108 protein-coding genes and 1 tRNA gene (1 of these 109 running past the window's edge) are annotated in these 115,343 nt (G+C 31.2%); 59 read left to right on the top strand and 50 right to left on the bottom strand.

What is annotated here, in order from left to right; all coding sequences use genetic code 11:
- The 27 genes from OA93_RS11590 to dusB form a co-directional block, all read left to right on the top strand.
- A protein-coding gene (locus OA93_RS11590) for a hypothetical protein (RefSeq protein WP_082001807.1) crosses the window boundary here: on the top strand, nucleotides 1-158 show its final stretch. Its footprint begins 274 nt before the window's first position; only the last 158 of its 432 coding nucleotides appear in the window; its start codon lies off the left edge, out of view; its stop codon occupies nucleotides 156-158.
- A gap of 8 nt (nucleotides 159-166) precedes the next feature.
- Nucleotides 167-625, top strand: coding sequence for an ABC transporter permease (locus OA93_RS11585; protein ID WP_039113383.1), 459 nt, complete (start codon nucleotides 167-169; stop codon nucleotides 623-625).
- 7 nt (nucleotides 626-632) lie between these two features.
- Entirely contained in the window at nucleotides 633-950 is a 318-nt protein-coding gene (locus OA93_RS11580) for a hypothetical protein (protein ID WP_039113381.1), read from the top strand.
- Nucleotides 951-962: 12 nt separating this feature from the next.
- The gene (locus OA93_RS11575) at nucleotides 963-1,367 is read left to right on the top strand and encodes a hypothetical protein (protein WP_039113380.1); all 405 of its coding nucleotides are present in this window, start codon (nucleotides 963-965) and stop codon (nucleotides 1,365-1,367) included.
- Nucleotides 1,367-2,365 (top strand): BtrH N-terminal domain-containing protein, encoded by a 999-nt coding sequence (locus OA93_RS11570; RefSeq protein WP_039113379.1) that lies wholly within the window; start codon nucleotides 1,367-1,369, stop codon nucleotides 2,363-2,365. Before OA93_RS11575 ends, OA93_RS11570 begins: the two co-directional genes overlap by 1 nt.
- Nucleotides 2,366-2,425: 60 nt before the next feature.
- Nucleotides 2,426-3,124 carry an ABC transporter ATP-binding protein gene (locus tag OA93_RS11565; protein ID WP_039113377.1) on the top strand — a complete coding sequence of 233 codons (699 nt, stop codon included), beginning with the start codon at nucleotides 2,426-2,428 and terminating at the stop codon, nucleotides 3,122-3,124.
- Nucleotides 3,114-4,397, top strand: a complete 1,284-nt coding sequence (locus OA93_RS11560) for an ABC transporter permease (protein ID WP_039113374.1) — start codon at nucleotides 3,114-3,116, stop codon at nucleotides 4,395-4,397. Before OA93_RS11565 ends, OA93_RS11560 begins: the two co-directional genes overlap by 11 nt.
- Entirely contained in the window at nucleotides 4,372-4,821 is a 450-nt protein-coding gene (locus OA93_RS11555; RefSeq protein WP_039113373.1) for an acyl-CoA thioesterase, read from the top strand. The genes OA93_RS11560 and OA93_RS11555 overlap by 26 nt, the downstream gene beginning before the upstream one ends.
- A 198-nt stretch (nucleotides 4,822-5,019) precedes the next feature.
- The gene (locus OA93_RS11550) at nucleotides 5,020-6,171 is read left to right on the top strand and encodes a beta-ketoacyl synthase N-terminal-like domain-containing protein (RefSeq protein ID WP_039113372.1); all 1,152 of its coding nucleotides are present in this window, start codon (nucleotides 5,020-5,022) and stop codon (nucleotides 6,169-6,171) included.
- Between the two features lie 26 nt (nucleotides 6,172-6,197).
- Nucleotides 6,198-6,887, top strand: coding sequence for a hypothetical protein (locus OA93_RS11545; RefSeq protein ID WP_039113371.1), 690 nt, complete (start codon nucleotides 6,198-6,200; stop codon nucleotides 6,885-6,887).
- A gap of 97 nt (nucleotides 6,888-6,984) precedes the next feature.
- Entirely contained in the window at nucleotides 6,985-7,629 is a 645-nt protein-coding gene (locus OA93_RS11540) for a 3-oxoacyl-ACP synthase (RefSeq protein WP_039113370.1), read from the top strand.
- Between the two features lie 2 nt (nucleotides 7,630-7,631).
- Nucleotides 7,632-7,889, top strand: a complete 258-nt coding sequence (locus OA93_RS11535; protein ID WP_035620100.1) for a phosphopantetheine-binding protein — start codon at nucleotides 7,632-7,634, stop codon at nucleotides 7,887-7,889.
- 246 nt (nucleotides 7,890-8,135) lie between these two features.
- Entirely contained in the window at nucleotides 8,136-9,338 is a 1,203-nt protein-coding gene (locus OA93_RS11530) for a beta-ketoacyl-[acyl-carrier-protein] synthase family protein (RefSeq protein WP_039113369.1), read from the top strand.
- A complete protein-coding gene (locus OA93_RS11525; protein WP_039113366.1) occupies nucleotides 9,335-10,396 on the top strand; it encodes a beta-ketoacyl synthase N-terminal-like domain-containing protein in 1,062 nt (353 codons plus the stop codon). Before OA93_RS11530 ends, OA93_RS11525 begins: the two co-directional genes overlap by 4 nt.
- A complete protein-coding gene (locus tag OA93_RS11520; protein ID WP_039113365.1) occupies nucleotides 10,393-11,172 on the top strand; it encodes a polysaccharide deacetylase family protein in 780 nt (259 codons plus the stop codon). The genes OA93_RS11525 and OA93_RS11520 overlap by 4 nt, the downstream gene beginning before the upstream one ends.
- A gap of 64 nt (nucleotides 11,173-11,236) precedes the next feature.
- Nucleotides 11,237-11,797, top strand: coding sequence for an outer membrane lipoprotein carrier protein LolA (locus OA93_RS11515; RefSeq protein WP_240474724.1), 561 nt, complete (start codon nucleotides 11,237-11,239; stop codon nucleotides 11,795-11,797).
- Entirely contained in the window at nucleotides 11,763-12,401 is a 639-nt protein-coding gene (locus OA93_RS11510; protein ID WP_039113361.1) for a hypothetical protein, read from the top strand. The genes OA93_RS11515 and OA93_RS11510 overlap by 35 nt, the downstream gene beginning before the upstream one ends.
- A 33-nt stretch (nucleotides 12,402-12,434) precedes the next feature.
- Nucleotides 12,435-13,052: a porin family protein gene (locus OA93_RS11505; protein WP_039113360.1), complete on the top strand. Its 618-nt coding sequence runs from the start codon at nucleotides 12,435-12,437 to the stop codon at nucleotides 13,050-13,052.
- A gap of 4 nt (nucleotides 13,053-13,056) precedes the next feature.
- Nucleotides 13,057-13,701 carry an outer membrane beta-barrel protein gene (locus OA93_RS24120; RefSeq protein WP_052259435.1) on the top strand — a complete coding sequence of 215 codons (645 nt, stop codon included), beginning with the start codon at nucleotides 13,057-13,059 and terminating at the stop codon, nucleotides 13,699-13,701.
- A gap of 10 nt (nucleotides 13,702-13,711) precedes the next feature.
- Nucleotides 13,712-14,083, top strand: coding sequence for a 3-hydroxyacyl-ACP dehydratase (locus OA93_RS11495; protein ID WP_039113359.1), 372 nt, complete (start codon nucleotides 13,712-13,714; stop codon nucleotides 14,081-14,083).
- Between the two features lie 2 nt (nucleotides 14,084-14,085).
- Entirely contained in the window at nucleotides 14,086-14,571 is a 486-nt protein-coding gene (locus tag OA93_RS11490) for a hypothetical protein (RefSeq protein WP_039113358.1), read from the top strand.
- 18 nt (nucleotides 14,572-14,589) lie between these two features.
- The gene (locus tag OA93_RS11485) at nucleotides 14,590-15,777 is read left to right on the top strand and encodes a DUF2062 domain-containing protein (protein WP_039113357.1); all 1,188 of its coding nucleotides are present in this window, start codon (nucleotides 14,590-14,592) and stop codon (nucleotides 15,775-15,777) included.
- A 102-nt stretch (nucleotides 15,778-15,879) separates the two neighbouring features.
- Complete coding sequence (locus OA93_RS11480) at nucleotides 15,880-19,563, top strand: 1-acyl-sn-glycerol-3-phosphate acyltransferase (protein ID WP_039113431.1); 3,684 nt, start codon at nucleotides 15,880-15,882, stop codon at nucleotides 19,561-19,563.
- 1 nt (nucleotide 19,564) lies between these two features.
- A complete protein-coding gene (locus OA93_RS11475; protein WP_039113356.1) occupies nucleotides 19,565-21,082 on the top strand; it encodes an NAD(P)/FAD-dependent oxidoreductase in 1,518 nt (505 codons plus the stop codon).
- Nucleotides 21,083-21,090: 8 nt separating this feature from the next.
- Nucleotides 21,091-22,761 (top strand): acyl-CoA--6-aminopenicillanic acid acyl-transferase, encoded by a 1,671-nt coding sequence (locus tag OA93_RS11470; RefSeq protein WP_039113355.1) that lies wholly within the window; start codon nucleotides 21,091-21,093, stop codon nucleotides 22,759-22,761.
- Nucleotides 22,758-24,050, top strand: coding sequence for an AMP-binding protein (locus OA93_RS11465; RefSeq protein WP_082001806.1), 1,293 nt, complete (start codon nucleotides 22,758-22,760; stop codon nucleotides 24,048-24,050). Before OA93_RS11470 ends, OA93_RS11465 begins: the two co-directional genes overlap by 4 nt.
- 411 nt (nucleotides 24,051-24,461) lie before the next feature.
- Nucleotides 24,462-25,454 carry a tRNA dihydrouridine synthase DusB gene (gene dusB, locus OA93_RS11460; protein ID WP_039113353.1) on the top strand — a complete coding sequence of 331 codons (993 nt, stop codon included), beginning with the start codon at nucleotides 24,462-24,464 and terminating at the stop codon, nucleotides 25,452-25,454.
- 180 nt (nucleotides 25,455-25,634) lie between these two features.
- On the opposite strand, the gene OA93_RS11455 is transcribed toward dusB, so the two are convergent.
- The 3 genes from OA93_RS11455 to rbfA all read right to left on the bottom strand — a co-directional run bounded on the left by OA93_RS11455 (nucleotide 25,635) and on the right by rbfA (nucleotide 28,834).
- Nucleotides 25,635-27,062 (bottom strand): MATE family efflux transporter, encoded by a 1,428-nt coding sequence (locus OA93_RS11455; RefSeq protein ID WP_039113352.1) that lies wholly within the window; start codon nucleotides 27,060-27,062, stop codon nucleotides 25,635-25,637.
- Nucleotides 27,063-27,240: 178 nt separating this feature from the next.
- A complete protein-coding gene (locus tag OA93_RS11450) occupies nucleotides 27,241-28,440 on the bottom strand; it encodes an FtsX-like permease family protein (RefSeq protein ID WP_039113351.1) in 1,200 nt (399 codons plus the stop codon).
- 1 nt (nucleotide 28,441) lies between these two features.
- Entirely contained in the window at nucleotides 28,442-28,834 is a 393-nt protein-coding gene (gene rbfA / locus OA93_RS11445; protein WP_039113350.1) for a 30S ribosome-binding factor RbfA, read from the bottom strand.
- Between the two features lie 229 nt (nucleotides 28,835-29,063).
- Between rbfA and OA93_RS11440 the strand changes: the two genes are divergently transcribed.
- A complete protein-coding gene (locus OA93_RS11440; RefSeq protein ID WP_039113349.1) occupies nucleotides 29,064-29,483 on the top strand; it encodes a CBS domain-containing protein in 420 nt (139 codons plus the stop codon).
- Between the two features lie 46 nt (nucleotides 29,484-29,529).
- Here the strand turns inward: OA93_RS11440 and OA93_RS11435 are convergent, their stop codons facing one another.
- From OA93_RS11435 to OA93_RS11380, 14 genes are all read right to left on the bottom strand, one after another.
- Complete coding sequence (locus tag OA93_RS11435; RefSeq protein ID WP_039113347.1) at nucleotides 29,530-30,777, bottom strand: peptidoglycan DD-metalloendopeptidase family protein; 1,248 nt, start codon at nucleotides 30,775-30,777, stop codon at nucleotides 29,530-29,532.
- 23 nt (nucleotides 30,778-30,800) lie between these two features.
- Nucleotides 30,801-31,583 (bottom strand): DUF4292 domain-containing protein, encoded by a 783-nt coding sequence (locus OA93_RS11430; protein ID WP_039113346.1) that lies wholly within the window; start codon nucleotides 31,581-31,583, stop codon nucleotides 30,801-30,803.
- 43 nt (nucleotides 31,584-31,626) lie between these two features.
- Entirely contained in the window at nucleotides 31,627-32,976 is a 1,350-nt protein-coding gene (locus tag OA93_RS11425; RefSeq protein ID WP_039113345.1) for a tetratricopeptide repeat protein, read from the bottom strand.
- A gap of 51 nt (nucleotides 32,977-33,027) precedes the next feature.
- On the bottom strand, nucleotides 33,028-34,044 hold the full coding sequence (locus tag OA93_RS11420) for a sugar phosphate nucleotidyltransferase (RefSeq protein ID WP_039113343.1): 1,017 nt from the start codon (nucleotides 34,042-34,044) through the stop codon (nucleotides 33,028-33,030).
- A gap of 85 nt (nucleotides 34,045-34,129) precedes the next feature.
- Entirely contained in the window at nucleotides 34,130-34,564 is a 435-nt protein-coding gene (gene dut / locus OA93_RS11415; RefSeq protein ID WP_039113342.1) for a dUTP diphosphatase, read from the bottom strand.
- A gap of 38 nt (nucleotides 34,565-34,602) precedes the next feature.
- The gene (locus OA93_RS11410) at nucleotides 34,603-36,063 is read right to left on the bottom strand and encodes an oligosaccharide flippase family protein (protein WP_039113340.1); all 1,461 of its coding nucleotides are present in this window, start codon (nucleotides 36,061-36,063) and stop codon (nucleotides 34,603-34,605) included.
- Between the two features lie 99 nt (nucleotides 36,064-36,162).
- Nucleotides 36,163-36,606, bottom strand: a complete 444-nt coding sequence (locus OA93_RS11405) for a GNAT family N-acetyltransferase (RefSeq protein ID WP_039113339.1) — start codon at nucleotides 36,604-36,606, stop codon at nucleotides 36,163-36,165.
- Between the two features lie 64 nt (nucleotides 36,607-36,670).
- Nucleotides 36,671-37,537, bottom strand: coding sequence for a thiopeptide-type bacteriocin biosynthesis protein (locus OA93_RS11400; protein ID WP_039113338.1), 867 nt, complete (start codon nucleotides 37,535-37,537; stop codon nucleotides 36,671-36,673).
- Between the two features lie 241 nt (nucleotides 37,538-37,778).
- Nucleotides 37,779-39,980: a lantibiotic dehydratase family protein gene (locus OA93_RS11395; RefSeq protein WP_039113337.1), complete on the bottom strand. Its 2,202-nt coding sequence runs from the start codon at nucleotides 39,978-39,980 to the stop codon at nucleotides 37,779-37,781.
- Nucleotides 39,981-40,029: 49 nt separating this feature from the next.
- Entirely contained in the window at nucleotides 40,030-40,188 is a 159-nt protein-coding gene (locus OA93_RS25025) for a hypothetical protein (protein ID WP_165572097.1), read from the bottom strand.
- Between the two features lie 145 nt (nucleotides 40,189-40,333).
- A complete protein-coding gene (locus tag OA93_RS11390; protein ID WP_082001805.1) occupies nucleotides 40,334-42,055 on the bottom strand; it encodes a helix-turn-helix domain-containing protein in 1,722 nt (573 codons plus the stop codon).
- Between the two features lie 299 nt (nucleotides 42,056-42,354).
- Nucleotides 42,355-44,040, bottom strand: a complete 1,686-nt coding sequence (locus tag OA93_RS11385; protein ID WP_052259434.1) for a S8 family serine peptidase — start codon at nucleotides 44,038-44,040, stop codon at nucleotides 42,355-42,357.
- Nucleotides 44,041-44,060: 20 nt separating this feature from the next.
- Entirely contained in the window at nucleotides 44,061-44,219 is a 159-nt protein-coding gene (locus OA93_RS25020; protein ID WP_165572096.1) for a hypothetical protein, read from the bottom strand.
- 129 nt (nucleotides 44,220-44,348) lie between these two features.
- Nucleotides 44,349-46,067: an AraC family transcriptional regulator gene (locus OA93_RS11380; RefSeq protein ID WP_039113335.1), complete on the bottom strand. Its 1,719-nt coding sequence runs from the start codon at nucleotides 46,065-46,067 to the stop codon at nucleotides 44,349-44,351.
- A 366-nt stretch (nucleotides 46,068-46,433) separates the two neighbouring features.
- Between OA93_RS11380 and OA93_RS11375 the strand changes: the two genes are divergently transcribed.
- The 7 genes from OA93_RS11375 to OA93_RS11345 all read left to right on the top strand — a co-directional run bounded on the left by OA93_RS11375 (nucleotide 46,434) and on the right by OA93_RS11345 (nucleotide 53,156).
- The gene (locus OA93_RS11375) at nucleotides 46,434-46,637 is read left to right on the top strand and encodes a hypothetical protein (protein ID WP_039113334.1); all 204 of its coding nucleotides are present in this window, start codon (nucleotides 46,434-46,436) and stop codon (nucleotides 46,635-46,637) included.
- Nucleotides 46,638-47,033: 396 nt separating this feature from the next.
- Nucleotides 47,034-47,201, top strand: coding sequence for a twin-arginine translocase TatA/TatE family subunit (gene tatA / locus OA93_RS24475; protein WP_082001808.1), 168 nt, complete (start codon nucleotides 47,034-47,036; stop codon nucleotides 47,199-47,201).
- A 159-nt stretch (nucleotides 47,202-47,360) separates the two neighbouring features.
- Nucleotides 47,361-47,993 carry a hypothetical protein gene (locus OA93_RS11365; RefSeq protein WP_039113332.1) on the top strand — a complete coding sequence of 211 codons (633 nt, stop codon included), beginning with the start codon at nucleotides 47,361-47,363 and terminating at the stop codon, nucleotides 47,991-47,993.
- A 168-nt stretch (nucleotides 47,994-48,161) separates the two neighbouring features.
- On the top strand, nucleotides 48,162-48,683 hold the full coding sequence (locus tag OA93_RS11360; RefSeq protein WP_039113331.1) for a redoxin domain-containing protein: 522 nt from the start codon (nucleotides 48,162-48,164) through the stop codon (nucleotides 48,681-48,683).
- A gap of 6 nt (nucleotides 48,684-48,689) precedes the next feature.
- The gene (locus tag OA93_RS11355; RefSeq protein ID WP_039113330.1) at nucleotides 48,690-50,837 is read left to right on the top strand and encodes a peptidase domain-containing ABC transporter; all 2,148 of its coding nucleotides are present in this window, start codon (nucleotides 48,690-48,692) and stop codon (nucleotides 50,835-50,837) included.
- 551 nt (nucleotides 50,838-51,388) lie between these two features.
- Nucleotides 51,389-51,523: a hypothetical protein gene (locus OA93_RS25510; RefSeq protein ID WP_276203404.1), complete on the top strand. Its 135-nt coding sequence runs from the start codon at nucleotides 51,389-51,391 to the stop codon at nucleotides 51,521-51,523.
- A gap of 997 nt (nucleotides 51,524-52,520) precedes the next feature.
- A complete protein-coding gene (locus OA93_RS11345) occupies nucleotides 52,521-53,156 on the top strand; it encodes an ATP-binding cassette domain-containing protein (protein WP_039113328.1) in 636 nt (211 codons plus the stop codon).
- A 138-nt stretch (nucleotides 53,157-53,294) separates the two neighbouring features.
- Here OA93_RS11345 and atpG read toward each other — a convergent pair whose 3' ends face one another.
- The 11 genes from atpG to OA93_RS11285 form a co-directional block, all read right to left on the bottom strand.
- Complete coding sequence (gene atpG / locus OA93_RS11340; RefSeq protein ID WP_039113326.1) at nucleotides 53,295-54,155, bottom strand: ATP synthase F1 subunit gamma; 861 nt, start codon at nucleotides 54,153-54,155, stop codon at nucleotides 53,295-53,297.
- Nucleotides 54,156-54,246: 91 nt separating this feature from the next.
- Nucleotides 54,247-55,824 (bottom strand): F0F1 ATP synthase subunit alpha, encoded by a 1,578-nt coding sequence (atpA, locus tag OA93_RS11335; protein WP_035620159.1) that lies wholly within the window; start codon nucleotides 55,822-55,824, stop codon nucleotides 54,247-54,249.
- A gap of 39 nt (nucleotides 55,825-55,863) precedes the next feature.
- Nucleotides 55,864-56,397, bottom strand: a complete 534-nt coding sequence (gene atpH, locus OA93_RS11330) for an ATP synthase F1 subunit delta (RefSeq protein WP_039113325.1) — start codon at nucleotides 56,395-56,397, stop codon at nucleotides 55,864-55,866.
- A gap of 4 nt (nucleotides 56,398-56,401) precedes the next feature.
- Nucleotides 56,402-56,893 (bottom strand): F0F1 ATP synthase subunit B, encoded by a 492-nt coding sequence (locus OA93_RS11325; RefSeq protein WP_039113324.1) that lies wholly within the window; start codon nucleotides 56,891-56,893, stop codon nucleotides 56,402-56,404.
- 81 nt (nucleotides 56,894-56,974) lie between these two features.
- Entirely contained in the window at nucleotides 56,975-57,178 is a 204-nt protein-coding gene (atpE, locus tag OA93_RS11320) for an ATP synthase F0 subunit C (protein WP_039113322.1), read from the bottom strand.
- Between the two features lie 40 nt (nucleotides 57,179-57,218).
- Nucleotides 57,219-58,379: a F0F1 ATP synthase subunit A gene (atpB, locus tag OA93_RS11315; protein WP_082001804.1), complete on the bottom strand. Its 1,161-nt coding sequence runs from the start codon at nucleotides 58,377-58,379 to the stop codon at nucleotides 57,219-57,221.
- Nucleotides 58,380-58,895: 516 nt separating this feature from the next.
- Entirely contained in the window at nucleotides 58,896-59,126 is a 231-nt protein-coding gene (locus tag OA93_RS11305; RefSeq protein WP_052259432.1) for an AtpZ/AtpI family protein, read from the bottom strand.
- Nucleotides 59,098-59,496, bottom strand: coding sequence for a polymer-forming cytoskeletal protein (locus OA93_RS11300; RefSeq protein WP_039113320.1), 399 nt, complete (start codon nucleotides 59,494-59,496; stop codon nucleotides 59,098-59,100). The genes OA93_RS11305 and OA93_RS11300 overlap by 29 nt, the downstream gene beginning before the upstream one ends.
- Before the next feature lie 2 nt (nucleotides 59,497-59,498).
- Nucleotides 59,499-62,012: a gliding motility protein gene (locus tag OA93_RS11295; protein ID WP_346425747.1), complete on the bottom strand. Its 2,514-nt coding sequence runs from the start codon at nucleotides 62,010-62,012 to the stop codon at nucleotides 59,499-59,501.
- Nucleotides 62,013-62,204: 192 nt separating this feature from the next.
- The gene (locus tag OA93_RS11290; protein ID WP_039113317.1) at nucleotides 62,205-62,900 is read right to left on the bottom strand and encodes an ABC transporter ATP-binding protein; all 696 of its coding nucleotides are present in this window, start codon (nucleotides 62,898-62,900) and stop codon (nucleotides 62,205-62,207) included.
- Nucleotides 62,901-63,000: 100 nt separating this feature from the next.
- On the bottom strand, nucleotides 63,001-64,464 hold the full coding sequence (locus OA93_RS11285; RefSeq protein ID WP_039113316.1) for a DUF5687 family protein: 1,464 nt from the start codon (nucleotides 64,462-64,464) through the stop codon (nucleotides 63,001-63,003).
- A gap of 125 nt (nucleotides 64,465-64,589) precedes the next feature.
- Between OA93_RS11285 and OA93_RS11280 the strand changes: the two genes are divergently transcribed.
- Both OA93_RS11280 and OA93_RS11275 read left to right on the top strand, forming a co-directional pair.
- A complete protein-coding gene (locus tag OA93_RS11280) occupies nucleotides 64,590-65,642 on the top strand; it encodes a ferredoxin--NADP reductase (protein WP_039113315.1) in 1,053 nt (350 codons plus the stop codon).
- Nucleotides 65,643-65,894: 252 nt separating this feature from the next.
- Nucleotides 65,895-66,305: a hypothetical protein gene (locus OA93_RS11275; RefSeq protein WP_039113314.1), complete on the top strand. Its 411-nt coding sequence runs from the start codon at nucleotides 65,895-65,897 to the stop codon at nucleotides 66,303-66,305.
- On the opposite strand, the gene OA93_RS11270 is transcribed toward OA93_RS11275, so the two are convergent.
- Nucleotides 66,294-67,301, bottom strand: a complete 1,008-nt coding sequence (locus OA93_RS11270; protein ID WP_039113426.1) for a glycosyltransferase family 9 protein — start codon at nucleotides 67,299-67,301, stop codon at nucleotides 66,294-66,296. The two genes, OA93_RS11275 and OA93_RS11270, sit on opposite strands and share 12 nt — an antisense overlap.
- 39 nt (nucleotides 67,302-67,340) lie before the next feature.
- Nucleotides 67,341-67,946, bottom strand: a complete 606-nt coding sequence (locus OA93_RS11265) for a DUF4254 domain-containing protein (RefSeq protein WP_039113313.1) — start codon at nucleotides 67,944-67,946, stop codon at nucleotides 67,341-67,343.
- Between the two features lie 112 nt (nucleotides 67,947-68,058).
- Between OA93_RS11265 and upp the strand changes: the two genes are divergently transcribed.
- Nucleotides 68,059-68,712 carry a uracil phosphoribosyltransferase gene (upp, locus tag OA93_RS11260; protein ID WP_039113312.1) on the top strand — a complete coding sequence of 218 codons (654 nt, stop codon included), beginning with the start codon at nucleotides 68,059-68,061 and terminating at the stop codon, nucleotides 68,710-68,712.
- Here the strand turns inward: upp and OA93_RS11255 are convergent.
- On the bottom strand, nucleotides 68,707-69,636 hold the full coding sequence (locus tag OA93_RS11255) for a DUF6427 family protein (RefSeq protein WP_039113311.1): 930 nt from the start codon (nucleotides 69,634-69,636) through the stop codon (nucleotides 68,707-68,709). The genes upp and OA93_RS11255 overlap by 6 nt on opposite strands.
- A 143-nt stretch (nucleotides 69,637-69,779) precedes the next feature.
- On the opposite strand from OA93_RS11255, the gene OA93_RS11250 reads away from it, so the two are divergent.
- Complete coding sequence (locus OA93_RS11250) at nucleotides 69,780-70,010, top strand: hypothetical protein (protein WP_035620182.1); 231 nt, start codon at nucleotides 69,780-69,782, stop codon at nucleotides 70,008-70,010.
- Here the strand turns inward: OA93_RS11250 and purD are convergent.
- A complete protein-coding gene (gene purD, locus OA93_RS11245) occupies nucleotides 70,002-71,276 on the bottom strand; it encodes a phosphoribosylamine--glycine ligase (protein WP_039113310.1) in 1,275 nt (424 codons plus the stop codon). The two genes, OA93_RS11250 and purD, sit on opposite strands and share 9 nt — an antisense overlap.
- Nucleotides 71,277-71,409: 133 nt before the next feature.
- On the opposite strand from purD, the gene OA93_RS11240 reads away from it, so the two are divergent.
- The gene (locus tag OA93_RS11240; protein ID WP_039113309.1) at nucleotides 71,410-72,720 is read left to right on the top strand and encodes a phenylacetate--CoA ligase family protein; all 1,311 of its coding nucleotides are present in this window, start codon (nucleotides 71,410-71,412) and stop codon (nucleotides 72,718-72,720) included.
- A 39-nt stretch (nucleotides 72,721-72,759) separates the two neighbouring features.
- The gene (locus OA93_RS11235; RefSeq protein ID WP_039113308.1) at nucleotides 72,760-73,281 is read left to right on the top strand and encodes an ORF6N domain-containing protein; all 522 of its coding nucleotides are present in this window, start codon (nucleotides 72,760-72,762) and stop codon (nucleotides 73,279-73,281) included.
- 37 nt (nucleotides 73,282-73,318) lie between these two features.
- Here the strand turns inward: OA93_RS11235 and OA93_RS11230 are convergent, their stop codons facing one another.
- The 6 genes from OA93_RS11230 to OA93_RS11205 all read right to left on the bottom strand — a co-directional run bounded on the left by OA93_RS11230 (nucleotide 73,319) and on the right by OA93_RS11205 (nucleotide 80,289).
- Nucleotides 73,319-74,089, bottom strand: a complete 771-nt coding sequence (locus tag OA93_RS11230) for a glycosyltransferase family 2 protein (protein ID WP_039113307.1) — start codon at nucleotides 74,087-74,089, stop codon at nucleotides 73,319-73,321.
- Nucleotides 74,089-75,441: an exopolysaccharide biosynthesis polyprenyl glycosylphosphotransferase gene (locus OA93_RS11225; RefSeq protein ID WP_039113306.1), complete on the bottom strand. Its 1,353-nt coding sequence runs from the start codon at nucleotides 75,439-75,441 to the stop codon at nucleotides 74,089-74,091. Before OA93_RS11225 ends, OA93_RS11230 begins: the two co-directional genes overlap by 1 nt.
- On the bottom strand, nucleotides 75,442-76,425 hold the full coding sequence (locus tag OA93_RS11220) for a UDP-glucuronic acid decarboxylase family protein (RefSeq protein WP_035620191.1): 984 nt from the start codon (nucleotides 76,423-76,425) through the stop codon (nucleotides 75,442-75,444).
- 144 nt (nucleotides 76,426-76,569) lie between these two features.
- Entirely contained in the window at nucleotides 76,570-78,249 is a 1,680-nt protein-coding gene (locus tag OA93_RS11215; RefSeq protein ID WP_039113305.1) for a hypothetical protein, read from the bottom strand.
- Nucleotides 78,250-78,279: 30 nt separating this feature from the next.
- Nucleotides 78,280-79,767: a GH3 auxin-responsive promoter family protein gene (locus OA93_RS11210; protein WP_039113304.1), complete on the bottom strand. Its 1,488-nt coding sequence runs from the start codon at nucleotides 79,765-79,767 to the stop codon at nucleotides 78,280-78,282.
- 3 nt (nucleotides 79,768-79,770) lie between these two features.
- Nucleotides 79,771-80,289, bottom strand: coding sequence for a hypothetical protein (locus OA93_RS11205; protein WP_039113303.1), 519 nt, complete (start codon nucleotides 80,287-80,289; stop codon nucleotides 79,771-79,773).
- Nucleotides 80,290-80,497: 208 nt separating this feature from the next.
- On the opposite strand from OA93_RS11205, the gene tatA (OA93_RS11200) reads away from it, so the two are divergent.
- Nucleotides 80,498-80,680: a twin-arginine translocase TatA/TatE family subunit gene (gene tatA / locus OA93_RS11200; RefSeq protein ID WP_035620201.1), complete on the top strand. Its 183-nt coding sequence runs from the start codon at nucleotides 80,498-80,500 to the stop codon at nucleotides 80,678-80,680.
- Between the two features lie 69 nt (nucleotides 80,681-80,749).
- Here tatA (OA93_RS11200) and OA93_RS11195 read toward each other — a convergent pair whose 3' ends face one another.
- Both OA93_RS11195 and OA93_RS11190 read right to left on the bottom strand, forming a co-directional pair.
- On the bottom strand, nucleotides 80,750-82,873 hold the full coding sequence (locus tag OA93_RS11195; RefSeq protein WP_039113302.1) for a Tex family protein: 2,124 nt from the start codon (nucleotides 82,871-82,873) through the stop codon (nucleotides 80,750-80,752).
- Between the two features lie 112 nt (nucleotides 82,874-82,985).
- Complete coding sequence (locus tag OA93_RS11190; protein WP_039113301.1) at nucleotides 82,986-83,804, bottom strand: BRO family protein; 819 nt, start codon at nucleotides 83,802-83,804, stop codon at nucleotides 82,986-82,988.
- Nucleotides 83,805-83,886: 82 nt separating this feature from the next.
- Here OA93_RS11190 and OA93_RS11185 point away from each other — a divergent pair, with 82 nt between their 5' ends.
- Nucleotides 83,887-84,198 carry a DUF1294 domain-containing protein gene (locus tag OA93_RS11185; RefSeq protein WP_082001803.1) on the top strand — a complete coding sequence of 104 codons (312 nt, stop codon included), beginning with the start codon at nucleotides 83,887-83,889 and terminating at the stop codon, nucleotides 84,196-84,198.
- A gap of 846 nt (nucleotides 84,199-85,044) precedes the next feature.
- On the opposite strand, the gene rpiB is transcribed toward OA93_RS11185, so the two are convergent.
- Together rpiB and OA93_RS11175 are read right to left on the bottom strand one after the other, a co-directional pair.
- Nucleotides 85,045-85,476, bottom strand: a complete 432-nt coding sequence (rpiB, locus tag OA93_RS11180) for a ribose 5-phosphate isomerase B (RefSeq protein WP_039113300.1) — start codon at nucleotides 85,474-85,476, stop codon at nucleotides 85,045-85,047.
- A 766-nt stretch (nucleotides 85,477-86,242) separates the two neighbouring features.
- Nucleotides 86,243-86,476, bottom strand: a complete 234-nt coding sequence (locus tag OA93_RS11175) for a DUF2007 domain-containing protein (protein ID WP_039113299.1) — start codon at nucleotides 86,474-86,476, stop codon at nucleotides 86,243-86,245.
- 197 nt (nucleotides 86,477-86,673) lie between these two features.
- Here OA93_RS11175 and rnr point away from each other — a divergent pair, with 197 nt between their 5' ends.
- From rnr to OA93_RS11160, 3 genes are read left to right on the top strand one after another with little or no spacing between them, the layout of a single operon-like run.
- Nucleotides 86,674-88,854, top strand: coding sequence for a ribonuclease R (rnr, locus tag OA93_RS11170; protein WP_039113298.1), 2,181 nt, complete (start codon nucleotides 86,674-86,676; stop codon nucleotides 88,852-88,854).
- A gap of 25 nt (nucleotides 88,855-88,879) precedes the next feature.
- Nucleotides 88,880-89,551 carry a head GIN domain-containing protein gene (locus tag OA93_RS11165; protein WP_039113297.1) on the top strand — a complete coding sequence of 224 codons (672 nt, stop codon included), beginning with the start codon at nucleotides 88,880-88,882 and terminating at the stop codon, nucleotides 89,549-89,551.
- A gap of 17 nt (nucleotides 89,552-89,568) precedes the next feature.
- Nucleotides 89,569-90,246 (top strand): LysE family transporter, encoded by a 678-nt coding sequence (locus OA93_RS11160; protein ID WP_039113295.1) that lies wholly within the window; start codon nucleotides 89,569-89,571, stop codon nucleotides 90,244-90,246.
- A gap of 205 nt (nucleotides 90,247-90,451) precedes the next feature.
- On the opposite strand, the gene OA93_RS25015 is transcribed toward OA93_RS11160, so the two are convergent.
- The 4 genes from OA93_RS25015 to OA93_RS11145 form a co-directional block, all read right to left on the bottom strand.
- A tRNA-Cys gene (locus tag OA93_RS25015) sits at nucleotides 90,452-90,522 on the bottom strand.
- A gap of 90 nt (nucleotides 90,523-90,612) precedes the next feature.
- Entirely contained in the window at nucleotides 90,613-90,975 is a 363-nt protein-coding gene (gene folB / locus OA93_RS11155; RefSeq protein WP_039113293.1) for a dihydroneopterin aldolase, read from the bottom strand.
- A 2-nt stretch (nucleotides 90,976-90,977) separates the two neighbouring features.
- Nucleotides 90,978-91,274: a hypothetical protein gene (locus OA93_RS11150; RefSeq protein WP_039113292.1), complete on the bottom strand. Its 297-nt coding sequence runs from the start codon at nucleotides 91,272-91,274 to the stop codon at nucleotides 90,978-90,980.
- Entirely contained in the window at nucleotides 91,275-91,493 is a 219-nt protein-coding gene (locus OA93_RS11145) for a hypothetical protein (protein ID WP_039113291.1), read from the bottom strand.
- A 110-nt stretch (nucleotides 91,494-91,603) separates the two neighbouring features.
- Here OA93_RS11145 and OA93_RS11140 point away from each other — a divergent pair, with 110 nt between their 5' ends.
- From OA93_RS11140 to OA93_RS11120, 5 genes are all read left to right on the top strand, one after another.
- Nucleotides 91,604-93,727: a glutamine--tRNA ligase/YqeY domain fusion protein gene (locus tag OA93_RS11140; protein ID WP_039113290.1), complete on the top strand. Its 2,124-nt coding sequence runs from the start codon at nucleotides 91,604-91,606 to the stop codon at nucleotides 93,725-93,727.
- A 1,450-nt stretch (nucleotides 93,728-95,177) separates the two neighbouring features.
- Nucleotides 95,178-95,657 (top strand): hypothetical protein, encoded by a 480-nt coding sequence (locus OA93_RS11135; protein WP_039113289.1) that lies wholly within the window; start codon nucleotides 95,178-95,180, stop codon nucleotides 95,655-95,657.
- A gap of 81 nt (nucleotides 95,658-95,738) precedes the next feature.
- Nucleotides 95,739-96,068, top strand: a complete 330-nt coding sequence (locus tag OA93_RS11130) for a YtxH domain-containing protein (RefSeq protein ID WP_039113287.1) — start codon at nucleotides 95,739-95,741, stop codon at nucleotides 96,066-96,068.
- Nucleotides 96,069-96,211: 143 nt separating this feature from the next.
- Nucleotides 96,212-96,562 carry a hypothetical protein gene (locus OA93_RS11125; RefSeq protein WP_039113286.1) on the top strand — a complete coding sequence of 117 codons (351 nt, stop codon included), beginning with the start codon at nucleotides 96,212-96,214 and terminating at the stop codon, nucleotides 96,560-96,562.
- Between the two features lie 3 nt (nucleotides 96,563-96,565).
- Nucleotides 96,566-96,820: a DUF6327 family protein gene (locus OA93_RS11120; protein WP_039113285.1), complete on the top strand. Its 255-nt coding sequence runs from the start codon at nucleotides 96,566-96,568 to the stop codon at nucleotides 96,818-96,820.
- A gap of 27 nt (nucleotides 96,821-96,847) precedes the next feature.
- Here the strand turns inward: OA93_RS11120 and OA93_RS11115 are convergent, their stop codons facing one another.
- Entirely contained in the window at nucleotides 96,848-97,825 is a 978-nt protein-coding gene (locus tag OA93_RS11115) for an SPFH domain-containing protein (protein WP_039113284.1), read from the bottom strand.
- A gap of 147 nt (nucleotides 97,826-97,972) precedes the next feature.
- Nucleotides 97,973-99,478, bottom strand: a complete 1,506-nt coding sequence (gene gltX / locus OA93_RS11110; RefSeq protein ID WP_039113283.1) for a glutamate--tRNA ligase — start codon at nucleotides 99,476-99,478, stop codon at nucleotides 97,973-97,975.
- 157 nt (nucleotides 99,479-99,635) lie between these two features.
- Here gltX and OA93_RS11105 point away from each other — a divergent pair, with 157 nt between their 5' ends.
- The 7 genes from OA93_RS11105 to OA93_RS11075 all read left to right on the top strand — a co-directional run bounded on the left by OA93_RS11105 (nucleotide 99,636) and on the right by OA93_RS11075 (nucleotide 111,995).
- On the top strand, nucleotides 99,636-102,947 hold the full coding sequence (locus OA93_RS11105) for a glutamyl-tRNA synthetase (protein ID WP_039113282.1): 3,312 nt from the start codon (nucleotides 99,636-99,638) through the stop codon (nucleotides 102,945-102,947).
- Entirely contained in the window at nucleotides 102,944-103,363 is a 420-nt protein-coding gene (gene ybeY / locus OA93_RS11100) for an rRNA maturation RNase YbeY (protein WP_039113281.1), read from the top strand. Before OA93_RS11105 ends, ybeY begins: the two co-directional genes overlap by 4 nt.
- Nucleotides 103,364-103,512: 149 nt before the next feature.
- Nucleotides 103,513-105,384 carry a tRNA uridine-5-carboxymethylaminomethyl(34) synthesis enzyme MnmG gene (gene mnmG / locus OA93_RS11095; protein WP_039113423.1) on the top strand — a complete coding sequence of 624 codons (1,872 nt, stop codon included), beginning with the start codon at nucleotides 103,513-103,515 and terminating at the stop codon, nucleotides 105,382-105,384.
- Nucleotides 105,385-107,314: 1,930 nt separating this feature from the next.
- Complete coding sequence (locus OA93_RS11090; RefSeq protein ID WP_039113280.1) at nucleotides 107,315-107,791, top strand: GNAT family N-acetyltransferase; 477 nt, start codon at nucleotides 107,315-107,317, stop codon at nucleotides 107,789-107,791.
- Between the two features lie 87 nt (nucleotides 107,792-107,878).
- A complete protein-coding gene (locus tag OA93_RS11085; protein WP_039113279.1) occupies nucleotides 107,879-108,727 on the top strand; it encodes a class I SAM-dependent methyltransferase in 849 nt (282 codons plus the stop codon).
- A 247-nt stretch (nucleotides 108,728-108,974) separates the two neighbouring features.
- Nucleotides 108,975-109,562, top strand: a complete 588-nt coding sequence (locus OA93_RS11080) for an OmpH family outer membrane protein (protein ID WP_039113278.1) — start codon at nucleotides 108,975-108,977, stop codon at nucleotides 109,560-109,562.
- Between the two features lie 165 nt (nucleotides 109,563-109,727).
- Complete coding sequence (locus tag OA93_RS11075; protein ID WP_039113277.1) at nucleotides 109,728-111,995, top strand: helix-turn-helix domain-containing protein; 2,268 nt, start codon at nucleotides 109,728-109,730, stop codon at nucleotides 111,993-111,995.
- Between the two features lie 75 nt (nucleotides 111,996-112,070).
- Here OA93_RS11075 and OA93_RS11070 read toward each other — a convergent pair whose 3' ends face one another.
- A complete protein-coding gene (locus tag OA93_RS11070) occupies nucleotides 112,071-112,511 on the bottom strand; it encodes a hypothetical protein (RefSeq protein WP_039113275.1) in 441 nt (146 codons plus the stop codon).
- Between the two features lie 186 nt (nucleotides 112,512-112,697).
- The gene (locus OA93_RS11065; protein WP_039113274.1) at nucleotides 112,698-113,645 is read right to left on the bottom strand and encodes an SPOR domain-containing protein; all 948 of its coding nucleotides are present in this window, start codon (nucleotides 113,643-113,645) and stop codon (nucleotides 112,698-112,700) included.
- Nucleotides 113,646-113,882: 237 nt separating this feature from the next.
- Here OA93_RS11065 and dprA point away from each other — a divergent pair, with 237 nt between their 5' ends.
- Nucleotides 113,883-114,983 (top strand): DNA-processing protein DprA, encoded by a 1,101-nt coding sequence (gene dprA, locus OA93_RS11060; RefSeq protein ID WP_039113272.1) that lies wholly within the window; start codon nucleotides 113,883-113,885, stop codon nucleotides 114,981-114,983.
- Nucleotides 114,984-115,343: the final 360 nt, after the last annotated feature.

Genomic DNA, 115,343 nt, shown 5'->3' with positions numbered 1-115,343 from the left:
AAATTGATATAAAGAAATTGCCTAATGTTAACGACGAGATACAATCGACGATTACTATTATACAAGAATTTGCCGGAATAACATTGGTAGATATTGTTACGACCTTAAACAACGAAGAAATTGCCAACGGACAAATGAAAACCGTTTTGGCTAAATAATATAACAAATGGACACTCTAGTAGACATCCGAAATTATCTCCCGCACCGTGAGCCAATGCTTATGGTAGATTTGATTCTTACGATAGATGCTCAAAGTGTAGAAACCATTTTTTTAATTAAAGAAGATAATATTTTTGTCGACAAGAATATTTTTATCGAAGCCGGATTAATTGAGAATGTGGCGCAAACCTGCTCTTCTATTGTAGCACAAAAATATTTTGCTAATCCTGACAAAGAAGAAAATGTAAGCGTTATTGGTTTTATCAGTACGCTTAAAAATCTTAAAATATACGAATTGCCAAAAGTGAACACGAGCATAATTACACGAGCAACTTTAGTTTCTAAATTTGCTGGAGACGATTATACATTATGTACGATGAGTTGCGAAAGCTTTCATGAAGAAACACAACTTTTGGAATGTGAAATTAATTTGTTCATTCAAAAGACAAATCCAATCATGCAATAATTTAAACATGGATTTAAAAAAGATATTGTTTCATGTTTTAATACGAATAGCAATTTTAGCATTATTGCTAGGAAGTCTTTTCCTTATTTGGAGTTTTACATATGATCCTCATAAACATTGTGACGGAGATATGCACCGACATGTTGATGGTGGTTTAGGATTATTCATTTTTGGATTCCTAATTATCCAAATGTATTGTATTGGTCTATTTGCTGAAATGATCTATTTATTTATCAAAAAAAGAAAAAAACCAGCTTTTGCAAATTTGGGCATTTTAACAATTCTTGCTTTTATAACAGCTGCTTTTATGTTCGGAATATCATAGTTTAAAGACAATATGGAAAAAGAAAAAGTACCACAAGACCAAGGGAATTTAACCAAAAACAATATGAAAGAGCTTGTATATGCAACCGACGAAAACGGTAATTATACTACAGCTCTAAGTACAGGTTGGGAACCTAAAACTATTGCACTTTCTAATTCTATCGATGAAATAAACGAACGCATCGCCGATGCAAAATTGCAAGTCAAAAACGGAGAACTAAGTCCTATTTGCTATTTTATGGAATTGAACCGAATGGATTTGTTAATCCTTTCTAATTATGTTGGTCTGTGGAAATGGCGCGTAAAAAGGCATTTTAAACCCGCTATCTTTGCAAAACTAAATGACCGCATTTTACAAAAATATGCTGATGCTTTTTCAATCACAGTATCCGAATTAAAAAATTTTAAAACAGATTAATGCAAACTACTTTTACACATCATCAATCGGCGCATTGCGAAAATGGAGTAGCTTCAAATTTGCTAAAAAACAGCGGTTTAAATTTAAGTGAACCTATGGTTTTTGGTATTGGCTCAGGGCTTTTTTTTGTGTACCTGCCTTTTATAAAAGTTAATTATGCACCTGCAATAAGTTACAGAACCTTGCCAGGACAAATTTTTAGGAGAGTTGCCAATAGATTACATTTAAAAATAAAAAGACAAAAGTTTTCATCCATTTCCAAAGCAAGCCAAGCTTTAGATGAAAATCTAAAAAATAATATCCCAACAGGATTACAAGTCGGTGTTTACAACCTAACTTATTTTCCAGACGAATATCGCTTTCATTTCAATGCTCATAACTTAGTGGTTTACGGAAAAACCGATACCGATTATCTTATTAGCGACCCTGTAATGGAAACCGTTACCACGCTTACACATGTCGACTTAGACAAAGTACGTTTTGCCAAAGGTGCTTTTGCTCCAAAAGGGCAAATGTATTATCCGATTCATATTCCTGAGAACGTTGATTTAAAAAGTGCAATTATCAAAGGAATAAAAAATACCTGTCGCGATATGCTTGCGCCAATGCCTATTATTGGTGTTAAAGGAATAAAACTAGTTTCGGGAAAAATACGCAAATGGCCTCTTAAACACGGAACCAAAAAGGCCAATCATTACCTTGCGCAAATGGTACGAATGCAAGAAGAGATAGGAACTGGTGGCGGAGGATTCCGTTTTATATATGCTGCTTTTTTACAAGAAGCTGCCGTTATTTTAAACAATGAAGATTTAAAAATCCTTTCGAAAGAAATGACCCAAATTGGAGATTTATGGAGAGATTTTGCTGTAGAAGCTTCAAGAATCTACAAAAACCGAAGTGCCAAAAATGATGCTTACAATACTATTGCCGACCAACTTTTGGACATTGCCAATAGAGAAGAAGTGTTCTTTAAGAAATTAAAAAAAGCAATTAGCTAATATATTTTGCAACCCATTATTCAAATAACATCCCTTTCTAAAAAGTACAAAAATGCAGAAATGTATTCTTTGAACGATTTAACGCTTACTATAAACGAAGGTCAGATTTTTGGTTTATTAGGTCCAAATGGAGCCGGAAAAACCACATTAATTTCTATGCTTTGTGGTTTAGTCAAGCCTACTTCGGGTTCTTTTACAATTAACGGAATGACATATGGAACTAATGCTACCAAAATAAAAAAATTTATCGGCGTTGTTCCTCAGGAGTATGCCTTATATCCTACCCTAACCGCACGAGAAAATTTGCATTATTTCGGGAGTATGTACGGCTTAAAAGGTCAGGATTTAAAAGACAAAGTAATCGAAACTTTAGACCTTTTGGGTTTACTGAAATTTGCCGATAAACGCATCGAAACCTTTTCGGGAGGAATGAAAAGAAGAATCAATCTAATTGCAGGGATATTACACAATCCTAAAATTATATTTCTGGATGAACCAACAGTTGGTGTCGATGTGCAATCTAAAAATGCTATTATTGATTACCTAAAATACCTCAACCAAAACGGAACTACTATAATCTATACTTCGCATCATTTATCTGAGGCGGAAGATTTTTGTAGTGATATTGCAATACTTGACCAAGGGAAAATTTATGCCCAAGGCACTCCGTCAGGATTAATATCGAATACACAAAATGCCCAAAACCTAGAGGACGTTTTTATTTCATTAACTGGTAAAGAACTGAGAGATGATATATAAACTATGGATGTCCGTTGTGAAAGAATTTCTTTTACTAAAAAGAGATTTAGGAGGATTAATCATTTTATTTGTGATGCCTCTGGTACTTGTTATTACCGTAACCTTAATTCAGGATAGTACATTTAAAACCGTAAGCGATTCTAAAATCGAAATTCTTCTCGTTAATAACGACAACGGTTCAGTAGCCAAAACAGTTTATGATAATTTGCAAAAAAGCAACCTGTTTACTGTAGTAACTCAAATCGACAACATTCCTTTAACCGAGGCTGTTGCCAAAGAAGCTGTTTATAAAGGAAAATATCAATTAGCAATTGTAATTCCGCAAAACTTAAGTAAAGATTTACAGGCAAAAATCGACCAGAATGTACAAAAAATAGTGAGCAGCATTGGTTTAACCGATACACTTGCCCAAACAGAAACTCCTAAAATAATCAACCAAAAGGAGGTTAAACTATACTTTGACCCTGCGGTACAAATGAGTTTCAAGAATGCGGTTATGAACTCTATCGATAAGATGATCTCGCAAATAGAAACACATTCTATATACACTGCTTTTCAGGAACAACTAGGAGAAGGAAGCGCTAGTTTTGAGCAAAAAAGTTTTATCACTTTCAAAGAAATAGTTCCTAGAGTAAACAACAAAGAAGTGTTGCCAAATTCGACACAACATAACGTTCCGGCTTGGACACTTTTTGCTATGTTCTTTATTGTGATTCCGCTTTCGATTAATATTGTAAAAGAAAAAACACAAGGAACCTTCGTTCGATTATTAACAAATCCCGTTTCAAATCGTGTTGTAATGATGGGCAAAACAATTACGTATTCCGTAATTTGTATGATTCAGTTTTATATGATGGTTGCTGTTGCTGTTTTTCTGTTTCCAGAAATTGGTTTGCCACCACTTAATATCGAAGGACATTTATTTTTAATGAGTATCGCTGCGTTGTTCTCTGGATTTGCAGCTATTGGTTTCGGGATTTTATTAGGAACCGTTGCCAAAACACAAGAACAATCGGCACCCTTTGGCGCAACAAGTGTTATTATCTTAGCTGCAATTGGAGGAGTTTGGGTTCCTGTTTTTGCAATGCCAAAAATTATGCAAATTATCGCCAAATCATCACCGATGAACTGGGGATTAAATGCATTTTATGATGTGTTATTACGTAACGCATCTATCTTAGAAATCATTCCAGAAATAAGTTTATTATTTCTGTTTTTTATAATTACCACAACAATTGCCTTAGCATATGATAAGAAGAAAAGAGCAGTATAACGAAGCTATTGCATTAACAGTTACCGAAGAAGTTAGAGTTCGCTTTAACGAAACCGACGCGCTCGGAATCGTTTGGCACGGCTATTATATAACTTATTTTGAAGATGGTCGTGAAGCTTTCGGGCGTAAACACAAACTTACCTATCTGGATGTTGCCGAAAGTGGCTATACAACCCCAATTGTAAAATCTATTTGCGAACATAAATTATCTTTACGTTATGGCGATGTCATCCGAGTAGAAACAAGTATTGTAGATACTCCTGCCGCAAAAATAATTTTTAGATTTAGAATTTTCAATACCAATAATGAGATTGTCTGCACAGGCGAAACCACTCAGGTATTTTTAAATAAAGAAGGGAATTTAATGCTTACCAATCCTCCTTTTTATGAGGAATGGAAACGAAAAGTTGGATTATTGAAGTAAAAACAAACACGAATTATCACGAAATAAAAATAATCCGTGTAAATCTGCTTAATCTGTAAAATCTGCGTGCCTTTTTAGGTAACACAAGATACAATCACAGGAAAGCTTTCCAACAAGGTTTTTTTTACCTTGTAGATATGATAATAAATACAAGATCCCTAACAGGTTTTAAAAACCTGTTAGGATAAAACAATAAAAATGACAAGAGCAGTTTACATCGCGCAAACCAATTGCATCACACCATTAGGGTTTAATGTTCCATCAAACATTGAAACTATCCTACGTGGTGAATCTGGTATTCAGTTGCATGAAGATGTATCGTTGATGCCAAATCCTTTTTATGCATCCATTATAAATGATGAGAAACTAAATACCGCTTTCGCGAAAGTTAGTTCCGAAACCAACTATTCGAGATTAGAGAAAATGATGATTTTGGCTTTAGAGCCAATTGTCAAAAACTCAAAAATAGATTTAGATTCAAAGACAGCCTTTATACTTTCGACAACTAAAGGAAATGTTACTGCATTAAAAAATGATTCGCAAGAGAGTTTTCAGAATGCACATTTGCATACTTTGTCGCAGACAATAGCTAATTATTTTGGATTTAAAACCCAGCCAATAGTAGTTTCAAATGCTTGTGTATCTGGAATTCTAGCCGTTTCGGTTGCCAAAAGATTAATACAAAGCGAACTTTACGACAACGTTTTTATCGTTGCCGGCGATGAAGTTTCAGAATTTGTTTTGTCTGGCTTTAATGCTTTTCAGGCAATGAGCAATTTACCATGCAAACCGTATTCTTTAAACAGAACTGGGGTAAGTCTTGGCGAAGCTGCTGCGGCAGTTTTAGTTTCGGCGGAAGCCAAAAATTCAAAAATAAAAGTTACTGGAGATAGTTCAATAAACGATGCCAATCATATTTCGGGACCTTCAAGAACTGGTGAAGGCTTATTCAGAAGTATTCAAAATGCCCTGAACGAAGCACAAATAAAACCAGAACATATCGATTATATTTCCGCACACGGAACCGCAACATCTTTTAATGACGAAATGGAAGCCATCGCTTTCAACCGATTAGAAATGGGAACAGTTCCTGTAAATAGTCTGAAAGGTTTTTATGGTCATACATTGGGCGCGTCAGGATTATTAGAAACAGTTATTGCCATCGAGTCTGTGCTCCAAAACAAGCTTTTTGTTTCATTAGGTTTTGATGAATTAGGCGTAAGTCAATCGATAAATGTTATTGAAAAAAATGAAGATAAAAATATCAAGACATTCCTAAAAACAGCTTCGGGATTTGGAGGTTGTAATACGGCTGTGGTTTTTGAAAAAGTGAAACACGAATTGCACTAATTTTCACAGATTAACTGATAATAAACATGAAATCATCAACCGGTATATTTATATTCATTATTCTTCTTTCTTTTTTTGGATGTAAAAAAAAGGAAATTGAGAAAGTCGACGAACTACAATTTGAGAAGAATGTTATTAATAATGTTTTTCTTGAAATAGTTGACTCAATATATATGGATAGAAGAACTATTCTTCCACCGCCAATGCCAAGAATTGATTTTAAAACCAATAAAGAAGATACAATTGGTTATCATGCTGAATTAAAAAAATATAATCTTGAACAGGATAGTATCAAAAACGATAAAACTCGAATTTTAATTGGTGTTTATGATGATGTGAAAAAAATTAGTCCTCAAGAAACTGAAATGATTATCAAAGAAATTAATCTTTCCAAATACTCTTATGACATTTCAAAAGAAACAGACGAATACAAATTTGATTTAAAAACTTTTGAAAATAATAAAAAGTTTAATTTTCAAAGAACATCAAAATATCCTCATGAAAAAAATTGGAATCTCGATGACAAAAGTAATTTATTGCCTGTTGGAACTATTTCAGTATCGAGAATCCAGTTTAATAAAACAAAAACCTCAGGGATACTATCTGCCGGTGCTTCTTGCGGAGGTGGAAGATGTGGAAGAGGCTTTTTAATTATAATTGAAAATAAATCTGGAAAATGGAAAATCGATAAAATCATTCATACTTGGGTTTCATAAAATAAAAGAAGTATTGCGATTATACATTTTAAAGTATTCAAATCTTAGTGAAATTTAAAAAACCAAAAAATTAGTGCTAATTAGTGTTTAAAATAAAATGACTCAAAACAAAACATACATACAATCCTATTGCGCAATCCAAAACAACGAAATTGTTTTGAATGAAGCTTCTGTATTCAAAACAGAACCCACTTTATTTGCTGATTTCTCGAAACAAGCGTATCGCAATTTTGAGATTAATTATCCTAAGTTTTTCAAAATGGATTCTTTAAGCAAACTTGCTTTTTTAGGAGCCGAATTACTTTTGAAGTCTGAGACAGAATCGGACCCGAACGATAGTGAACTGGCAAAGCAAACAGAAAACAATACCGCTTTACTTTTAGCCAATAAATCATCAAGTTTAGATACCGATGTAAAGTATCAGGAATCTATATCTGATAAAGAGAATTATTATCCAAGTCCGGCCGTTTTTGTTTATACCTTGCCAAACATTTGCTTGGGCGAAATAAGCATACGTCATCAATTAAAAAGCGAGAATTCTTTCTTTATATTTGATGCCTTCAATCCAGAATTCATGAACAGTTATGCCAATACGCTTTTGCATACCAATAAAGCGGAAAAGGTACTTTGTGGATGGGTTGAATTTTTTAATGAGGAATATAAAGCTTTTCTTTGCCTGATTGGTAAAGACGAAAACCATAAGTATCAAAACGAAACGATAGAAACATTATATAATAAATAATCATGGACGCATTAAAATTAGAATTAAAAAATAAAATTATTACTGTTTTAAACCTTGAAGATATTACCCTTGAAGATATTAATGACAATGACCCTTTGTTTGGAGATGGTCTAGGTTTAGACTCTATCGATGCTTTGGAATTAATTGTTATTCTTGATAAAGATTACGGAATTAAATTAGTTGACCCGAAAGAAGGAAAAGTAATTTTCCAATCAATTGAGTCAATGGCTGCTTACATAACAGCTAATAGAACTAAATAGACTTTTTCAGACTGCTTAGACTGGCTTAGATTTTTATCCCGATCCCGAAACGTCGGGACGGGATTAGATAAAAGTATTGTCTAAAATCTAAAAAGTCTAAAATAGTTTCAAAAAGCTTTTTCAAAGTTTAAAATAATAAATTGTTCGATTTTTAAATTATTCAACTATCCTCTAGTTTTTCATGAATTTTTATCTAGAAAATCTAAGAAGTCTAAGTAAGTCTAAAAATCTAAGTCGTCTAAAAAAATGGTAAAAGGAGTTGCTATAACTGGTATGGGAATAATTTCTTCAATCGGGAATTCGGTTGAGGAAAATTATATTTCATTAATAAATAACAAAGTTGCTATTACAACTATCGAAAACATTTCGACAGTTCATGCCGATGTTATTAAGGTTGGTGAAATAAAAAAAACCAATGCTGAGTTAATCGCTCAATTACAACTTGACGAAGAAAACAACTTTTCAAGAACAGCTATGCTTGGTACAATTGCTGCCAAAGAAGCTGTAGCAAATGCAGGAATTACATCAATTAATGAATATAAAACGGGATTAATTTCGGCAACAAGCGTTGGCGGAATGGATATGACCGAGAAATATTATTACGATTATTTCGATAATCCCGAACTCGAAAAATACATTAGTTGTCATAATTGTGGCGATGTAGCTCAAAAAATTGCCGACGAACTCGGATTAATAGGAATGGTTACTACAATAAGTACGGCTTGTTCTTCGGCTGCAAATGCAATTATGCTTGGTGCACGATTGATAAAAACCGGAAAACTAGACCGAGTAATTGTTGGTGGAACCGATGCTTTGGCAAAATTTACAATCAACGGTTTTAAAACTTTAATGATATTATCTGATGGATATAATAAACCATTTGATGATGAACGCAAAGGATTAAACCTAGGCGAAGCAGCTGCGTTCTTAGTTTTAGAATCTGAAGAAATTGTAAAAAAAGAAAACAAAAAAGTACTTGCTCGTGTTTCGGGTTATGGCAATGCCAATGATGCTTTTCATCAAACTGCTTCATCCGAAAATGGCGATGGCGCTTATCTTGCTATGAAAAAAGCATTTGATGTTGCTGCTATAAACCCTGGCGAGATCGATTATATAAATGTTCACGGAACAGCAACTCCCAATAATGATTTATCTGAGGGAAGAGCAATTCTTAGAATTTACGACCAGAAACCTGTTCCCGATTTTAGCTCAACCAAACCTTTTACAGGACATACACTTGCGGCGGCAGCAGCAATCGAAGCGGTTTATAGCGTACTTGCTATTCAGAACAATGTGGTTTTCCCAAGTTTAAACTTTGAAACTCCAATGCAGGAATTTAACCTAACGCCACAAACAACATTAAAACATAAAAATATCGAACACGTATTATCAAATTCTTTCGGATTTGGTGGTAATTGTTCTACTCTTATATTTTCTAAAAGCAAATGAGGAAAACATATATAAATGGTACAGGTTGTCTTTCAGCTCAAAAAACATTTGATACTGTTTTTTTAGAAGATGCTGAATGGAATAAAAATGACAACGTTTTATTTTTAAAAAAACCTGTCTACAAAGATTTCATTTCTCCAGTTGCAAGCCGAAGAATGGCTAATGGAATTAAAAACGGGATCGTAGCTTCGGCTTATGCATTAAAAGAAGCCAATATTTCGAATATCGATGCTATTATTACTGGAACTGGAATGGGTTGCATCGAAGATTCGGAGAAATTCCTAAAAGCAATTATCGATAATAACGAGGAGTTTTTAACTCCTACTGCTTTTATACAATCAACACACAATACTGTTGGAGCACAAATTGCCCTAACATTGCAATGCAAGGGATATAACTTTACTTATGTAAATGGTGCAATCTCCTTTGAGTCGGCTCTTTTGGATGCAAAAATGCAGATTGAAGGAAACGAAGCCAACTCAGTATTAGTGGGTGGAGTTGATGAAAACGGAGATTATACTATCTCACTTTTTAAATTAGCAGGATACATAAAAGGAGAAAGAAACGAACCTTACGAACTTTTAAACGAAACCACAAAAGGATATGTTTGTGGTGAAGGAGCTAGTTTTTTTGTTTTAGAAAATGAAAAAAAAGAAACTACTTATGCTGAACTTCTAGATGTAGAAATCAAGAACAAGTTACAAGAAAATGAAGTTGAAGCTGAAATTATTAAATTCTTAAAATCGAATAATTTAAAAATTTCGGATATTGATGCTGTGGTTTTAGGCTTAAATGGTGATGTAGAATTCGATTCTTATTATACCAATTTAACCGAAAATGCTTTCGCAAATACACCACAGGTTTATTACAAACATCTTTGTGGAGAATACAATACCGCTTCGTCTTTTGGATTATGGGTTGGTTCTAAAATTATCAAAACACAAACAATTCCAGAACTGATTAAAGTTAATTCACTAGAGAAACCAGCATATAATACTATTTTATTGTACAATCAATTAAACGGTAAAGACCATAGTTTTACATTAATTTCAAAATGATAACGCATAAAAACACTTCTTTGTTTTTTATCATCATATTGCTTTTACTGCTTCTTTCGAAACTTTATATCGCAATCAATATTTGGTGGTTTATTATCATTGGAATAATCTGGTTGAGTATTGCTGCGATAAACTCGGCACGAATAAATTCTAATTATCATGTAAGAGCCTATTGCAATAATCCATCATTGACCAGGAAGAAAATTGCATTAACGTTTGATGATGGTCCGAGCGAAACTACATTAGAAATTCTGGATGTTTTAAAAAAATACGATGTAAAAGCTACCTTTTTCTGCATTGGAAAAAACATCGAGAAACATCCCGAAATTATAGAACGTATTTTATCCGAAGGACATTTGGTAGGGAATCATTCTTATAGTCATTCTGATTTTTTTGATTTTTACAATGCAAAAAAAATACTCGAAGAACTGAGGAAAACGGATGCATTGCTGGAAAAATTTACTTCAAAAAAAATACAATTTTTCCGTCCACCGTATGGCGTAACAACACCATCTATACGAAGAGCTTTAAAAATAAGTAAACATAAAGTAATTGGTTGGAATATCCGATCCCTTGATGGCGGCATTAAAGACCAAGAAATCATTTACAATCGCATTATAAAACGAGTTTCTCCTGGCGGAATTGTACTTTTGCACGATACAGCCAAGCATTCGGTTTTGGTCTTGGAACAGTTCTTGCAGTTCTTGCAGCAAAACAATTACACCGTAATTTCGGTTGAAAAACTTTTGAATCTTAAAGCATATGAAGAAGACTAAAATATACTTATCCGTTATAATTCTGAACCTGTTCGTCTTGAACTCCTTTGCACAAGAACAAAAAATGTCTGATAGTGAAATTGCAGCTTTCAAGCAATCTGTGAATGTAGTTTCTAAAAAAATAAAAACATTAAGTACCGATTTCATTCAGTACAAACATTTGGATTTTTTATCCAAGGATATTGAAACATCTGGAAAGATGATTTTTAAGGAACCAAGCTTATTACAATGGCAATACAAGAAACCATATAATTATAGTATTGTTTTTAAAAACGGTAAAATCCTGATTAATGACGAAGGCAAAAAAAGTGCTGTTGATATTGGAAACAGCAAAATCTTTGGTCGAATCAATAAACTTATTGTAGGTAGTGTAAGTGGCGATATGTTTGATGATAAGGAATTTAGCATCAGTTATTTTAAATCAAAAAACCAGAACATTGCCAAGTTTATTCCAAAAGATGTAACTTTAAAAAAATACATCAAGCAAATAGAATTGACTTTTGATAAAGAAGACGCAACTGTTGTTCAGGTAAAATTACTTGAATCATCTGAAGATTATACTCGAATTGTACTTAAAAATAAAGTGATAAATGCAAAAATCGACGACTCCGTTTTTACTAATTAATTGCTTTCTAGTCATTTTCTTATTTTCTTGTGGTCAAAAAATTACCAAAAATTATACTCCAAAACCATTAGAAAAAACGACTTACGAAGCTCCTTATTTTTCTAATCCCGAAATTGATTATGTCTATAAAGCAAACATAACGGTTTATGGTCATGAACTGTCAGGAATTTTTATTGCCAAGAAAATAAATGATACTACACATCGAGTAGTATTTACAACTGAATTTGGTAACAAATTATTAGACTTTGAAATTTCGGAAACCAGTTTTAAAGTCAACTCAATTGTATCCGAATTAGACCGAAAAATTCTTATTTCGACCTTAAAAAAAGATTTTCGTTTACTTCTTAAAAAGAACTACATAATCGACAAATTATTTGAAAATCAAGAAAATACCATCTACCAAACCAAAGATGACAACCAATATAATTTTATATTTTTATCTAAAGAAAATAACAAACTAGAGAAGGTAGTACATGCCTCACAAACAAAAGAAAAAATAACTATTAGTTTTAGTTCAGAAAACAATATTTTTGCAGAAAAAATAGAGATTTTACATCAAAATATAAAGTTAAAAATAGAGCTGAATTATTTTAAATCAGAGTAAAACTTAAACGAATCATTAAAAATTAAATCAAAAATGAAAAAATTAATCTTAATCGCAGTTGTATTCCTTGTTGGAATCCTTAACACACAAGCTCAGGTAACTGTAAGTCCAGGAATTCGTGGGGGTTTAAATATTTCGAACTTAACTAATTTTGGATCTAGCGACGCTAAAACAGATTTTTATGTGGGGGGTTTGGTAGCCATAAGATTCAATAAATATTTTACCCTTCAGCCAGAATTAACCTATACAAGACAAGGTGCAGAAGCACGTGAATACGCATTAGGATCATTTAGATCAAGAAAAGTAACCTACGAATTAAATTATGTTTCATTAGGTGCAGTTGCTAAATTTCATTTTGCGGGAGGTGGATTTCATATATTAGGTGGTCCGTCGGTAGATTTTAAAACAAGTGACAATTTCCCTTCATACGACTACAATCCTGTTGGAGTTGATGTTGCTTTCGTTGCTGGTCTTGGATATACTTTGCCTAATGGTTTAACTTTTGAAGCAAGATTTAAACAAGGACTAATCGATATTTACGGATATGATGGTATTGATAATAACAACAACTACTACGACGACTACTATGATAACATCATCTTAAATAACGTTTTCCAAATTGGGATTAGTTATACATTTAAAGTAAAATAGAACAATGAATTATAGAAATTTATTTTTTGCCGCATTCTCGATTATAGGAATTTTTCAGGCTCAAGCACAAGTAACTTTTAAACCGGGAATTCAAGCCGGAATTAACATTTCAAAATTGACAGATTCAAATCTTGGAAACAAAACCGATTTTTACATCGGAGCATTTGGAGCTTTAAAACTTTCGAAATTTTACACATTACAACCTGAATTAACATATTCAAGACAAGGAGGTAAAGGAAACGTTTCTATGGGAACTATAACTATTTATGACAATGCAACAAATAGTTATTATATTACTGGTTATAAAGAAGCCAATGTAAATGCATCACTGCAATATATTTCTGGAGTAACGATTAATAAATTTAATTTTACGGAAAGTGTTTATGTATTAGTAGGACCTTTTTGTGACATACTTATTGCAGATACATTTAAAGTAGACCCAAATGATAAAGAAAGAAATTTCAATAAAGGGCAAGATATCGATTTAGGAATTATTGGTGGATTAGGATACAGCCTTAAAAATGGAGTTTCATTTGAAGCAAGAATTAAAAAAGGTCTAACCGATGCATTTACTAATTATTATGCAAATGGAGCTAATAGTACTAATTTAGTTTATCAAATAGGAGCAACATACACTTTCGGGAAATAAAAATACAACTATGGTTTTAAAAGACTTTTATAAAATACTTTCATTAGAAAACACAAATGATTCTAAATACGATGCTGTCATTTTGGTAAATGATAAACACGATGTTTTTAAAGGTCATTTTCCAGACAACCCGATAATGCCGGGAGTATGTATGATACAAATTATAAAAGAACTTTCGGAAACAATTACCAAAAGTAACCTAATGATGCAAACGCTAAGTAATGTAAAGTTCATGGCGCTAATTAATCCCGAAGTTACACCCGAATTACGTTTAGAATTGGATATCACCACAACCGAAGACGGTTTAGTAAAAGTAAAAAACACGACTTATTTTAATGAAACGGTTGCTTTAAAACTAAGCAATGTTTATAAAAAGACTTAATCATGAAATTATTTTTATCCTTATTTTTATTAGTAAGTCTGGTAAGTACACCAGATCTTGCAACTATCAGAAAAATATATCCAACAGCTTCAGGTTCTGAAACAAGTGCAAAAGATTTTACTGCAAAACTAAATGACATTTCTACCACAGACGAAAATATTCTGGTAGCATATAAAGCCGCTTCTATCCTATTGGATTCTAAATATGAGAAGAAACTTTCGTCCAAAATGAGTCGTTTTAAAGAAGGTGCTAAATTATTAGAAAGCACTATCGTAAAAGAGCCAAACTCGATAGAAATTAGAATGATTCGATTAAGTATTCAGGAAAATGTTCCTGGAATTACGGGTTATAAAAAAAACATCAAAGAAGACAAAAAATTTATTCTGGCACATTATAAAGATCAAAATACTGTGCTAAAAGAATACCTAAAGAACTTTATCCTACAATCTAAAAGTTTTTCTGCAGAAGAAAAGCAAACTGTAAAGTAGTTAAAGAAAAACCACAAAATGGAACCTATTTTATCTCAAGAAGAACAACTTGCCCAAACTAATTTTTGTGTTATTGTACCCACGTACAACAACCACAAAACGTTAGCAAAAGTTCTTGATTCTATTTTAACCTGCACCAAAGATGTTATTGTAGTCAATGATGGATCGACAGATAAAACAAGAGAAATTTTAGAAAATTTTCCAGAACTCATACAAATTCACCATCCCGAGAATCAAGGAAAAGGAATTGCATTACAAAACGGTTTTAATAAAGCAATTGCTTTAAATTACGAATATGCAATAACAATCGATTCCGATGGACAACATTTTGCTTCGGATATTCCTTCGTTTATTGATGCTATCCAAAAAGAACCAAATTCCTTGCTTATTGGAAGTCGTAATATGACTCAGGAAAATGTACCTAAAAAAAGTAGTTTCGGAAACAAATTTTCAAACTTCTGGTTTTGGTTTGAAACAGGAATTCGACTTCAGGACACACAATCTGGATTTCGATTATACCCTTTACGATTAATTCCCGAGAGACATTTCACGCCTAAATTTGAATTTGAAATCGAGATAATTGTACGTGCTGCCTGGAAAGGCATTCCGGTTAAAAACATTCCAGTCAAAGTTTTATACGACCCACTGGAAAGAGTTTCGCATTTTCGTCCATTCAAGGATTTTACCCGAATCAGTATCTTAAATACCGTATTGGTTTTTATTGCTCTTGTTTACATTAAACCCAGAGATTTAGTTCTTAAAATTAAAAAAAAAGGACTTAAAAAATTCCTACTAGAAGATATTCTGGAAAGCGATGAATCAAATTTTAAAAAATCGGCAGCAATTGCATTAGGAGTTTTTATTGGAATTTCACCATTTTGGGGATTCCAGACCGTATTACTTCTTTTCTCTGCCACCTTATTCAAGCTTAATAAAGTCATCGCTTTTTTGGCATCAAATGTTAGTTTCCCACCATTCATCCCATTAGTAATATATGGATCTTTAAAAATGGGAAGTCTTTTTATAACAAATACAGCTCCTTTGGTACTAAATGATTCACTATCACTTACAGATGTATCAAAGAATGTAACACAATATGTTGTTGGGAGTTTAGTATTAGCATCCGTAATGGCATTATTATTAGGATCAATAGCCTACTTACTTTTAACATTGTTTAGTACACCCAAAAATAAAACCAATAATTAAATTAAATATTTTGCCACATATTAAAGGATTAAAGAAAATTATATTCGCAACGGGAATAATCTGTGCGGATCAGTATAATCAGTGGCTAAAAAAACTATAAGCATGCATCATTATTTCTACGCCATACATCTATTTGTAAATAAGAGAAAATCGTTATCGGTTTTCTTGGCAATTGCGATGCTTTTTATATTTGGATTTTTTGCTTCAAAAATTAAATTTGAAGAAGATATCACCAAACTTATTCCAACAAACGATAAAACCGATGTTACTGCCAAAGTACTAAAGCAACTTAATTTTGCAGATAAAATTACCATTATTTTCCAAACTGAAAAAGACGGAACAGATGAAGATTTAAAAGAAATGGCAGCAGTTTTTACAGATAGTATTGCCAAAACTTGCAAACCTTATATAACAGCTGTACAAGGAAAAATCGATGAAGAAAACATTCAGGAAACTATCGATTTTGTTTACAACAATGTGCCACTTTTTCTAGACGATAAAGATTATGCAACCATACAATCAAAATTGCAACAAGATAGTATTGCGGCAACAGTGCAAGGAAATTACAAATCGATAATCTCCCCTTCGGGATTTATTACCAAAGATTTTATATTACAAGATCCATTAGGGATTTCATTTATAGCCTTAAAAAAATTACAGCAATTAAATGTTGGCGATGATTTTACCCTCGACAATGGTTTTGTAATGACCAAAGACAAAAAAAAATTATTGTTGTTTATTACTTCTAATTTGCCTTCGAGCGAAACAGAACAAAACTCCATTTTTGCAGCAAAGCTTAATACAATAAAAGACAATTTAAACAAGCAATTTAAAACAAAAGCTTCAGTAAGTTATTTTGGTTCAGCACTTATTGCTGTTGCAAATGCCAACCAGATTAAAGGCGATATTGTACTTACTACAACTATTGCAATGATTACGCTAATGCTTATTCTGATTTTGTTTTATCGCAAAGTATTTATCCCATTAATCATTTTTCTCCCAACCGTTTTTGGAGCTTTATTTGCCGTTGCATTTTTATACTTTGTCAAGGAAAGAATTTCGGCGATTTCACTTGGTATTGGTTCAATTCTTTTAGGAATCACAATAGATTATTCTATACATATCTTAACACATTACAAGCACAATAGCGATGTAAAAACATTGTACAAAGACATTACGATGCCAGTAATCATGAGTAGTTCTACAACTGCTGTTGCATTTTTATGTCTGCTTTTTGTAAAATCGGATGCGTTAAACGACTTAGGAATTTTTGCTGCAGTAATTGTAATGGCTTCCGCATTTTTCTCCCTTCTCATTGTTCCGCATTTGTATAAACCAAAAGAAAACAATTTTGAACACAAGAAAAATGTGATTGATAAATTGGCGCATTTTTCATTTCATAACAATAAATTCTTAATTGGCTTTTGCGTTCTTATTACAATCATTTGTTGTTTTACTTATAACGATGTTGGTTTTAATAATGATTTATCACAACTTAATTTTGTTCCAAAAGAAATTAAAGCTGCCGAAAAAGATCTTGAAGAAAGTACAACAAGCTTAACTTCTAAAACTATTTATCTGGCATCCTACGGAAATAGTATGGAAGATGTTTTGCAAAAAAACAGCTTGCTTTTTAATGCTCTTGCAAAAGAAAAACAGGAAAACAAAATATTAAATTATAGTTCTGTAGGAGGAATTATGCTTTCGCAAAAGGAGCAAAAGCAAAAAATTGATAAATGGAATTCATTTTGGGATGCCAATAAAAAGCAACTATTAAAATCTCAATTAATAAACGAAGGTGCAAAGCTTGGGTTTAAACCCACAACCTATACCGCATTTTTTGACCATCTTGATGCTAGCTTTAAACCTATAACCTATCAGGATTATTTAAAGATAAGTGCCTTACAACTACAGGAATTTATTAGTGAGAAAAACGGCTTTTTCACCATCTCAACATTGGTAAAAGTTGCTCCCGAACAACGTGACGCATTTGTAAAATCGGCTTCTGCCAAAGATGGTTTATTGGCAATCGACCGCCAGCAAATGAATGAAACTTTTTTTAGCACACTAAAAACCGATTTTAATTCTCTTGTAAATTATTCATTTGTCGCTGTGATCCTTATTCTGTTCTTCTTTTTCAGAAGAATTGAATTAGTTATTATAAGTTGCATTCCGATTGCATTAACCGGAATTGTAACTGCTGGTATCATGGGGGTTTTTAACATCGAATTGAATATTTTTAGCATGATTGTATGTACTTTGATTTTTGGTCATGGTGTCGATTTTAGTATTTTCATGACAAGCGCCTTACAAAAAGAATATACAACCGGAAAAAATGAGATTGCGATATACAGAACATCAATTATACTTGCGGTAATAACAACCATACTAGGAATTGGTGCTTTGATATTTGCCAAACATCCCGCATTACAATCTATTTCATCAATTTCATTAATTGGGGTTTTTGCAGCACTAATCATTACGTTTATCTTCTACCCAATTTTATTCAAGCTATTCTTGTCTAATCGCCCTAAAAACGGAAAAGCACCATTCCAGCTTCGTTCCTTTATACATGGCGTATTATCATTTTTATACTATGGTCTTGGTGGAGTCCTAATGTCCCTTTTTTGCCTGACATTTATGAAAATTCTTCCTCTAAAAGAAGAGACAAAAATAAAAGGATTCCGATATCTGATTTCTAAATTCATGAAATCCGTTTTATATACAAATCCATTTGTAAGCAAAAAAGTAATTAATATTCATAACGAGAAATTCGAAAAACCAGCTGTAATTATTGCCAACCATTCTTCCTTTTTAGATATTTTGGCAGTTGGAATGCTAAGCCCTAAAATCATTTATCTGGTAAGCGACTGGGTTTATAATTCTCCTATTTTTGGTGCTACGGTAAGAAAAGCAGGTTTTTATCCCGTATCAGAAGGTCTTGAAGGAGGTCTTGAACATTTACGCAAAAAAATTGACGAAGGATATTCCTTAATGGTTTTCCCAGAAGGAACAAGATCTGAAAGCAATCAGGTAAAACGATTCCATAAAGGCGCATTTTATCTTGCAGAACATTTTAATCTGGATATTATTCCTATCCTGATCCACGGTACTTCAGAAGCGTTGCCAAAAGGAGATTTCATTATATATGATAGTGCAATAACCATTTCTATTCTTGAGCGAATTACTCCTGATAATCTTTCTTTTGGGAAAAATTATACCGAAAGAACAAAGCAAATAAGCACCTTCTTTAAAGCCGAATTCCATAAAGTACGAGAGCAGCTTGAAGGACCAGATTATTTCAAAAAAATAATTATCAATAGTTTTGATTATAAAGAATCAGAAATAATAAATAGTGTAAAAAAGAATCTAAAAACCAATTTAGAGACCTATTATCTATTAAATAAATACATAAAACCTAAAGCCAAAATCTTGCATCTTACCAATGATTATGGCCAACTCGATTTACTATTAACATTACAAGAACCACAACGAAAGATTGATTCTTATACAACCGATGAAGAAAAACATAAGGTTGCACAAACCAATTATATCGTTAAGAAAAGAGCCATACATTATCTGGAAAATCTAGATGTGGCATTACAAAAACAATATGATGTTGTTTTAGTTTCCGACGAAAGTTACAACTCAATTATTGAAAAAATTATTCCGACAACATCTTGTTTTATTTTAATAAATAGCACAAGTTTAAAGGACACATTGCTTAATTTTGGCTATACTTGTACAAATGAAGAAGACAAAATTATAGTCTTAAAGAAAGAATAGCATGAAAGAACGTTATGATGTTGTTATCGTAGGAAGCGGTTTAGGCGGTCTTGTTTCGGCTATTATTCTTGCCAAAGAAGGATATAGCGTTTGTGTGCTCGAAAAAAATAATCAGTTTGGTGGAAACCTCCAAACATTTGTGAGAGATAAAACCATTTTTGATACAGGAATTCACTATATCGGAGGACTGAGTGAAGGACAAAATTTGTATAAATATTTCAAATATCTAGGCATCATGGATAATTTGAAACTAAAAAAAATGGATGAAGATGGTTTTGATATCATCTCATTTGAAGATGAAAACAAAGAATATCCACATGCTCAAGGATATGATAACTTCGTTGCCCAATTATTAAAACACTTTCCAGAAGAAAAAGAAGCAATAGAAAATTATTGCACAAAAATAAAAGATACCTGCGATTCGTTCCCGTTATACAACTTGCGTTGGGAAGGGAAATACGATAGCGATATCCTGACCTTAAATGCCAAACAAACCATCGATGAGATAACCGATAATAAACAACTAAGAGCTGTGCTTGCTGGTTCTAATTTTTTATATGCTGGTATTGAAGATAAATCACCTTTTTATGTACATGCTTTATCTGTAAACTCATACATTCAGAGTTCTTGGAGATGTATAAATGGTGGAAGCCAGATTACAAAACAACTCATTAAACAATTAAAAAAATACGGGGGTGAAGTTCATAAATACAAAGAAGTCGTTCGCTTTAATGTTGAAGACAACAATGTTACCAACGTTAAAATAAAAGATGGAACCGAAGTTTCGGCAACGTACTTCATCTCTAACATTGAACCCAAAACCACTTTAAAAATGGTTGGCGAAGAAAATTTTAGAAAATCATTTTATAGCCGAATCCAAAGTCTCGAAGGTGTAATCTCAGCGTTTAGTTTGTATTTGGTTTTTAAACCAAATACCTTTAAATATATCAATCATAACTACTATCATTTTAAAAATAGTAATGATGTTTGGACTGCCCATGAGTATAACGAAAACTCTTGGCCAAAAGCATATATGGCATCTATGAACGCATCTAAGAAAGATGAAGAATGGGCGGATGGAATGACTTTTATTACCTACATGAAATTCGACGATTTATTACCTTGGGTAGATACATTTAATACGACTGCCGAAAAGAATGATCGTGGCGAAAGTTATGATGAATTTAAATCCCGTAAAGCAACCAAGTTTTTAAACGAAATCGAGATAAAATTTCCCGGGATAAAAGATTGTATCCAATCGATACACACTTCTACTCCACTTTCTTATCGTGATTATATTGGTGGACATAATGGTAATATGTATGGTTACATTAAAGATTCTAACAATCCTATGAAATCATTTATTGCTTCTAAGACCAAACTTAACAACCTGTATTTAACAGGACAAAGTATTAATATGCATGGCGTTTTGGGCGTAACTATTGGCGCCGTTGTTACTTGCTCAGAAATAGTTGGGAAAGAATATCTAGTAACCAAAATCAATCAAGCCTCTGAATAATTTTGATTATGAAAAAGCGAATTCTGATTGTATTCTTAATCGGTTTTTTGTTGGTGTTTCTCTCCTGTGGCACTTCAAAATCAATGCATCATCAGCCCAATATCGCAGATTATGATGCTATTTTACCTATCGTAAAAAAACAATCCAATTCTGTATTTTCAGTTGGAAAGAACTCTCTTTTAAAAAACAAACAAGGTCTTTGGGAACTTTATGTAGAAGGCGACGCTTATCAAATTGGTCTTAACTCTGGAGCATTAACTGACTCTCTTTTAAAGAAGCAAGAACTCATATTTTTCTCAAAAATTAAAGATTTAGTACCTTCAAAGTTTAAGCAAAATATGCTTCGGAACTTTTTAAAATGGTACAACAGGAAATTATACCTCAATGTTCCCGAAGAATATCAAACCGAAATTTACGGTGTTTCTCAATATACATCTCATGATTATGATGCCATCGCATCGCAATATTTACGCAATTTATATTTACATGCAGCGCACGATATTGGGCACGCATTACAAGATTTGGCATTAGTAGGTTGTTCCTCATTTGCTGCTTGGGGAGAAAAATCTGAAGATGGGAATTTAATTCTTGGTCGCAATTTCGATTTTTATGTAAATGACGCTTTCGCGAAAGACAAAATCGTAGCCTTTATAAAACCAAAAACAGGTCATCCGTTTATGATGGTAACCTGGCCGGGAATGATTGGAGCAGTTTCAGGAATGAATCAGGAAGGATTAACAGTAACCATCAATGCAGGAAAATCGAAAATTCCGCTAATTGCCAAAACTCCTATTTCTGTTCTCACCCGTCAAATATTACAATATGCAACTAACATTGATGAAGCTATTGCTATTGCAAAAAAGACAACCGTTTTCGTTTCCGAATCTATAATGGTAGGAAGTGCCAATGATAACAAAGCCGTTTTAATAGAAGTTTCTCCACACAAATTTGGAGTTTATGAAGTCTCAAACAACAATCAGCTTATTTGTTCCAATCATTTTCAAAGCGACGCCTTAAAAGATGACAAACGAAATGAGAACCAAATTCTAAACAGTCATTCGAAATATAGATACGATAGAATGGTGGAACTTTTTGAAGAAACACCAAAAGTAAATCCTAAAAAAGCATCCGAAATACTCAGAAACAAAGAAGGTTTGGAAAATATTAAATTGGGTTATGGTAACGAAAAATCCTTAAATCAATTAATGGCGCACCATGGCATAATTTTTAAACCCGAAGAAAAATTAGTTTGGGTTTCTGCCAATCCGTATCAACTGGGAGAATTTGTTTGTTACGACTTGAATAAAATATTTAAAAACAGAGAGCAAACAGATACAATTGTATCTTTGTCTGAGAGTGAATTGAATATTGCCAAAGATCCTTTTTTGGCTACAGCCGAATTTAAAAATTATCAAAAATTCAGAATTGAAGATGAAAAAATCAATTCTTATTTAAAAAGCAAGAACGCAATTTCACCTGAATTTATTCAGGAATATCTATCCTTAAACCCTGATTACTGGGTAGTTTATTACAAAGTGGGATTGTATTTTTATCAGAAAAAAGAATATGCTTTGGCACAAAATCAGTTTAAAAAAGCATTGACAAAAGAAATTACCACACTTCCTGAAAAACAGAAAGTTGAAAAATATATTAAGAAAATCAAAAGAAAATTAAGATGATTCCAGAAATAGAAAAAGGTTCTTTAGAAGAAATTAAAGTTTTTCAAGAACAAAAATTAGTTGAACTTTTGACTTACATAAGTCAGAATTCACCTTATTATAAAGACCTTTTTGAGAAAAAAAACATTGATGTTTCTACTATCAAAACACTGGAAGATCTTCAACTTTTACCTGCTACTACCAAAGAAGATCTTCAGAATAATAACGATGATTTTCTGTGTGTACCAGTTTCTAAAATCATCGATTTTGCAACCACTTCGGGAACTTTAGGTGATCCTGTAACTTTTGGTTTAACCGATGCCGATTTAGACAGATTGGCTTACAACGAAGCTATTTCTTTTGACTGTGCCGGAATTAAAGAAGGTGATATTGTACAACTTATGACTACAATTGATCGCAAATTCATGGCTGGACTAGCTTACTTTTTAGGATTACGAAAATTAAAAGTAGGTGTAATCCGTGTTGGTGCAGGAATACCCGAATTGCAATGGGATTCTATCTTAAAATACAATCCTTCATATCTAATAACTGTTCCTTCATTTTTATTAAAACTGATAGAATATGCCGAAAGCCATAATATCGATTATAATAATTCGAGCATAAAAGGCGCAATTTGCATCGGAGAATCGTTGAGAAATCAAGATTTTTCAATGAATATTTTATCTAAAAAAATAACAGATAAATGGGATATTAAGCTATTCTCGACTTATGCATCTACCGAAATGAGCACAGCCTTTACCGAATGTGAACATCAAAACGGAGGACATCATCATCCCGAACTTATCATTGTAGAAGTCCTTGATGAAAATAATAATCGAGTAAAAAATGGCGAAGCTGGCGAACTTACTTTTACCACTTTAGGTATTGAAGCCATGCCTTTATTGCGTTTTAAAACTGGCGATATTGTTCAGTTGCACGATACTCCATGTGCTTGCGGAAGAAATACTTTGCGTGTTGGTCCAGTTATCGGGCGTAAAAAACAAATGATAAAATATAAAGGAACAACGCTTTATCCACCCGCAATGAATGATGTTTTAAGTGACTTCGATGCTATCGAAAATCACATCATCGAGATATTCACCAATGATTTAGGAACAGATGAAATCCTGATTAAGATTGCTGTGAAAAGTCAGTCGAATGAATTGTTGCAAGAAATCAAAGACCACTTTAGAGCAAAATTAAGAGTAACTCCAAAAATAGAATTCACTTCAAAAGAAATATTAAATTCTTTGGTTTTTAATCCAATGAGTCGCAAGCCGATTCGTTTTTTTGATAATAGGGTTTCTTAAAAAGAGGGACAAAGGTTCTGAGGTTCAAAGGTTCAAAGGTTTTCCGTAGAGACGCACCGCAGTGCGTCTAAAATTGCAAGGGTTTAAAGAAGGTTCTGGGGCTATGAGTAACAAAGGCGCAGAGGTTTTCCGTAGAGACGCACCGCAGTGCGTCTAAAGTTACAAAGGTTTAAAGAAGGCTCTGGGGCTATGAGTAACAAAGGCTCAAAGGTTTTAAAATTGGAAATAATGCGATCCTTTTTTAAAACCTTTGAGCCTTTAATCTTTTTATAGAGACAAACTGCCACACCTCTATAGAAAACCTTTGAACCTCTGAACCTTCTCTAAGCCTTTGCACCTCTCCTCCCCCTTTGAATCTCTAAATAGCAAGGAATTAAACTAAAAGTTGTAATTTTGCAAAAAATAATGAAGATGGTCAAGATTGGCAACATAGAATTACCCGAATTTCCTTTACTACTCGCTCCTATGGAAGATGTGAGTGATCCACCGTTCCGTAGATTGTGCAAAACACACGGAGCAGATTTAATGTATTCGGAATTTATTTCTTCGGAAGGATTAATTCGTGACGCTATTAAAAGCCGAATGAAGTTGGATATTTTTGATTACGAACGCCCTGTTGGAATTCAGATTTTTGGTGGAGATGAAGAAGCGATGGCAATGTCATCAAAAATTGTTACTACAGTGAATCCTGATTTAATTGATATTAATTTTGGTTGTCCTGTAAAGAAAGTAGTTTGTAAAGGTGCTGGTGCAGGAGTTCTTAAAGATGTTGATTTAATGGTACGTTTAACCAAAGCTGTTATCGATAGTACTAATTTGCCTGTTACTGTAAAAACTCGTTTGGGTTGGGATGATAACTCGATAAATATCGATGAAGTTGCCGAACGCTTACAAGATATAGGTGTACAAGCATTAACGATTCATGCAAGAACACGTGCTCAAATGTACAAAGGCCATTCAGACTGGTCGCATATTGCACGTGTAAAAAATAACCCAAGAATTACGATGCCTATCTTCGGAAATGGCGATATCGATAGTCCAGAAAAAGCATTAAAATTTAAAAATGAATACGGTATCGACGGTATTATGATTGGTCGTGCTGCAATTGGCTATCCTTGGATTTTTAACGAAATAAAGCACTTTTTTGAAACTGGTGAGCATTTACCCGCTCCAACCGTTAGTGATCGTGTAGAAGCCGCAAGAAACCACCTTACGTGGTCGATGGAATGGAAAGGCGAACGCTTAGGAATTGTAGAAATGCGTCGTCATTATACCAATTACTTCAAAGGAATCCACTCGTTTAAAGAATACAAACAAAAACTAGTTACAATCGATGATCCTCAAGGATTATTTAATGTAATGAACGAAATCCAGGAAGTATATGCTGGATACGAATTTGTTTAAAAAGCATAAAAAAAGGAGAAGTTTTAAACTTTGACAAAGATGTTTTAAAATAAAAGACCGTCAATTGACGGTCTTTCTTATTTTACAATCATAAATGATTCTTCGTTTTTCCATTCTTGTATAATTACCGCGGATTAATTTGTGGAAATTCGTGCAATCTGTCTTAGTCTTTTAAAATTACTATACCTGAGTACGTTTCCATTTTCCTTTTTTGTAAAGTACTATACTTGCCAACGTTATCGCCGTTTCGGCAACTGGAATTGCAATAAAAACTCCTGTTGGTCCCATTTTAAAATGTTTCGCTAATGCATAGGCTAATGGAATCTGAAATAACCAGAACCCAAAAAAGTTAACCAATGTAGGTGTCCAGGTATCTCCAGCACCATTAAAGGTATTAATTAATACCATCCCAATTCCGTAGAAAATGTATCCAGAACTCATAATCTGTAATGCTTCGACAGCTATGTTTTGGATAAGGATATCATTGGTAAAAAATGAAACTATATATTTTGCAAAAAAGAAGGTGATTAGCATAATTGTAGCCATAAAAATGACATTGTACTTTGCGGTTGTAAAAACCGATTTTTCAGCACGTTCTATTTGTTTCGCACCCAAGTTTTGCCCAACCAAAGTGGCTGCAGCATTACTTAATCCCCAAGCCGGAAGAATAAAAAACATCATGATACGTAATGCGGTTTGATATCCTGCAGAACCATGATCTCCACCTGTTGTTGCTACCAATTGTGCCAGAAAAATCCAACTACAAGATGCAATAACAAATTGTAATACTCCTGGTGCAGCAATTTTTACCAATGCCTTGATTTGCTCAAAGTCTGGAATAAAGTAAGATGAAATAATCTTTAAAACTCCACGACCATTAAACAAGTGGTACAATTGATATAACACACCAATACTTCGTCCAGAAGTTGTTGCTATTGCAGCTCCAACTAATCCAAAAGCAGGAATTGGTCCTAGTCCGTTAATTAAAATAGGACATAAGATAATGTTACAAATATTAGCAATCCAAAGACTTTTCATGGCTATAGCAGCATTTCCTGCTCCACGAAAAATTCCGTTGATAAGAAATAAAAGCATCACACATAAGCTTCCGCCTATCATTATTTGGGTGAATTTATAACCATATTCTGCCGCTTCTGCAGACGCGCCCATAAGTAACAAGATGTCTTTGGCATAAATAAAACCAAAAATACTAATCACACTATTAATTGCAAAAGCAATAATAATAGCTTGCATTCCTGCTTTTGCTGCGGCAACAGGATCTTTTTCGCCTATACGACGAGCAACAACTGCTGTTGCAGCCATACTAATCCCGATTGCAATCGAGTAAACAATCGTAATAACCGACTCTGTAAGTCCAACTGCCTGAATAGCAAAACTGCTATGCTCCAGATGTCCTACGAAATATAAATCGACCAATGCAAAAACCGATTCCATAAGCATTTCTAATACCATTGGAATAGCAAGAAGAATTACGGCTTTTTTGATACTGCCCGAAGTGTAATCAAAAGATTCATCTCCTTTGATAGCTTGTTTTATTGTTGAGAAAATTCGAGAAAATAAACTTTTCTGTATTGTTGTTTCTGTCATGATAATTAAGGATATATGATAAAATTGTCCAGAACCAATTGTTTATTGGCTGGACTTAAAAAATTTGAAGGCATCCTAATTATTCTAAAAATAAAATAGGATTAGGCAGAAACTATCATAGCGTATTTTTTTTAAGACGATAAATATAAGTAATATTTTTAATTTTAGAATAAAAATTCTAATCTAGCAATTTTTCGCTAACGCGCTTACTTGCTATAAATGAAGCTATAAATCCAAGTGAAAATATAGTCCCTAAAACAATAAATACATTTTCGAGAGTAAAAACAACAGGAAATGCTAGCGTTGCAGTAATCATGATAAGTTCAAATCGTTGTTGTAATAGGACCAAAATAACACCTAAAACAAGACCAATTAATCCTCCAAATACACTAAGCAAGGTTCCTTGTAGCAAAAATATTTTTCGCAAATCTTTGATTTCTGTTCCTAGATTAAAAAGCGTTTTTAGATTGCCTTTTTTATCCAAGATCATCATGATTAATGCTCCAATTAAATTAAAAAGAGCTACTATAATTACCAATGTAAAGATTAAATATACCGCAATGTTTTCGGTATTAAGCATTTTATACAAAGACGCATTAAGTTGAGCCCTATTTTTTGTAGTGACTTTATTATTGAAAATCTTTTGTAATTGCGAATTGATATTAGATTCGTTTGCATTCGGTTTTAACTTAAACTCAATTCCCGAAATCTGATTCGGCTTATATTCCAATAACTCCTGAACCAATCCTAAATCGGCAAAAACATATTTAGAATCTAAATCCTCGCTTATCGAATATATCCCAACAGGCAATACATCGGTTTTACTAAAAGCTTCTTCAGGATTTTCGATTGCGCCCTTTCCTGGTTTTGGAGCAAATACTTGCAATGGATTTTCGAAATCCAATATTCCCATCGAAAAGTTTTTAGAAATCCCATACCCTACAACAACCTGATACGTATCGGGTTTTAGCCATTGTCCGTTAAAGAGTTTTTTTCTAATATCGTTTACAACAGGATAATTACGATCAACTCCTTTTAAGTAGGTAACTTGTTGTTTTCCATTAAAAATAAACAAAACCCGTTCTTCGATTATTTTAGTGTACAAAGCAACTCCTTCAATTTTTTTAATCTGAGATTCCTGATCTGGAGTAACCAAAAATGATTTTCCGTAGGTACTTTCAATTTTTAAATCAGGATCTATCTCATTTGTAAAAGAAAGACTGAATACTTTTAATCCGCTAAAAACGGATAAAACCACAAACAAAGCCATTGTACCAACAATAATTCCAAGGCTGGCAATACGATTTATGATATTGATAGCATTGTTTTTACTTTTGCTAAAAATATACCGTTTGGCTATGTAAAGGGGAAAGTTCAAACTATGATTTTCTTCTTTTTTCTAAAAGATCACGATTTTCTATTGGGTTATCTCTATTTGCTAATGCATTATCTATTTTCTCAATATAATCTAATGAGTCATCTATAAAGAAAACTAAGTTTGGCACTTTACGTAATTGTAAACGTACGCGTTGTGATAAATCATGCTTAATCAAAGTTGAATTTGACTTAATTGCTGCCAATGTTTCTTTAGCTTTATCCTGAGGAAAAATACTTAAATATACTGTTGCCACAGATAAATCTGTAGTTACGCTAACTTTGGATACTGAAATTATCAAATTGTTAATTCCATTTTTTCTCACTTCACCTTGCAAAATATCAACCAAATCCTTTTGGATGACACCGCCTATTTTTTTCTGTCTATTTGTTTCCATAGTGCAAAAATACTATTTTTAAATTTCAATCGATACAATTTCAAATGAACAATAAGATGATTTTTCTATTCTTATCTTCATTAGTGCAAATTTCGATACTCTTTTTTAATAAAAGCCTAAAATTGGAATAATTATTCCTCCTCGATTTCATTTCTCCAATGTGATAAAAATCATATTTTTTATCAGAAATATTTTACACCTTTAATAGAAATATAACAACACATCTATTATGAAAAAGAGAGAACCAATTAGTCATATAATGACTAAAACCGTAGTAACTGCAAATGAAAATGACGGCTTAAGAATGGTAGTCGAAAAGTTGAAAAAAAATACCATTAGACACATCCCAATCGTTCGAGGTAAAGAAGTGATTGGTATTATAAGTCGTACAGATATAAACCGATTAACATTTGGAGCTTTATTTGAAGGACAAGAAGGTGCCGATGAAGCAATCCTGGATATGCTTACCATTCCTCAAGTAATGACATCAAAACCTATGACGGTATCATCGGATTCGATTATAAGAGATTTAGCAGAAATTTTTGTGAAAGAAGAATTCCACGCTTTACCTGTAGTCGATAATGGAGAACTTAAAGGTATTGTTACAACAACCGATGTTGTAAGATACTTTTTAGAACAATACGATTAAATCAAAATATAACCATAAAAAAACGGGACTAATGTCCCGTTTTTTATTACATATTATACAACCAACTTTGCGGATTGTTGTATGTTGTGTTTTGTAGTATTAAGAATTTAATGGTTGTTTTTCCTGTTTCTCCACTAGTTCTAATCTTACCTATATTTTGTTTGATACTTACTTTATCTCCTTTACTTACAGATACAGAACTTAAATTTTGATATACTGTAAAGTAATCTCCATGTTGGATCATTACTGCCTTGTTTATTGGAGATAATACCATAACGCTAGATACAACTCCTTCAAAAACTGCTCTTGCGTTTGAACCTGCTTCTGTCGTGATTTCGACACCACTATTATGAATTACCAGAGTATTATAAATAGGATGTGGCTGATCACCATAACCCAATGATACAAATCCTTTTTCTACCGGCCAAGGTAATTTACCTCTATTAGCTTTAAAGTCGGCAGCTAGTAATTTAGCTTCGGCTGTTAATGCAATTTTTGTATCAGATACTGCAGCAACAGATTTTGTTCCAGTTTCTTTTTCTTTTTCTGCAGCAGCTTTACGGTTGGCAGCGGCAATAGCTTCACGAATTAAACGATCAATTTGTCTGTCGATTCTTTTCGATTCTTGTTGTTTACTTTTCGTATCAGCAATAATCTTATTTTTATCTTTCTTAATCGAGTTAACTAGTTTTTGCTGTTCTTTCTTTTCTTGCTCTAATGCTACTTTTTCCTTTTCATTTTCGGCAATGATTTTTTTCTTTACCTGTCTTTGTCCGTCTAATTTTGAATTATAATCAGCTAATTGAAGTGATTTTGATTGAATTTCTTCTCCTTGATTTTTTCTAAAATTAGTATATTGTTTCATATACTGTGCACGTTTATATGCTTGCAAAAAACTCTCCGATGATAATAAGAACATCGCTCTACTTTGTTCTGAGCGACTTTTATACGATTTAAGAATCATCTTAGCATAATCAGCTTTCAATATCTCTAACTCTTTCTTAAGCTTATTAATTTTTGATTGATTGATATACATATCATTACTCAAAAGCTTCGTTTGCTTTTCGGTAGTATTGATTAGTTTTTCTTTAAGTTTTATTTTATTAGACTGAACAATAAAAACATTCACCGCAGATTTTTCTTTCTTCTTTACAGACTGCAACATTTTTTCGTTATCTCTAATTTCTTGTTGAATCTGAGCTTTACGTTGTTCCAGTTTTTCTTGTTGCGAGTCTTGCGCCCACATAAACGAAGTGGTGCAAATAAGAATTAGGCTTAGGAGAAATTTTGGCATCTTTAAAATATATTTTTGCAAACTTACTTAATTATAATTTTTTTATATCCATTTGGGACACTATAAGGAAAAGAAAGTTCTTCATTAAATGTAATTGTATTGTAATTTAAATTGATTTCTGTTTTTCCTTTTGGTTGAATCGCTTCTATTGCAATACTTGTTGGAAGTATTCCCTGATCAAAAGTTCTATTCTCACCATATGCAATTTGCATCATGATATTTTTGGAAGTTTGCGAAATTTGTTCTTTTTCCAATAAAAATTTATCTGCTTCAAAAAAGAATGATTTTTTAATATCCGTTTCTTTTGCCTCGTCCAAACGATATAATCTGTCAATTAATGTTTCAGTGTATTTTCCTTTTTTTAAGTCGTCGATTGCTTCACCTATCAAAAGATTTTGAACTTTATTAAAATCTAAATCTGTTCCTAACCATTTGCTCAAACTACTAAAATCACCATCATAATAAGTGCTACTAATTTTTTCATAATAGCTTACCGAATTTGGTGTAATTAAAGCTTTTGCCATTGTAATTCCAAGAAAACGAATGCTTACCAAAATCTGTTCGTCTTTTTTTATTTTTATCTCAGCCGTAACATTCTGATTTTGTTTATCATCCGAATATTTTGCACTAGCTTTAATATATAAAGTCGAAAACTGTAATTTATTATTATAATGTCCGTCGATAATTTTATTCGCAGAAACTGGATTTACTTCCTCTTTGTTCGTATTATTTCCTTGTACTGCACCCGATTTCGATTTGCACGAAACAATAAAAACGAGTAACAATAACATTAGATATTTCTTCATCAGAATTTATTTGTTTTGAACTTTTACCTAAAATAAAAGATTCTTATTTTTTTTGTCTTAATAATTGATTTGCCTTCGCAAAATACGCTTCTTTTTTCTTCAAATCTCCTAAACCATTATAAGCTTCTCCTAACTGAATGTTAAAATTTGCTTCTAAAGTTACATCATCTACAACATAATCAAGTCCCATTTCTAAAACGTCTTTTGCTTTTTTAAATTGTTGCAACTGATTATTAGCCAATCCCGAATAAAAATAAAACTGCGGTTGCGTTGGGAATGTTTCTATCATTACCTGCGAACGTTTTCCCATCGGTTCGTATTGTTTAGTTTCGGTGTACGCTTGAAGCAAAAGTAAATTTGTTTCTATATCTACTTGCGAAGCCGAATTTACTGACAACTCATAATATTTAGTTGCCTGATCAAATTGGTTTTTGCTATGATAAAACTTCCCTATTTCTTTTGCAACATCTACATCTGGGTCATTCTTAAAATAAGTAATCGCTTTATCCAAATCAGGACTATATTGTGGATTCTTACCTACAAAAATTAGAAATTCGTTTAATATTCTATGTTTGATTTTCGAATCTATTTTAGAATTTTTTAAAACAACATCCATTGCCTGGATTGCTTTTTCAGGTTGGTTCTGATCTAAATACGTTTTAAAAGAACTTACTTGTGCCCACTCCGATGTTGGAATTGCTTTCTCTAATTGTTGCGTAATTTCCAATACCTTATTAGCATCATTATTTTTTGCATACAAAGAAATCAAAGCAATATAATTAGACTCTTCTTTCGGGTTTTTCTTAATCTGATCCGTAAGACTTTCTATTTCGACATTTTGATATTTTCCTTGTGACAAAATCTGTGCCTTATATAATTCTCTTTCACTTGATTTTCCAAACTTGTCATTCATTTCATTAATCAATGCAAGCGCTTTGTCCCACTGATTTGTAATCATGTACAAAGAAATCAGATCGTCTTTATATTCCTCATCAAACGGAATAATCTTCTGGATCGTTTCTATCGCCAAAGGATAATTTTTAGTCTGGTAAGAAACATCATAAATACCCAACCAAAACCACTTGTTTTTTGGATTTATCTGTACCGCTTTTTCAAACGAACTTTGAGCATTTCTATAATCTTTTAAAGACAGGTAGTTTTTACCTAATTCAAAATAAACAGTTGCGTCATTAGGTTGCAATTTCTCGCATTTTTGCAAAGCTGTTATTGCTTTGTCATAATTCTCGATACCTTTTTGCAATAACGATTCATAAAAAGAGTCCTGAAATTCATCGGTAGCCATAGCAATATCTTCTGGTTCAGTTTGAGCCATTATCGAAGCCTGATTGCCAAGCAAAGCCATAAATACAATTATTAAAACTCTTTTTTTCATTTTTATATTATTGACATTTAAAGTAAAAACGAACCCTTTTTGACTTCTTGTTTATTCTAAAACCGAATAATCACCTATGCTAATGCTAGTAAACTTACCATCGTAAACAACGTGATTTCCTATCATTGCATTGTCTAAATTAGCGTTTTTTATTTGTGCATTAGTTTGCACCAAACTATTTTTGATTGAACTATCAATAACATAACATCCTTTTCCTAGAGATACATTAGGTCCTACAGTTGCATTTTTCAATACTACGTTTTCACCAATGTAACACGGTGGAATAATAGTTGAGTTTTCTAATTTTACATCATAATCTACTAAATGTTCTCCATCATTATGCAAGAATCCTAACATTCTGGAATTAGTTTCGACAGTAACATCTTTATTACCACAATCCATCCATTCATCTACGCTACCGGTTTTAAAAACTTTTCCGTTAGCCATCATTGCTTTAATACCGTCATTAATCTGATATTCTCCACCGTTCTGGATATTATTATCCAAAACTATTTGAAGCTCATTTTTAAGAATTTCAACTTCTTTAAAATAATATATTCCTATAACAGCTAAGTCACTAACAAACTCTTTTGGTTTTTCGACCAACTCTGTAATTTCATTATTAGCATTTAACTTAACTACTCCAAATGCTTCTGGTTGCTCAACTTGTTTTACCCAAATCACAGCATCTGCTTCTGGATCTAATTCAAAATCAGCTCTAATTAAAGTATCTGCATAAGCAATTACCGCAGGCCCTGATAAAGATTCTTTGGCACACATAATAGCATGTCCTGTCCCCAAAGGTAAATCCTGACGATAAATAGATGCTTTAGCTCCTAACCCATTTGCTAACTCTTTTAAACTTGCTACGACATCATCACCAAAAAAAGCTTCATCACCTAATATAAAAGCAACCTCTTCGATAGGCTCTTTAAGAATTTTAGCAATATCTTCGACTAAACGATGTACAATTGATTTTCCTGCAACCGGAATTAATGGTTTAGGTATAGTTAATGTATGTGGCCTAAGTCTTGATCCGCGACCTGCCATTGGAACGATTATTTTCATATTTTTTTATTGTAAAGATTAAAAGATTGAAAAATTGAAAGATTACAGAATCTTTAAATCATTGAATCTTTAAATTATTTAATTTTTATTTCACCCCAGTACTACCAAAACCTCCTTCGCCTCTTGATGTTTCCGAAAGTTCGTTAACTTCAACCCATTCAGCTCTTTCATGTTTGGCAACAATAAGTTGTGCAATTCTTTCTCCATTTTCAATCACAAAAACCTCATTGGATAAATTTACTAAAATTACTCCTATCTCTCCTCTGTAATCCGCATCTACAGTTCCTGGAGAATTTAAAACGGTGATTCCTTTTTTAGCAGCCAATCCACTTCTTGGTCGCACTTGTGCTTCGTAACCTATTGGTAATTCTATAAAAAGTCCAGTTTTAACTATTGTTCTTTCTAAAGGTTTTAATGTTATTGGTTCAGATAAATTAGCACGCAAATCCATTCCTGCCGAAGCTATTGTTTCGTAGTTAGGTAAATCGTGTTGTGATTTGTTGATAATATTAATCGTCATTTTTATATTTTTAAAGCTAAATGTAAATCTTGAATTTGTTATTTTTTGCTAAGAATTCCTTTTATCGTATCCTTTTCGTTATGATAAACGAAATAAACAAACAGAAGGAACAATGGAATTCCGACAAAATAATTTTCTCTGAATCCGTAAAAAGAAATAACCGAGAATACAATTGAAATTCCTAAATAGGCTCCAATTTTCTTCATATCATAAGGTATCGGGTAATACTTGTTTCCTAAAACATACGAAATAAGCATCATGCTTCCGTAAGCCGAAATTGTTGCAATTGCTGATCCATAGTAACTATACTTCGGAATTAAAAGATAATTTAATACTAAAGTTAGTATAGCTCCAACTATCGATATGTAAGCACCAATTTTTGTCTTATCAGTTAGTTTATACCATACCGATAAATTATTATAAATTCCTAAGAAAAAGTTCGCCAGGATAATTAACGGAACTACTTTCATAGCTTCCCAATAAGATTTATTTTCTAACAGTAGTAATTTTAAAATATCTGCAAAAACAATTACTCCTAACAAAATCAAAGATCCAAGAATCACAAAATATTTCGTGATTACTGCATAAGTTTGAGGTGCATTTGCATTTTTAGCATGACTAAAAAAGAAAGGTTCTATTCCTAATCTAAATGCTGTTGCAAATAAAACCATAAATAAACCCAATTTATAACATGCTGAATACGCTCCAACTTCTGACTTTGCTATGTTTTCCGGCAATAAATAACCTAGTAAGATTTTATCAAAATGTTCATTAACCGCAAAAGCTAATCCAGCCACCAAAATTGGCAAACCATACTTCATCATTTTTTTCCAAAGTATAGGGTCAAATTTTCGTCCAAGCGAAAGATAATTAGGAGATAACACTATAAAAGTAGCCAAACTAGCAAGCAGGTTAGCAATAAAAATATAAGCAATTTGGAAATTTTCTACATATAAATTATCCCAAACTGAATTTGGATTATCAGCCGCAAGTTTAGGTAAGTACATCAAGAAGAAAATATTCAGAACAAGATTTACTATTACATTTCCAATTTTTATTGCTGCATAAACCATTGGTCGCTGATTGGCTCTAAGCTTAGAAAAAGGTACTAAAACCAATGCATCCAAAACTAAAATCCAAACCGAATAGGTAACAAACTGCACATCGACTTCGGCAAGAGTTGCAAGTGTATTTCTAAAAATTAATGCTGCAAAAAGAAAAATAATTGATGACCAAAAAATAGAAATTGTAGAAGTCGCAATGACATTTTTCTTATCTGGTTCGGAATTATAAAACCTAAAAAAAGCAGTTTCCATTCCGTAAGAAAGTACTACGTTAAAGAAAACCATCCACGATAACACGATAGAAACCTCACCATACTCTGCTGTTGGTAAAATTCCGGTGTATAATCGTACTAATAAAAAACTCAGCATTCGTGGCAATACTGTCGCAAGCCCATAAATAGCTGTCTGTTTAAAAAGATTTTTATATAATCCCAAAATATTTGTGGTAATAAAATTTATAAAACAAAAATAACCAATTCTTTGGTTTAATATCGTTTTTATCGATTCATTAAGGAAATGTTATGCTTTTTTATATTAAGTCAACTTATTTTCATCTAATATTTTTACAAAATGAAATCCTTTAGGGCCATAACCTTGATTATAATAAAAACGATGTGCGGCAAAATTAGAAGTAAATGCGTCCAAAACAATATTAGAACATCCTAAATCAAGTGCTTTTTTCTCAATATAATCCGTCAGTAATTTCCCGATTCCTTTAGAACGATGATCTGGATGTACGACAAAATTATCTATCTCCAAATATTTTCCAGACCAAAGCTTTGTAGATGACCAACATCCTGTAATTCCTAAACATACATCATCCTCAAAAACAGCAATTTGGGTATAGTTATGAGGAACCATTTCTGATAGGTATAATTCATATTTCTCCAAATCCAGATTAGGATATAAATACTGCATGGTCGCAATTTGAGCAACCATTTCTTCAATAGTAGTAAGTTCTTTGATTATAAATTGCATGTTGATATAAAAATAGAAGCCAAAATTAATCAAAAAAACTGATTAATAATTGGTGTCACTATAATCATGATTCAATTGGAGCCAATTGATGATAGGCTATTGTTTTATAATATCGATATAAATGATCATAAATTAATAGTTCATACATTCTTTGTTTGGATGTATACTGCCTATTTACCATCATGTGTATGTGACTCTTTAAAAAACTTGATAGAGAAATTTCTAGATTTTCTTTAATCTGTAAAATCACTTTATCTACTTCGTTTTGTTTTTCTTGTATAAATTCAAAAAACTCAGGATTGTCATTTATACTTTTACCAGATAAAAATCGATTCATTTCAGGAAATAACTCTCGATAGTGTTTATCCATTTCTTTTTTAAGATTCTTATCGCCATTAAATTCTTCTTTAAAAGATAATTGCAACTCATCCATTAGTTTTAGTTTATCTGCACTTGTTAACAAAAATGAATTTAGAAAACTATCAATCGCACAAAAACTAAAAAGCAATGGTATGTTGTTATTTGCAAATCCCGATTTTAAGATTAAATATTGCAAAACCATTTCACTGTCTTGGTAGAAAAGTAATTCTGAATCAATCATTGTGTTCTGGCCATACCTTTCAATTTCTCTTTTATAAGTACCCGTTTTTACTTTCCAAACAATGTCTTGCTCTAACATCTCATCCAAAACAGGATAAAGCATTGCTATTATTTCAGATAATTTATCAGGTGAAGCTAGCAAAAAACGAATTCTCAAATGTTCATCAGGGTCTTTATATCGTATAAAAAACCATTTACTTATTAGATTTTTCTCTTTTAATAATGAAATAATAGGATATAGTTTTTCTACTAAAACAATATCGGTCATTTTAACTCCTGTGTATATTTTATAATACAACCATTCACTCCCTAAACAAAAATCTCTTTTCATTTTTATGTTTTTTTAACCGCAAAGATTTAGCAGATTTTTATTTGTATAATTTGTAGCAAAAAAATTAACCGCAAAGTTTAAAAGAGTTTTCACAAAGTTCGCAAAGCTTTGTGTCCCCTACGTTTCTTCTTAGCGTGCTCTGCGGTAAAGACAACAGAAAGAAAATCCGCTTTTATCCGTGTTTTCGCGGTAGCGAATCCGTATCATCCGCGTCCATTGCGTCTCTATTCTCAAAGTCTATTTACTCTTTGTAAAATGACAATATAAATTGATTTGTAAAATCTTCTCCATTGGCATCTTTAACAACAGAATCACCAGTAAACAAAAATTCTTCCAGCGTAATTTTATTATAGTTTTGAACCGATTTTAAAAACATCTTCATACAAATCTCTTTTTCTAAATCAAGTAAAAGTGTATTATCTGTGTTAATCCAATTTACAAGTCGGGGGATATTGCGTTCATTCTTCCAAATTGTAAAAGCTTCAAATAAACCGCTTTCTTCCATTTTTAAAAACTGGTTTATTTCCTTTTTATCCACCATCCATTTTGCTTTCGAAAGAATAACGTCTTTATATAATACTCGTGGGAAATAATCATAATGCAAATCCAAAACACCCCAATTAAAACTATAAATAGGTTTTAAATCCTGACTTTGTAAGTCACATAAAAAATGATAAATGGGTAATGATTTATTATTAGAATAATCATGAGCATTAGATAAACAAGGAACAACTTCTTTATTGTACTTTTTAGATCGCAAAAAAATCCTATTCTCTTTAATAGAAATCATCAAATCATTTAAATCGATTGCTTTCTCTTCTGCTACACCAGGAATAGAAAGATAGGCAATTTCATAATCTCTTAAAACTGGTCTTCGTAATATATTCCCTGTTCTTGATTCAGGAATATGTACCACTTCTGCCAAGATTTTATCAGAATGATATTTTGTTTCTTTTTCAATAATTTCTTTTGTCAAATTATGAATCCCCTTGTTTCCATTACAAAAGCGTCCTAATAATTTTGCCGCACTACTATTTCCTGAAGATTCAATACTAATTTCTTCATTTTTTAAAAGTTCGATCATTACCGAAAATGTAGCTGGAGCGTTATCCCAATTGGCATCAAAATCAGGAAAATCTTTTTCTGAAAGTAGAATGCTTTTCTCTTTCTTTACAACACTCTCTTGCAATTTTTTCTCTATGATGTAATCATAAGCACTCCAAGATTGATTCTCTATTTTCGGTTTTGAATCTTGAAAAGAGAACCGTTCTAATATGTCATGAACATCATTCATATCTGAATCTTGAAGATAACCAATACCCGTTTCTGTATCCAGAACTGTAGTTAGTGGCATTTCTCTTGATTCATATCTTTGAGTAAATCTTCTTATAAAATTAGTCTGATTTGTAAACTTTTTAGAATTTTGAATTCCGTTTAAAAAACGAATCGCTTGCATTACTTTTTCTGGAACTTTTTCGCTTAATACATTTACATAAGTAGCTGTGTTTAAATCAGTCTGAAAAAGATATTTTTCATCATAAGACAAATCCATGTTTTGGATTAATTCCTTTATTTCGGTATAACTATTTTCAACAGGAATCAAGCTCTTGTCTAATTTTAAAAGCCCTTTTTTAAGAATTTGCAATTGTTTATTATCATGTTGTAATTTGGGAATTTTATTAAAAATAGTAAATACACTATCCCATTCCTCTTTACCTGTTATAGTACCATCAATCTCGCTTACAAGAAACTGAAAATCTATTAATTGGTAAATAAAAGCCAATGCGTCTTCCTTTTCAGAAGAATCATCGATAAGATGTAAAACCATTTCATCAACCCTTATTCCTGACTTTGCATGAAGTAATACTGTGTCTAAAAGTTCTGATTTTCTTAGTGCCGAAATACTATGCTCCCTTTTAGTATTTACATATTTATACTCTACATAGCGATAAAAATCGCCAAGAGTATAAACTGAAGTATTAGGATAATATTTAAGATGATTTCTAATTTCTTTTCGTTTCCCAAATTCCTGCAACATTCCTAACCAGAACTGTCTATCAAATTGCGTAAAACGATTAAAACTAGCTGGCGATTTAAGAATACAATTTGTTTCCGAATCTATTTTTCCTGTAGTACAACCAGCAAATAACCCAAAAGGAGTACACCTTGCAGACATTCTGGCAATGTATTTTAATAAGGTAATCTCTAAACCGTTCTCTTTTTTGTTCGAATAATCAGAAGAATCATTTTTCCATTTGTCTAAAGCCAATACCAATTCTGGTGATGCGATATAAATTGCTTCCCGAACCAACCGGTTTTCAAACGCCTCTAATAATCCTTCCTGAGAATAATTCTCTATTACATTTAAATAAAAAGAAATAGGAAATAAAGGCGTTCGTAAAACATACTGGGAGAAATGATGAACTTTACTATTCTTTCTCATTATTTAGCATAAAACTTAACTATTTATTCCATTAAATATTAAATTATTGTTAGCAAAATCTCGATAGTGCCTGCAATTTATTAGTATTTCCTGTTATCGTCCCATCTCCTCCACCCCCTTTAACTAAATGTAATTTTTTTAATTTTGCTATTTCAAATCTTTCTAAATCAAATTTATTAACTTCTTTTTTTTCTTTTTTCGTTTTCATCTTTATAAATTTTATTTATTATTACACTTACAAATATAGAATACCTCTCTTACAAAACCACTAAACAACACCCTAATGCATGACGGAATTCAGGAATTTCGAGTTGTGAAATTTCTTTAAAAATTTAAATATTAAACCTTTACAATTATACTACAGTATCCAATTCTTTAATAAAATAAGTTGGTTTAATCCCTGTTTTTTTATAAAAAGCGGCTGAAAAGGATTCAGCATTGTTAAAACCAAACTCCAAGGCAAGTGCCTGAATGGTATATTTTCTTAACATCTTGTTTTCTTGTAATTGTGTAACTGCGTATTCTATCCTTAAATCATTTATATATTGGGTAAATGTTTTTCCTTTGTACACATTTACTATTTTGGAAACATATTTTGTATTCGTCTCAAAGGTCGTTGATAATATTTGTACCGTAATATTTGATTCTAAATATCCTTTTTTGTTTTCGAAATCATCCAGTTTTTCCAAAATCTGATTTACCAATTCTTCTGCTATACCAATATCTTCAATTTTTGTCCCTGCAATTTTAATTTCTTTTCCCTTGTTTATCTCAATTTCATTATCGCCTATTATGGCCGTTCCCTTCATTATTTTTTCAAATCGGGAACGATATCTCTTCTTAAGTTTATACTGATAGATGCCAAAACCTCCCGCACCAATAGTAATTAAAAATAAAACCCCAAATCTCCAATATGTTTTTATTTTATCATTATTTAGGGAGGTAATAAGACTTTCTTTATCAGACATTAATCGAGGAGTGTCATATTCCTTATGTACCAACTTATTAAGTTCCCTATAATTTTTCTGTAAAGTATTGTCTATCGTCATATAGGCAGTTATGTACTTTAATTGATTTTCCTTATCTCCCAAATTTTTATAATAAGAAATCAAATACGGATATCCATCTATAAATTCGGTACTTATTTCTTTTGTTACTTTATAGATAGAATCTACTTTAATAAAATTATCAGCAGCTATTGCTTTTTTACCCAGCCCCTCATAAGCTTTCCCTAAATAAAAATACCCCGCTAATACATTACCAATATTATTATATTCAATCATCTTGGGCAATGCTATATTAATACTATCTAATCCTACTTTATAATTCTTTCCTTCTACTTGGTTCGCTCCCTCATTTAAAACAAACAGGTATTTATATTCTTCGTTTTTTGTAATATGAGATTCTCTATAGCCTAGTTTATTGTAATAAGTAGTGGAATCTATATTACGCAACGATTTATAACAATCTGCTATTCCAAAAATAATACTTTGATAATCCCGCGCATACTTTGAACTCCTTACATCTTTGCTTTTATAATATTTGTAACATTCTGTATAAATATCTAGTGCCTCATTATAATCTCCTAAATCTTCTGATTTCGTTGTACCTATATATTCCCGCACTACATAATAATAATCGATATTGGTTTTAAAAGCCATTTTTTCTGCCAAATTGTAATTAACTAGAGCTTCTTTAAACTTGAATTGTCTTTTAAGTAAATCTGCTTTTTCACAATAAGCACCAGCAGGGAAAAATTTGTCACCTGTATTTTGGGAATATTTAATCACACTATCCAGATACATAATGGCTTTATTAATATCTGTTTTATAGTATAAAATTGCAAATAGGTAATTTGCCTTAGCTTTTTGGATAGGAATATTTTCTCTATTGGCTTTAGTCAAATAGATGTAGGCATATTCCAATTGATTTGCTTGATTTTTTTTATTCTTCCAATACAAAGCTCTTAACTCATCATATGAAAGTGTAGTATAATCCTTTTTAGGGGATTGTGCCAAGCAAATTATTGGCAATAAAAACAATAAAACCTTTATGTTATAGCTAAAGTTCTTCATTAAATTTAATTAAACGTAATTTTTTTAATTTGGCTACACTCATTTTATCTAAATCAAATTTGTTAGCTATTTTTTCTTCTTTACCGTTTTTCATTTTTTTTAATTTATTAAATTAGTATGAATGCAAATATCAATTCTGGCGATGCGATATGAATTGCTTCCCAAACCAAAGGATTTTCAAAACACCTCTAATAATCTTTCCTGAGAATAGTTTTCTATTACATTTAAATAAAAAGAAATAGGAAATAAAGGTGTTCTTAAAACATATTGGGAGAAATATTGAACTGTATAAGTGTTTATTATCGTTTCTTTTTACTCACTTTTTCTGCCAATTGCATAGCATCATAAACATTCAAAACCTTACCCGATTTAGACAATTCCGAGAAAGGCACTTTTTTGTCTTTTGTACCCGGAACTATAACTTCTAAATCATAAGTAGTTCCCGAATCCATAATGATTTGTTTAACCTCCTGAACTGTAAGATTAGGATAATATGACCAAATAAGTGCCGCTGTTCCGGAAACCATTGGCGCTGCAAGAGAAGTTCCTGAATCTGTCCCATATTTATTATTTTTAAATGTGGTGAAAATTTCTTCTCCAGGTGCAAATAAATCCACATTTTGTTTTCCGTAATTTGAAAAACGGGAAACAAAAGTGCTGTCTAATCGCGATGAGGTTGAACCAACATTAATGAAATTATTACAGATCTCTGATTTACCATCAAAATTATTATCGCTAGGATAATATGGATTTTCATCAGCATTAGAGCTTTCATTCCCTGCGCTATGAATTAATAAAACATTATGTTTTTCAGCATATTTAAATGCATCAGAAACCCATTGTTGATTTACCGAAAATTCTTTTCCAAATGACATATTAATTACTTTTGCACCATTATCAACAGCATAATAAATTGCCATTGCAATATCTTTATCATTTTCATTTCCTGAATAAGAAATGTTAAGCGGCATAATTTTTATATCGTCAAAAAAACCTTTTATACCGATATTGTTCTTTCTATTTGCTCCAATAACACCTGCTACTTTGGTACAATGCCCTTGGATATTTTTAAATCCTTTTTTAGAAATACTAATATTATTGCTTCCATATCCTTTTTCTAAAATATTTGAATTATCGCCAATTACTTTTCTATCATTAAAATTTTTATTTAGGTTTCGATTTACAATAGAATCAATTTCTCTTTCTGTTTCCAACATTTTTTCAATTGTATTTTCGTCATTTTCAAAACGAAATTTCATAAAACCTATTAAAGCTCCTATATCTCGATCATCATCTTCTCTTCGTTGTCTAAAAGTTTTATCGTTTATTTTATAAATTTTATAAAGACTATCTAATTCTTCATAGGTATAATCTTCTTTTGGAAAATAATGTTTCAAACTATCTTTAACGACAGGAAATAATGCAACACTGTATCTGCATGATTTTAGCCAATTGTTATAATTGGAGCTTTCTTTTTCATAAACTTTCAAAGCCCTTAGATATTCTTTAAAATTTAACAATTCTTCAGATGATATTTGATCTTCTTTTTTTTCTTTAAATATTGGTTCCCATTTTCTAATAATTCTAATACACGAAAAATTACCCCACACAACATAATCCTCTTTTTTATTTGAGGTGAAATTCCAACCATTTACATCATCAACATATCCATTGCCATCATCATCTATATTATTATTAGCAATTTCTTTTGGGTTTACCCAAAATCGTCCTTTCAAATCCTCATGGCTTATATCAATTTGAGTATCTATTATTGCAACGATTATATCTGATTTAGATTTTTTCTTATTTTGATTGTACCATTTATCTAATGAAATACCAGGTATTTGATTGCCTTTATAATCTTTAAGATACCACTCTTTTGAATTATCCTTAGACTGTAATATAACAAGCTTGTTTTCCTTTGCTGATTTACAGCTAATAACAAAAAAACAAATCAGAAAGGTGAATAGAATAATTGATTTCATAAATAGTTGGAATGATTTTTTTAAAAAGTTTGACCGTCTTGCTTCATAGAGTTTGTTAAAGTTTTATCATCACCAGGAGCTTTTCCTCCATTAATAGATCGTGAATTTTTTAATTTTGCTACACTAAATTTTTCTAAATCAAATTTATTGATCTCTTTTTTAGATTTATTCATTTTCATAATTGTAAGGTTTTTATTTATGTAAATATATGTGACCGCGATTAAATTTATAATTATTATTTACCTCGATTTATCGAAATTCCTGAATTTCAATAAATAAAAACAAGTAAAACACTGTTTGTTAGTGAATTAGTTTTTAGACAATTCTTCTAATTCTTTAATAAAATAAGTTGGTTTGATACCTGTTTTTTTATAAAAAGCTATTGAAAAGGATTCCGCATTGTTAAAACCAAATTCCAAAGCAAGAGCCTGAATGGTGTATTTTCTTAACATCTTGTTTTCTTGTAATTGGGTAATTGCATGCTCAACTCTTAAATCATTTATGTATTGGGTAAAAGTTTTTCCTTTATACACATTTACTATTTTAGAAACGTATTTGCTATTCGTCTCAAATGTAGTTGATAATATTTGTACTGTAATATTCGATTCTAGATAACCTTTTCTTTTTTCGAAAGCATCAAGCTTTACTAGGATTTGGTTTACCAATTCTTCCGCTATACCAATATCCTCAATTTTTGTCCCCGCTATTTTAATTTCTTTATCCTTATTTTCCTCAATTTCATTATCGCTTATTATAGCTGTTTCTTTCATTATTTTTTCAAATCGGGAGCGATATCTCTTCTTAAGTTGGTACTGGTGCATTCCAAAACCTCCTACACCAATAGTTGCTAAAAATAAAGTTCCTAACCCCCAATAAAATTTTATTTGTTCATTATTGAGAGATTCTATAAGATTTTCTTTTTCTGAAATTAAATTAGGTATATCATATTCTTTTTGTAATTTTTTAGTCAGTTCCTTATAATTATTTTGCAACACACTATCAATATACATATATCTCGTTAAATATTTTAATTGATTTTCCTTGTCACCATTATTTTTAAAATAAGATATCAAATAAAGATATCCGCTTGTAAATTCTGGTGTAATTCTTTTTGTGATAGTGTATATTGAATCTACTTTAATAAAATTCTTAACCGCGTCTTTCTTATTTCCCAATCCATCGTAAGCTTTACCTAAATAATAATAAGATGCTAAAACATTACCTGTGTTTTTATAAAAAACAATTTTTGGAAATGCCTTATTTATACTGTCTAAAGCAGCTCTGTGGTTTTTTTTAAGTGTCAGATTAGCACCTTCATTTAGTATAAAAAGTGCATTATACTCTACATCTTTCATTGATTTTGATTCTTTATACCCTAATTTGTTATAATAAGTGGTAGAATCTGTTTGATTAAGGGTTATATAGGCATCTGCCAATGCAAATATTACATCTTGATAGGCGTAATAATACTGTCGATTTTTAATATCCTTTTTTTTGTAATAATTAAAACATTCTTTGTATAAATCAAGAGCTTCATGTACTTCTCCTAATTCTTCAGATCTTAAAAGTCCTATTGAAAATTTAACATCATAATAAAAGTCAAGATTATTATTTTTTGCTAGTCGTTCAGCAATTAAAAAATTGTCAATAGCTTTCTTATATTTAAACTTATTTTTTAGCTGATATGCTTTTTTAGAGTAAGCATAAGCTGGAAATTTTGAATCATTTAAATTTTTAGAATAATATATTGTACTATCTAAAAGTTTGATTGCTTCATCTCCATCTTTTAATAATGCCAGTAAATAAAAACCACGTGCTTTTTCAATAGCAATATTATTTTTTTCTGCTTTAGCCAAATATGCTCTGGCATATTCTAATTGAGCATTTTTATTTTGCTCATTTTTGATAAAAAGCTCTTTTAATTTAATAAAAGGAAGTCCATCTAGATTATTTTTTTTCGATTGGGCAAATAAAAAAGAGGAAAAAAGAACTAAAAATAAGATGATAAAATATTTAAAATGCGTCATATCTTTTGGTTTTATCCAAAAGTATATTATCTCTCGAGATTTTACTTATAAATAAGATAAAATTTACAAAAACATATTTTACTTATAATCAATTACTTATATTTATAATAAATTGCAATTCCTGAATTGCTTGTCGAAATTCGGGAATCCAGATAACGACTATTTGCTTTCAATATGATGTTTGACATAGTTTTGACAAAAGAAAACGAGATTGTTTTTTAGTAAGACGTTACTTTAGAATACTCTATTTTTCTATAAATTATAATTTAGAGAAAGAATAGGATTGTTTAATTGTTTTATAACCTTTAAAAATAAAGCAAATGGGAATTCAATAAAATTAATATTAACCAATTAAATATTTATATCATGAAAAAATTAGAATTAAATCAAATGGAAATTTTATTAGGAGGTCAAATAAAACCTAAAAAAGACGATGATGATACTGGTGGTGGGAGTTCAACTTCCAGAGAATGGGGTTGTGCTTTAACTGGCTTAGCTGCTGGTGTTGCAGCAGGTTTGAATCCATTAGTTGGTGGTCTAGCAACTGCTGCTTGTTTTCTACTAAATTAAAAAATTATGAACAGAGGGTCAATAACAATGATGTTGCTAATTATAATAATAGCAATAGGTTATAGGTATAAAATTTATAAGGACAGAAAAAAATGATTTTGCCTCTGTTTAAAATATTTAACCTCAAATATAATATGTTTGAGGTTACTTAAAACTTATTTTATGGAAAAATCGGGTTTTCATAACTTTTGCCAATATTTATTATACTTTTTTTGTTCGGAAAAAAACATCTGAATTAATAAAATTATGAATAATTCGGTATTAATTTTATCTCTTCTAGTTATAATAATTGGATTAGGATACAGATTCCATAAAAAAAGACTAACAAATAATTCATTTAAAAGCGACCTTTTAAACAAACTTTGTTTGAGGTCGTTTTTATTAAAAACAAAATCTATGGGAAGATTAGGAACTACAGAAATTTTACTTATAATCCTTGCAATTATATTATTATTTGGAGGAAAAAAAATACCTGAATTAATGAAAGGTATCGGAAATGGCATCAAAGAATTTAAAAAAGCATCTAATGACAATCTTAAAGAAGATGAAACTGAAAATAAATAATAAACTCAATCTTTTATTTTTATGATGTTTATAACACAAGTTTGCAATCCTTCTTGTAATCAAGAATCGTTATTAAATATTTTAAAAACACATATCTGTTCTGTACTTCATGCTGCATAAATCAAGGAAGGATTGTTGCGTATTTTTAAATGAAAAAAAATGAAAAATCCTTTTATTAAATGCTTGTTTCTTTCTATCGCTTTAATCCTAATTACTGAGATTATAAAATCAGTTTTAAATATTGACAAGTTACTTTACAATTCAATGGCAGAAAATCTAAGCTCTCAACAACTAAACCACTTTTTTGAAATTCAAAATAAATGGAAGTGGGTTTCTTATTTTTTCATTCCTGTATACATTACAATAAAAACAAGTGTAATCGCCATTGTGTTATACATGGGTACTTATTTTTTTAGCCAGAAAGAAGTAGCATACAAATCATTATGGACTATTGCAATTAAAGCTGAGTTTGTCTTTCTGCTTGTTCCTATTACTAAAATTATTTGGTTCTATTTTTTTCAAACCAAATACGATTTAGAGGATATTCAATATTTCTACCCCTTATCAGCATTAAATATAGTAGGCTACAAAGATTTAGAATCTTGGTTTATTTATCCGTTTCAAACACTCAATTTATTCGAGTTGGCATACTGGCTTATCCTTGCTTATTTTATAGGCAAAGAAACCGAAACCAATATGGATAAAGGGCTTAAAATTGTGGCTTATAGTTATGGTCCCACTTTATTATTATGGATAACTATCGTTATGTTTTTTACCCTTAATTATTCTTAAAATGCAAATATTTAGAAAAATTCTTTTTATTTTAAGCTGCATTATGATTACAATTTATGTAGTAAATTATTTCATTTATGACGAAGGAACTCTACTAATAACTTTAGCCAAAATGCTTCCTGCTATTTGTACAATTATAGTAATTGTAATAAATAAAAAAGAAAAAAAATGAAAAGCACCATAAAAATCATTCTTCTTATAACATTCATTGGCATTTTACTTTTTTTAGGTTACTTAATCGTATCTCAGATAAATCATAAAAAAGAGATTGCACAAAATATAAAAAGCATCCCTGAATTTTCATATCAAGATATAAAAGGAGGAATCTTCACCAATCAAAAATTAAAGAAAGAGACTGCAACAATTTTTATTTATTTTAATACAGATTGTGAATTTTGCCATGAAGAAGCTAAAATGATTAAAGAAAACATGGAGCGTTTGAGTAATTTCCAATTAATTTTCGTCTCATTTGAAAAACCGGAAAACATAAAAATATTTGCCCAAAAACATCAATTAACCACTTATGACAACGTTTATTTTTTATGTGATAACAAAGTTACTTTCGCTTCTACTTTTGATATTAAGTCATTGCCATGTTTAGTCCTTTATGATAAAGAACAGAACCTAATTGAGAAAATAAAAGGTCAGACTAAAATCGACGTTTTGATAAAAAAAATGAATCCACAATAACATATAATGAAGATAAAACTAATCCAAAAAACACATACACTACAATTAGACCAATCCGATTGTGGCGTAGCCTGTTTATTATCGATTATAAAATTATATAGCGGGAATCAGTCTACCGAAAAACTTCGAGAAATAAGTGGCACAACAAAACAAGGTACTACAATACTAGGGCTTTACCAAGCTGCAAATAAATTAGGTTTTATGGCAGAAGGTTGTGAGGCAGATATAAAAACGCTTATTACTCACAAACAACCTGTTATTCTTCATGTCCTTATAGACAACCAACTGCAACATTATATTGTGTGTTATAAATATGATGATAGCAAAGGTTTCTTGATTGGAGATCCTGCAAAAGGTCTTTACCATTTATCCATAGAAGAGTTAGGAACAATTTGGATTTCAAAAACTTGCTTGACCCTGGAACCAAATGAAAATTTCATAACTGAAAAGACAGATAAAAAAGCTCAGATAAAATGGTTTCTGGACGTAGTGAAGGAAGATTACAAACTTATTGGGATTTCTGTTTTACTAGGTATTTTTATCGCTAGTTTAGGAATGTCGATGGCATTATTTTCTCAAAAACTCATAGATGATATTTTACCTTCACACAATATCAAAAAGCTAATCTCAGGAATTTCTCTATTAGTCATTTTGCTTTTGGCCAAAGTAGGAATAGCTGTTTTAAGAGAATACTTCTTACTACAACAATCCAAAGATTTTAATAACCGAATAAACAATTCATTTTTTTCTTCTCTTTTACAATTGCCAAAACCTTTTTTTGATACTCGACAAATAGGAGAACTAGTAGCACGATTAAACGATGTACAACGTGTACAAGGTGTAATTAAAATGCTCACCAGTACTTTAGTTATTGATGTTTTAGTAGCCATCATTTCGTTAGTATTCCTGTTTGGTTATTCATGGAAGCTGGGCTTAATTTCCTTATTAAGTTTGCCTATATATTTTTTCATTATTTATAGTAAAAATAAAAAAATAATGGACTCTCAAAAAGAAGTTATGCAGAGTTACGCTCTTAATGAAAGTAATTATATCAATACTATTCAAGGGATTTCAACTATAAAAATTGACAATAAACAACCTCTTTTTAATAAATTAAACGAACATATTTTTTCTGATTTTCAAGAAAAAAAATTCAATCTAGGAAAAATCAACATCACCCTGTCTTGGCAATCTGGATTGGCGAGTCTTATTTTTTCAATCAGTATTTTGATTTATACTTCTGTTCAGGTTTTTAATGATGAAATTAAAATTGGTGAATTGATGGCTATATTAGGCATTGTAGGAGCTTTGCTCCCTTCTATTGCAAATTTAGCTCTAATATCAATTCCTATAAATGAGGCTAAAATTGCTTTTAATAGAATGTATGAATTTGCATCGATAGAAAAAGAAACTGAAGATGGTTTAGAAGTTTTTGAAATTGAGAAAATTTCTATTCAAAATCTTTCTTTTCGATTTGCAGGAAGAAGTGAACTTTTCCATGATGTAAATATAGATATGGAAAAAGGTAAGTTTATAGCTGTTGTTGGAGAAAGTGGAAGCGGGAAAAGCACCTTAGGGCAAATATTACAGCGCTTTTATGATTTTGAAAACGGAAATATTATTGTAAATAATAAATACTCCCTTAAAGAAATTGGTCTTAAACACTACAGAGATTTACTGGCTGTGATACCTCAGGAAATTACCATTTTTAAAGGAACCGTTATTGATAACATTTTACTTGGCAAAGAGGAAACACCAGAAGGTTTCATGAAATTTATAACCGAATATGGTTTTGATTTTTATTTTAGTCAATTGCCTCAAGGCTTAACAACTATTCTTGGTGAAGAAGGAATCAATTTATCAGGAGGTCAAAAACAGATTATATCTTTGGCTAGAGCAGTATACAAAAAACCTCAATTTTTAATTCTGGATGAAGCTACCGCTGCAATGGATCGAAACACAGAACAATTTACTATAAATCTATTGCAAAAAATTAAAAAAGAATGTGCCATTTTTTTTATCTCACATCGCTTAAATATGCTAAAAAACATAGCCGACACTATTTATATTCTAGAAGACAAAACAGTTTCCATATCAGGAAGTCATTTAGAATTAATGGAAACTAAAAATTTTTATAGTGAATACTGGGAATAAAATAATTATTGCTGTAATGAAACTAAATCTAACTCAAAAATAAAATTGATTATTCTTTCTTCTATTTACTCACTTATAATATTTTTACAGATTTTGTTTACAAATACTATAGTGTTATGATAAATAATTCTATATTTAGGGTGTTATTATCTTAAAAATATATAAATGATGAAAAAAGAAAACAATCTTATAAATATCGACACTCTTGCTAAGATAGTGCTATCAGCAGTTATATTATGGGCTAGTTTATATTTTGCAGGATACGTAATAGGAAAAACATATTATAACTTCATCCATTAACAACGATTAAAACTAGTAACTAATTAAACTATAAAACATGAAAAAGTATATGAATAAAATCGCTCTTTATGCCAAAGAGGAAACCACCAATTTCATAGTATGGTTATTATGGATATCAGCTATATTAACTTATATTGGTTTTGAATTGGGCAGATTTACATATGCATTTATGAATAGATAATTTATGCTATGAATATGTAAAATTTCGGAGATTTACCAATATATACACAATACTACTTAAATTAATAGCTATGAACTTATACATAATATTGTTGTTTTTATTATTTGATGTTGTTGTTTTAATATTTTTGGTAACAAAATACCAAAAAAAGATATGGGATTTCTCTGGCATTTTAAAAGCTTGGAAAAAAGAGTTTGAAGGATAATAATTGTATTTGATTATTTGCGGCTTTGTTTTTTTATCTATTTTGCAGCCTTTATAGCAGGAAAATAATATTTACATTTTGCTTAATGACTGCTTTTTAAAATAAGAAATGATAAAAATATTAAAGTATTTAATCCTAATCCGATTTAGAAAAATATTACCAAAAGATGACTATTTAGCAATAGGATTGTTCTTGGCTTTTTACGCAGTTATTATTTATTTTCTAAATCAATTATTTCCAAAATACAATTATTTCTTTTTAATAACAACTTTAGAAATAGCCTTTTATCATCAGAACAGAAAAGACATAGAGCTATTGAGGGTAAATAAAAATTATCGTCTTTTATTGTTCCTGGAATACACAATATATAGTTTTCCGTTTATAATTATTTATCTTATAAACCAACGTTGGGATATTCTTATAATACACTTTCTAATACTGTATTTCTTGATTCTACTAAATAAAGTAGGGCTTAAAACCATAAAGTATCCCTTCAGATTATTTGATCCATTTTGGCATATTTGCTTTAGAAAAAATAAACTTATCCTTTTTATACCTTTGATTATTTTCCTTAATGTAATGGGAGACCAATACAATAATGATAATCTAAATCTTGCCAGCTTATTTTTAGTTTCTTTTATTGGCTGTTTACCATCCTTTAATAGAGAGAACATAATTCATATAAAAATAAGTTCTTTCGATTCTGGGAAATATCTTTTAAAGCAAATTCAAATTGCGATATACAACACCTTACTATTGAGTACAGCTTTAATTTTATGTCTATTAGTATTCAAAAAATGGGATTTACTGCTGTTTGTACCATTAGTTTTTTTATTTCCAATAATTAGCATCTTGTTTAAATACGCTTTTTTTAGTAATAGTTTATTACAACAGATTTTTTTCGCTTTATTTATTATAAATATCCAAATTGGAATACCTTTTTTAATTTTACCTTATTTATACTATAAGTCTATAAAAACAATAAACAATTTGAAATATGTTACAGATTAATATCAAGAAGAAAGCATTTGGAAATAAAACTGTTTTACAGGATATAAATCTTTCAATTTCAAAAAATGGAATATATGGAGTCGTTGGGAAAAATGGCGAAGGTAAAACTACATTATTTAAAATTATAACTGCTCTAATAGATTTTGAAGGAACAATATCCTACATTGATTTGCCCATTAAACATAACGAAATAGCATTTTTTCCAACTGAAGTACCAATATACGATGAACTTACTGCAACAGAATTTTCAGATTTTTATAAAGAATTGCTAAATCTAAAAACTGGAAATAAAACCAATTTGTTTGATGTGTCACAAGATAAACTCATCAAGACATTTTCGACTGGAATGAAAAAAAAGGCTTACATGAATGCCGTATTCCAAAGAGAATATCCAATTTATATTTTTGACGAACCTTTTAATGGTCTCGATTTAGAATCTAATTATTTGTTGATGAATTACATTAGAGAATTATCAAAAGACAGCATTGTTTTTATCTCTTCGCATATTCTAGAAATTCTATACAAAGATTGTGACAAAATTTTTCTGGTGAAGAATACTGCAATTAGAGAATTTGAAAAGCAACACTTCATAAAAATTGAAGAAGAGCTTTTCTTAAAATAAGTTTGTTTCTGTAAAATATCAAAATTATTGGCAAAAAAAAGAACCGACAATTACTTGTCGGCTCTTCTTATATATTGTAAATTTTTCTTATCCTTCCTATGCTTTGCATTTTGAAGATCTGAAAAATTAAAATTTTTCTTATCCTTTTAAAGCTTCCGCTCCACCAACGATCTCTAAGATTTCGTTTGTAATAGCAGCTTGACGCGCTTTATTGTAAGTTAATTTTAATTGATTTCTTAACTCAGTTGCGTTATCAGTTGCTTTGTGCATTGCAGTCATACGTGCACCGTGCTCAGAAGCAAATGAATCACGAATACCTTTGTATAATTGTGTTTTTAATGATTTTGGAATCAAAGTTAACACGATTTCCTCTTTCGAAGGTTCAAAGATATAATCTCCTGTCGAAACTGGTACATCTGATTTTATTGGAGCCAAAGGCAAAAACTGTTCAGTTTGAACAATTTGAGTCGCAGCATTTTTAAATTGATTATAAATCAATTCAATTTTATCATACTTTCCAGTTAAGAATTGTTGAGTTAAAATTTCAGCAATTTCAGCTACGTTATCAAAAGTCAAGTCATCAAAAACTGAACTTTTATTGTCTATTACTGAATGTGTTTTGCTTAAAACATCATTTCCTTTTTTACCTATAGCAAAAATGTCAACTTGTTTTCCGGCATAAAATTCAGAACGTACTTTTGCTTCCTTTATTACATTGGTATTAAATGCACCACATAAACCTCTATTAGATGTTATTGCTACAATTAATACTTTCTTTACTTCACGTTGTGTAGTAAAATCTCCTCCTACATCACCATCAAGTGTTGCAGAAAGGTTTTGTAATAATTCCGTTAATTTCTCGGCATAAGGACGCATCGCTGTGATTGCATCTTGTGCTTTCTTAAGCTTTGCAGCAGAAACCATTTTCATCGCCGATGTAATCTGCATCGTAGATGAAACGGAAGTAATTCTATTACGGATTTCCTTTAAATTTGCCATCTTTTCTAATTAGAAAATTTGAAAATCAGCTAATTAGATAATTAGAAAAACACTTTGATTTTTCTAATTATCTAATTATCCAATTATCTTATTAGTTATATTTTGCTGAAATTTCTTTTGCTACTTTTTCAATAACATCTGTAATGTTATCGTCTAGTTTACCTGCTTTAAGCGCATTAAGAGTATCTTTATGCTTGCTGTTTAGGTATGCTAAGAAATCTGCTTCAAATTCTTTTACTTTATTTACAGGAACGTTTCTTAATAAGTTTTTAGAACCAGCGTAAATAATAGCAACTTGGTTTTCAACTGTATAAGGATCATTTAAACCTTGTTTCAAGATTTCAACGTTTCTTTTTCCTTTTTCAATTACGTTTAAAGTAACAGCATCTAAGTCAGAACCAAATTTAGCAAACGCTTCCAATTCACGGAATTGAGCTTGGTCTAATTTTAAAGTACCTGATACTTTTTTCATTGATTTAATTTGTGCATTACCTCCAACACGAGATACTGAGATACCTACGTTAATAGCAGGACGAACTCCAGAGTTGAACAAATCTCCATCAAGGAAAATCTGACCATCTGTAATCGAAATTACGTTTGTTGGGATATATGCAGAAACGTCACCAGCTTGAGTCTCAATAATTGGTAAAGCAGTTAATGAACCACCACCTTTTACGATAGACTTAATAGAATCTGGTAAATCGTTCATGTTTTTAGCAATTCCATTATCTGCAATTACTTTACAAGCACGCTCTAATAAACGAGAGTGTAAGTAGAAAACGTCTCCAGGATATGCCTCACGTCCCGGTGGTCTTCTTAATAAAAGAGAAACCTCACGGTAAGCTACAGCTTGTTTAGATAAATCATCATACACAATAAGTGCTGGACGACCTGAATCTCTAAAGTATTCTCCAATTGCTGCACCTGCGAAAGGAGCATAAACTTGCATTGGAGCTGGGTCAGAAGCATTTGCAGCAACAATAACTGTATAAGCCATTGCACCTTTTTCTTCTAACATTTTAGCAATTCCTGCTACTGTTGAAGCTTTTTGCCCAATTGCAACATATATACAAAATACAGGTTTTCCTGCATCGTAAAATTCTTTTTGATTTAAGATTGTATCGATACAAACAGTTGATTTACCTGTTTGACGGTCACCAATAACAAGCTCACGTTGTCCACGACCAACTGGGATCATAGCATCAACAGCTTTAATACCTGTTTGCAATGGCTCAGTTACTGGCTGACGGAAGATAACTCCAGGAGCTTTTCTTTCTAAAGGCATTTCATATAATGTCCCACCGATTGGACCTTTTCCATCAATTGGAAAACCAAGAGTGTTCACTACACGTCCTACCATTTGCTCACCTACTTTAAGAGAAGCAATACGTTGTGTTCTTTTTGCAGTTGATCCTTCTTTGATTCCTGTTGATGGTCCTAAAAGTACCACACCAACATTGTCTTCTTCAAGGTTCAATACAATAGCTTCAAGTCCGTTTTCAAATTCAACTAACTCACCGTATTGTACATTAGATAGCCCGTAAATACGAGCAATACCATCTCCAACTTGAAGTACCGTTCCTACTTCCTCTAGCGTAGCACCAGATTCAAAACCTTCTACTTGCTTTCTTAATATTGCTGAAATTTCAGCAGGTTTGATTTCCGCCATCTTAAATTTATAATTTAGACACTTTTATGTGTAATAAAACTAATTACTTAACTCTCTTTTTAATACTTGTAATCTGTTTGCAACAGATGCATTATATTGCTTATCGCCTATTCTTAAAATAAATCCTCCAATAATTGAAGCATCTACATTATTTTCTATTGTAATTTTTTTATCTGATAATGTTGCAATTTTAGCTAATACTTTAGCTTCTAAAGCAGCATCCATAGGAATTGCTGTTGTAACCGTAGCTACTTCAACACCAATACTTTCATCAAATAATTTATTGTACTCTAGTGCAATTGCTCCTAGAATTTCGAATCTTTTGTTTTCAAACAATAAATGAAATAACCCTTTAGTTACACCATTTACACTTGCAAAAACTTCTAAAAGAGCACTCTCTTTAACTTCAACTTTTATAGTTGGGCTTTCGATAAAGGTACTCAATTCTTCATTTGCTCCTATTGTTGAAGCAATTGATTTCATGTCGTTATTGACAGCTTCGGCAACACCTTTAGAGTTTGCTAAGTCTAGAATTGCTTTTGCATAACGAATTGCTGCTCTTGTACTTGCCATAATATTAGTTTAGCTTTACGTCATCTAACATTTTCTCAACTAATTTAGTTTGAGATTCTTTGCTAGATAATTCTTCTTTCAATAATTTTTCAGCAATGCTTAATGATAAAGTTGAAACTTGAGATTTCAATTCAGCCATAGCTGCATTTTTTTCATTTTCAATAGCTGCTTTAGCTTGAGCGATCAATTTTTGACCTTGCTCTTGAGCTTCATTTTTAGATTCAGCTATAATTTGCTCTTTCATTTCGCGAGCTTCTTTTAACATCGCATCACGTTCTGCACGAGCTTCTTTTAAGATACGCTCATTATCTGCAGTTAAATTTTGCATTTCTCTACGAGCTGCTTCAGCAGATGCTAAAGCCTCATTGATAGATTCTTCACGGCTTTTTACCGCTCCTAAAATAGGTTTCCAAGCATATTTTGCCAAAAGAATGAAGAAAACAATAAAGATAATTGTTGTCCAAAAAATTAAACTTTCTGGTGAAGTTAATTGCATAACATTATATATTTAAAAATTGTTTGTCTTTTTTAAAAAAACTTCCTGGAGCCAACCGCTACAGGAAGTTTTAAATTTTAATTATGCGTTTGTGATTAACGCAACAACTACTGCGAAAAGAGCAACACCTTCAATAAGTGCAGCAGCAATAATCATAGCAGTCTGAATTTTTCCAGCAGCTTCTGGTTGACGAGCAATAGCGTCCATTGCAGAACCACCAATTTTTCCAATACCAAGACCTGCACCAATTACAGCTAATCCAGCTCCGATTCCAGCTAATACCATAATAATAAATTTATATAGTTAATAATTAATAAAACTCTAATTAATGATGATCGTGCTCTTCAACAGCCTGACCAATAAATAATGCTGAAAGCAATGTAAATACATACGCTTGCAAAGCAGCAACTAACATTTCTAATACGCTCATGAACAATACGAATGCTCCAGCAACTGGTCCGATAGCAATACTTTTGAAAATGAAAATCAAAGAAACTAAACTCAAGATAATAATGTGACCAGCAGTGATGTTTGCAAATAAACGAATCATCAATGCAAATGGCTTAGTAAGCATTCCTATAATTTCTACAGGAATCATAATTGGAGCCAACCACACAGGAACTCCTGGTGTATTAAAAATGTGTCCCCAGTAAGTTTTATTTCCACTTAAAGTTGTAACTACGAAAGTAATAAATGCCATTACAAATGTAAAATAGATATTACCTGTTAAGTTAGAACTAAATGGGAAGAAAGGAATTAATCCGATTAAGTTATTAATCCAAATAAAGAAAAAGATAGTTAAAAGATACGGCATATATTTTGCGTATTTTTTTGGTCCAATGTTTGGAATTGCAATCTCATCTCTAACGTATGTAACTAGTGGCTCTAAAAATCCAGCCAATCCTTTTGGTGCATTTGGGTTTTTCTTGTAAGATCTTGCTACAGCAAAAAATAAGAAGAACAAAACAATTGCCGACATCAACATTGAAAAGACATTCTTTGTGATAGAGAAATCTAAAGGTCTTGCATCAAAAGCAAAAGCTCCAGTGTTTTTCTGATCAGCTGTCATTGTTTCAAATTTATCAGCGTAAAAAATTATCTCTTTATAACGAACTAATTTCTGTCCATTAATATCAACTACATGCTCACCTGAATTATCATGGTGAAATTTTGCAGATGAAAAAATTTCTAATCCATTATTAGTCCACAAAATAATTGGCAGACTCATAGAAATAGGATGACCATCCCAATCAGCGATATGAAAATCATGAGAATCTCCAATGTGCGAATTGATCAATTCGCTAGCATTAAATTCTTTTTCTATTTCGTGACCAACACTTTCTGCGTGACTTTTTCCTTCTGCTACTGCAACGTTTTCGTGTTTAACTGAAACACTGTCAACAGGAGTAGAGGCGAAATTTATCGACGAAGAAAAAGCTAATAAAGTAACTAATAAGTACTGAACTGGTTTATTTGAAAATATCATTATTAAATCTTTATCTAATTTTAGGTTCCAAAAATTTTTTGCAAAGGTACATTTTAAATTGAAAATTGAAAATTTATAGATGTAATTTTTAAAATTACATCTATTTTAGTCAATTTATCTAATAATGAAGCGATTAACTTTTATTTATTAGACGAACGGTGAAATATGTTTCAAAAAGTAAAAATAAAAAATAAGGGATAAAAAACGTACCCAAGTCTATTATTGGGTCTTTTACATGAGCTTTTATTAGCGGAATTAAAAAAATAATGGCTAACATCATTCTAAAAAAACTTGCGCCAAGGAAAGCAAAACCTGTATAAGTTGGGAAATTTTTATTGACAAAAATTAAAAATAGATAAACTAAAAAAGTAGCAAGAATATTAAATATATAAATACTCCACGCCGAGTAAAAAAAAACTAATTTCTCTGAAAGAGATTGCATAATAAAGTATTGTGTGGCAAACAATACAATCGAAAAAGGGATAAAATACTTAAGAAAATCAACAGTTCTATTCATTATTTATTTAAATTTTTAACTTGTCGCAGGACATTATAAAGTGCTAAGAAAACCGAAAACAAAGATAAAACGATTGTCCATAAAGAACCCCCGTTTGAATATTTTTCATCTAACCAAATACCCAGATAGGAAAATAAAAATATAATTACCCCCATCTGAAATGGAATATTAATAAGCGCGATCCATTTATTATTTGGCTGATTATCCTTTTTTGGTTCCTTGTCCGTCATTTATTTCAGTTTTAAAATCTGTTGCCATTATACAAGTCGCACTAAAATCGGCTCCTGGTTCTACCGATAATTTTCCTATGGTAACTTCACCGGTAATTTTAGCTGTGGCTTTTACGTTTAAAAGGTCTACAACTTTAATTTTTCCTGTAAATTCTCCCTCGATATCAGCGTTTTGACAAATGATATCTCCTTTAACTTTACTTGCTGGGCCAATTACAATTTTTCCTTTTGAAGTAAAATTCCCTATTAATTCACCATCTAATCTAAAATCGGCTAGCGATGTAATATCACCTGTTATTATAGTTCCTTCAACTATTCTATTTGTTTTTCCTAAGTGCTCTGTGCTAAATTTGGGTGCTTTATTAAACATGATTACGGGGTTTTAGGCGCTAAATAAGCTTCTAAATTTTTATTAATTTGTACTATACTATAATTATCACTTGATATTATTACTGCAGGATATTCTACCAAGTTATATTTTTTATTTTCTTTTAATACTTTAGCAACATCATTTGCATAAACTTCTGATCTTAAACCATGAACAGTAACAAATCCTGAATCTAAATCGTATTTATCGAAAGAAAAAGTAAGCTTTTGGAAATTTTCATCTGCAAAAAACTTTTTAATAATATCTTCAATTGTTTTTCTTGCTTTCTCATCCTGAATACCAATTTTATACAGGATTTTCCAATTTTTTGTGTCTGTTGTGGTAAAAACTCGCTTCTCTAAAAACGGAATTTGATTTGTTAAAATATCTTGAGCTTTTTTTCCTTCTTCACTATTTGGATAATTAGCAGCTACGTTTTCTATTGCTTTTTTATAAGCAACTAATCCTTTTGCTTTACCTAAAGTATTGGCTTTTAATAGCTCGTATTTTGATACGATTTCATCTCCGGAATATTGATTAATTAAATTATCAATATTACTTAGGACTTCGCCATACTTTTCTTCCTGAAATAATTTATACCATTTCTGATATTCTTTATCAGGTGCTTTGCTTGCCGATTCTTCATCTAAACCATTGTTATTTATGATTTGTGCATAACGTGAATTTGGATAACGTGAAGAAATCTCATTTTTTACCGCTGCCGCTTTCGCTGGATTTGTTATCTCATAAATTTTGTAGAGATTATACATCGATGGTAAAATCAATTTTTCTTCAGGGTTATTCTGTAACAATTGCTCTAACTTATTGCTAGCCAATTCATACTCTTTGAATTTCTCTTTATAAATAATCCCTAATTGATAATAAGAAAAATTGCGTTCTTTAACAATACTATCTATTGCAGATTTATCTTTTGGAAGTTGTTTTTCGTAAAAATCTATAGTATACTTTTCAACTATTGCTTCTGTTTTAATAGAATCATTTACAACTACATCCGTCGATTTATCATCATCCGAAGTCATATTTGGTTTATTAGATGGTAATCTCCAATTACTATTTAAGACTCTATTTCCCCACAATTTTTTAAACTGTAGTTTTCCGTAAGCAACTGTAGATGGGTTATAGAAATAAAAATTGCTGGCAACTTCGTTTCCTGTTGGCGGTGTTGGAATACCACTTTTTTCAGGAGTTCCAGGTACAGCACCCGTTGCCGTTACTGTTTCTAAACCACCTCCACCTGTGTTTAGCGCAATATTAGCCAGTTTCTGTTTTTCTTTTTCTGCGAGAATTCGTTTTGCTTCGTCTTCAGTTTTTATTTTGGCAATATAATCTCTAAAATATTTTACTCTGGCTGAATCTGGTAGTCCAACTACTGTTATAATACTATCATTACGTTTTGCAATACCTTCGTATTTTATTACGTCATCCAAATTTTTTCGCGTTTTCTGGATATAAACATACTCTCTGGTTTTAGGATCCATTTTTACCAAAGTACTATCATAATACTTTGCCGCCATTGTATAACTAGCTTTCTTAAAGTACATATTACCAATGTTTCGATAAGTAGATGCTGTTAAATATGGATCTAAGGATTTTCGTTTTAATGAAGAATTATAAAACTCTAATGCCGATTTTTCATTTTTACGCTTGTCAAAGAAAACTCCCATTTCATAATAAATCACATCCAGGAATGGTCTATTTTCTCTATCGGCAATTAGTTTATTATATGTTTTAATAAAAACGGTACTATCTCCTGTTTGATAATCAAATAACTGAGCTTTTTTTGAGTAAGCATGTATTACATACTTTCTCTCTGCTCTTCTGTTCATATCAATTACCGATTGATAAAAATAAAGTGCACTATCTCTTTTATGTGTTTCCTGATACAATTGTCCAAGGATGAAACGATATCTAGCTCTTTCAGGATTTCTTTTGGTAAACTCCTCAGCAATTTTAAGTTTTGTAATTGCGCTGTCTTTTTGTTCTAAATTGATAAAAGCTTCTGCTAATAAAGCATTTGCATCAGCGTAAACTTGTTTTTTTAATGCAACTCCTTTTATTAATTTATAGATATTTTTTATAACCAACTCATCATTACCTAAACGCATATTGGTTTTCTCTCGCCAAATTCTCGCGGTATTAATGTTGCTACTTGTTGGGTATTTGTATAAAATATAATTAAAAGCATCCAGGGCTGGTAAAAACCTCTGATCATAATAACGTGCCTGACCAAGCATAAGATATGCTTCGTCTATCTGGCTATTTTTTTCCCGACCTCCAATATTCATCGAATGTTTTTGAATAGCTTTGGTAGCTTTGGTCTCGGCAAGTTCAAAATCAGCATTTTTAGTTTTTGCTTCATCCAAATTCCCTTCGTTAATTTGCATTCTTTCAATAGGCAGTAATTTCCAGAAATTATCTGTATAATTAGCTTCTATAGCTTTCATGCCTTTATCAAAACCTACTTGTCCGTTGTATAATATATTATACTTTGTACTCAAAGCATGAGAATTTCTTGCTAAAAATGTATCTCTTTTGGTAGAACAAGCTATCAAAAGGGAAAAAAATAAGAGCAGAAATATGTATTTAAGTCGATTGTTTTTCAATGGGAAACATTTTTAACATTTAACATCTAAAAAAGTTTTTTAGTATAATAACTGGTAAAAATACGCTTCTTTTTGAGATATTTATATTTAAACGGCAAAAAACGATTCCAGTTCTTGAAGTGTTTCTCTAGAAGTTTGAATATCTTTCACAATTTCTCCTTTATTTAAGGCAACAATTCGGTCGCAAACTTCGACTGTGTGCTGTAAGTCATGACTCGAAACTAAAACTGTAACATTCGGATTATCAGCTAGTTCTTTTATTATTTTTTTTAATCGACTTACAGTTGTTGGGTCTAAATTTGCAAATGGTTCATCTAAAATAATCACTTCGGGACTACCAATAAGTGTAGCTATAATTCCTACTTTTTTTTGATTTCCTTTAGACAGATCTCGCAGGTATTTTTTGTTTTTTAGAATTTCTCCATTAAAAAATTCCTCATGTTTGAGTAATAATGCATCAACATCGGCCTTATTTTGTCCTCGTAAATCTCCTACAAAATAAAAATACTCTTCGGGAGTTAAATATCCTATCAAAAAGCTTTCATCTAAAAATGAACCTGTAAAAGTTTTCCAACTTTCATCATTATTTACCTGAATAGAATTTGTTGTAATATTTCCTGTAGAGGGGTGAATTAAATCTAATAGCAAACTAAAAAAAGTAGTTTTTCCCGCACCATTATTCCCTACTAACCCGAAACTTTGCCCTTTTGGAATTTCAAGATTATCGATTTTTAAAACTGTTGTTCCGTTATATGTCTTTGAAAGTTTATTTACTTGTATCATTTTTTAATGTTTAATTGTTGATCTGCTTAATTGTTAATTTGATGTTTTTTTGATTATTGGTCAGATAAAAATTATCAAATTGACACATTTTATAATTACTCTAGTTCTTTTGTTTATAAGCACTTATAGTAGAATATTTTTCGATTTTATATCTTTTTTCGATAAGCAAAAAGACTTTATCCTTAAAAGCAAAACCGATTATTCCTGCTATAGCAACTAATGCTAATCCTATATTTGGATTTCCAAGCCAAAGACCAATCCAATATAATCCCAATGGTAGCAGCATTTTAGGCAACGTAAGTAACATTGCATTTACGTTAAAAGCTTTTTTATCTCCAAATGCTCCGCTTGTAGATGTTAAGTCAATTGGTGTTTTTGTAAATGCTCCTCCCAGAAGTACTAAATGTGAATTAACACCAATATTATAAATGGCTCCAACAACAATTGTGAGATACACTTTCCATCCAAAATAAAGATAAAATGAAGCAATAATCGTCGATATAATTGTTGCAATAACTATTAACCACCATTTAGAAGTAATATATCCTTTGTACGGAATATTTTGTGTCATCATGAGTTGGTAATATGAACTGTCCCAACTTGGTACAAATTGCCCGAAAGTAAAAAGGAAACCTCCTGATACAAAAATACCTGCTAAAATTTGCATTACTGGTGGCTGGTGCGTACTTGCACTAAAAAACAGTAATCCGTAAAGCAAAAAGAAAAGACTCATAATAATAGTCATCTTAGATCTTTTATTTCTCTTTATAAGTTTAATATCGTTTTTAAGAAAAGTTCCTAATGTCCCGAATTGATTAAGCCAGGTTAAGTTTTCGGTTGTAGCAACATCATGTTTAGTCGAAAGTCCAGCGTCGAGATATAAATTATCTTTAAAATAAATAAAAGTCATGTAATAAAGCCCTGCCAAAACCAAAACTGGAATAAGAAAGAGTCCTTTTATGTTGTAAAAACCATCAAAAAGCAAAACGGCATAGTTTGTAATATCAAAAAAATCATAATACTGCAGTCCTCCTAAAATAACAATTATCCCAAGAAAAACAACAAACAATTTGTCGATGTTACTCAACAAAATATTCAAGAAATTATTGATATAAATTAATGCTATTATGGCTAAATGCCAAAAGATTACACTCAATATATCATATCCTTCTATTAATAATACTATTGTAAAAGGTATAAAAAAGAAAGCATGAATGATATTGAAAAACGATAAGACGGTTTTGCCAAGTGAAAAATGAACAATAGTTTTCTTTTGGATAGACAATGTTAATAACGGTTTGATATTAAGTACCGGAATGGCTTGCATTAAAAGCCTAATCACTAAATCGAATAAAAAATAATAAATCAAGAACTTATTTATGGTTAATAACGGGTCAAGATTCATCTTTTTAAGTAGGTAAAAAATACCTGTTCCCGCACCAATTAAAATAAGCGAAAAATAAATTGCCAGAAAACCTATTACAATTTTTAATGCAACATTGGCACCAAATGATGCCGACCTTGAAAAGGATTTCCATTCGAGATAAATAAACTTTTTAATCATTTTTTTTGGTTTAGTTTGATACGTAAGTGTGTAAATGTAGGAAAACGTTACAAACAAAGTAAAATATTACTGTTTAATACCAATCATTTAATAGCTGTTTGCTACTTTTGCAAAAAAATAATATCATGCCTTCATTCCTAAAACTAATAATAAAAGAAGTAAAACGTGAAACTGCAACTGCTGTTTCGATACTTTTTAATGTTCCTGAAGAACTAAAATCAAACTATACTTTTATTGCAGGACAATATATCAATTTACGATTAACACTAGATAATAAAGAGCTTCGTCGTGCTTATTCTATTTGTTCATCTCCAGAAAGTGGTGAATTACGCATTGCTGTAAAAGCCGTGAAAAACGGTGTTTTTTCGCAATTTGCAACTACACGATTAAAAGCTGGTGATGTACTAGAAGTAGGTAAACCCGAAGGTAAATTTACATTTGAACCTGAGTCAGAAAAACAAAAAAACTATGCAGCATTTGTTGCTGGAAGCGGAATAACTCCTGTACTTTCTATCCTAAAATCGGTTTTAAAAAGTGAGCCAAAAAGCTCTTTTGTATTGGTTTATGGAAACAAAACTGTCGAAGACACTATTTTTCACCAAGAATTACACGATTTACAATTGCAATATGTAGGGCGCTTATTTGTACATTATGTTTATAGTCAAGCTAAAGTTGAAAATGCTTTGTTTGGTAGAATCGATAAATCGGCAGTAAATTTTGTGTTGAATAACAAACACAAAGAATTACAATTTGATAAATTCTATTTATGCGGTCCTGAAGAAATGATTAATACCGTTTCGGGAATCTTAAAAGAGAAAAATGTAAAAGAATCGGCTATAAAATTTGAATTATTTACTTCTTCTACACAAGAAAATAAAATTGATACTTCATTAGAAGGACATTCTAAAATTACTGTTTTAGTAGACGATGAAGAAGTTTCTTTTGAAATGTCTCAAAAACAAACAATTCTTGATGCAGCATTAAAACAAGGAATCGATGCTCCATATTCTTGCCAAGGCGGAATTTGTAGTAGCTGTCTTGCTCGTGTAACTTCGGGTACTGCAGAGATGAAAAAGAACTCAATCCTAACCGATAAAGAAATCGCTGACGGATTAATTCTTACTTGTCAAGCACATCCTACCTCTGAGTCTATTTATGTAGATTACGACGACGTATAAAAGATTAAATTCCAAATAAAAAAAATCCAAACTCCAACTTTATAATTGGGATTTGGATTTTTTTGTTTTATAATCATTGTCTTAATGAGAATGTTTGTCTAGAACTGAAATTACAATAAAAACAAAATTTTATTAAAATATTGTCAAATTTTCATTATTTTAGTGGTGTTATTAAAGTAATCGCAACCTCATGTTTTTACATGATTTGTAGAGCTAAATCAAATTTGTCAACACGTTTAAATATTAAATATTATGACAATACATCACTTCCTTCGTTTATCATTTGTAGCAATTTTTGTAATAACAGCTCTTATTTGTATCTATTTTATAATTAAAAAACACCGAAATAAAAAAGGTCCCAAACTACTTACTGAAGAAAAATATAGCTCAACAATGCTTGGCAAAATGACTGAAATAACAGTTTTTGACAATATCTTTAATATTTGGCCTTACGTAAGCAAATTAAAAAGTGCTAAAGTATTATCGCATAAAATTAAAGAATCTCAATTGGTGCATAAAGTTTATAGAAATTCAACCGAAGATTTTGAACACATTTTGCTGCCTACAGAAAAAGAAAATCATTTTGTTATAATTGTTGCTGATAGAAACAAAAAGAAAACAATTGGGTATTTTCTCCATGATTTAAATGGATTATATGCTTAACTGTATTTTTTGAACAATTTCATTTGTAGAAATACTTCTCATCGCATCCTCATACCCTTCTACCATTTTATTTCCGTAAACAGAAGTTGGTAGTTTTGGATATTGATTTCGGTCTGAAGTTAATGCGTTTTCTAAACTCTGATTAAATGGTAAAAATCCTGCGTATGGATGTGTAGCACCCCAAAGTGTAATTACTTTTACGCCCAGCATTGCTGCTATATGTGCATTTCCTGAATCCATAGAAAGCATAACATCTAGATTACTAATAAGTTGTAATTCTTGCTGAAATTTGATTTTCCCAGCCATATTAACAACATTCTCATACGGTTTAGAAAGTGAATCCAGAATTTCAATTTCTTTTTTTCCTCCTCCAAAAAGTAAGATGGCATGATTTTTATTTTCAGCTAGTTTTGCTATTACTTCCTGCATTAAATCCAGCGGATATACCTTAGAATCGTATTGTGCAAAAGGTGCAATTCCTATTAATCTTTCATACTTATTTCCGATTAAATCAACTATTTCCTGACTTAAAATTGGTTTTGTAGGGAAAACAGGATTCGATAAATCAAATGGAAATCCTAGTTCTTCAAACACTTTTTTGTGACGTTCAAACATAGTAGGCAATGGCTTGAAGATTTTATTCTCAGCTCGCATCAATGCCTTTTTCTCTTCTCGGGCTTTATCAACAAATGCAGTTTTTTTTCCGCTTAAAGCGAAAAAAGTACGAACAACTTTAGAGCGTAAAACGTTGTGCAAATCGGCAAAAGCATCGATATGTAGCTTTTTTAAATCTTTGTATAAACGTACTAATCCTAGAAATCCTTTATGACGTTCTTTATCATCAAAAACAAAGAAAGTCAGATTCGGAATTCCATCAAAAAATGGTTTAAAGAATGGGCGTGAAATTACCGTTAATTTTACCTCAGGATACTGTTTTACAAAAGCGCGTAAAACAGGAACCGTCATGGCAACATCTCCCATTGCGGAGAGTCTCATGACGGCTATATGCTTAATTTTATTGGACAATTCTGCCAATTATTTTTTATTTTGATATAAAACAGGATTCAAATCATCATCATTGTACATTTTCATTTGTTTGTACACTTTCATGAATTTATCACCGTTCTCAATGTCAGTTAACAAATCATCAATTGCAGTTGATAAGTCACTTCTTTGTTCTAAAAGTACGTTCAATTTTTCCTGGCATTTATCTCTATGCTCTTGTGAAGCTTCTGCACGAGTAGCTTCCTCATTCATATGATAAATTTTTAAAGCCAAAATAGATAATCTATCAAATGCCCATGCTGGACTTTCAGAATTGATTTTGGCACCGTCTTTTACTTTTACATTGCTGTATTTTTGTAAAAAATAACTATCGATATATTCCACCATATCAGTACGTTCCTGATTAGATGCATCAATCCTTCTTTTTAAAGTAAGTGCAGCAACTGGGTCAATATTCGGGTCACGAATAATATCTTCAAAATGCCATTGTACGGTATCAATCCAGTTTTTTAAATATAATAAATGTTCAAATTTATCTTTAGGATATGGATTGTTTATTGGCTGATCAACATTATCAAATTTATGATAATCTTTGATACTTTGTTCGAATACAGAATATGCTAATTTTGAAAACATGTCTTTAAATTTTATAGATACAAAGATACTTTTTATACTTTTATAAAAAAATATCAAATCATAAATCTATTTATAACAAATTAGGTTTTAAAATAAATTTAAAAATACCATCATGCAGATTCATTATTTATCCGAAAATAACAGCGTATTAAACCATTTTTTAGGTCAAATACGAAATATAAAAGTTCAAAACGATAGTATGCGTTTTCGAAGAAATATTGAGCGGATTGGTGAAATTATGGCGTATGAAATAAGTAAAGATCTATCTTATAAAAACGTAGAAATCGAAACACCGCTTGGTATCAAAAGCACTACCGAAATAGATGACAAACTTATTTTATGTTCTATTTTACGTGCTGGATTACCCCTACATATTGGATTTTTGAACTACTTTGATGAAGCCGAAAATGGCTTTGTTTCGGCATGCAGACATCATCCTAATAATGATGCCGAATTTGTCATTTTAGTCGAATATCAAGCCTTATCTAGTATAAATAATAAAACTGTTTTATTAATAGATCCAATGCTCGCCACTGGTCAATCGATCGTTGCTGTATATGAAAAACTAATACAAAATGGTGTACCAAAAGAAATGCATCTTGCTGTTGTAATTGCTGCTCCAGAAGGTGTTGCTTATCTAGAAAAACACCTGCCAGATTCTTGCCATTTATGGATTGCTGCCTTGGATAGTAACTTAAATGAGAAAAATTATATTGTTCCAGGATTGGGCGATGCCGGTGACTTAGCTTATGGTAATAAACTATAATTGAGAGAAAAAGGTAAATAGACTACACAAAATCAGGACTCCATAAACAATTTCATTATTTAGTTTGTTTTGTGAAAACTCAATATGGCTTGATCCCATAATAGCCAAAGGTGCTACTGTAAACAATAATAAATCGTTGCTTTTATTAGGAGATATTAAAAACACAATTATCCCTATAAAGAAATAGGCAACGATTTTTTTGTATGAAGAATGCAATAATAAGGGTCTGTTTGATAATGTTAACAACAACGAGACAACAAAAAACAATGCAACTGCTACATAAATTGATAGTGCTCCATTTTGGTAATTATTGGTAAAATAATTAATTCTAAAATCAACTGCTGCACGGTTCTGAAAGAATGTAATTACATCAATATTAAACATTAATGATACTAATAGAAATAGTGTAGCTATAGTAAAAAGAGCTATAAATGGTAAAATCCAGTTTCTATAATCGCCTGCAACGTGAAAAATTATTGATATAAATACCAATATAAGAAATAAAATACACCAAAACTGGAACAATGAAGCCAATAGTATCCATAAGGATGCATCAAATATTTTTTCTTTAGATGATTTTAGAGATTGTAATGATAACAATCGACGAAGCGCTAATAACACAAAAAAATTGGCAAGTAAAACATTAGGGTTATTTAGTGCCGACGGAAAAAACAAGGATAACAATAAATAAAAGAATATCGTGTAACCATTGTCTTTACTAAGTCCGTTTTTCTTGACAACAAAGTTGGTTATCAACATTGATCCTAATACAACTATCAATAAACTTATTTTTTCTGAAACTGAAATAAGCGATTTTACCCAAGAAATTTCTTGAAATTGATAGATGAAAAAGAAAACCAGCATTAAAATTACGACCAATGAATAATTTAATGGTGTAGATTTTTTAAAAACACTTGTTATCATAAGGATATTTTATACTTTTGTGACTGTAAATATAATACTTGTTTAAAAAGGAAACCAACAAGTTGAAATAAAGATTCTGATTATCGGGATTTATAACTTCAATGTGTTACAAAACAATAAATAACAAAATAATTTTATAAATTATGACAACTTTTTTTGAAGGAATACAGTACTTATTCGTAAACATTTTATTTGCTCCACTTGATTTTTTACGTTCATTAGAACTTGTATCATGGTTTGGTGCTAATACAATTAACTGGATTTTCATGATTATCTGTGCAGCTGCAATGGTATATTGGATTAAACAATTACGCATTTTTGATGCAGCCGGAACAGAAAATCAAGATACTACGGCTCACTCTTTTTTAAAGTAAGTCGAAGCCAATATCTTTTCTAAAATACATCTTATCAAAATTTAGCTTGTCTATGTTTTGATAAGATTTTTTTATGGCCTCTTGGAAGTTGTCTCCATAAGAAGTCACTGCCAAAACTCTTCCTCCATTACTTACCACATTGTTGTTATCCAACTTTGTTCCTGCATGGAAAACAATAGAATCTGAAATATTTTCTAATCCAGAAATTACTTTTCCTTTTTCAAAATCCTCTGGATAACCCCCTGAAACTATCATGATTGTCGTAGCACTTCTTGGATCTACCTCTAGAGAAATTGTATCTAGTTTTTCATTGGCTACAGCCAAGAACAATTCTACCAAATCAGTTTTTAATCTAGGAACTACAACTTCAGTTTCTGGATCACCCATTCTTACGTTGTATTCTATAACGATTGGTTCATTCTTAACATTTATCAATCCGATAAATACAAAACCTTTGTACTCGATTCCGTCTTTTTGAAAACCTTCTATTGTTGGTTTTACGATGCGTGTTTCTATTTTTTCCATTAAAACGGCATCAACATAAGGAACTGGAGAAACTGCTCCCATTCCGCCTGTATTTAATCCTGTATCACCTTCGCCAATACGTTTGTAGTCTTTGGCTGTTGGTAGAATTTTATAACTTTTACCATCTGTTAATACAAAACAGCTTAGTTCAATACCATCAAGAAACTCTTCGATAACAACTTTTGAACTCGCTGCACCAAATTTTTCATGAACTAACATGTTTCTTAATTCGGTTTTAGCCTCTTCAAGATCCTGAATAATCAAAACTCCTTTTCCTGCTGCTAAACCATCTGCTTTTAAAACATAAGGAGGCTGCAATGTTTCTAGAAACTCACATCCTTTTTCTACAGTTTCTGCAGTAAAACTATCGTAAGCTGCTGTTGGGATATTGTGTTTCATCAAGAATTCTTTGGCAAACTCTTTACTTCCTTCAAGTTGAGCGCCTAATTTTGATGGTCCGATAACCGGAATATGTTTTAAACTTTCGTCGTTTTTAAAATAATCGTAAATCCCTTTTACCAATGGATCTTCGGGACCAACGACAACCATACCTATATTTTCCTGAATTACTAAGGTTTTTATCGCTTCGAAATCGGTTGGACTAATGTTTACATTATGAGCAATACCAGCTGTTCCGGCATTTCCTGGTGCAACAAATAGTTTTTCGCATAGCGGACTTTGAATCATTTTCCATGCAAATGCATGCTCTCTTCCTCCTGAACCCAATAGTAAAATTGTCATTGTATAGTTGTATTTAGTTGTGGTGCAAAAATAATTGCTTTTAACCTTAAAACAGAATTAATTTTTAAAAAGTTGTTGGTTGTTGAACTTTAGTTGTTGGTAAATATTATTTTTGGTGAAATTTATGCTCCAAATGCTTCGACTTTTTGATCTTTCTCTTATTATAAATGGATTTCCGATTAAGGAAGCTAAAACCGAATTGGATACCATTATTCAGCTTTCCGAAGAAGAACATGCTCAATTTATTGAACATAAAAAAGAAGGAATTGTTGCTTATCATTTACAAAATAATCCATTTTATGCAATGATAGTTGGTGCTGTAAATACCAAAAACTGGAATGATTTACCCGTTTTGAATAAACAGAATTTGCAAAAACCACTTTCTGAGAGATTATCTAAAGGTTATTCTATCAAAAACGTATACCTCAACAAAACCTCTGGGTCAAGCGGAACTCCTTTTGTTTTTGCCAAGGATAAGTATTGCCATGCCCTAACCTGGTCTTCAAATATTATGCGTTTTGGCTGGCACGGAATAAATTTTAATACTTCCTATCAGGCTCGTTTTTATGGGATTCCGATGGATTTTATTGGATACAAAAAAGAACGATTTAAAGATTTTTTGAGTAACCGTTATCGGTTTCCGATTTTTAATTTATCTGATGCCGTTTTAGAAAGCTTTCTAAAAAAATTCAAAGCCAAAAAATTTGATTACCTCAACGGGTATACAAGTTCAATTGTTTTATTTGCTAAGTTTTTAGAAAAGAAAAACATCATATTAAAGGATATTTGCCCTAGTTTAAAAGTTTGTATCGTAACATCTGAAATGCTTTTTGAAAGTGATAAAATTCTTTTGAAGAAGCAATTTGGGATTCCGATCGTTAATGAATATGGAGCATCTGAACTTGATTTAATTGCTTTTGAAAATCCTGATGGAGAATGGCAAATAAATGCAGAAACTCTTTTTGTTGAAATCTTGGACGAGAATAATCAACCAGTTCCTAACGGGACTGAAGGTAAAGTTGTAATTACATCATTATATAATAAAGCCCATCCGTTTATAAGATATGAAATTGGCGACATGGGGATTCTGGATGAAAAAAGTACATTACAAAAGCCTATTTTAAAACAATTGATTGGTAGAACCAATGATATTGCCATTTTACCAAGCGGGAAAAAATCGCCGGGATTAACCTTTTATTATGTGACCAAAAGCATCATAGAAGACGATGGAAATGTAAAAGAGTTTATAATCAAACAAACGCAATTAGATTCTTTTGAAATAGAATATGTTAGTGATAATGAACTCGATAAAAACCAAATTCAGAAAATAGAAGAGGCAATAGACCTTTATCTGGAACCTGATTTAAACTTCACTTTTACCCGAAAAACAGTTTTAGAAAGAACCAATCGCGGAAAACTAAAACAGTTTAAATCTTATTTATAATATAAATAAAATCTTACATTTGTTTTTTTATAAAAACTTATGGACGATCAACCTTTACTTTCTGAAGAAACTATCTCAAACAAAATATATTTTATGCGCGGTCAAAAAGTGATGCTCGCATTTGATTTAGCAATGCTTTACGATGTTCAAACAAAAAGATTAAATGAACAAGTAAAAAGAAATTCATCTCGATTTCCAGAAGATTTCATGTTTCAACTTACGGAAAGTGAATTTGAAAACTTGAAGTCGCAAATTGCGACTTCAAGTTGGGGAGGAAGTAGAACATTACCTTTTGCATTTACGGAACATGGTATTCTCATGATATCAAGCGTTCTAAAAAGCGATAAAGCAATTCAAACCAATATTCAGATCATGCGTATTTTCACGAAAGTGAGACAAATGCTTTTGGACACCACAGAGATTAAGGTTGATATCTTACAGATTCAAAAGAAATTAGAGAATCATGATAAAAATATTGAATTGGTGTTTTCTTATCTGGATGAATTAACAGAGAAAAAAGAAGACGAAAGTGAAAGAGTAAAAATTGGATATAAAAAATAATAAATTCTTTAAGGTCACAAATTGTGACCTTAAAGAATTATAAAAAATATGTCTTTATATATCTTGGTTTAATAACCAATTGTGTGAACAAAAACCGAGTCATATAGATACAGGAAACCACAAAATTAAACCCATGGAATCGTCTGTAAACACCGAAATTATGTTTTATCAATTTGAACTTTGAAGATGAAATGGAATCTTTTCTTATTCTGTAATAAGCCAATGATTCAGGAACAGGTTTTGCTTCTTTGATTTGTTTTAAAATTGTGAGCCACAAACGCCAATCTTGCCTTTTTTGAGTCGCTTCTATTCTGATTTTTCCGAAAAATTCAACATCGTAAATTGCAGTTAAGTTCCCCACATAATTACAGAAGAACAATTCTTCGTAAGTTAAATTTATTGGAGCTTCTATCTTTTTATTTAAAACATTACCTTCTTCATCAATCCACTCATAAAAACTAAATGTAAACGGCAGATCCTTATCTTTTAAGAACTGTATTTGTTTTTCTAATTTTAAGGGAAACCATAAATCATCTGCATCAAGAAACGCAATATACCTTCCAGCTGCTTTATCTAAAGCTATGTTTCTGGCAAAACCATTTCCTGAATTTTTTTCTAATTCAGTTAGTTTTATTCGATTATCGTCTTGAGCAAATTCTTTTATTATTACTACTGTATTATCTGTAGATGCATCATCTACAATAATAATTTCCCAATGAGAATAACTTTGGTTAAGTACTGATTGTATTGTAGAGCGGATGAAATTTTCGCAATTATACGTTGGAATTAAAATAGAAACTAAATCCATTAATATGCTTTTTCATCGCCTTTGAGCGTATTATAAACGGTATCAAAAATGATTTTTATATCTAATAAAATAGACCAATTTTCCATATAAAAGATATCATATTTTACGCGATTGATAATGTCTTTGTCTGTTTCGACTTCACCACGAAAGCCGCTCGTTTGAGCTAATCCTGTAATGCCTGGTTTAACAAAATGGCGTACCATGAATTTATTAACCTGTACGGCATATCTTTCGGTATAACTAACCATATGCGGTCTTGGCCCAACTACCGACATATCGTTTTTTAGAACATTGAAAAACTGAGGTAATTCGTCAATACTGGTTTTCCTCATAAATCTACCAAGTTTAGTAACCCGAACATCATTTTTAGTAATCTGATTCAAATGGGCCACATCATTTAATTTCATTGATCTAAACTTATAACAATCAAACTCTTTATTATTAAGTCCGTTTCGTCTTTGTTTAAAAAATATAGGTCCTTTGGTTTCTAATTTTATTAAAATGGCTAAAATTGGTGTTAACCAGGAAAGTAGTCCAATTAAAATTGTTAAGGAGAAGACAATATCAAAAGCACGTTTAATAACTTTATTAAATTTATCATCTAATCGAATATCTCTTAGTTTTATAACTGGTATGTAGTCATAATATTCGAACATGAAATTTCTGAAAAATATTTGTTTTTCGTCAGGAATAAATTTTAATGTCTTCAAATTATTATCTGCAAAATGAATAATATCTCTCATTTGTTGTTGAGATAAATCGGTCATCGAGCAATACATTTCATCTATTTTATGTACTAAAACAAAATCCAGCATTTTATTAATATGATCTTCCTCTTCACTTTCAATATCAAATATATGAATCAGTTTATAGCCGTAATCCAGATTTTCTGTGAAGAAGTTTTGCAGCGGGGTAACACTTTTGCTGTTTCCCATTAAAACAACTCGTCTGGAATTACCTCCATAAAGAACTCTATATTTTTTTAGGAAAAAATAAACAGAAAACTTAATTGTTAGTATCACCAGGAAAGATGCGCTAATGAATACTATCACTGCAGGTAAGCTTATTTTTTGAGAATAAAAATAAGCTATTGCAAATGTTATTAAGCTAAATAAAACATATTGACTGAGTGCACAATTTAAGATTGCAATTACTTTGGTATATCGATATACTTCATAAAAACCTAAATGAACTGCGATACACAGCCAAGCGACGCTTAAAGCTATAGGAAATGCTATTTGATTAACAGGAAAATCAATTATATAAACCGCAAATACATTGATGATAATTAAATCTATCAAATATGAAAAGGGTCGGATATAACCTGAATATCTTCCTGTTTTTGTCCGCATTTATCTTATATAGTTTGAAAAATCTTTATGTTCTTCTTTTGATAACTCTTCTTTAGAAAGTGATTTAAAATAATCATATGTGATTTTCATACCGTCGGCACGATTTACTTTTGCTTCCCAACCAAGTAATTCTTTTGCCTTTGTAGTATCTGGTTGGCGCTGTAATGGATCGTTTATTGGTAAAGGATGGTAAACTACTTTTTGGTTTGTTCCTGTAAGTTTTATAATTTCTTCAGCAAAATCTTTAATAGTGATTTCATCTGGATTCCCAATATTAACCGGATACACATAATCTGAGTGTAGTAATCTGAAAATTCCTTCTACCTGATCATCTACATAGCAAAATGAACGAGTTTGCATACCATCGCCAAAAATCGTTAAATCTTCGCCACGAAGTGCCTGACCGATAAAAGCAGGAATTACACGACCATCATTAAGTCGCATTCTTGGCCCGTAGGTATTAAAAATACGTACAATTCTGGTTTCTACTCCATGAAAAGTATGATACGCCATTGTTATTGATTCCTGAAAACGTTTTGCCTCATCATAAACTCCACGTGGTCCTATTGTATTTACATTACCATAGTATTCTTCTGTTTGTGGGTGAACCAAAGGATCTCCATAAACCTCAGATGTTGAAGCTATCAAAATTCTTGCTTGTTTTACACGAGCCAATCCTAATAAATTATGTGTTCCTAATGAACCTACTTTTAAGGTTTGAATAGGAATTTTTAAATAATCTATCGGACTTGCTGGTGAAGCAAAATGTAGTATATAATCTAAATCTCCAGGAACATGTACAAATTTTGTGATATCGTGATGATAAAATTCGAAACTTTCAAGTTTAAATAAATGCTCGATGTTTTTTAAATCACCAGTAATTAAGTTATCCATTCCGATAACATAATAACCTTCTTTTATAAAACGGTCGCAAAGATGTGAACCTAAAAATCCTGCTGCTCCTGTAATAAGTATTCTTTTCATTGTATTTTTTGTATGTGGCAAATGTAATTGAATTTATAAATTACATTCTTTAAAATATTGTAATCTAATCTTTGCGATAACATCAATCGCAAACCTATTTTTTGTTTTATCAAGGGCACTTTTGTACCCTTGTATGTAATGCTATTACTTAACGTTAAAAATCTGCTCTAGAATTTTTATCGTAATCAAATATGTTGGTTTTACACCTGTTGTTCCTAATCCTCCAGAAGCCAAAGTACTTCCTGTTTCTAATGGGTTATCTGATGCATAATAAGCATATCTAACTTTTATATCATGCGGAACGCTTTTTCTAATTTTTGAAGCCGATTGAATTGCTTTTTGGTAATATGATCCTTCCATTTCCAGACCAATAACGCTCCAAGTCGATTCGTGAAAGAATTTTAATAAATCACGGTTTTGTAATGATGTTCCTAATACGGTAACCATTGCTCCTTCAAAAACTGCAATATCATTTCCTTCAAACATTGCTCCTTTTAATTCATTCTCGAAAAAGTAATTATCCGCAGTTCCTTCATTTATATGTGCTGTAGGAATCATGATATCTCCTTTTCCTCCTTCTAGAATCCCTGCTTTACCCATAATCGAAACCGATTTTACGTTAAGTAGCGTATCTTTTTTATAAGGTTTTAGTAACTCATCGATAGTTTCATAAGCTTGTTCTCCAAACGCATAATCCATAACAATGATTACTGGTTTTTTATCTCCTAAATCGGCTTTTGGAAATGCTGTTTTTGCCCAATCAATCTTAGCCGTATCAAAAATTTGTACGTCGATATTTGTTCCTGAAGTATCCAGCAACGAAATCATTCCATTTTTTAAGGCAACTGTTTCAACATCTTTACGTATTGCATTTGCTCCTGACTTGCTTAATTCTTCATAAATAAAGAAATCAGACTTGTCCTTGAACTTAGTTTTTAAAACTGGTGTTGCAAAGATAGAATTCATTACACTATGCATGTTAGCACTTATAACATGTATAGGACGGTCAAGAAGCGCATTTGCTTTTAAAACCTCCTTGATGTTTGTTGCCCAGATTTCTCCGTGAATATGGTGTCCTAAACGCTCTCGCAAAATAGGACTGAATGTAATTGTACGTTTATTATTCTCAACAACTTCTTCGATTGCTAATTTTCCTAACCAGTAAATGATATTTAAGAACCTGTCTGGTTCAGCTTCTGATCCAAAAGCATCGTAGATATTAAGAACATCTTCAAATGTTCTTCCTAAGATATTTGCTACATGCGATATTGCTTTCTCTTTCTCTACAAGTGGTAACTTTTTGGTTTGCATTACTGCAAGTTCAAGTTTTAACCAATCGCGTGAAACTTCGCCTCCATCATCTAATAAAACTCTGTTTCTGATTTTATGAGATTCGATAAAGATAAAAGTCAAATGCGTTAAAATATCATAGATATCTGAACGACCACGAGTAATTTCCACGTTCATTTGCTCCTCGTCGATTCTATAACAATTTCTTCTTCTTTTTGGAGGAACAATCGCTTGAAAATGCGATTTAGAATATCCTTCATCTGAAGTTAAATTAATAAAACGACATTGTTCAATTCCTACCGGAAGTCGTTCTATAACATATAAAAGTCCGTTAAGTTCTACTTTCTCTTCGGCAATATTTCCGTAAATTTCTGGTCGTAAAGCTAATAATGCTTCACGTAATGTATCGCCCGAGATTCCCATTGGTTTATAAAAACCTCTGTTAAACAAATGGCGCATTGTAATGTACATTTTTTCGATAGCAGCTGATGATTCTTGTGCTCTTGATCTCGAAATGTTTTTTGATTCTTTCATGCTTAATATATTTTTTGAAACTTTTAAGTTTTATTCATTTTTTAATGCGTCTGCTATATCTCTGTTATTAGACAGTCGCGGAATTTTGTTTTGTCCTCCTAATTTCCCTTGGGATTTCATATAATCCTGGAAACCATTTTTAGTAACTTTGGTTATCACAACCTTTTGCAAAATATTTCCAGTAATTAAATCGTCGTAATAAATGTTTTGCTTTCGCATAGAATCATCTATTGCTTCGGCGAAAGTTAACATATTTTCTGGTTCATTTTCAAATTCTACAAACCATTCATGATATGGTAATCCTTCGGTTGGATTTATTTGTGGTGCAACAGTAAATTCATTTATACGGATATTGGTGTTTTCCATGGCTTCTTTCATAGCGTTTTCGACCTCATTACCAATAACATGCTCTCCAAATGCCGAAATATAATGCTTGATTCTTCCCGATACAATAACTCGATGCGGATATAAAGATGTAAACTGAACGGTATCTCCAATATTATAACCCCAAAGCCCGGCATTTGTAGATATAATCAAGACATAATTTATACCTAACTCTACCTCTCCTATTGTTAATCGTTTTGGATTTTCGCTAAAGAACTCATCTGCTTTTATAAACTCATAAAAAATTCCCGAGTTCAATAACAAGAGCATTCCTTTAGATTTTTGAGAGTCTTGATAGGCGAAGAAACCTTCTGAAGCAGGAAACAACTCGATACTATCAACTTTTCTTCCAATCAGGTTTTCAAACTTCGCGCGGTATGGCTCGTAATTAACTCCACCGTAAATAAAGAGATTGAAGTTTTTAAACAAATCCCCTACTTTCTTTCCGCTTTTCTCTTCTAATCGCTCAAAATACATTTGTACCCAAGACGGAATTCCCGAAATAATAGTCATATCCTGATCTATTGTTTCATCGACAATTGCATTAATTTTAGTTTCCCAATCTTCAATACAATTAGTTTCCCATGATGGTAAACGATTTTTTTGAAGATATTTTGGCACAAAATGAGCTGCAATACCAGATAAGCGACCTAGTTTTATTCCGTTTTTTTCTATCAATTCAGGACTTCCTTGCAAGAAAATCATTTTACCATCTACAAAATCAGCATTTCCCGTTTCATGAATATAATGCAAAATCGCATTTCTTGAAGCTTCAATATGATATGGCATTGATTCTTTGGTAAGCGGAATATACTTTGCTCCCGAAGTTGTACCAGATGTTTTAGCAAAATAAAGTGGTTTTCCTTTCCAGAGAATGTCTTTCTCTCCTACTCGTACTTTATCTATATATCCCTTTAAATCTTCGTAATCTCTTACAGGTACATAGTTTTTAAAATCCTGAATGGTTTTTATTTTATCAAAGTGATGATCTTTTCCAAACTCAGTATCTTTTGCCCCATTTATCAAACTCTTAAAAACCTTCATTTGAGTTTCGACAGGTTTTTTGGCCCAAGCCTGTGTATTGTTATAAATTTTGCTGGCAAATAATTTTGCAGCGACTGATTTTATAGACATTCTTTACTTTTGTTTTTTATCACTTTTATTCTTTTTAACAGAACTAGTGTTTTCCTTTTTTTCTTCGTTTGCCACTTCCTCACGCAGTTTTAATTCCTCTTCGGATGGAGCTAAGTTTACATCTTCCTCTTTTACTTCAACACTCGACAAGATTGAATCTTTATTAAATTTAGCATATTCTAATTGGCCTGTTAGCACTTTTTGAATAGCTTTAATATAAGTTTCATTTTTCTTTAACGCCACCGTTAATGAATCAGATTTTAGAGCTAATTCAGTTGCATTTCTCTTTAATTCTGTTGATGAATATCCTGGTATAAATTCTCTTAACGGAGTAAATGCTATAATAAAAGTTGTAATTAATATTAAAAAAATTGCTCCAAGAGTGGCTACCACAAAAACATTCATGAGGTTAAGTTTGAAAGAAAAAATTTCTTCAAAAGTATCTTCGTTCAAAATAACCAAACGGTTTTTGACAAACAATTTCTTTCTAAACTTGATTCGTTTTAATTTTTTCTCAGACATCGTGGTACTTTAATTGACAAATATAATAATTAATACTGTTGATAAAACGGACAAAATGCAATAGGACTGCCTTTAAAATAGGTTTTTATTAAATATTTAACTTAACAAGAAATAAATTTTTTATAATAAAACCAATTCATATTAACTAATTCTGTATACCTTTGCTTTTATTATATACAAATTTGCTCCGGCAATTAATTATTCAATCATGGGAAGATTAGGTGTTACAGAAATCCTTGTTATATTAGCAGTTGTTTTATTACTTTTTGGAGGTAAAAAAATTCCAGAATTAATGAAAGGTTTAGGTAGTGGAATTAAAGAATTTAAAAACGCTGCAAAAGACGATAACAAAGAACCTGCTGATAAAAAAGAAGAAGAAGAAAAAAAATAGACTTTTAAGTTCTCAAGTCTTAAAATTCGAAATCCCAATAAATATATTGGGATTTCGAATTTTTTTGTTTTATAATATCATTGTTAACTGAATACGCTTTCTATCTTCATCAACCTCAGTCACTTTTACATCTACATGTTGATGTAGTTTTACTACTTCGTTTACATCACTTACAAAACCAGCTTTAAGTTGAGAAATATGAACCAATCCACTTTCTTTAACACCAATGTCAACAAAACAACCAAAGTTGGTGATGTTATTAACAATTCCAGGTAATATCATTCCAGTTTTTACGTCTTTTATCGTTTTTACATTCGGATCAAATTCAAAAACCTTAGCCGATTTTCTAGGATCCAAGCCTGGTTTTTCTAATTCTTTGATGATATCTTTTAATGTTAATAAACCAATTTCTGGCGTGATATAATTCTCTGGTTTAATTAAAGCTGTTCTTTCTTTATTAGCAATAAGATCATTAACTGTTAGTTTTAAATCTTTAGCCATCTTTTCAACAATACCGTATGCTTCAGGATGTACTGCCGAATTATCCAGCGGATTTTTTGCATTGGTAATTCTAATAAAAGCAGCTCCTTGTTGATACGCTTTATCGCCTAAACGAGGTACTTTTTTTAATTGTTTACGATCTTCAAAAGGGCCGTTTTCCGAACGATATTGTACAATATTCTCGGCAAGCTTCTCTCCTATTCCACTCACATAACTTAATAAGTGCTTACTCGCCGTGTTTATGTTTATTCCCACCGAGTTCACACAACGAATTACGGTATTGTCTAGTTCTTCCTTTAATTTTGATTGATCAACATCATGTTGATATTGTCCTACCCCAATTGCTTTTGGATCAATTTTTACCAATTCTGCCAATGGATCCGAAAGTCGTCGCCCTATAGAAACCGATCCACGAACCGTAACATCATAATCAGGAAACTCTTCACGAGCAATTTTAGATGCCGAATATACCGATGCTCCAGCCTCAGAAACTATAAATACCTGAACCGGTTTATCAAACGCTATTTTTTTGATAAAGAACTCTGTTTCACGTGAAGCTGTTCCGTTACCAATAGAAATTGCATCTATTTTATAAGAGTTTACCATCGAGCGAATTTTTTTCATCGCCATAGCATCTTCATGTTGTGGTGCGTGCGGATAGATGGTTTCATTGTATAACAAATCTCCTTTTTCGTCCAGACAAACCACTTTACAACCACTTCTAAATCCTGGATCAATAGCTAAAATTCGTTTTTCCCCAAGTGGCGGCGCAAGCAATAACTGTCCTAAATTATTAGCAAAAACCTGAATAGAATTAGCATCAGCTTTGGCTTTGGCCTCTTGCAAAGTCTCATTTCCTATAGCAGGATTCAACAACCGTTTATAACTATCCTCAATCGCTAACTGTATATGTGGTGTTGTGTTATTTTGTCCTTTTATAACCAGTTCATCAATAACATCATAAGCTTCGTCAATATCAACTTCGACTTTCATTTTTACAAATCCTTCGTTTTCAGCACGAAGCATTGCCAATAATCGGTGTGATGGTGCTTTTGTCAATGGTTCTGACCAATCGAAATACTGATTGAACTTTTGTGCATTTTCATCATCTTTCTTAGTCTTTACAACCTTTGTTGCAATTGTCGATTTACGTTGGTACAATCTACGTAATTGCTTACGAACGTAAATATTTTCGTTAATCCATTCGGCAATGATATCACGAGCTCCTTGCAAAGCAGCTTCTTCGTTTATAACATTCTCATTAATATATTGAGTCGAAATAAAATCAACATCATCATTGCCTTGCGACATGATAATTTTAGCCAACGGCTCAAGTCCATTTTCACGCGCCACATCGGCTTTTGTTTTTTTCTTCTTTTTAAACGGAAGATAAAAATCCTCTATCTCTTGTAAATCAAAACTTTGTTCTATTTTTTGCTTTAATTCAGGCGTAAGTGATTTTTGTTCTTCTATCGATTTTAAAACCGCTTCTTTACGTTTTACAATAACTTCGTATTCTTTTTGCAGTTTTGCAATTTGCTCAATTACAACTTCGTCAAGATTTCCTGTAGTATCTTTTCGATATCTTGAAATAAACGGAATCGTACAATCTTCCTCTAATAATTTAACTGTGTTTTGAATGTTAATCGCTGCTGTTTGAACAGACTTAGCAATGAATTGAATATTAGTCATTCTTATTTAATTTTAACCACAAAGATGCAAAGTGTTTTACAAAGTTTGCAATGGTTTTAGTTATTTATTGGTTTAACGTTATCAAAATTGAACTAAATATTTTAATTCTAATTTACTTTAGCTTTTTTTTTTCAGGAGGTAAAAAGTTTTCTCCTGTTACTACACTTTTTCCTGTTTTATCTTCTAAAGCTATACGTGCATTTTTTGCAATTGCTCCTCCTTTTTTACTTGCTTTCGCATTTTCTATAAGTCCTTTTGCTTCATCACTTTCAGCAATTTGTCGAGTAGAAAGTTCTGCCAAAGCGGTGAAAATTAGTTCCGCTTCAGGCATATGGTCTCTTAAATTTTGAGATTCTAATCCTTTTACTTCCTTATGCTTCTTTACAGATAATCCAGTCCATTCTTGGTGAATAATATTTGTCAGCATCGCAAATTCGTCCTTCTTCTCTACTCCAGATTCTTTCCAGTAATCAGTCAATTTATTACGTGTCTCCTGCCCTGTCATTCGTTGTTGAATCCATTTTTCGCTGCGTCCTAAATTTTGCCAATTTTCGCGGGCGCGATCTAAACTTTGAGCCGGATCAGCCAATTCTTGAATCCTTTCATAGCCTACTTTAGCCAACCATTGTTTAAAAGGTTCTGCTTTTGGAGAAGGAATAGATTGAATTAATCGTAAAAGTTGTTTAGTATCAGCTACATCTGTAATTCTTTGTTTACCGTCAGCTGCTTCCATTTTCAACTGTCCGATAAAATCGGACACTTCACTTCCCTCTTTTAAAAGTTTATTTTTTAAATCTGCCCAATATTTTCTAGGTCTATCAGTTCCTGTTAAAATCTCAATCACATCAATTACCGAGAAATACCAAATTTCCTTTTCAGCATCATAATGGCTTCTTACTTTTTTTTGCTCAAATAATTGTACTGGACTCATTGATTATGAATTACATTATTTATATTCTTTCCCTAAATTTTGATGGGACTAAAATAATATCTTTGTTTTTAATTTTAAGCCAATGAAAGTTTTATTAGTGTATTTTTTTGTTGTAAATAGTATTGCTTTTATCTTAGCCGGATACGATAAATATTTAGCTGTTAAACATAAACGTAGAATATCCGAAAATATGCTGTTTTCAATAACTGCTCTTGGCGGTTCTGTTGGTTTATTATTAGCAATGTTATTGTTTAGACATAAAACGAGTAAACCTTCTTTTATGATAAAATATGCAGGTATTATCCTCCTTCAGGTAGTAATCGCTTTCCTTATATTTTTTTATTACTGTGATGCAGAAACTCTTGTTTGGTTTATGGTAAGTAACAATAAATAGTATTGTTTTTATGTTGTTAATAACTCTACAAAAACCTATTTATCAGATAATTAAATCTAAAAATTTTAAAGATTTACTTCGAGTTTTTTTTGTTAGATTCTTATTAGTAATGCTATTCTTCAAACATAAAACGAGCAAACTTCCTTCCTTCATTAAATACTCTATATTATTTTCTTCAAATAGTAATGCTGACTTTATAATTGCAATCAAAAAATTGTGTTGTTTTAATCAAATCTAGTAATAAAAAGTGTTGTTTTTTCATTGTTAACAACTCCACAAATAGCTATTTATCAAATAATTAAATCTAACATTTTTAAGAATTTACCAATACTACATTGCAATATTCATTATTAACAATGGTATTATATAAATATAAAATAACTAAACCTTCTTTTATAATAAATAGAAGAACTGTCCTTGATAATCACAATCAAAAGGTACTGTTTTGGTAATCAAATCCATTAATAAAGTGTGTTATTATTCCAATTGTTAACAACTCCATAAATAGCTATTTGTCAAATAATTAAATCTAATATTTTTTTTAAATTTACTAATAGTAGATCTACAATATTCATTATTAACAATGGTATTATATAAACATAAAATAACTAAACCTTCTTTTGTAATAAATTAGAAGTACTGTCCTTAATAATTATAATCAAAAGGTACTGTTTCGTTAATCAAATCCATTAATAAAGAGTGTTGTTATTTATTGTTAACAACTCCACAAACACTTATTTATCAATCAATTAAAACCAGTTTTTTTAAACGAAAAAACCGGGTGAATTTTAAAATCCGCCCGGCTTACTATTTTATTGGTGCGAAGCACCCGTTTTTTTGAACTTTTTACTGACAAGCAATCTTATTTACTCTATTTTGGTGTCTTCCACCTTCAAATTCAGTATTTAAAAACGTTTCAACTATTTCTACTGCTTGTGGAATCGATGTAAAACGCGCTGGAATACTAATAATATTAGCATCGTTGTGTAAACGAGTTAAATAAGCAATCTCCTTAGTCCAACATAAACCAGCTCTTACTTTCGGGTGTTTATTAACAGTCATTGCAATTCCGTTTCCGCTTCCGCAAATAACAATTCCAAAATCTGCCTTACCTTCAGATATATCTGTAGCAACAGGATGACCAAAATCTGGATAATCTACAGAATCCTCAGAATCTGTACCATAGTTAGTTACCTCATGTCCTTTTGCTTTAAGCATAGCAACAATTGCTTTTTTATATTCTGGTCCTGCGTGATCGTTTCCTATTGAAATTTTCATTATTAAGTTATATTAAGTTGTGTAGTGCAAATTTAACTAATTAATAAATGGTTGCCACGAATTTCCCTAATTTTCCCTAATTTTTTACTTAATAACTTTTAAAAACATAGTTTTAGTAATTCGTACTTATTGATGAAATTTGTATTAGAAAAAGCTTAATATATAACTCACTTCATATCAAAAACTTAACACTTATTAACATTATTAACAACGCTATAAGTATCTAGTAATCAATGAAAAATAAACATCTTTTTTGTTAAAATTTTATATTGTTAATAGCAAAAGCTAATTCGTTGATATTCAGTTAACTTTAAATTAACATCTTTTGTTAATAACTACAGAAAGAAAATTAGAAGTTTTTTTTGGTTGTGTCATAAAAAAACCTAATCCAAAACTGGAACTTAATAACCTAATAAAGTTTGGTGAATTTTTAGAAAAGTTATCAATATCAAAAAGTACATTTTCAACAAATATCAACATATGAAGTTATCTACAAAATGAATTCATTTTAGGTTGTTAACCAATGTTAATTAAAATCTAAAAAGTCTTAGAAATTAATCCTTTAACAAAATATAAGTATGTTAATAACTCTATATAACTAAGAGAAACTTCATTTCAATGCTTTTAAAAATAAATTTATATGACATATTAACACACTATAATAACAACCAAAAATTAATTAAATTTAAATTTTTCTTTTTTATATATATAATATATGTTGACAACTTTGAAAATTTAAAAAGAAAAAAAATTTGAGAATTTGAATTTAAACGATTGAAAGTGGATTATTGAGGTTGTCAAGAATTTCCTGAACTCTTTCGAAATCCTCTGGATGAACGTTGAGTTTGATCCCGCCCAAAGCTGCTGAGTAAAAAGGAGCCACCGATAAGGTCATTTCGTTCTCCAGGTAGTATGGAATGTCTTCTTGTTCTAGTAAGTGTTTTAGAACGACTGTTTCGTGCAGATAATTGAATGTAGCAATAGTTTTAAAGCTTTCCATAAAGGTCTTTTCGTAAAGATACGAAATGGGCATTATTAAAAATTTGTAGCTAACAGTAATTTAAGTATGCTAATTACAAATGACCTTTGAAAATCAATAAATATCTCCCTTTGAAAGTTATATTTTTAATAAAATGTACCCTAAAAAGTATTATCTGATATCTTCTTTGTAATTTTAAACCTTATAAGAAAAGATATATGAGTAAGAAAATTAGAAAACCGATAAAGAATGAGAAAGATTTCTCAAGTAAGATTATAAAAATTTTATCGCAACATGCTAATAAACCATTTAATTACAAACAAATAGGAGCGAAGCTCGAACTAGACGATACTAAAAGTCGTAACCAAATTATAAAAGATTTAAAGATTCTGGCTTCTCAAAATAAGATTGTAGAATCAGAACCAGGTAAATATTTAATCAAAGCAATTAGTCAGGATTATTACGAAGGTACGATTGATATGACAAGTCGTAAAACAGCATATTTTATTTGTCCTGATTTTACTGAAGATGTTTTTATCCCTACAAATAATTTAAATCGTGCACTAGATAAAGATAAAGTAAAAGTTTACGTTTATAATAGAAGAAAAGGGAAACGTCCTGAAGGAGAAGTAATTGAAGTAATTGAAAGAAATAAAACTGACTTTGTTGGAGTTATTGACATTCAGAACAACTTCGCTTTTGTCTCTACTGCAAATCCTAAAATGTACACTGATATTTTTATTCCAAAAGATAAAATAGGTGAGGCACAAAATGGTGATGTTGTTTTAGTTACAATAGAAGATTGGCCAAAAAGAGCTGATAGCCCGTTTGGATCAGTGGTTAAAGTTTTAGGAAAACCTGGTGAACACGATACCGAGATTCATGCTATTTTGGCTGAATATGGTTTACCATCAGATTTCCCAGTAGAAGTAGAAGTTTATGCACAAAAAATAGATACATCCATACAAGAAAGCGAAATTGCTAAGCGTCGTGATATGCGAGATACGCTTACGTTTACGATAGACCCAAAAGATGCAAAAGATTTTGATGATGCCTTATCTTTCAAGAAATTAGAAAACGGAAATTACGAGATAGGTATTCATATTGCTGATGTTTCGTATTATCTGGAGGAAGGAACTATCCTTGATGATGAAGCTTATCAACGTGCAACATCAGTATATTTAGTAGATAGAGTAGTACCAATGTTACCAGAAGTGTTATCTAACTTTGCATGTTCATTACGACCTAACGAAGAGAAATATACTTTCTCGGCAGTTTTTGAAGTATCAGAGAATGCACAAGTTATTAACCAATGGTTTGGTAGAACAGTAATATATTCTGATCAGCGATTTGCTTATGAAGAAGCACAATATATTATTGAAACAAAAGATAATACAATTCCAGAAGAAACTTCTATTACAGGAAGTTCTTATGTAGTTTCGGACGAAATTGTAAATGCAACTTTAAAACTGGATGAATTAGCTAAGATTTTAAGAAAGAAAAGAATGGCCAATGGAGCTATTTCTTTTGATAAAGTCGAAGTTAAATTTGATTTGAATGCCGAAGGAGAACCAGAAGGAGTTTATTTTAAAGTTTCGAAAGATGCCAATCATTTAATCGAAGAATTCATGCTTTTGGCAAACAGAAAAGTTGCCGAATACATTGGCAAACAAAAGAAAACATTTGTTTATAGAATTCACGATGAACCAAATGAAGATAAATTAATTGCAATGCAATCCGTAATTGCTAAGTTTGGTTACAAGATAGATTTCCGAAATAAAGGAGATATTTCTAAATCATTAAATGCTTTAATGGAAGAAGTTAATGGTAAAAAAGAACAAAACTTAATTGATACTCTTGCTATTAGAAGTATGAGTAAAGCCAAATATTCGACAGATAATATTGGTCATTATGGTTTAGCTTTTGATTATTATAGCCATTTTACATCGCCAATACGTCGTTATCCAGATGTTATGGTACATAGATTATTGCAGTATTATCTAGACGGAGGAAAATCTGTAGATGAAGAAACATATGAAACCAAGTGTTTACATTGTTCAAATATGGAAGGTTTAGCTACAAATGCTGAGCGTGATAGTATTAAATACATGCAGGTTAAATACATGCAAGATCATAGAGACGAAGAATTCCTGGGTGTTATTTCTGGAGTTACAGAATGGGGAATTTATGTTGAAATTGTTTCTAATAAATGCGAAGGTATGGTAAGAATCAGAGAGATAAAAGATGACTATTATACATTTGATGAAAAACAGTATGCGCTTGTTGGAGCTACTTCAGATAAGATATTACAATTAGGCGATGAGATTTACGTTAAAGTAAAAAATGCTGATTTAGTTAAAAAACAATTAGATTTTCATTTTTTAAGAAGAGCAGAATAAATAGTAAAAATTAAAAAGGGAAAACATGAAAAAGATTTTGATTGGAGTTGCAATTTTATTTGTACAAATGTCATTTGGTCAGGTAACCAAAAGTTTAGGGGATTTTGATAAAGTGAAAGTATTCGATAAATTGAGTATTACATTAATTGAAAGTTCAGAAAACAAGATAGTTATAAAAGGAAAAAGAGAAAGTGAAGTAGAAGTTGTTAATAAAAACGGAGAACTAAAACTAAGAATGCCTTTTCCTAAATTAATGTCAGGAGATGATGTTTCTATCCAGCTTTATTACAAACGTATCGAAAGCATTGATGTAAGCGAAGGAAGTATTGTTTCTAGTAAAGAAACTTTCAAGCAAACAACAATTGATTTAAACTCTAAAGAAGGAGGAGAAATCAATGTAATTTTAGATGTTGATAATGCCAAAGTAAGAGCTGTTTCTGGAGGAATTATAAAAGTATCTGGAGATGCTAAAACACAAGTTGCTAATTTAGGTTCAGGAGGAATTCTTAGAGCAAGAACATTACATACCTCACAAACGACAATAAACGTTTCTGCGGGAGGAAATGCTGAAATCTATGCTACTACCTTAGTTGATGCAAAAGTTAACGCTGGAGGCTATATTTACATCTATGGTAAACCAAAACAAATTAACCAAAAAACGGTTCTGGGCGGTAAGATTGAAGAGAAAGAAGAATAAATCGAAATTGTATTTTAATGATAAATGATATTTTAGCAGGGATTCCATGGGGAGTATTTTTAAGCTTTATGGTAGGCCCAGTATTTTTTATATTACTTGAAACAAGTATTACCAAAGGTTTTAGAGCTGCATTGGTTTTTGATTTAGGTGTAATTCTAGGAGATATTTTCTTTATAGCTATAGCTTATTTAGGAAGTTATAGATTAATTAAAAGTTTACAAGATAAACCAGCTCTTTTTATTTTTGGTGGTATAATCATGTTAGCTTATGGTATTATTTCGTTTGTACAACTCAAGAAAGAAGAGAAAATAAATGACGAAGAAATAGACCGTGACATTATCAAAAGAAACTACGGAAGTCTTTTTGTAAAAGGTTTTTTCCTAAACGTTATTAACATTGGAGTTCTTGGTTTTTGGGTTGCGATCATTATTTCAATCGGTCCAAAATTAGAAATGCAAACTTCTAGAATGATGACATTTTTTGTTACAGTAGTAGTAACTTATCTAGTTATAGATTGTATTAAAATTGTTTTAGCAAAGCAATTAAAGTCTAAGATGACACCATCTAATATTCTTAAAATTAAAAAAGGAATAAGTGTTGTTCTAATGATTTTTGGTTTTGTTTTAATTATTCAAGGATGGTTTCCAAAAGAAAAAGAAATGGTTAAACATGCTTTTGAGAAGATAGAAAAGTAATTATTAATAACTGCAAATTATAGTTTTAAACCTCTCATTATGAGAGGTTTTTTTATGTTTAAAAGCTTTGAAACTCTTTGTCAAAGTTCAAAAATTTTACAAAGATAATTACACTCTCATATAAGACTTCAATTCCGTTCAATCTGACATAAAGTAGTAAAAATTAAGCACAAAAAAAAGAGACACATTTCTGTATCTCTTTTTGAGGCATCGTCCGGATTCGAACCGGAGTAGGAGCTTTTGCAGAGCCCAGCCTAGCCGCTCGGCCACGACGCCATTGTTGAACGGATGGCAAAAGTAACCATAATCTTTAAATTTTAAAAACTTAAAGCCAACTATTTTTAAAAATTATTAAAAGAAATAATTTTACTTCTTTCTAGTTTCTTTCATTCTAATTGTAACCGACTCAACATCACCACCAATAGGAGGATTAATTTTAGAAACCTCTACTATTGTTTTTGTGATCATCGGAATCTCTTCTAGTACTCTTGTAATGATTCTTTTGGCTACATGTTCTAATAATTTAGATCTAATTGCCATTTCTTCTTCCACAATTTTGTTTAAATGTACGTAATCAACAGTATCGGCAAGATGATCTGACTCGGCAGATTTTCTTAAATTGGCATGAATTTCTAAATTCACTTCATAGTCAGATCCAATTTTTCCTTCTTCAATTAAACATCCGTGGTAAGAAAAAGTACGGATATTTTTTAGTTTAATAATTCCCATTTTTATAATTTTATTCTTGTAATATTTGGATTTTGGTAATTGGATGTTACAGCCAGTACGGAAACTAATTTCTCGTTTTCATCAATTGTAAAATGAATTGTATAAGGTAATTTCTTTAAAGGTAAAGTACGAACAATATTATATTTTTCTTCAAAAAAAGGAAAGGTCTTTAAAGTTTCTACGTAATCTTGATATTCATTAAAGAATTTTGTTCCCAGTCCATTAGTTAAAGATTCATAATATTCAGCAATTTCATCTACTTCTAAGTCAGCACATAATAGAATAATTATTTCATACATTTATTTATTCCATTTAGCGTTGAGCTTTTTTTTAGATTCTTCCCAACTTATATAATCTTCTGGTTTGGCATTTTTCATACGTTCTAAAACCATTTCCTGCTGCCATAACGGAATTTCATTCGGAGTGTTTTCGTCTATAGAAACATCTGGAATATGTTTGAAAAAACTAATAAAAGTTTCGTAAAAATCGTCTGGTATTGTAACAGTTAATTGTCTCATAACTTTGATTATTTATGCAAAAATAGCAATAAATTTAATTCAAAGTCTCTTAGGCCCAAATCTCAATCTATCATCTATTTTTTTATCTTTGCTAAAATTACTATAAAATAATGGCATCAGAAGAAAAATCACTCAATTTTATTGAACAAATCATAGAAGAAGATTTAAAATCAGGTCTATCAAAAAATAAACTTCATTTTCGTTTTCCACCAGAACCAAATGGTTATTTACATATTGGTCACGCAAGTTCTATTGCTTTAAATTTTGGATTAGGACTTGATTATCAATCTCCTGTGAATTTACGTTTTGATGATACTAATCCTGAAAAAGAAGAACAAGAATTTGTTGATGCAATAAAAAATGATGTTGAATGGTTAGGTTATACTTGGTCAGAAGAGCGTTATGCATCCGATTATTTTCAACAATTATATGATTGGGCAGTTTTATTAATTAAAAAAGATAAAGCTTATGTTGATAGTCAATCTTCTGAAGATATGGCTATTCAAAAAGGAACTCCATCTACAACAGGTACAGATAGCCCATATAGAAATCGTTCTGTAGAAGAGAATCTAGACTTATTCGAAAGAATGAGAAATGGAGAATTTGAGGCTGGAACTCATATTTTGCGTGCAAAAATAGACATGAAATCTACCAATATGTTGATGCGTGACCCTATTATGTACAGAATTTTACATAAAGAACATCATAGAACTGGAGATGCCTGGAAAATATACCCAATGTACGATTGGGCACACGGACAAAGTGATTATCTAGAAGGTATTTCACACTCATTTTGTACATTAGAATTTTTGCCTCATCGTGAATTATACGATTGGTTTTTAGATCAAATTATAGATGAAGATAAACTACGTCCTAAGCAAAGAGAATTTGCAAGACGTAATCTTTCACATACTGTTGTAAGTAAAAGAAAATTACAACAACTAGTTAAAGAACACCATGTTAATGGCTGGGATGATCCAAGAATGTCAACAATTTCTGGATTAAGAAGAAGAGGATATACTGCTGCTTCATTACGTAATTTTGCTAATTCTACAGGAATTGCAAAACGTGATAATTTAATAAGTGTATCCGTTTTAGAGTTTTGTATTCGTGAAGATTTAAACAAAATTGCACCTCGTGTAATGGCTGTTTTAGATCCTGTAAAATTGGTAATTACTAATTATCCTGAAGGAAAAGAAGAGTTGCTTGACGCAGAAAATAACCAAGAAGATGATACTGCTGGATTCAGAAAAGTACCATTTTCAAGAGAATTATATATAGAAAGAGAAGACTTTCTGGAAGAAGCTCCTGCTAAATTTTTCCGTTTAACATTAGGAAAAGAAGTACGTCTTAAAAATGCTTATATCATTAAAGGAGAAAGTGTTATAAAAGATGCTGAAGGAAATATTACAGAAATTCATGTTACTTATGATACTGATTCTTTAAGTGGAAGTGGAAGTGAAGCAAGCCAACGCAAAGTATCTGGAACGTTACATTGGGTTTCGATTGCACATGCAGTAGAAGCTGAAGTTCGTTTATATGATCGTTTGTTTATAGATGAAGCTCCAGACAGTTATAAAGAGAAAAATTTCTTAGATTTTGTAAATCCAAATTCACTAGAAATTGTTACTGGATTTGTTGAACCAAGTTTAGCTACAGCTCAAAATGAAGATAAATTTCAGTTTCAACGTTTAGGTTATTTTACTGTTGATAAAGATTCAACTCCTTCAAAATTAGTGTTTAACAAGACTGTTGGACTTAAAGATGCTTGGGAAGAAAAAGGTAAAAAAGAAGAAAATAGCATTAATAATTCTTTAAAAGATATCAATAAATATTTTAAAGTTGAAACTGCTGATGAACGTTTAGTAATTGAAAAAACAATTGCTGAGAGTATCAAGAACATTTCTAGTTTTTCTTTATTACAAAATTCATTAAAGAAGAATATTAATAATAATAAGAGTTCTTTGTTATTTGCTCAATTCATTTTGAAATTTTCACATTTAAAATATTATGATTTTGATAAAGAAGATATCAAAAAATTATTTACAATGTCGCTAAGAAGTGAATCTACACATGTGCGTTATGAAGCTCTTTTAAATTCAAGAGATTTAAATGATCTTGATATTAAGAATAGTTTTTACAGTGATTTTTTAAAATTAGAAGCAAATGTTCCTAAAAATGCTTCGGAAAATGAAATTTTAATTATATCTCAGATTAGTGAAATTTATAAATAAATATAATCTATCGAAAAGCGCTTTTAATAAGCGCTTTTTTTATTATTTATAATTTCTATTAAAAAGTAAAATTTAATAGTTTTCTCAGATTAAAATCGACCTCCATAAATTGATTTTAAGACGTTTTTAATAATCAGTCAATATAATTATCGTTTTTATAAAAATAATTAATTAGCGTTCTTTATTTTAGTTTTAGACTTAATTTTAAGATGATTTTGTTGTTGTTAACATCCAAATGTTTATAAGTATAGGATCTTTGCAATTCTGATTCATTTTGCACGATATTCAATTCAATTTTTCACTTAGCTACTGTTTTACAATTTTGATTTTACAATTTCATGTTTTGAAATCATTTTGACAAATCAAAAAATAATTCTCCCAACTTTAAAAATAGGATGAAAATTAATTATCAATTTTATTTATGTAATTGTTTATTATATGTTGTTTTATTTATTATTTGTATTAGTTATTGTTTTGAAATTTTATATAGTTTTTATAGATTAAAATCAGCTTTCATATATTGATTTTAAGACGTTTTTAAGATTAAGATAACTCTATTATTGGTTTTGTAAAAATAATTCAATAGCGCTCTTTATTTTAATTTTAGACCCGATTTTAAGATGATTTTCTCGTTGTTAACATAGAAATGTTTATAAGTACATATCCTTTCCAATTTTCATACATTTCAGTCGATTTATAATTCAATTTTTTACGGAGTAAGTATTTTACTTTTTGAATTTAAAAAAAATTGGTTTTCTAAGATTATTTCGATCCCTCTAAAAATACAATTCTACTAACTAGAAAATTTCATTGCATAATTAGTATGAAAACAATATATCAGTTTTAATTATATTAAAGAATATTATTTAAGTTTTTAACTATTATTAATATTTATTATAGATTTATAGATTTTAATAGTTTTTATAGATTAAAAACAGCTTTCATATATTGATTTTAAGACGTTTTTAGAAATTGGATAACTCTAATATTGGTTTCCTGAAAAAGATTGAATGACGAGCTTTATTTTAATTTTTCGTCAAAATTAAGATGGTTTAACGGGTTGTTAACACAAAAATGTCCGTGAAAGTGTTATTTTTATAAAAAGCCAAATAAGTAAATTTTTAGAAAATGAATTTATTCATTTTAAAATAAAAATGGAGTGGGCTATGATTACAAAATTATTTTTCAAACTTCAGAATTTGATCTTAATGCAAATTCTAGTTTTTGAATAGTTTTAGATGAAATTCTTAAAATTAATTTATCGTTCGTATTTAGATTGTGATTTAGTTTTGATAATATTTTTTTATTTAAAGTGTTTTTCAATTTTATTTCATGATTACCAAAATCGCCTAAATTGATTTTTTGATTATTTTCAAAATTGTTTATTTCATTTTTTATGATATACTTTATTGAGGCTTAATTTTATATTATAAACTTAATAGCAGTATTTATGAAAATCAAATTTTTAATACTAGGAATATTATTTACGAGTTTTGCTTTTTCGCAAACGCATCAAATAATCAAACATAACGGAGAACAATTAGATGTTAACTATATAAAACAAGATAATGATCTTCTTTACTATTCATTAAACGGAAGTTCAGAACAATTTACTATTAGTAAATATGCGGTTTCTTCTCTTAATGAAAAAGCAAGTTCTAAATCAGAATCTATTTCTCCAAAAATTACAGTATCTGATAAAAAGGATTATAGTTCGGTTAAAGTTTTAAAACCTAGCCAAACTATTGGACTAAAAGAAGTTGAAACTTTTTCAGGGTTATCCACAAAAACAAAAGGGGAGTCTCCTTTAGCATTAAAGGAACAAACAGAAAGACGTATCAAAACTAAGTCTGCAGATAATGGATATCCGTTTGTGGCAATTGTCGAAAAACCAGATGGTAAGTACCAAGCAGTTGCTTATGTATATTAAAATTATATTAAACATTATTCCCTAGAATTTTATTTGTAAAAAAAAGATTATCTTTAGTATTAACTTTTAAAAATTATAGTTATGTCAAACAACACAGGAAACACAATATTAGCACTTCTTACAGGTGCAGCGATTGGAGCAGGAATTGGAATTTTGTTTGCACCAGATAAAGGTTCAAAAACCAGAGGACGTATTAAACACGGAATCGATGATGCAAAACATAATTTAAAACATAAATTAGAACATTCTACTGAAGGATTACGTGACAAGTTTTTGAATGCAAAAGAAGATTTAGATGGAACTTACGAAAATCTACTTTCTAATATGAGCTACAAAACAGAAGAAGTAATTTCATTTTTAGAAACTAAATTGGCCGATTTGAAAACTCAAAACGCTAAGTTGCAAAAATAAATAGCCTGTTTTAAGGCATAAGCAAAGTACACATTGAACTTTAATTGTTATTGTTTCAAAAAAATTAATTAATTTTAAGAATCACAATACATTGGTTTCATTGTGTACTTTGTATTTTTATCAATATCACTAAAATAGTTATTATGGCTTTTGAAGAATTAAAAGAACATACCGAAAATATTCAGGATCAAGCGAAAGCTTATGTTGATAGTCACCTGGCTTATTATAAGTTGTGGGGTTTTAAAGTAGCAATGAAATCTACAACAGTAATATTCAAATTTATTTTAATCTTATTGGGTTTCAGTATGGTTATGTTATTTGGATCTGTTGCTGCTGCATTTGCCATTAGTGCCGCTTTAGGAAGTTATACTTTTGGTTTTCTTATAGTAGGAGGGTTGTATCTTATAGCTACAATACTTATTTTCTTTATAAGAGATAAAATGGTAGAAGGACCAATCTTGTCAAAATTTTCAGAAATCTTTTTTAACGACTAAATTATGGAAACTAAAAAATACTCATCATACGCTGAAATTGAACGAGAATTGGAAATTCTTAAATTAGAAAAACAAATCAATTATCAAAAGCTTGTTCTTAGTGTTCAAAAAACTAAAGAATCATTAGAACCAAAAAATATAGTAAATGGATTCTTGGGTTCTTATAAAGACATGCTTTCGAATTCTTATATAAAAATTATACAAGCCGCTATCCCTTATTTGATAGCTTGGTTTATGAACAAAAAAAGAGGCAATTAAGCCTCTTTTTTATTTTATAAATTCTGATTATTCTATTGCTTCCGGAGTTTCTGGAGCTTGATAATCTAGGTTAGTTTCAGTTTTTGGTTTAACCTTTTTATTAGTTTTCTTCATCATTTCGCCAACCTGGTTAGATGCACTAAAAGAAGCAACCATGTTATTTAGCATATCGCTTCCTGCCTGTGGTGAATTTGGTAACAAAATCAAGTTAGAATTTGCATCTGCACCAATAGCTTGTAACGTATCATAATGTTGAGTAACAACAATTAATGCTGAAGCTTCCTGAGAATTAATTCCAACTTTATTTAAAACGTCAACACTTTCCACAAGACCTCTTGCAATTTCTCTTCTTTGATCTGCAATACCTTGACCTTGTAATCTCTTACTTTCAGCTTCAGCTTTTGCTTTAGCAACAATTCTAATTCTAGATGCTTCTGCTTCAAATTCAGCAACAGTTTTTTCTCTATCAGCAGCGTTAATTCTGTTCATTGCATTTTTAACCTGAATATCTGGATCAATATCAGTAACCAAAGTATTGATGATTGTGTACCCATAAGTAGTCATTGCTTCATTCAATTCTCTTTTTACAGCAATAGCGATATCATCTTTTCTTTCAAAAACATCATCCAGTTTTAATTTAGGAACTTCGGCACGAACAACATCAAATACATAAGATGTGATTTGATCGTGAGGATATTCTAATTTATAGAAAGCATCATAAACAGTTTCTTTGATAACCATAAATTGAACAGATACTTTTAGTTTCACAAAAACATTGTCTTTAGTTTTCGTTTCGATGATAACATCAAGCTGTTGAATTTTAAGATTTACACGTCCGGCAATTCTATCGATCATTGGTATTTTTAATTGTAAACCGGAAGTTCTTACACTAAGAAATTTTCCAAAACGTTCTATAATTACAGATGTTTGTTGTTTTACTGTAAAGAATGAAGAAAGGAAAATAAATAATCCGAAGACTAAAAGAAGAATAATTGGAATGTTCATAACAGATAAATTTAGTTTAAATATTAATGGTCAAATTACGAAATTTCTTCCATTTTAATGCGTTATGTTTTTATTAAAATAAAAAAGCGCTAAGAATACCTACTTCAGGTGTTCTTAGCGCTTTTATATTAATTAGATTTTTTGTTTTTACAAAGCTACTATTGCTTTCTGTATTCTTGAGATTGTTTCTTCTTTTCCTATTATTTCAACAATGTCAAATAGGTGAGGACCTTTTAATGCTCCAACTAAACTTAATCGGAAAGGTTGCATAACTTTACCCATTCCAATTTCATTTTTCGTCATCCAATCTTTTACTATAGTTTCAATATTTACAGATGTAAAATCTTCAATATTTTCCAGAACAGATGTAAGTTCTTGCATTAAAGCAGGAGTTTCTTCTTTCCAGTTTTTGCTTGCTTTTTCATCAAAAGATGTAGGAGACTGGAAAAAGAAATCACTTAGTTCCCAAAATTCAGAAACAAAATGAGCACGTTCTTTTATCAAAGAAACTATTCTAACAAGATCTACTTTTGAAACATCAATACCTTTTTCAAATAAAATAGGAGTGAAGTCTTTGGCTAAATCTTCATTACTTTGTTTTATCAAATGTTGGTGATTGAACCATTTGTTTTTCTCCGGATCAAATTTAGCACCTGCTTTATGAACTCTATTCAAATCAAAAGCTTCTACTAATTCATCTAATGAAAATATTTCTTTGTCAGTTCCATCATTCCAACCTAATAAAGCTAGGAAGTTTATAACAGCTTCTGGGAAAAATCCTTTCTCTCTGTAACCAGATGAAATACCTTCTTCAGTTTTCCATTCTAATGGGAATACTGGGAAACCAAGTTTATCACCATCTCTTTTAGATAATTTTCCGTTACCAATTGGTTTCAGAATTAATGGTAAGTGTGCAAATTCTGGAGCATCCCAACCAAAAGCTCTGTATAATAAAACGTGTAGAGGCATAGATGGTAACCATTCTTCTCCACGAATTACATGAGAGGTTTCCATCAAATGATCATCAACAATATTTGCTAAATGGTAAGTAGGCATACCATCACTTTTAAATAAAACTTTATCATCTAAAAGGTTAGTTTCAAACTTAACTTCACCACGAATAATATCTTGTAAATGCAATGTCTCGTTAACCGGAGTTTTAAAACGGATAACATAATGTTCTCCATTTGCAATTCTCTTAGCAGTTTCTTCTGCAGAAATTACTAGAGAAGTATCTAGTTTTTCGCGGTTATGATGATTGTATATAAATGTTTTTCCTTCAGCTTCATGTTGTTTCCTATGAGCATCTAATGATTCTGGAGTATCAAATGCATAGTAAGCCCAACCCGAATTGATCAATTGGTCAGCATATTGTTGGTATAAATCTTTACGATCACTTTGTCTGTATGGTCCAAATTTTTCATTTTTTCCAACAGTTTCATCCGGAGCAATTCCTAACCATTCCAGAGCTTCCATAATATAAGCTTCGGCACCAGGAACAAAACGGGTCTGATCAGTATCTTCAATTCTAAGATAAAAAACACCGTTATGTTTTTTTGCAAATAAATAATTAAATAGGGCAGTACGAACACCACCAATATGTAATGGTCCAGTCGGACTTGGTGCAAAACGCACACGAACTTGCTTTGACATTTGTTTAAATTTTAATGCAAAGATACGACTTTACTTAAATTCCAATTTTTTTAATTCCAAATTCCAACTCTATAATTGGAATTTGGAATTTATTTTTTGGAATTTCAATTAGTATAATTGTTACTTTTATAGGTTATAAGCAAAACAGAATACTATTGTGAAAACAGTTCCATTTATATATCAAAAGTTAGAAGCTTTTATCAAGAAATATTATACCAATGAGTTGATTAGAGGTTTACTTCTTTTCACTGGTTTTGGATTGTTGTATTTTTTATTTACGATTTTCATCGAATATTTTCTTTGGTTAAAGCCAGTAGGAAGAACACTTTTGTTCTGTGCTTTTGTATGCGTGGAAGTTTTTTTACTGTTTCGTTTTATTATGTTTCCGCTTTTTAAATTATTCAAACTTCAAAAAGGGATTGACTATAACCAAGCTTCGGCAATTATAGGAAATCATTTTACTGAAGTAAATGATAAACTGACTAACTTCTTGCAACTTTCGGCTACAGATAATGATATCGAAAAGTCTGAATTAATGTTGGCTTCAATAGAACAAAAAGCTAATTCGTTGCAACCAATTCCGTTTAGTAATGCTATTAATTTTAATTCAAATAAGAAATATTTACCATTAGCTTTAATACCAATATTGTTCTTTTTGGTTTTTTATATTTCTGGAAACAGTAGTATTCTTTCTCAAAGTTTAAATAGAGTAGTGCACTTTAATGCTGCTTTCTTGCCTCCAGCCCCTTTTAAATTTGTTGTTCTAAATTCTAATTTACAAACAGAACAGAACAAAGATTTTATTCTTCAGGTACAATCAGAAGGTAAAGTGATTCCTGAGAATGTTATGATTCATATAGGAAACGAAAGTTATTTTATGGAATCGACCAAACCTGGAGTATTTGAATTTAAGTTTGAGAAACCAAATACTAATGTTGAGTTTTATGTAGAAGGTAATCTTGTTACTTCTCCATCATATGAATTAAAAGTTATCACAGTTCCATCTATTGCAAACTTCGAAATGCAGTTAAATTTTCCATCTTATCTTAATAAGAAAAGTGAAACCATTAGCGGAACTGGTAATGCTATTTTGCCAGAAGGTACTCGAGTAACTTGGAAAATGAATACTAAATCTACTCAAAGCGTAGATTGGAAAGAAGGTACTACATCTATTCCTTTTACTAAAGCAGATGATAGCTTTGTTTTATCAAAAAATGTAACTCAAAACACAGAATATCAAATTCTTACATCAAATAACAAGGTTAAAAACTACGAAAAGCTTAATTATCAGCTCTCAGTTATCAAAGATCAGTTCCCAACTATTAATGTGAGCGTTGCTCCGGATAGTTTAAAGCTAGGCAAAGACTATATGTTAGGACAATTGTCTGATGATTATGGTTTGTCAAAATTGCAAATTGTATACTACGAGCGTAACAAACCTAACACTGCCAAACGTGGAACAATTGCAGTTAAGAACAATGTATTCGATCAGTTTGTTTTCTCATTCCCGAGTAATCTTCCTGTAGAGCAAGGAGTATCTTATGAATATTATTTTGAAGTTTTTGATAACGATGCACCACATAATTTCAAGAGTGCAAAGTCATTAGTATTCTCAGATAGAGTTGCTACTACAGATGAATTGCATGAACAAGATTTAGAGATGCAAAATAGTAATATTAATGCTTTATCTAAATCATTAAAAAGTCAGGATAAGCAAATTTCTGAATTAGAAAAACTTCAAAATCTAGGAAAAGAAAAGGATAATTTAGAATTTAAAGACCAACAAAAAGTAAACGATTTTGTCAAACGTCAGAAACAACAAGACCAGATGATGAAAGAATTTGCTGAGAAGATGAAGCAAAATCTAGATAAATTCAAGACTGAAAAGAAAGACCAAACCATTGACGATTTGCAAAAACGTTTAGATAAAGCTGATAAGGATTTAGAGAAAAACCAAAAACTTTTGGATGAACTTAAAGACCTAAATGATAAAATTAAGAGTGATGAATTGTTTGATAAGATAGATAAATTTAAACAAGTTTCTAAAAATCAATCTAGAAATCTAGAACAATTGGTAGAGCTTACCAAGAGGTTTTATGTGTCTAAAAAAGCAGAACAACTAAAAGATAAATTAGATAAACTTGCCGATAAGCAAGAGCAACTTTCTAATAAAGAAAAAGAAAACACTGCCGATAAACAAGATGAAATCAATAAAGAATTTGACAAGGTTCAGGAAGATTTAAAGGATTTAAAAGAAGAAAACAAATCTTTAAAAGCACCTATGGAAATTCCAGCTGACGCAAGTAAAGAGAAAGATATTGATAATGATTTAAAGAAAGCAGCTGAAGAATTAAAGAAAAATAATAGCGCAGGAGCAAAACCAAAACAAAAAAATGCAGCCAAGAAAATGAAAGAGATGGCTGAGAAAATGAAAGAAGGAATGGAGGGTTCGGAGCAGGAACAACTAGAAGAGGATGTAAAAATGTTGCGTCAGATTCTTGATAACCTTCTTGCTTTTTCATTATCAGAAGAAGCAGTTATGTTACAATTTAAATCGCTTAAGTTAGGATCATCTGTATTTAACAAGAACATAAAGATACAGCAAAATTTAAAGTTACAGTTTAAGCATATCGATGATAGCTTGTTTGCATTGTCTTTACGTAACCCAAAAGTAGCAGAAGATGTTACTAAAGAAATTGGAAACGTACAATACAATATGGACAAAGCTCTTGAAACGTTAACCGATGTTCAGATTCCTAAAGGAGTTTCTCACCAGCAATACGCAGTTTCATCAGCTAATAAACTGGCAGATTTCCTGAGTGATTTATTAAGCAATATGCAAATGTCAATGTCTAGTCCTAGTTCAGGAAAACCTAAACCGGGTCAAGGAGAAGGAATGCAGTTGCCAGATATCATGAAGAAGCAAGAAGGTTTAGGAAAGAAAATGAAAGAAGGAATGGAGAAAGGGCAGGAGCCTGGTAAAGGAAAAGATGGTAAAGATGGCAAGGATCCTAAGTCAGGTGGGAAAGGTACATCTGGAGACAATGGAGATGATGGCGAAGGTAATGCTCAAGAGATAATGGAAATCTATAAAGAACAAGTTCGTCTTAGAGAAGCTTTACAAAACGAATTAGAGAAACAAGGTCTAGGACCAAATGGTCAAAAGACATTAGAACAAATGAAGCAACTAGAAAAGCAACTCCTCAATAAAGGATTTAAGAACGAAAACATGCAGCGTATTTTAAATATCCAACAAGAATTATTAAAGCTAAATAATGCTGTTCAGGAGCAAGGTGAAGAGAACAAGCGACAATCCGAAACAAATAGGAAAGAATTTAATAATCAATCGAATGCGTTGCCAACGCCCTTATCAGATTATTTAAATAGCATAGAGATTTTAAATAGACAATCATTACCTTTGCGCTCGAATTTTAATCAAAAGGTTCAAGAATACTTTAATACAAAATGATCAATTTTAATTACGAAACAGACTTCGTTTTAAATAATGAAGAAGCGTTTGAAGAATGGCTATCGGCTGTGATTCTTTCAGAGAATAAAAAAGAAGGAGAGATAAGTTATATATTTTGCGACGATGAATATCTTCATAAGATAAATGTAGAGTATCTAAACCACGACACACTTACAGATATTATTAGTTTTGATTATACTGTAGGTAACGAACTAAACGGAGATATTTTTGTTTCTGTAGAACGAGTTCGTGACAATGCTCTAGATTTTAATGTTCCGTTTGAGAATGAGTTGAAGCGAGTATTGGCTCATGGTATCTTGCATTACTGTGGATACAAGGATAAGTCAGAGAGTGAAGCTGCTTTAATGCGCTCTAAAGAAGAAGAGAAAATTGCAATGTTCCACGTGGAACTATAATTATAAAACTCTTTTTTTGATTACATGTTCCACGTGGAACATGTAATTTAAATTTTTACTTTGTGTGTTCCACGTGGAACATGAATAATTTTAATTTGTTTCTGAGTTGTTTCGAATGCGAAGCATTCAGAAAAAATCCATATCAAAAAATGTTTTTAGAAGAATACGATGTTATTGTAGTCGGCGCAGGACATGCCGGCTCAGAGGCCGCGGCAGCGGCCGCGAATCTTGGGTCTAAAACTTTGCTTGTAACAATGAGTTTGCAAAACATCGCACAGATGTCATGTAACCCAGCGATGGGAGGAATTGCAAAAGGACAAATTGTACGTGAGATTGATGCGCTTGGCGGATACTCGGGAATTGTTTCCGATCGCACGGCAATTCAATTCAAGATGTTGAACAAGTCAAAAGGACCAGCAATGTGGTCGCCAAGAGTTCAGAGTGATCGAATGCGTTTTGCTGAAGAATGGAGAATGATGTTGGAGGGAACTCCAAATCTTGATTTCTACCAAGAAATGGTGAAAGGTCTGATAATCGAAAACGGAAAGATAAAAGGAATCAGAACTTCTCTTGGAGTTGAAATTCGTTCTAAATCGGTTGTCTTGACAAACGGAACTTTCCTGAACGGTTTGATTCATATCGGAGACAAACAGTTTGGTGGAGGTAGAGCAGGCGAAAGTGCTGCATACGGAATCACCGAAGATTTGGTTCAAGCAGGTTTTGAATCAGGAAGAATGAAAACGGGAACGCCTCCACGAGTTGATGGGCGTTCTTTGGATTATTCTAAAATGAACGAAGAAAAGGGAGATGCAAAACCAGATAAGTTTTCATACTCTGATGTCACTTCGCCTTTGGTTCACCAAAGGTCTTGCCATATGACATACACATCCTTGGATGTGCATGATATTTTGAGATCTGGTTTTGATCGTTCGCCAATGTTTAACGGAAGAATAAAAAGTATTGGTCCGAGATATTGTCCATCTATCGAAGATAAGATTAATCGTTTTGCTGATAAAGAACGTCACCAATTATTTGTAGAGCCTGAAGGCTGGAATACTTGTGAGGTTTATGTAAACGGATTTTCTACTTCTTTGCCAGAGGATATTCAGTTTAAAGCGTTGCGTACAGTTGTAGGTTTTGAGAACGTGAAGTTCTTCCGTCCTGGTTACGCAATCGAGTACGATTACTTTCCGCCAACACAGTTAAAACATACGCTTGAAACTAAATTAGTCGAAGGTTTGTATTTTGCTGGACAGATTAACGGAACAACAGGATATGAAGAAGCAGCTTCACAAGGATTGATGGCAGGAATAAATGCGCATTTAAAAGTGCATGAAAAAGCTCCATTAATTTTAAAACGCGACGAAGCGTATATTGGTGTTTTAATTGATGACCTTATTACGAAAGGAACAGAAGAACCATATCGTATGTTTACTTCTCGCGCAGAGTATAGGACATTGTTGCGTCAGGATAATGCCGATTTTAGATTAACTCCAATGTCGTACGAAATAGGTTTAGCTTCAGAGAAACGTTTACGCAGAATGGAGCATAAACTGAATGAGTCTGAGAAAATGGTTGCTTTCTTCAAAGAAACGAGTGTTTCTGTTGCAGAAGCAAATCCTATTTTAGAATCTAAAGGAACGGCTTTGATTTCTCAAGGAGATAAAATGTTTAAAGTTTTCTCTCGTCCGCAAATAGAATTAGAGGATATTTTGAAATTTGATAAGGTTAAAGAATATATTAATGAAAACGACTTAGATCAGGAGATTCTGGAACAAGCCGAAATTCAGGTTAAGTATTCAGGTTATATCGAGAAAGAAAGAAATAATGCTGATAAGCTTACGAGATTAGAAGAAGTGAAAATTCCTGAGAATTTCGATTATAATAAAATCAAATCAATGTCGATAGAGGCGAAGCAGAAACTAAGTAAAATTCGTCCTGTTACAATTTCTCAAGCATCAAGAGTAAGCGGAGTTTCACCTAGTGATATTTCGGTTTTGCTTATTTACATGGGAAGATAATAATTGCAGACTTCAGATTGTAGCGCTTAAATTTATAAAAGCTAGAATCTAAAAATAATATGTTCCACGTGAAACTACTTTGTTAAACCCCGACTTTGTTGGGGTTTTTCTGTTTATGGATTATTCTGAAATTAATACAATATGAAATAATTTGTTGATTGTTGTATTTGATCCATATCCTTTTTAGTTCAAGGCATAGTTCTGTAATCTATCTTTAACCTTTTGGTTTGAGTTTTATAAATGTTTTGTTACTGCAATCTGAAATCCAAAACCGTTAATCTAAAATAAAATGTTCCACGTGAAACTACTTCGTTAAATATTGGTTTTGTTGAGTTTTTTAGATTTACTAATTAATCTAAAATTTAAAGTTTTCTTCCTTTATTTCAAAAACGTTAGAATTTAGTGAAAAAGATTAATTAAAAGAACAATGTAATATGATACGCCAGTTCGGAATTTTAATTTGAGTAGATGAGAATCCGTTTTGATTATTATTGTCTTTATAACTGAATTTGATTTCAATATTATTGATTGTATTCTTTAATTAGAAATTAAAGTAGGCGAGTAGTGGGTTTGTGAATTCGTAATTTTGATGAAATATTGAAAATTTAAATCAAAAATGTATTGTTCAATCTGAATTGATACATTGTTGCAATTGTTTGTTTTTTGAATTGTTTTTATGAAATTGTTTAAAAAGTAATATGAATTGCGGTGTAATTCTACTTAATTTTAATCTGAAATTTATTCAAACACGAAACTACTTTGTGTATTCTTTAATTTGGTTAGTATTGAGTTTTTGAATTTTGAACGAGTTTTTAATATGAATTAATAGTTTCGAGCAATTTTTGTTTCGAAATTTTGTTTTTCAGTCCCGAATAGTAATGTCATTAAGTTAAGGAAAATCTATAATACTGTATCGGATAAATTTATCGTAAAGGCACAAGTTTTTTATAAACTTTAATTATGCACAATATTTTTCATTTGACGAAGGAGACTCGAGCGATAGCGAACAGACGTAGTAAATCTCCAGAAGTAACTCCGCAACGAGAGTCCTAGCTTTTTAGAGTTACTCGCGAAGATTTACTACGTCTGTTCGTTATCGCTCGGGCAATGTCATTAAGTTACGAAATACAGCTGCAATACTGTACGGTATGTATCTCACGCAATCCTGAAGCGTCGGGAGCAAAAGCGCAAAGGTTTGTCTTTTCGACGAAGGAGAAATCTCCTCGAGAAGCTCGACAAAGATTGGATTCCCGCTGAAGAGTTACTTACTGAGATTTACTAGGTCTGTTCGCTATCGCTCGGGTCTCCTTCGTCGAAATGAACAATATTGTGTTTATTCTTAGATTTGATGAATAATTTATGTTTTAAATTAAAAATGATTTCTTTAATCTGATTTTATACATTTGCCGAATGTTAGCTTTTCGAATTGTCTTAAAGAAATATAATGGAAGATGCATTATGAAAGGGTTTTTAGAATTGTTTCTAAAGTTTAAATAGAGAATATTTGTTTTGAATATTCTTGAAATTTTAAGTGATTGAAACTTTACAAATGGATGCATTTTTAGATCTGAATTGATATCTTCGTATCATATTTGTTTTGAGTTTTTCTTGATTAGCATTTGAACAGAGATATTGTTGATAGCTGATTTTCTGAATTGTTTTCTGAAATTAGAATAGGATAGAATAAGGCTTGTGAATTTTTGGCTTAAGAGTTAGTTTTGTAATCTAATATCAGAAAATTTAAAATTGTGTGTTCCACGTGAAACTCCTTTGCGAAGCATTGAATTTGATGAGTATTTCTTTTAGTTCTAGACTTTGCTCTTCAATCTAAAATATGATATCAGAAATCTAAAATTAAACTGTTCCACGTGAAACTACTTTGTGAAGTCTTGATTTTATTGAATGTATTAAGTTTTTAATTTTTTAGATTATGAAGATTGTTCACGAAGAAGTTTTATCATTAGAACAGAAAGAAAGCTTATTGCAACTTTGGAACAATGAATATCCAAAGAATTTAAATCATGAAACAATTCATGATTTTGATTTGTATTTAAATAGCTTGTCAGATGCAAAACATCATTTTTTAATTGATGATGAGAATAGAATCAAAGGCTGGGCGTTTGCTTTTTTGCGAGATGATGAAGATTGGTTTGCAATTATTATCTGCAGTCAAATTCAGGGAACAGGAAAAGGTTCGTTGTTAATAGAAGAATTAAAAAAGAATAAGAATAATTTGAATGGTTGGGTTATAGACCACGAAAATGAAATTAAAAAGAATGCAGCGCCGTATAAATCGCCATTGTTGTTTTATGTGAAAAATGGATTTACTATTTGTACAGAAACAAGAATTGAAAACGAAAAAATATCGGCTGTAAAAATAAATTGGAATCGTAAAAGAGAAAAATAAAATATTAAGAACAAGAAACCCAAAAAACGAAATTTTCAGTTTTTTGGGTTTGGCGTAAAATTAAACCAAAATACCAATAATTATAAAATGGACGTTTTAAACAAAAAACATTTTCTTACTGTAAAGGATCACTCAGTTTCTAAAGAAACTTTTGAATTGTATTATGATGAAACTTTGGACATGTTAATCACATCTCCACAACCCGATGAAAATAATCTGGGGAAATATTATGAAAGCGAAGATTATATTTCGCACACAGATAACAAACGTTCGTTATTTGAAAAAGCATATCACATTGTGAAAAATATAGCTTTAAAAAATAAGCTGAATTTAATTAATTCTGAAAATCCACAAAAAGGAAGAATTTTGGATATCGGAGCCGGAACAGGAGATTTTTTATTAACGGCAAAAGATAACGGTTGGGAAACTGTTGGAGTTGAACCGAGCGACAGAGCAAAATCTATCGCAATAAAAAAAGGGATTTCTTTTGTAGAAAAAATTGCTGACCTCGAGAATAATTCTTTTGACGTAATTACGATGTGGCATGTTTTGGAACACGTCCCAAATTTAGAATTACAAATTCAGGAATTGAAGCGATTATTAAAACCAACTGGAACGTTAATTGTAGCAGTTCCAAATTTTAAATCTTTCGATGCAAATCATTATAAAACTTTTTGGGCAGCTTATGATGTGCCAATTCATTTTTGGCATTTCTCAAAAAAAGCGATTCAGTCCCTTTTTGAAAAAGTAGATATGCGCCTGGAAAAAATCCTCCCAATGAAATTTGATTCGTTTTATGTGAGCTTACTTTCGGAAAAATACAAAACTGGAAAAATGAATTATCTATCTGCATTTTTTATTGGTTTAAAGTCAAATTGGAAAGCAAAACGAACTTTAGAATATTCATCGCACATTTACGTCCTAAAAAACAAGTAAAAAGCGTTTTTAGCTGCTTTAAGACACGCTTTTGGTGATAAACGAGCGTTTGTATTCCTCTTTTGAGAAAGCGCCTTAAAAAGCAGCTATTAAATCTAATATTAATAGCAGTAAATTATATAAAACAGGGGTTTGATAACAAAAATTGATACTAGAAAAATCGTGCATTTTTTAAACTTTATGTCGGTGCTATTGATTTTTTTATATTTTTGTCTTTCATACTTTAAAAAAAATAGAAATTAACAAAATGAAAAAAGCATTAGTAATTATCGCACTTTCAATTTCAGTTGTTGCTTGTAACAAAACAGCAGAAGTTAAAGAAGTAAAAACAGCTTACGTTGACACTTCAGTTTTAATGAAAGAGTACACAGAAGCAAAAGACCTTGAAGCTAAATACAAAGCACAAGCAGAGGAAAAAGGGAGACAGCTTCAAGCCGAGATTACTCGTTTTAAACAAGATGCTGCTAATTTTCAAAGCCAGGCTCAAGCCAATGGTCAAGCATGGGCACAACAAAGAGGTGCTGAGTTACAAAAAAGAGAACAACAATTGGGGTATGCGCAACAAGCACTTGCTCAACAATTACAACAAGAAAGCGGTGCCGAAATGGATTCTTTGGTTACTGGAGTTAAAAAATTCATCAAAAATTACGGTAAAGAAAAAGGGTACTCTTACATTTACGGTACAGGTGATGCAGCATCAATTTTATATGCTGAAGACAAATATGATATTACAAAAGATATCGTTAAAGCTTTGAATGACAATTACAAAGCTGGAACAAAGCTAGATACTAAAACTGATGCTAAAGCAAAAGATACAACGACAGCTAAAAAATAATACAAATAAAGAAACTATTTTTGAAGCCTATATCCGAAATGATATAGGCTTTTTTTATTATAAAATATCTACAATTAGGTTTTTAACTCGATATGTTCTTCTACTTTTGCAAAAAGAATTTCTTATCAGAATTTCGAGTTTTTTCTTTTCTAAAATACAAGCCTAATGCAAAATATTTCCGAAGCAGCTTCATACACGCTACAGTTTATTAACCAAACACAACGTTCCATTTTTCTTACAGGAAAAGCCGGAACTGGTAAAACCACATTGTTGCGTGAAATTATCGAAACAACACACAAAAACACTGTAGTTGTGGCACCTACGGGAATTGCTGCGCTTAACGCTGGTGGTGTTACGATACATTCGATGTTTCAGTTGCCATTTGCAGGGTTTATTCCGGATAATTCTTCACCACAATTCTCGGAAACTACCAAGTTTGAAACGAAAGCTACTTTGCGCAGGCATTTTAAAATGAATAATGTTAAGCGTTCGGTTATCCGCAACATGGAGCTTTTAGTTATTGATGAAGTCAGTATGTTGCGTGCGGATTTGCTTGATGCTATGGATTTTATGATGCAAACGGTTCGTAAAAACAGCCAACCTTTTGGTGGTGTTCAGGTATTATTTATTGGTGATTTATTGCAATTGCCCCCAGTAATTCGTGATGAAGAATGGCGAACTTTGAGAACATATTACCGCGGAAAATTCTTTTTTCATTCGCATGTAATTCAGCAAAATCCGCCTTTGTATATTGAATTATCTAAAATTTTCCGTCAAACCGATGATTCGTTTATTTCGGTATTAAATAATCTGCGAAATAATCAAATTACACCACAAGATATTCAGAGTTTAAACCAGTATGTTCAACCTGATTTTGACTTAAAAAATAACCCAGGGTACATTACCCTTACAACGCATAATGCTAAGGCTGATACAATTAATAATCAGGCAATCAATGATTTAAAAGGAAAAATGAATAATTATTTTCCTGATATCGTAGGAGATTTTCCTGAAAAAATATATCCGCTTGATCCAAATCTTCAGCTTAAGGTTGGTGCTCAGATCATGTTTGTGAAGAATGATATGTCTTTTGATAAAAATTATTTTAACGGAAAAATGGGTGTGATTAAATCGCTTTCGAGCCAGGAAATCATGGTTCATTTTCCTGAAGAGAATAAAACCATCGAAGTTGAGAAATACGAATGGCAGAATATTCGATACAAAGTCGATGAAATGACCCAGGAAATAGAGGAGGAGGTTTTAGGAACTTTTGTACAATATCCTATCAAGCTTGCCTGGGCAATTACGGTGCATAAAAGCCAAGGTTTAACTTTTGACAAAGCTGCGCTCGATGTATCGCAAGTTTTTCTTCCTGGACAAGCATATGTAGCATTATCACGTTTACGTTCTTTAAATGGGCTTATTTTGCTTTCTCCGTTGCGTATGAATGGTATTTCTAACGATCAGGATGTAATGGATTATGCTTTGAACAAAGCTTCAGAAGAATTATTGAAGAACTCATTGCACTTTGAGACCAAGAATTTTATCCATAAGTATTTGGCTAACAGTTTCGATTGGGCTAATTTGGCACAAGAATGGCGTAATCATCAATACAGCTACAACGATAAGTCTGAAAGTTCAGAAAAAGCAAAGCATGCGTTATGGGCTAAAAAGCAAACTTTGATTATAGAATCGCTCGTAGATCCAGCTATAAAATTCATTGTTCAGCTTAATAGAATTTTTAATAATGAAACGGTTGATTTAATTCATGTTTCTGAACGAATTGAAGCTGCTTACGGCTACTTCATGAAACCAATGGACGAATTGGTTTATGAACTTTTATACAAAATGGAAGAAATTCAGCGTGTAAAAAAAGCTAAGGCTTTTTACGATGAATTAGTTTTGTTAGAAGAGCTGCAAACTAAAGCCGTTTTACGCCTAATGAAAGCTCGATTATTGATAGAAACGGTTGTTGCCGGAGATCCTATCTCTAAAGAGAAATTAACGTCGCCAGAGATCAAAAGTTACAAGTCGAAGAAAACGACGACAATTCGAGATAATTTTAAAAGTAAAAATGGAGATTTATTGGATGACGATGAACCTGTGGAACGTTATTCGTCTAAAAAACCGAAAGAAAAAACGGTTAAAAAATCTACTGTTGAAGAAACGTATGAGTTGTGGCAGGAAAAAATGTCTATAAAAGATATTGCTAATATTCGTAAACTGACAACACAAACCATTGAATCTCATTTGGTAAAATTGATTCAAACTAAAGTAATTTCAGTTAATGATGTTTTACCAGCAGATAAAATTGCTGCATTAAAAGAAGCTTTTCAGTTTTATCAGGAAGAATCTCTTAACGGATTGAAAGAGAAGCACGGAGAGAAATTTACCTGGGATGAACTACGTATGTATAAAGCCAGTTTGAATTAACTTTTTAATTTTTCTTAAAAACATAAAAACCCTATTCGGCTGAATAGGGTTTTCTTTTTTATGTTGTTTTTTGAGCTATTTAGAATCTAAAATTTTAGTTAGATTTTGTTGCTGTTCTGTAAGCTTAGATTGTAGTTTTAATATCTCAAGTTCCTGTTCTTTAGACTTTATCATTTTTTGCTGAATCTTGTTTTCAGGTAGTTTGTTAGCATTAATTTCATTCTGAATTTTCAGATTTTTGTCTTCCGTTTTCTTAATTTCTTTTTTAGTTTTTTCAATTTTATTCTGAGCGTCTTCTATTTTTTTCTGACGCTTCTCGGCTTTTTTTTGATCTTCTTTTAATTGATCTTGTCTTTTTTGTAATTCTTTCTGATTTTCTAATGTTTTCTTCGCGTCATCTTTCTCTTTTTTCAAGAGCATTTCCTGAGTAAGACTGGTTGCAATTTGTTGTGCGTAAAAAGATTGTGTTGTAATAAAAAGGCAAATAATGATGCCTAGTTTTTGTGCAATTCTCATGGTATTAAAATTTTAATGTTCTAAAATCATTAGCAAACACCATTCCAAAATGTAGTAAAAAACCTATATTGTTGTTTTTTTTGACTTTTATTGTTGTAAAAAAAAACACCATTTTCTTTTATCAAGAAATGGTGTTTTAAAGTATATAGTTTGTCTTTTAATCTTAAAGGATTGTTCCTTATATGATTAAAGCGTTTCTATTAAAATCCAAGCATCTGGATTTATAGTATTTTGGATTTCTTTTTGAGCTTTTTCTGCTTCACGCATTGTAGCATAACTACCATACAAAACAGGGAAAAGACCATGTCTGTTAGCAGGAATTATTTTAGCATCATACCCAGCTTTTTTCAATTGATTATATGCTTTTTGAGCATTTTTTTCACTTCTAAAAGCACCTGCCATAATATGATAAGGCATTGGTAATTTATCTTCTTTTACAGAAAGAGTTACCGCCGGCATTGGGTTTTTTATAAAGAATGTAGCTTCTTGAATTTTATTCTGAACTTGTTTTTGTACAGCAGTTTCTACAAGAACAGTTTCGTTTGCAATTTGGTTTTGATACATTGGGTAACCAATACTACCAGTAACACCTAACGCAAGTATAAAAATTGCAGCATATTTTAAATAAGAATTTCTGTAACCAGATAATCCAATTGCTTCATTTTCATCAGCCGTTTCTAGTTCTAAAGCTTCGATTTGTTTTTCAAAAACTTCTCTTTTTACCATAGGAGAAACGAATGGGCTTAAACCAAATGAAGAAGCTAAATAATTGTTCTGATCATTAGGAGTAAACACAAGGTTTTTATCTGCATTGACTCTAATTTCTCCAACGTTTTTAATAGAAAGAAAACCGTTATCTTCTAATTCTTTTTTCCAGCTTAAAACTTCATAATGAAGTGAACTCACAGCAAATTTATACGATGTTTTTTCGGTTTGAGCAATATGATTTGCCAACAAGCCGTCGTTGTTTTTGATAAGTGAATTGAAAGAGATTAATTTTTTCGGTGGAAAAAAAGAATTTGTGCCTTCATTAAGTTGAGCCGATTGAATTTCGGTTAAAAAAGCTCCAAACCCAGGAACCGTTACACACTGATAACGATACAATAACTGCGCGATGTAAGTTTCGATTTTCATAGTAACAAAGTTAGACAACGTAAATAGTTATCAAAATTTTATTCACAATTTTTATTAACAATTCAAAACTTTATGTAAACAATTGAAATCTATATATTTATAAAAATGACTAATTTTTTATATTTTACGATTTTTTTAAAGTTTATTTTTTTTGGCAAGAATTTACGTAAAATTATCATCTTTGTAAATAACAAATAGGGGATTTGTTTTATTTGTGTAACCAAATTTTATAGACAAATGTCTGAACAGGATTTATTTTATTTATTAGCCTTACAAAGTGTTGATGGAGTGGGAGATATAATGGCAAAGAAGCTATTGTTGCATTGTGGTACTGCCGAATCAATTTTTAAAACTAAGTCTTCGCAACTTGCTTCTATTGATGGAGTTGGATCTGTTTTATTGAAGAATATTCAAGAAAAGTCAATTTTTGAAAAAGCGCAAAAAGAACTTGATTTTATTCGTGCAAATGAGATTAATATAACTTTTTTTCAGGAAAAAAACTATCCTGATCGTTTGAAACATTGTATTGATTCTCCTGTTTTGTTATTTAGCTCCGGAAACATTGATTTGACGAATAAAAAAATCATAAGTATCGTAGGAACGCGACAAATCACGTCGTACGGGATGGAATTTTGCAAAAAATTGATCGAAGATTTAGCCCCTTTGGATCCTGTTATTGTAAGTGGTTTTGCATATGGTGTTGATATTTTTGCACATCAATTGGCAATGGATCATAATCTTCAGACCATAGGCGTTGTTGCACATGGATTAAACCAAATATATCCTAAAACTCATAAAAAATACGTTGCCAGAGTAGAACAGAACGGTGGTTTTATGACCGAATTCTGGAGTTCTTCTAATCCTGACAAAGAAAATTTTGTACGCCGAAACCGTATCGTTGCTGGTATTAGTGAAGCTACAATTGTAATTGAATCTGCAGATAAAGGAGGATCACTCATTACGGCTAATATGGCTAATGATTATAATCGGGATGTTTTTGCAGTTCCAGGCAGAACAACTGATAAATTTAGCCAAGGCTGTAATAACTTAATTAAGACACAAAAAGCAAACGTGCTGACTAATGCTGCCGATTTGATTTATATTTTGAACTGGGACGTCGAAAACACGTCTAAATCGGTACAGAAGCAATTGTTTGTAGAATTAGAACCCGATGAACAGAAAATTCATGATTATTTATTAAAAACCGGAAAGGATTTAATGGATACTATCGCTTTAAAATGTAATTTCCCGATTTACAAAATCTCAGGATTGTTACTGAATATGGAACTTAAAGGCGTGATTCGCCCTTTGCCAGGAAAATTGTTTGAGGCGATTTGATTTGAATGATTCTTTGAATAATTGATTCATGTTTTCTTGAAATCAATTGACAGAGAATTTAACCGCTAGATTTGCAAAGTTTCTTGACAAAATTGTCTTTTCGACGAAGGAGAAATCTCCGTAAGAAACTCGACAAAAATTAGCGATTCACTTTATAGAGCTCTTTGTGGAGATTTCTCCTTCGTCGAAATGTAAAGGTTACTTATTTCGGTAACGGATTAATCATTTCGATTGGTTTTTTTCCGTCAATTCCTTGATGTGGTCTTTCATGATTATAATAATATAAATATTGTAATAATTCTTCTTTTAATTCTTCTTGTGTATCGAAATCTGTATCTCTTAATAAATCATCTTCTAGAG

Source organism: Flavobacterium sp. KMS (genome assembly GCF_000813005.1).
Classification (GTDB): domain Bacteria; phylum Bacteroidota; class Bacteroidia; order Flavobacteriales; family Flavobacteriaceae; genus Flavobacterium.
This window is presented reverse-complemented; position numbering and strand designations above follow the sequence as displayed.

Excerpts from the sequence above, each read along its gene's own strand:
- OA93_RS11575 (WP_039113380.1), top strand. The coding sequence starts at position 963 with ATGGAAAAAGAAAAAGTACCACAAGACCAAGGGAATTTAACCAAAAAC.
- OA93_RS11420 (WP_039113343.1), bottom strand. The coding sequence starts at position 34,044 with ATGAAAATAATCGTTCCAATGGCAGGTCGCGGATCAAGACTTAGGCCA.
- OA93_RS11535 (WP_035620100.1), top strand. The coding sequence starts at position 7,632 with ATGGACGCATTAAAATTAGAATTAAAAAATAAAATTATTACTGTTTTA.
- OA93_RS11250 (WP_035620182.1), top strand. The coding sequence starts at position 69,780 with ATGACAACTTTTTTTGAAGGAATACAGTACTTATTCGTAAACATTTTA.
- OA93_RS11360 (WP_039113331.1), top strand. The coding sequence starts at position 48,162 with ATGAAAAGCACCATAAAAATCATTCTTCTTATAACATTCATTGGCATT.
- OA93_RS11515 (WP_240474724.1), top strand. The coding sequence starts at position 11,237 with ATGTCTGATAGTGAAATTGCAGCTTTCAAGCAATCTGTGAATGTAGTT.
- OA93_RS11435 (WP_039113347.1), bottom strand. The coding sequence starts at position 30,777 with ATGCCAAAATTTCTCCTAAGCCTAATTCTTATTTGCACCACTTCGTTT.
- OA93_RS25020 (WP_165572096.1), bottom strand. The coding sequence starts at position 44,219 with ATGAAAATGAATAAATCTAAAAAAGAGATCAATAAATTTGATTTAGAA.
- upp (WP_039113312.1), top strand. The coding sequence starts at position 68,059 with ATGCAGATTCATTATTTATCCGAAAATAACAGCGTATTAAACCATTTT.
- OA93_RS11530 (WP_039113369.1), top strand. The coding sequence starts at position 8,136 with ATGGTAAAAGGAGTTGCTATAACTGGTATGGGAATAATTTCTTCAATC.
- OA93_RS11425 (WP_039113345.1), bottom strand. The coding sequence starts at position 32,976 with ATGAAAAAAAGAGTTTTAATAATTGTATTTATGGCTTTGCTTGGCAAT.
- OA93_RS11565 (WP_039113377.1), top strand. The coding sequence starts at position 2,426 with ATGTATTCTTTGAACGATTTAACGCTTACTATAAACGAAGGTCAGATT.
- OA93_RS11080 (WP_039113278.1), top strand. The coding sequence starts at position 108,975 with ATGAAAAAAGCATTAGTAATTATCGCACTTTCAATTTCAGTTGTTGCT.
- OA93_RS11585 (WP_039113383.1), top strand. The coding sequence starts at position 167 with ATGGACACTCTAGTAGACATCCGAAATTATCTCCCGCACCGTGAGCCA.
- OA93_RS11395 (WP_039113337.1), bottom strand. The coding sequence starts at position 39,980 with ATGAGAAAGAATAGTAAAGTTCATCATTTCTCCCAGTATGTTTTACGA.
- OA93_RS11465 (WP_082001806.1), top strand. The coding sequence starts at position 22,758 with ATGATTCCAGAAATAGAAAAAGGTTCTTTAGAAGAAATTAAAGTTTTT.
- OA93_RS11475 (WP_039113356.1), top strand. The coding sequence starts at position 19,565 with ATGAAAGAACGTTATGATGTTGTTATCGTAGGAAGCGGTTTAGGCGGT.
- OA93_RS11495 (WP_039113359.1), top strand. The coding sequence starts at position 13,712 with ATGGTTTTAAAAGACTTTTATAAAATACTTTCATTAGAAAACACAAAT.
- OA93_RS11065 (WP_039113274.1), bottom strand. The coding sequence starts at position 113,645 with ATGAAAATCGAAACTTACATCGCGCAGTTATTGTATCGTTATCAGTGT.
- OA93_RS11325 (WP_039113324.1), bottom strand. The coding sequence starts at position 56,893 with ATGCAATTAACTTCACCAGAAAGTTTAATTTTTTGGACAACAATTATC.
- rpiB (WP_039113300.1), bottom strand. The coding sequence starts at position 85,476 with ATGAAAATTTCAATAGGAAACGATCACGCAGGACCAGAATATAAAAAA.
- OA93_RS25510 (WP_276203404.1), top strand. The coding sequence starts at position 51,389 with ATGAACTTATACATAATATTGTTGTTTTTATTATTTGATGTTGTTGTT.
- OA93_RS11280 (WP_039113315.1), top strand. The coding sequence starts at position 64,590 with ATGCCTTCATTCCTAAAACTAATAATAAAAGAAGTAAAACGTGAAACT.
- OA93_RS11240 (WP_039113309.1), top strand. The coding sequence starts at position 71,410 with ATGCTTCGACTTTTTGATCTTTCTCTTATTATAAATGGATTTCCGATT.
- OA93_RS11355 (WP_039113330.1), top strand. The coding sequence starts at position 48,690 with ATGAAGATAAAACTAATCCAAAAAACACATACACTACAATTAGACCAA.
- OA93_RS11085 (WP_039113279.1), top strand. The coding sequence starts at position 107,879 with ATGGACGTTTTAAACAAAAAACATTTTCTTACTGTAAAGGATCACTCA.
- atpH (WP_039113325.1), bottom strand. The coding sequence starts at position 56,397 with ATGGCAAGTACAAGAGCAGCAATTCGTTATGCAAAAGCAATTCTAGAC.
- gltX (WP_039113283.1), bottom strand. The coding sequence starts at position 99,478 with ATGTCAAAGCAAGTTCGTGTGCGTTTTGCACCAAGTCCGACTGGACCA.
- OA93_RS11390 (WP_082001805.1), bottom strand. The coding sequence starts at position 42,055 with ATGAAGAACTTTAGCTATAACATAAAGGTTTTATTGTTTTTATTGCCA.
- tatA (WP_035620201.1), top strand. The coding sequence starts at position 80,498 with ATGGGAAGATTAGGTGTTACAGAAATCCTTGTTATATTAGCAGTTGTT.
- OA93_RS11270 (WP_039113426.1), bottom strand. The coding sequence starts at position 67,301 with ATGAGACTCTCCGCAATGGGAGATGTTGCCATGACGGTTCCTGTTTTA.
- OA93_RS11275 (WP_039113314.1), top strand. The coding sequence starts at position 65,895 with ATGACAATACATCACTTCCTTCGTTTATCATTTGTAGCAATTTTTGTA.
- OA93_RS24120 (WP_052259435.1), top strand. The coding sequence starts at position 13,057 with ATGAATTATAGAAATTTATTTTTTGCCGCATTCTCGATTATAGGAATT.
- OA93_RS11220 (WP_035620191.1), bottom strand. The coding sequence starts at position 76,425 with ATGAAAAGAATACTTATTACAGGAGCAGCAGGATTTTTAGGTTCACAT.
- OA93_RS11430 (WP_039113346.1), bottom strand. The coding sequence starts at position 31,583 with ATGAAGAAATATCTAATGTTATTGTTACTCGTTTTTATTGTTTCGTGC.
- folB (WP_039113293.1), bottom strand. The coding sequence starts at position 90,975 with ATGGGAATTATTAAACTAAAAAATATCCGTACTTTTTCTTACCACGGA.
- OA93_RS11120 (WP_039113285.1), top strand. The coding sequence starts at position 96,566 with ATGGAAACTAAAAAATACTCATCATACGCTGAAATTGAACGAGAATTG.
- OA93_RS11205 (WP_039113303.1), bottom strand. The coding sequence starts at position 80,289 with ATGTCTGAGAAAAAATTAAAACGAATCAAGTTTAGAAAGAAATTGTTT.
- OA93_RS11265 (WP_039113313.1), bottom strand. The coding sequence starts at position 67,946 with ATGTTTTCAAAATTAGCATATTCTGTATTCGAACAAAGTATCAAAGAT.
- OA93_RS11405 (WP_039113339.1), bottom strand. The coding sequence starts at position 36,606 with ATGCAATTTATAATCAAAGAACTTACTACTATTGAAGAAATGGTTGCT.
- dut (WP_039113342.1), bottom strand. The coding sequence starts at position 34,564 with ATGACGATTAATATTATCAACAAATCACAACACGATTTACCTAACTAC.
- OA93_RS11440 (WP_039113349.1), top strand. The coding sequence starts at position 29,064 with ATGAAAAAGAGAGAACCAATTAGTCATATAATGACTAAAACCGTAGTA.
- OA93_RS11400 (WP_039113338.1), bottom strand. The coding sequence starts at position 37,537 with ATGAAAAGAGATTTTTGTTTAGGGAGTGAATGGTTGTATTATAAAATA.
- OA93_RS11185 (WP_082001803.1), top strand. The coding sequence starts at position 83,887 with ATGAAAGTTTTATTAGTGTATTTTTTTGTTGTAAATAGTATTGCTTTT.
- purD (WP_039113310.1), bottom strand. The coding sequence starts at position 71,276 with ATGACAATTTTACTATTGGGTTCAGGAGGAAGAGAGCATGCATTTGCA.
- OA93_RS11215 (WP_039113305.1), bottom strand. The coding sequence starts at position 78,249 with ATGAAAGAATCAAAAAACATTTCGAGATCAAGAGCACAAGAATCATCA.
- OA93_RS11175 (WP_039113299.1), bottom strand. The coding sequence starts at position 86,476 with ATGGAAAGCTTTAAAACTATTGCTACATTCAATTATCTGCACGAAACA.
- OA93_RS11290 (WP_039113317.1), bottom strand. The coding sequence starts at position 62,900 with ATGATACAAGTAAATAAACTTTCAAAGACATATAACGGAACAACAGTT.
- atpG (WP_039113326.1), bottom strand. The coding sequence starts at position 54,155 with ATGGCAAATTTAAAGGAAATCCGTAATAGAATTACTTCCGTTTCATCT.
- OA93_RS11545 (WP_039113371.1), top strand. The coding sequence starts at position 6,198 with ATGAAATCATCAACCGGTATATTTATATTCATTATTCTTCTTTCTTTT.
- OA93_RS11285 (WP_039113316.1), bottom strand. The coding sequence starts at position 64,464 with ATGATTAAAAAGTTTATTTATCTCGAATGGAAATCCTTTTCAAGGTCG.
- OA93_RS11225 (WP_039113306.1), bottom strand. The coding sequence starts at position 75,441 with ATGCGGACAAAAACAGGAAGATATTCAGGTTATATCCGACCCTTTTCA.
- OA93_RS11375 (WP_039113334.1), top strand. The coding sequence starts at position 46,434 with ATGAAAAAATTAGAATTAAATCAAATGGAAATTTTATTAGGAGGTCAA.
- OA93_RS11480 (WP_039113431.1), top strand. The coding sequence starts at position 15,880 with ATGCATCATTATTTCTACGCCATACATCTATTTGTAAATAAGAGAAAA.
- OA93_RS11365 (WP_039113332.1), top strand. The coding sequence starts at position 47,361 with ATGAAAAATCCTTTTATTAAATGCTTGTTTCTTTCTATCGCTTTAATC.
- OA93_RS11115 (WP_039113284.1), bottom strand. The coding sequence starts at position 97,825 with ATGAACATTCCAATTATTCTTCTTTTAGTCTTCGGATTATTTATTTTC.
- OA93_RS11525 (WP_039113366.1), top strand. The coding sequence starts at position 9,335 with ATGAGGAAAACATATATAAATGGTACAGGTTGTCTTTCAGCTCAAAAA.
- atpB (WP_082001804.1), bottom strand. The coding sequence starts at position 58,379 with ATGATATTTTCAAATAAACCAGTTCAGTACTTATTAGTTACTTTATTA.
- dprA (WP_039113272.1), top strand. The coding sequence starts at position 113,883 with ATGTCTGAACAGGATTTATTTTATTTATTAGCCTTACAAAGTGTTGAT.
- OA93_RS11165 (WP_039113297.1), top strand. The coding sequence starts at position 88,880 with ATGAAAAAGATTTTGATTGGAGTTGCAATTTTATTTGTACAAATGTCA.
- OA93_RS11305 (WP_052259432.1), bottom strand. The coding sequence starts at position 59,126 with ATGACGGACAAGGAACCAAAAAAGGATAATCAGCCAAATAATAAATGG.
- OA93_RS11345 (WP_039113328.1), top strand. The coding sequence starts at position 52,521 with ATGTTACAGATTAATATCAAGAAGAAAGCATTTGGAAATAAAACTGTT.
- atpE (WP_039113322.1), bottom strand. The coding sequence starts at position 57,178 with ATGGTATTAGCTGGAATCGGAGCTGGATTAGCTGTAATTGGTGCAGGT.
- rnr (WP_039113298.1), top strand. The coding sequence starts at position 86,674 with ATGAGTAAGAAAATTAGAAAACCGATAAAGAATGAGAAAGATTTCTCA.
- OA93_RS11570 (WP_039113379.1), top strand. The coding sequence starts at position 1,367 with ATGCAAACTACTTTTACACATCATCAATCGGCGCATTGCGAAAATGGA.
- OA93_RS11145 (WP_039113291.1), bottom strand. The coding sequence starts at position 91,493 with ATGAGACAATTAACTGTTACAATACCAGACGATTTTTACGAAACTTTT.
- OA93_RS11380 (WP_039113335.1), bottom strand. The coding sequence starts at position 46,067 with ATGACGCATTTTAAATATTTTATCATCTTATTTTTAGTTCTTTTTTCC.
- tatA (WP_082001808.1), top strand. The coding sequence starts at position 47,034 with ATGGGAAGATTAGGAACTACAGAAATTTTACTTATAATCCTTGCAATT.
- OA93_RS11160 (WP_039113295.1), top strand. The coding sequence starts at position 89,569 with ATGATAAATGATATTTTAGCAGGGATTCCATGGGGAGTATTTTTAAGC.
- OA93_RS11580 (WP_039113381.1), top strand. The coding sequence starts at position 633 with ATGGATTTAAAAAAGATATTGTTTCATGTTTTAATACGAATAGCAATT.
- OA93_RS11135 (WP_039113289.1), top strand. The coding sequence starts at position 95,178 with ATGAAAATCAAATTTTTAATACTAGGAATATTATTTACGAGTTTTGCT.
- OA93_RS11550 (WP_039113372.1), top strand. The coding sequence starts at position 5,020 with ATGACAAGAGCAGTTTACATCGCGCAAACCAATTGCATCACACCATTA.
- ybeY (WP_039113281.1), top strand. The coding sequence starts at position 102,944 with ATGATCAATTTTAATTACGAAACAGACTTCGTTTTAAATAATGAAGAA.
- OA93_RS11190 (WP_039113301.1), bottom strand. The coding sequence starts at position 83,804 with ATGAGTCCAGTACAATTATTTGAGCAAAAAAAAGTAAGAAGCCATTAT.
- OA93_RS11510 (WP_039113361.1), top strand. The coding sequence starts at position 11,763 with ATGCAAAAATCGACGACTCCGTTTTTACTAATTAATTGCTTTCTAGTC.
- OA93_RS11235 (WP_039113308.1), top strand. The coding sequence starts at position 72,760 with ATGGACGATCAACCTTTACTTTCTGAAGAAACTATCTCAAACAAAATA.
- OA93_RS11195 (WP_039113302.1), bottom strand. The coding sequence starts at position 82,873 with ATGACTAATATTCAATTCATTGCTAAGTCTGTTCAAACAGCAGCGATT.
- mnmG (WP_039113423.1), top strand. The coding sequence starts at position 103,513 with ATGTTTTTAGAAGAATACGATGTTATTGTAGTCGGCGCAGGACATGCC.
- OA93_RS11070 (WP_039113275.1), bottom strand. The coding sequence starts at position 112,511 with ATGAGAATTGCACAAAAACTAGGCATCATTATTTGCCTTTTTATTACA.
- OA93_RS11300 (WP_039113320.1), bottom strand. The coding sequence starts at position 59,496 with ATGTTTAATAAAGCACCCAAATTTAGCACAGAGCACTTAGGAAAAACA.
- rbfA (WP_039113350.1), bottom strand. The coding sequence starts at position 28,834 with ATGGAAACAAATAGACAGAAAAAAATAGGCGGTGTCATCCAAAAGGAT.
- OA93_RS11125 (WP_039113286.1), top strand. The coding sequence starts at position 96,212 with ATGGCTTTTGAAGAATTAAAAGAACATACCGAAAATATTCAGGATCAA.
- OA93_RS25025 (WP_165572097.1), bottom strand. The coding sequence starts at position 40,188 with ATGAAAACGAAAAAAGAAAAAAAAGAAGTTAATAAATTTGATTTAGAA.
- OA93_RS11090 (WP_039113280.1), top strand. The coding sequence starts at position 107,315 with ATGAAGATTGTTCACGAAGAAGTTTTATCATTAGAACAGAAAGAAAGC.
- OA93_RS11255 (WP_039113311.1), bottom strand. The coding sequence starts at position 69,636 with ATGATAACAAGTGTTTTTAAAAAATCTACACCATTAAATTATTCATTG.
- OA93_RS11455 (WP_039113352.1), bottom strand. The coding sequence starts at position 27,062 with ATGACAGAAACAACAATACAGAAAAGTTTATTTTCTCGAATTTTCTCA.
- dusB (WP_039113353.1), top strand. The coding sequence starts at position 24,462 with ATGGTCAAGATTGGCAACATAGAATTACCCGAATTTCCTTTACTACTC.
- OA93_RS11140 (WP_039113290.1), top strand. The coding sequence starts at position 91,604 with ATGGCATCAGAAGAAAAATCACTCAATTTTATTGAACAAATCATAGAA.
- OA93_RS11555 (WP_039113373.1), top strand. The coding sequence starts at position 4,372 with ATGATAAGAAGAAAAGAGCAGTATAACGAAGCTATTGCATTAACAGTT.
- OA93_RS11490 (WP_039113358.1), top strand. The coding sequence starts at position 14,086 with ATGAAATTATTTTTATCCTTATTTTTATTAGTAAGTCTGGTAAGTACA.
- OA93_RS11210 (WP_039113304.1), bottom strand. The coding sequence starts at position 79,767 with ATGTCTATAAAATCAGTCGCTGCAAAATTATTTGCCAGCAAAATTTAT.
- OA93_RS11470 (WP_039113355.1), top strand. The coding sequence starts at position 21,091 with ATGAAAAAGCGAATTCTGATTGTATTCTTAATCGGTTTTTTGTTGGTG.
- OA93_RS11560 (WP_039113374.1), top strand. The coding sequence starts at position 3,114 with ATGATATATAAACTATGGATGTCCGTTGTGAAAGAATTTCTTTTACTA.
- OA93_RS11505 (WP_039113360.1), top strand. The coding sequence starts at position 12,435 with ATGAAAAAATTAATCTTAATCGCAGTTGTATTCCTTGTTGGAATCCTT.
- OA93_RS11075 (WP_039113277.1), top strand. The coding sequence starts at position 109,728 with ATGCAAAATATTTCCGAAGCAGCTTCATACACGCTACAGTTTATTAAC.
- OA93_RS11130 (WP_039113287.1), top strand. The coding sequence starts at position 95,739 with ATGTCAAACAACACAGGAAACACAATATTAGCACTTCTTACAGGTGCA.
- atpA (WP_035620159.1), bottom strand. The coding sequence starts at position 55,824 with ATGGCGGAAATCAAACCTGCTGAAATTTCAGCAATATTAAGAAAGCAA.
- OA93_RS11520 (WP_039113365.1), top strand. The coding sequence starts at position 10,393 with ATGATAACGCATAAAAACACTTCTTTGTTTTTTATCATCATATTGCTT.
- OA93_RS11485 (WP_039113357.1), top strand. The coding sequence starts at position 14,590 with ATGGAACCTATTTTATCTCAAGAAGAACAACTTGCCCAAACTAATTTT.
- OA93_RS11540 (WP_039113370.1), top strand. The coding sequence starts at position 6,985 with ATGACTCAAAACAAAACATACATACAATCCTATTGCGCAATCCAAAAC.
- OA93_RS11150 (WP_039113292.1), bottom strand. The coding sequence starts at position 91,274 with ATGTATGAAATAATTATTCTATTATGTGCTGACTTAGAAGTAGATGAA.
- OA93_RS11385 (WP_052259434.1), bottom strand. The coding sequence starts at position 44,040 with ATGAAATCAATTATTCTATTCACCTTTCTGATTTGTTTTTTTGTTATT.
- OA93_RS11230 (WP_039113307.1), bottom strand. The coding sequence starts at position 74,089 with ATGGATTTAGTTTCTATTTTAATTCCAACGTATAATTGCGAAAATTTC.